The 115,343-nt window shown below is 39.4% G+C and carries 79 protein-coding genes (1 of these 79 running past the window's edge); 23 read left to right on the top strand and 56 right to left on the bottom strand.

The genetic code is table 11. From position 1 onward, the window contains the following. Both DWZ33_RS10130 and DWZ33_RS10125 read left to right on the top strand, forming a co-directional pair. Positions 1-1,045, top strand: the 3' end of a protein-coding gene (locus tag DWZ33_RS10130; RefSeq protein WP_118454734.1) for a PD-(D/E)XK nuclease family protein. The gene continues 1,619 nt to the left of window position 1, outside the view; the window shows 1,045 of its 2,664 coding nt (coding positions 1,620-2,664); its start codon lies off the left edge, out of view; the stop codon is at positions 1,043-1,045. Beyond that, positions 1,038-4,262 (top strand): UvrD-helicase domain-containing protein, encoded by a 3,225-nt coding sequence (locus tag DWZ33_RS10125; RefSeq protein WP_182425646.1) that lies wholly within the window; start codon positions 1,038-1,040, stop codon positions 4,260-4,262. The genes DWZ33_RS10130 and DWZ33_RS10125 overlap by 8 nt, the downstream gene beginning before the upstream one ends. Positions 4,263-4,428: 166 nt before the next feature. On the opposite strand, the gene DWZ33_RS10120 is transcribed toward DWZ33_RS10125, so the two are convergent. The 3 genes from DWZ33_RS10120 to DWZ33_RS10110 all read right to left on the bottom strand — a co-directional run bounded on the left by DWZ33_RS10120 (position 4,429) and on the right by DWZ33_RS10110 (position 7,589). Continuing rightward, the gene (locus tag DWZ33_RS10120; RefSeq protein ID WP_118454732.1) at positions 4,429-5,535 is read right to left on the bottom strand and encodes a M20/M25/M40 family metallo-hydrolase; all 1,107 of its coding nucleotides are present in this window, start codon (positions 5,533-5,535) and stop codon (positions 4,429-4,431) included. A 544-nt stretch (positions 5,536-6,079) separates the two neighbouring features. Continuing rightward, on the bottom strand, positions 6,080-6,946 hold the full coding sequence (dinD, locus tag DWZ33_RS10115; protein ID WP_244925870.1) for a DNA damage-inducible protein D: 867 nt from the start codon (positions 6,944-6,946) through the stop codon (positions 6,080-6,082). Between the two features lie 418 nt (positions 6,947-7,364). Beyond that, complete coding sequence (locus tag DWZ33_RS10110) at positions 7,365-7,589, bottom strand: hypothetical protein (RefSeq protein WP_022938792.1); 225 nt, start codon at positions 7,587-7,589, stop codon at positions 7,365-7,367. Between the two features lie 164 nt (positions 7,590-7,753). On the opposite strand from DWZ33_RS10110, the gene DWZ33_RS10105 reads away from it, so the two are divergent. Next, positions 7,754-8,176 carry a cupin domain-containing protein gene (locus tag DWZ33_RS10105; protein WP_118454730.1) on the top strand — a complete coding sequence of 141 codons (423 nt, stop codon included), beginning with the start codon at positions 7,754-7,756 and terminating at the stop codon, positions 8,174-8,176. A gap of 75 nt (positions 8,177-8,251) precedes the next feature. Here DWZ33_RS10105 and DWZ33_RS10100 read toward each other — a convergent pair whose 3' ends face one another. The 4 genes from DWZ33_RS10100 to DWZ33_RS10085 all read right to left on the bottom strand — a co-directional run bounded on the left by DWZ33_RS10100 (position 8,252) and on the right by DWZ33_RS10085 (position 10,887). Continuing rightward, positions 8,252-8,719, bottom strand: coding sequence for a hypothetical protein (locus DWZ33_RS10100; RefSeq protein ID WP_118454729.1), 468 nt, complete (start codon positions 8,717-8,719; stop codon positions 8,252-8,254). A gap of 13 nt (positions 8,720-8,732) precedes the next feature. Continuing rightward, on the bottom strand, positions 8,733-9,188 hold the full coding sequence (locus tag DWZ33_RS10095) for a VOC family protein (RefSeq protein ID WP_022938795.1): 456 nt from the start codon (positions 9,186-9,188) through the stop codon (positions 8,733-8,735). A 2-nt stretch (positions 9,189-9,190) separates the two neighbouring features. Further along, on the bottom strand, positions 9,191-10,048 hold the full coding sequence (locus DWZ33_RS10090) for an AraC family transcriptional regulator (protein WP_118454728.1): 858 nt from the start codon (positions 10,046-10,048) through the stop codon (positions 9,191-9,193). A gap of 215 nt (positions 10,049-10,263) precedes the next feature. Further along, on the bottom strand, positions 10,264-10,887 hold the full coding sequence (locus tag DWZ33_RS10085) for a hypothetical protein (protein ID WP_147352883.1): 624 nt from the start codon (positions 10,885-10,887) through the stop codon (positions 10,264-10,266). Between the two features lie 533 nt (positions 10,888-11,420). Between DWZ33_RS10085 and DWZ33_RS18140 the strand changes: the two genes are divergently transcribed. Together DWZ33_RS18140 and DWZ33_RS18135 are read left to right on the top strand one after the other, a co-directional pair. After that, positions 11,421-12,032 (top strand): hypothetical protein, encoded by a 612-nt coding sequence (locus DWZ33_RS18140; RefSeq protein ID WP_220452426.1) that lies wholly within the window; start codon positions 11,421-11,423, stop codon positions 12,030-12,032. A gap of 17 nt (positions 12,033-12,049) precedes the next feature. After that, positions 12,050-12,370 (top strand): hypothetical protein, encoded by a 321-nt coding sequence (locus tag DWZ33_RS18135; RefSeq protein ID WP_220452425.1) that lies wholly within the window; start codon positions 12,050-12,052, stop codon positions 12,368-12,370. A gap of 51 nt (positions 12,371-12,421) precedes the next feature. Here DWZ33_RS18135 and DWZ33_RS10075 read toward each other — a convergent pair whose 3' ends face one another. The 17 genes from DWZ33_RS10075 to DWZ33_RS09995 form a co-directional block, all read right to left on the bottom strand. Continuing rightward, a complete protein-coding gene (locus tag DWZ33_RS10075) occupies positions 12,422-13,555 on the bottom strand; it encodes a restriction endonuclease subunit S (protein ID WP_118454726.1) in 1,134 nt (377 codons plus the stop codon). Further along, positions 13,540-15,633 carry an HsdM family class I SAM-dependent methyltransferase gene (locus tag DWZ33_RS10070; protein ID WP_118454725.1) on the bottom strand — a complete coding sequence of 698 codons (2,094 nt, stop codon included), beginning with the start codon at positions 15,631-15,633 and terminating at the stop codon, positions 13,540-13,542. Before DWZ33_RS10070 ends, DWZ33_RS10075 begins: the two co-directional genes overlap by 16 nt. 147 nt (positions 15,634-15,780) lie before the next feature. Further along, positions 15,781-16,056 (bottom strand): hypothetical protein, encoded by a 276-nt coding sequence (locus DWZ33_RS10065; protein WP_118454724.1) that lies wholly within the window; start codon positions 16,054-16,056, stop codon positions 15,781-15,783. Positions 16,057-16,561: 505 nt separating this feature from the next. After that, entirely contained in the window at positions 16,562-16,978 is a 417-nt protein-coding gene (locus tag DWZ33_RS10060; RefSeq protein ID WP_022938809.1) for a DUF1622 domain-containing protein, read from the bottom strand. Positions 16,979-16,986: 8 nt separating this feature from the next. Beyond that, positions 16,987-17,943 (bottom strand): ribose-phosphate diphosphokinase, encoded by a 957-nt coding sequence (locus tag DWZ33_RS10055; protein ID WP_022938810.1) that lies wholly within the window; start codon positions 17,941-17,943, stop codon positions 16,987-16,989. 16 nt (positions 17,944-17,959) lie between these two features. Then, a complete protein-coding gene (gene glmU, locus DWZ33_RS10050) occupies positions 17,960-19,066 on the bottom strand; it encodes a bifunctional UDP-N-acetylglucosamine diphosphorylase/glucosamine-1-phosphate N-acetyltransferase GlmU (RefSeq protein WP_118454723.1) in 1,107 nt (368 codons plus the stop codon). Between the two features lie 89 nt (positions 19,067-19,155). After that, complete coding sequence (ispE, locus tag DWZ33_RS10045) at positions 19,156-19,992, bottom strand: 4-(cytidine 5'-diphospho)-2-C-methyl-D-erythritol kinase (RefSeq protein WP_118454722.1); 837 nt, start codon at positions 19,990-19,992, stop codon at positions 19,156-19,158. Beyond that, the gene (rsmA, locus tag DWZ33_RS10040) at positions 19,964-20,836 is read right to left on the bottom strand and encodes a 16S rRNA (adenine(1518)-N(6)/adenine(1519)-N(6))-dimethyltransferase RsmA (protein ID WP_118454721.1); all 873 of its coding nucleotides are present in this window, start codon (positions 20,834-20,836) and stop codon (positions 19,964-19,966) included. The genes ispE and rsmA overlap by 29 nt, the downstream gene beginning before the upstream one ends. Then, complete coding sequence (gene rnmV / locus DWZ33_RS10035) at positions 20,793-21,371, bottom strand: ribonuclease M5 (RefSeq protein WP_420841416.1); 579 nt, start codon at positions 21,369-21,371, stop codon at positions 20,793-20,795. Before rnmV ends, rsmA begins: the two co-directional genes overlap by 44 nt. Positions 21,372-21,558: 187 nt before the next feature. After that, positions 21,559-22,209 carry a YczE/YyaS/YitT family protein gene (locus tag DWZ33_RS10030; RefSeq protein ID WP_147352882.1) on the bottom strand — a complete coding sequence of 217 codons (651 nt, stop codon included), beginning with the start codon at positions 22,207-22,209 and terminating at the stop codon, positions 21,559-21,561. Positions 22,210-22,211: 2 nt separating this feature from the next. Then, positions 22,212-23,630, bottom strand: coding sequence for a glycoside hydrolase family 1 protein (locus tag DWZ33_RS10025; RefSeq protein ID WP_118454719.1), 1,419 nt, complete (start codon positions 23,628-23,630; stop codon positions 22,212-22,214). A gap of 65 nt (positions 23,631-23,695) precedes the next feature. Further along, positions 23,696-25,039 (bottom strand): PTS transporter subunit EIIC, encoded by a 1,344-nt coding sequence (locus tag DWZ33_RS10020; protein ID WP_118454718.1) that lies wholly within the window; start codon positions 25,037-25,039, stop codon positions 23,696-23,698. Between the two features lie 113 nt (positions 25,040-25,152). Further along, the gene (locus DWZ33_RS10015; protein ID WP_147352881.1) at positions 25,153-26,850 is read right to left on the bottom strand and encodes a BglG family transcription antiterminator; all 1,698 of its coding nucleotides are present in this window, start codon (positions 26,848-26,850) and stop codon (positions 25,153-25,155) included. A 135-nt stretch (positions 26,851-26,985) separates the two neighbouring features. Continuing rightward, a complete protein-coding gene (locus tag DWZ33_RS10010; RefSeq protein WP_022938819.1) occupies positions 26,986-27,807 on the bottom strand; it encodes a 3D domain-containing protein in 822 nt (273 codons plus the stop codon). A 451-nt stretch (positions 27,808-28,258) separates the two neighbouring features. Next, entirely contained in the window at positions 28,259-28,660 is a 402-nt protein-coding gene (mutT, locus tag DWZ33_RS10005) for an 8-oxo-dGTP diphosphatase MutT (protein WP_118454716.1), read from the bottom strand. Between the two features lie 9 nt (positions 28,661-28,669). Continuing rightward, positions 28,670-29,197, bottom strand: coding sequence for a DUF5662 family protein (locus DWZ33_RS10000; protein ID WP_118454715.1), 528 nt, complete (start codon positions 29,195-29,197; stop codon positions 28,670-28,672). Continuing rightward, positions 29,190-29,975 carry an inositol monophosphatase family protein gene (locus tag DWZ33_RS09995; RefSeq protein ID WP_182425644.1) on the bottom strand — a complete coding sequence of 262 codons (786 nt, stop codon included), beginning with the start codon at positions 29,973-29,975 and terminating at the stop codon, positions 29,190-29,192. Before DWZ33_RS09995 ends, DWZ33_RS10000 begins: the two co-directional genes overlap by 8 nt. Positions 29,976-30,084: 109 nt before the next feature. Between DWZ33_RS09995 and mnmE the strand changes: the two genes are divergently transcribed. From mnmE to DWZ33_RS09980, 3 genes are all read left to right on the top strand, one after another. Beyond that, the gene (gene mnmE, locus DWZ33_RS09990) at positions 30,085-31,416 is read left to right on the top strand and encodes a tRNA uridine-5-carboxymethylaminomethyl(34) synthesis GTPase MnmE (protein ID WP_118454713.1); all 1,332 of its coding nucleotides are present in this window, start codon (positions 30,085-30,087) and stop codon (positions 31,414-31,416) included. A 1-nt stretch (position 31,417) separates the two neighbouring features. Beyond that, positions 31,418-32,185, top strand: coding sequence for a TatD family hydrolase (locus DWZ33_RS09985; RefSeq protein ID WP_118454712.1), 768 nt, complete (start codon positions 31,418-31,420; stop codon positions 32,183-32,185). A gap of 65 nt (positions 32,186-32,250) precedes the next feature. Then, complete coding sequence (locus tag DWZ33_RS09980) at positions 32,251-33,669, top strand: spore germination protein (protein WP_118454711.1); 1,419 nt, start codon at positions 32,251-32,253, stop codon at positions 33,667-33,669. On the opposite strand, the gene DWZ33_RS09975 is transcribed toward DWZ33_RS09980, so the two are convergent. The 9 genes from DWZ33_RS09975 to DWZ33_RS09935 form a co-directional block, all read right to left on the bottom strand. Next, positions 33,670-34,890: a cytochrome c biogenesis protein/redoxin gene (locus tag DWZ33_RS09975; RefSeq protein ID WP_118454710.1), complete on the bottom strand. Its 1,221-nt coding sequence runs from the start codon at positions 34,888-34,890 to the stop codon at positions 33,670-33,672. Positions 34,891-34,991: 101 nt separating this feature from the next. After that, positions 34,992-35,504, bottom strand: coding sequence for a hypothetical protein (locus DWZ33_RS09970; RefSeq protein ID WP_118454709.1), 513 nt, complete (start codon positions 35,502-35,504; stop codon positions 34,992-34,994). Between the two features lie 369 nt (positions 35,505-35,873). Further along, entirely contained in the window at positions 35,874-36,446 is a 573-nt protein-coding gene (locus DWZ33_RS09965; protein ID WP_182425642.1) for a YitT family protein, read from the bottom strand. Continuing rightward, positions 36,437-37,252 carry an HAD family hydrolase gene (locus DWZ33_RS09960; protein WP_118454707.1) on the bottom strand — a complete coding sequence of 272 codons (816 nt, stop codon included), beginning with the start codon at positions 37,250-37,252 and terminating at the stop codon, positions 36,437-36,439. The genes DWZ33_RS09965 and DWZ33_RS09960 overlap by 10 nt, the downstream gene beginning before the upstream one ends. Positions 37,253-37,300: 48 nt before the next feature. Beyond that, the gene (locus DWZ33_RS09955; RefSeq protein WP_118454706.1) at positions 37,301-38,752 is read right to left on the bottom strand and encodes a family 1 glycosylhydrolase; all 1,452 of its coding nucleotides are present in this window, start codon (positions 38,750-38,752) and stop codon (positions 37,301-37,303) included. Next, the gene (locus DWZ33_RS09950; protein ID WP_022938831.1) at positions 38,753-39,091 is read right to left on the bottom strand and encodes a PTS lactose/cellobiose transporter subunit IIA; all 339 of its coding nucleotides are present in this window, start codon (positions 39,089-39,091) and stop codon (positions 38,753-38,755) included. Beyond that, positions 39,088-40,404, bottom strand: coding sequence for a PTS sugar transporter subunit IIC (locus DWZ33_RS09945; protein WP_118454705.1), 1,317 nt, complete (start codon positions 40,402-40,404; stop codon positions 39,088-39,090). Before DWZ33_RS09945 ends, DWZ33_RS09950 begins: the two co-directional genes overlap by 4 nt. 26 nt (positions 40,405-40,430) lie before the next feature. Further along, positions 40,431-40,727 carry a PTS sugar transporter subunit IIB gene (locus tag DWZ33_RS09940; RefSeq protein WP_022938833.1) on the bottom strand — a complete coding sequence of 99 codons (297 nt, stop codon included), beginning with the start codon at positions 40,725-40,727 and terminating at the stop codon, positions 40,431-40,433. A gap of 99 nt (positions 40,728-40,826) precedes the next feature. Continuing rightward, positions 40,827-41,456: a YczE/YyaS/YitT family protein gene (locus tag DWZ33_RS09935; RefSeq protein ID WP_118454704.1), complete on the bottom strand. Its 630-nt coding sequence runs from the start codon at positions 41,454-41,456 to the stop codon at positions 40,827-40,829. A gap of 195 nt (positions 41,457-41,651) precedes the next feature. On the opposite strand from DWZ33_RS09935, the gene DWZ33_RS09930 reads away from it, so the two are divergent. The 3 genes from DWZ33_RS09930 (at position 41,652) to DWZ33_RS09920 (ending at position 44,627) form a co-directional block, all read left to right on the top strand. Beyond that, entirely contained in the window at positions 41,652-43,550 is a 1,899-nt protein-coding gene (locus DWZ33_RS09930) for a BglG family transcription antiterminator (RefSeq protein ID WP_182425640.1), read from the top strand. Positions 43,551-43,692: 142 nt separating this feature from the next. Then, complete coding sequence (locus tag DWZ33_RS09925) at positions 43,693-44,133, top strand: hypothetical protein (protein WP_118454702.1); 441 nt, start codon at positions 43,693-43,695, stop codon at positions 44,131-44,133. Between the two features lie 53 nt (positions 44,134-44,186). After that, complete coding sequence (locus DWZ33_RS09920; RefSeq protein WP_118454701.1) at positions 44,187-44,627, top strand: hypothetical protein; 441 nt, start codon at positions 44,187-44,189, stop codon at positions 44,625-44,627. A gap of 192 nt (positions 44,628-44,819) precedes the next feature. Here the strand turns inward: DWZ33_RS09920 and DWZ33_RS09915 are convergent, their stop codons facing one another. From DWZ33_RS09915 to thrC, 4 genes are read right to left on the bottom strand one after another with little or no spacing between them, the layout of a single operon-like run. After that, entirely contained in the window at positions 44,820-45,473 is a 654-nt protein-coding gene (locus tag DWZ33_RS09915) for an HAD family hydrolase (RefSeq protein ID WP_118454700.1), read from the bottom strand. Then, positions 45,448-45,885 carry an ACT domain-containing protein gene (locus DWZ33_RS09910; protein WP_022938839.1) on the bottom strand — a complete coding sequence of 146 codons (438 nt, stop codon included), beginning with the start codon at positions 45,883-45,885 and terminating at the stop codon, positions 45,448-45,450. The genes DWZ33_RS09915 and DWZ33_RS09910 overlap by 26 nt, the downstream gene beginning before the upstream one ends. 2 nt (positions 45,886-45,887) lie before the next feature. After that, positions 45,888-46,769, bottom strand: coding sequence for a homoserine kinase (gene thrB / locus DWZ33_RS09905; protein WP_118454699.1), 882 nt, complete (start codon positions 46,767-46,769; stop codon positions 45,888-45,890). Then, positions 46,763-48,256, bottom strand: coding sequence for a threonine synthase (gene thrC / locus DWZ33_RS09900; RefSeq protein ID WP_118454698.1), 1,494 nt, complete (start codon positions 48,254-48,256; stop codon positions 46,763-46,765). Before thrC ends, thrB begins: the two co-directional genes overlap by 7 nt. A 128-nt stretch (positions 48,257-48,384) precedes the next feature. Here thrC and DWZ33_RS09895 point away from each other — a divergent pair, with 128 nt between their 5' ends. The 4 genes from DWZ33_RS09895 to DWZ33_RS09880 all read left to right on the top strand — a co-directional run bounded on the left by DWZ33_RS09895 (position 48,385) and on the right by DWZ33_RS09880 (position 52,420). Beyond that, positions 48,385-49,545, top strand: coding sequence for a homoserine dehydrogenase (locus tag DWZ33_RS09895; RefSeq protein WP_118454697.1), 1,161 nt, complete (start codon positions 48,385-48,387; stop codon positions 49,543-49,545). A 20-nt stretch (positions 49,546-49,565) separates the two neighbouring features. Further along, entirely contained in the window at positions 49,566-50,888 is a 1,323-nt protein-coding gene (locus DWZ33_RS09890; protein WP_022938843.1) for an aspartate kinase, read from the top strand. A gap of 16 nt (positions 50,889-50,904) precedes the next feature. Continuing rightward, the gene (locus DWZ33_RS09885) at positions 50,905-51,909 is read left to right on the top strand and encodes an aspartate-semialdehyde dehydrogenase (protein ID WP_118454696.1); all 1,005 of its coding nucleotides are present in this window, start codon (positions 50,905-50,907) and stop codon (positions 51,907-51,909) included. 151 nt (positions 51,910-52,060) lie between these two features. Beyond that, positions 52,061-52,420, top strand: a complete 360-nt coding sequence (locus DWZ33_RS09880; RefSeq protein ID WP_118454695.1) for a hypothetical protein — start codon at positions 52,061-52,063, stop codon at positions 52,418-52,420. Positions 52,421-52,484: 64 nt separating this feature from the next. On the opposite strand, the gene DWZ33_RS09875 is transcribed toward DWZ33_RS09880, so the two are convergent. Further along, the gene (locus tag DWZ33_RS09875) at positions 52,485-53,795 is read right to left on the bottom strand and encodes an RNA-binding domain-containing protein (RefSeq protein ID WP_118454694.1); all 1,311 of its coding nucleotides are present in this window, start codon (positions 53,793-53,795) and stop codon (positions 52,485-52,487) included. Positions 53,796-54,049: 254 nt separating this feature from the next. Between DWZ33_RS09875 and DWZ33_RS09870 the strand changes: the two genes are divergently transcribed. Then, positions 54,050-55,102: an alpha/beta hydrolase gene (locus DWZ33_RS09870; RefSeq protein WP_118454693.1), complete on the top strand. Its 1,053-nt coding sequence runs from the start codon at positions 54,050-54,052 to the stop codon at positions 55,100-55,102. A gap of 191 nt (positions 55,103-55,293) precedes the next feature. On the opposite strand, the gene DWZ33_RS09865 is transcribed toward DWZ33_RS09870, so the two are convergent. From DWZ33_RS09865 to DWZ33_RS09830, 8 genes are all read right to left on the bottom strand, one after another. After that, a complete protein-coding gene (locus DWZ33_RS09865; RefSeq protein WP_182425638.1) occupies positions 55,294-58,854 on the bottom strand; it encodes a fibronectin type III domain-containing protein in 3,561 nt (1,186 codons plus the stop codon). Between the two features lie 15 nt (positions 58,855-58,869). Next, positions 58,870-73,626, bottom strand: coding sequence for an Ig-like domain-containing protein (locus DWZ33_RS09860; RefSeq protein WP_182425636.1), 14,757 nt, complete (start codon positions 73,624-73,626; stop codon positions 58,870-58,872). Between the two features lie 58 nt (positions 73,627-73,684). After that, positions 73,685-74,116 (bottom strand): AfsR/SARP family transcriptional regulator, encoded by a 432-nt coding sequence (locus DWZ33_RS09855; protein WP_118454690.1) that lies wholly within the window; start codon positions 74,114-74,116, stop codon positions 73,685-73,687. 361 nt (positions 74,117-74,477) lie between these two features. Next, positions 74,478-75,299, bottom strand: a complete 822-nt coding sequence (locus tag DWZ33_RS09850; RefSeq protein WP_022938849.1) for a PTS system mannose/fructose/sorbose family transporter subunit IID — start codon at positions 75,297-75,299, stop codon at positions 74,478-74,480. Then, complete coding sequence (locus DWZ33_RS09845) at positions 75,283-76,047, bottom strand: PTS mannose/fructose/sorbose/N-acetylgalactosamine transporter subunit IIC (RefSeq protein ID WP_022938850.1); 765 nt, start codon at positions 76,045-76,047, stop codon at positions 75,283-75,285. Before DWZ33_RS09845 ends, DWZ33_RS09850 begins: the two co-directional genes overlap by 17 nt. Before the next feature lie 15 nt (positions 76,048-76,062). Then, positions 76,063-76,533 (bottom strand): PTS sugar transporter subunit IIB, encoded by a 471-nt coding sequence (locus DWZ33_RS09840; RefSeq protein WP_022938851.1) that lies wholly within the window; start codon positions 76,531-76,533, stop codon positions 76,063-76,065. Continuing rightward, positions 76,530-77,279 carry a BtpA/SgcQ family protein gene (locus tag DWZ33_RS09835; RefSeq protein ID WP_118454689.1) on the bottom strand — a complete coding sequence of 250 codons (750 nt, stop codon included), beginning with the start codon at positions 77,277-77,279 and terminating at the stop codon, positions 76,530-76,532. Before DWZ33_RS09835 ends, DWZ33_RS09840 begins: the two co-directional genes overlap by 4 nt. Positions 77,280-77,288: 9 nt before the next feature. Then, positions 77,289-77,708 carry a PTS sugar transporter subunit IIA gene (locus DWZ33_RS09830; RefSeq protein WP_118454688.1) on the bottom strand — a complete coding sequence of 140 codons (420 nt, stop codon included), beginning with the start codon at positions 77,706-77,708 and terminating at the stop codon, positions 77,289-77,291. 153 nt (positions 77,709-77,861) lie between these two features. Here DWZ33_RS09830 and DWZ33_RS09825 point away from each other — a divergent pair, with 153 nt between their 5' ends. The 3 genes from DWZ33_RS09825 to DWZ33_RS09815 all read left to right on the top strand — a co-directional run bounded on the left by DWZ33_RS09825 (position 77,862) and on the right by DWZ33_RS09815 (position 79,762). Beyond that, positions 77,862-78,587 (top strand): GntR family transcriptional regulator, encoded by a 726-nt coding sequence (locus DWZ33_RS09825; RefSeq protein WP_118454687.1) that lies wholly within the window; start codon positions 77,862-77,864, stop codon positions 78,585-78,587. A gap of 89 nt (positions 78,588-78,676) precedes the next feature. Then, complete coding sequence (locus DWZ33_RS09820) at positions 78,677-79,135, top strand: VOC family protein (RefSeq protein WP_118454686.1); 459 nt, start codon at positions 78,677-78,679, stop codon at positions 79,133-79,135. Positions 79,136-79,204: 69 nt separating this feature from the next. Further along, positions 79,205-79,762, top strand: coding sequence for a GNAT family N-acetyltransferase (locus tag DWZ33_RS09815; protein ID WP_118454685.1), 558 nt, complete (start codon positions 79,205-79,207; stop codon positions 79,760-79,762). A 126-nt stretch (positions 79,763-79,888) separates the two neighbouring features. On the opposite strand, the gene DWZ33_RS09810 is transcribed toward DWZ33_RS09815, so the two are convergent. The 6 genes from DWZ33_RS09810 to nadE form a co-directional block, all read right to left on the bottom strand. Continuing rightward, positions 79,889-80,155: a hypothetical protein gene (locus DWZ33_RS09810; RefSeq protein ID WP_022938857.1), complete on the bottom strand. Its 267-nt coding sequence runs from the start codon at positions 80,153-80,155 to the stop codon at positions 79,889-79,891. 11 nt (positions 80,156-80,166) lie between these two features. After that, positions 80,167-80,559, bottom strand: coding sequence for a hypothetical protein (locus DWZ33_RS09805; RefSeq protein WP_022938858.1), 393 nt, complete (start codon positions 80,557-80,559; stop codon positions 80,167-80,169). A 174-nt stretch (positions 80,560-80,733) separates the two neighbouring features. Continuing rightward, positions 80,734-81,447: a pseudouridine synthase gene (locus DWZ33_RS09800; RefSeq protein WP_118454684.1), complete on the bottom strand. Its 714-nt coding sequence runs from the start codon at positions 81,445-81,447 to the stop codon at positions 80,734-80,736. An 80-nt stretch (positions 81,448-81,527) separates the two neighbouring features. Next, positions 81,528-82,448, bottom strand: coding sequence for a DUF1848 domain-containing protein (locus DWZ33_RS09795; protein ID WP_118454683.1), 921 nt, complete (start codon positions 82,446-82,448; stop codon positions 81,528-81,530). A gap of 2 nt (positions 82,449-82,450) precedes the next feature. After that, positions 82,451-83,170, bottom strand: coding sequence for a tyrosine-protein phosphatase (locus tag DWZ33_RS09790; protein ID WP_118454682.1), 720 nt, complete (start codon positions 83,168-83,170; stop codon positions 82,451-82,453). After that, positions 83,157-85,436 carry an NAD(+) synthase gene (gene nadE / locus DWZ33_RS09785; protein ID WP_118454681.1) on the bottom strand — a complete coding sequence of 760 codons (2,280 nt, stop codon included), beginning with the start codon at positions 85,434-85,436 and terminating at the stop codon, positions 83,157-83,159. The genes DWZ33_RS09790 and nadE overlap by 14 nt, the downstream gene beginning before the upstream one ends. A gap of 462 nt (positions 85,437-85,898) precedes the next feature. Between nadE and DWZ33_RS09780 the strand changes: the two genes are divergently transcribed. The 4 genes from DWZ33_RS09780 to DWZ33_RS09765 all read left to right on the top strand — a co-directional run bounded on the left by DWZ33_RS09780 (position 85,899) and on the right by DWZ33_RS09765 (position 90,360). Beyond that, positions 85,899-86,552 (top strand): recombinase family protein, encoded by a 654-nt coding sequence (locus DWZ33_RS09780; protein WP_118454680.1) that lies wholly within the window; start codon positions 85,899-85,901, stop codon positions 86,550-86,552. 152 nt (positions 86,553-86,704) lie between these two features. Beyond that, on the top strand, positions 86,705-87,730 hold the full coding sequence (locus tag DWZ33_RS09775; protein ID WP_118454679.1) for a DHHW family protein: 1,026 nt from the start codon (positions 86,705-86,707) through the stop codon (positions 87,728-87,730). 2 nt (positions 87,731-87,732) lie between these two features. Then, complete coding sequence (locus DWZ33_RS09770) at positions 87,733-89,148, top strand: MBOAT family O-acyltransferase (RefSeq protein WP_118454678.1); 1,416 nt, start codon at positions 87,733-87,735, stop codon at positions 89,146-89,148. A gap of 9 nt (positions 89,149-89,157) precedes the next feature. Beyond that, positions 89,158-90,360 (top strand): DHHW family protein, encoded by a 1,203-nt coding sequence (locus tag DWZ33_RS09765; protein ID WP_118454677.1) that lies wholly within the window; start codon positions 89,158-89,160, stop codon positions 90,358-90,360. 221 nt (positions 90,361-90,581) lie between these two features. Here DWZ33_RS09765 and DWZ33_RS09760 read toward each other — a convergent pair whose 3' ends face one another. From DWZ33_RS09760 to DWZ33_RS09745, 4 genes are all read right to left on the bottom strand, one after another. Then, on the bottom strand, positions 90,582-94,409 hold the full coding sequence (locus DWZ33_RS09760; protein ID WP_182425634.1) for an InlB B-repeat-containing protein: 3,828 nt from the start codon (positions 94,407-94,409) through the stop codon (positions 90,582-90,584). Positions 94,410-94,518: 109 nt separating this feature from the next. Beyond that, on the bottom strand, positions 94,519-113,622 hold the full coding sequence (locus tag DWZ33_RS09755) for an Ig-like domain-containing protein (protein WP_118454675.1): 19,104 nt from the start codon (positions 113,620-113,622) through the stop codon (positions 94,519-94,521). Between the two features lie 106 nt (positions 113,623-113,728). Then, positions 113,729-114,163 carry a hypothetical protein gene (locus tag DWZ33_RS09750; protein ID WP_022939328.1) on the bottom strand — a complete coding sequence of 145 codons (435 nt, stop codon included), beginning with the start codon at positions 114,161-114,163 and terminating at the stop codon, positions 113,729-113,731. Between the two features lie 324 nt (positions 114,164-114,487). Next, positions 114,488-115,084, bottom strand: a complete 597-nt coding sequence (locus DWZ33_RS09745; protein ID WP_118454674.1) for a type IV toxin-antitoxin system AbiEi family antitoxin domain-containing protein — start codon at positions 115,082-115,084, stop codon at positions 114,488-114,490. Between the last annotated feature and the right edge of the window lie 259 nt (positions 115,085-115,343).

Here is a 115,343-nt window from a genome sequence, read left to right as displayed (position 1 = left end):
ACAGCGCGAGCTTCATGGCTCTGTATCATCGTTGGAGCGTTATACAGGCTGTCCCTATGCATATTTCTTAAAATTTGGATTGAGGATTCAGGAACCTATCGATGCCAGTTTTAATGATCAGAAAATCGGCACCCTCTCACATTATGTATTAGAAACACTTGTTCATCGATATGGTAAAGATTATGCCAACGTTAGTGAACAAGAACTGCGCAGCCTGATTAATGAGCAATGTGCAGAGCTGAACAAGATTTATCCACAGCTTAATTTTAATCTGATTGCGGAAAAAGAATTGCTTTCCCTGATGAATAATTGCAGTCAGCTGGCAAAAATGGAGGAACATTCTTCACTGACACCCATGAAGTGTGAAGAGGAATTCTATCATGAATATCCGGTTGGCGGCGGTATTACCTTAAAATTAAAAGGCTATATTGACCGCATTGATGAGAATGATCGCTTCTTTAGAATTGTTGATTATAAGAGTTCAAAGAAACGTTTAGTTAAAGATAAAGTGTTCTCCGGTCAGCAGCTGCAGCTGATTACTTATGCGATGCATTGCCGTGAAGCTTTAAATAAAGAAGCACTGGGAGCCTTTTATTATTCATTTAAAAATGAAAATCTTTCGCTGCCTTATGGGAAACTGAAACGGCGAGGTGCTGGTGAGTTTATCGAAACCGATGCGGAAGCTTTGCTGAATGAACAGAAGAAAGCTCATCGTCTTCAGGGGTGGATTTTTAGTGAATTTGCTGAGGAAATGGATAATGAGGGTAATTATACAGCTGGTATTAAAAATTCCGCAAAGAGCGGCATAACCGCCAGTGATGTGATTGATCCGCGTGTTCTCACACATTTACTTGATCAGATGATGCGTTCATTAGCCACACAAATTTTATCCGGCAGAATTGAATGCAGGCCGGCCGAAGATGCATGCTTATTCTGTAAATATAAGCCAATCTGCCGTTTTAACGGCAATACGCGCAAGCCGGATATGCTTGTGGATATTCCTGATAATCTAATGAAGAACTATGGAGGTGAAGATGATGAGTAAGTCATGGAACCCTGATCAGCAGCGGGCAATTGATGTACGCAATAAGAATATATTGGTTTCTGCCTCAGCGGGAAGCGGCAAGACAGGTGTATTAATTCAGCGTCTTGTGGAACTGGTGACAAAAGACGGCGTTCAGTTAAATGAAATCTTAGCAATGACATTTACCAATGCTGCCGCTGCCGAAATGAAAAAACGTCTATCCTCTGAGATTACTCGGCTGATTGCGGAATGTAATGATGAAAAAGAAAAACGCTACCTAAACAGTCAGTTAACTCAATTAACAACGGCGCATATCTCAACTATTCACTCTTTCTGCTTATCAATCATTCAAAACTATTATTACATCATTAATTGTTCACCTAAAAGGGCGGGCAATATTCTTGATTCTGCTACTCAGGGGCTTTATCAGCAGCAGGCGCTGGATCAGCTATTTGATGCGGAAACAAGACAGTGCGATGATGCTTTCTTAAAGCTTAACCTGCTGCTTTCACCACGCCCTGAAGCTGACGGCGAACTGCGGGCATTGATTTTAAAAATAGCTGCCTTGGCAGATGCACAGCCTGATCCACAGGCTTGGCTGATCCAATGTGCGCAGGCTTATGATAAGATTCATTCAATCCATGATTTGCCGTCATCGATCAAAGAAGCTTTTTTTGATTATCTTGAAACACAGATCAGCGCCTATCTTGACGCACTGTCTGAAATTAAACATTATTATGAATTTGATTATGTTAATGAAGCGAAAAAAAGTACCGTCTTTTTTAATAAGCTCGCAGGCATTGATAATGTAAAAAAAGCCCTTGATGAATATGATTATGATGGTTTAAGAGAAGCTGTTATCGCCATGGCTAAGATTGCTATTCCAACCACACCGGATAAGGAAAATCTAAACTATACTGCCCTGCGAAAACAATGTGTAGAGATTGAAGATTTATTTGCTGCTTTTTATCCAGAAGCCATTATGGTATCTGATGTGGCAGCCATGCTGCCGCTTGTTCAAAAGCTGGTCAATTGTGTTCTAGCCTATATGGAAATCTATGAAAAAATCAAAGAAGCGCATGAAGCGATTGACTTTTCTGACATGGAACACATGGCTTTAAAGATTCTCCATGCGAATAACGGCTATGTTGCCTCACTTTACCGAACTCAATTTAAGGAAATCATGGTTGATGAATTTCAGGACAGCAATGATGTACAGGATGAGCTTGTGCTGTCTATCACCCGCGGCAATAATGTGTTCAGAGTAGGTGATGTTAAGCAATCAATTTATGGCTTCCGTTATGCATCACCAGCCATTATGCAGGGATACAAGGAGTTGAATGATGAGCTGAATGAGCTGATTGTATTTAAAAAGAATTATCGTTCCAGTGAGACTATCGTTCGTTTTAATAATGTGTTGTATGAGAAATTAATGAATGTGGACGGCTTCAAATCATTGCCTTTCCTCAATGAAGATTTAGCTTCGATTGGCGGCCCATGGCAGCAGAAGGTATTAAAACCCATCTGTTTTCATGCGCTGAATTATAAGGATATTACTGAAGGCATGGAAGCAGATACTAACAAAGATGAATTAAAAGCAAGCTATATCGCCAATCAGATACTGGAAATTAAAGAACGCGAAGGTTATCAATTTAAAGATTTTGTTGTCTTAGTGCGCGGTAACGCGAAAATGGATGTGTTGAAAAAAGTATTTGATGAAATTAATCTGCCATGTACTATGAACAGCAAGCATGGCTTCTATGAAAGCTATGGCATACAGATTCTGCTTTCAGCCCTGACTTGCTTTATCAATCCCCGTGATGACTTAAACTTCACAGCCATTCTGACCAGTCCTTTTTTCAATATGTCGAGTGAAGCGTTAGCTAATTTGAAGCTGTCCCGGCAAAATCAAGAACACTTTTATGATACCCTGAAGCGGCTTAAGCCTGACGCATTAATCAAGTTTGAAGAAATCAGGCAGCATCATACAGACAGTATCAGCGAATGTATCAACGCGTGTCTTAATTGGAATGATTTCTATCAAAGTGCCTGCACAATCCGCGATAAAACCAATATTGATTTACTATTTGAAAAAATCACGAATTATGAAAAAGAGCATGGCAGCGGCATCGCTGGTTTTCTGAATTCCATCGCACAGATTAGAGATCTTGAAGCTGCCGAAGCAAATGCGGTTTCCAAAGAAGATGACGTTGTACGCTTTATGAGTATTCATCAGTCGAAAGGCTTGGAATTTCCTGTTGTTTTCCTTTGGGCAAGCTCAACAATGCCAAGTATTGAGAGCCGTGAACTGGTGAATGCTGACCGTGAACTTGGTATTGGTATAAAAGCCATGACTTTTCCACAGCGTACCGTGCGGCCTACCTTCCATCGTATCGCTATCGACCATAAGAAAAACCGCAGCGAGCTTGAAGAGGAAATGCGCATCCTTTATGTAGCGACAACCAGAGCCAAGGATCAGATGCATATAGTTGATTATGTCAAGGATGTCAATGTCTACATGGAAGGTCTATCCCGTTCTAAAATATATGCCAGAAAAGGAACCAGCTCTTGGATTCTTCAGGCTTTATTAGAGGAAACTCAAATTCAGGATCTGTTTGCTTTAAAGTCAGTAAACGCGCCGTGGTCAAATAAGACACAGCCTAGACTTAGTTTTAATAACCAAGAGCTGCCTGTCTATCAGCATCAAGCTTATAAGCTCAGCATTCATTCACCTTCAGAAATTGGCGGCAGCGCTGATATTAAGCCTATTAATTTTGATCATAAGACAAAGGCAAGTGATACCGGTAATCTTTACCATAAACTGACAGAACTGCTGCCTAGTGCTGACTGGACCGCTGAACTGATTGAAGAGACAGGAAAACGTTTAAATGTAACTATACCAAGCGGTATTATTAAAAATTTGATAGCATTAAACGGCAATGAAATATTCCGTTCCACCTTTGCTATGACGGTTCATCATGAAATGCCTTTCCAAGTGCTTATTGAGAATCAGCTGATGCATGGTTACATGGACTATGTGGCAATGGATGATAGTAAAATTATTCTGATTGATTTTAAATCTGATCAAAAGCTGACAGATCACCAGCTCCATTTGCTTTATGATGAGCAATTGGCAGCCTATGTGAAGGCTTTGAACCATCTTTATCCTAATCATCATGTGGATGCCTATCTCTATTCATTCAGCAATCAATCTTTGAGTATGATTGAGAAAAATTGATTAAACAGTTTAATTAAGATAATATGAATGTATATCAATGCGGATAATCTAAATGATTATCTGCATTTTCTTTTATTTTTACCTTTACTGTATCGATTGTAAGTAACTCTAAATAAAAAGTTATGATTTTCAGTGAATTTCACGTACTCATCATAACTTTTATAAATTATTTATATTCTTCCATCAACGCTGTTATTAATTCAGTTGTTTTAACTAAATCTTCGATTCTCAGATACTCCTGAACCGTATGCACTTCACTCATTCCGCAAGCCAGATTCAGTGACTTGATACCTTTAGAGTTATAGATATTAGCATCTGATGCACCACCGCTTGTTTTAAATTCAGCCTGCAGTCCGATTTTCTCACAAGCATTTACAACCGCTCTTGAAATTTCATCATCTTCATCAATCATGAATCCCGGTGTTTGTATTTTGACTGTCGATTCAAAACGAGCGTTCAACTCACTGCATGTTTCTTTGAAAACAAGATGCACCTGATTCAGTAAATTTTCTAATTTATCATGATTCAGACTTCTGGCTTCAAATACAATTTCAACCGAAGGCATAACGATATTATATGCAAGCCCGCCCTTTACTTCGCCTAGATTACACGTTGTTTCTTCATCTACACGGCCAATATGCAGCTGCGTTATAGCCTGCGCGGCGACGCATAAAGCATTAACACCCTTTTCCGGACAAATGCCTGCATGAGCTTCCTTACCAATTACTTTAAGTACACCGTTGGCAAAATAAGGAGCCCCTTTCACAATTTCACCAGGTCTGCCGCTGGAGTCAAGAATATACGCGCCGTCAATTTTGTCAAGCTGTTGAGTATCCATATATTTTGGCCCATTTAAGCCATTTTCTTCACCGAATGAGAAAACGAAGATCAGTTCTGGCCGATCCGTTAATGATTTTACATTCAGCATCATTTCAAGCATTGCCGCAATTCCGCATTTGTCATCGCCGCCCAAAATACTTGTACCATCACTGTGAATCACTTCATCATCAATAATTGGATTAATTTCATCACATGGCAATACAGTATCCATGTGTGCCGAAAACATCAGACGTTTTTTATTCTCCGCGCGCAGGATTGCGACAATATTTCCAGCATTACCGCCATATTCAATATTGGCATCATCCTCATAAACTTCAATACCATTAGCATTGCAGAAATTCAGAATATAATCCGCTACCCGCCGTTCATTTCTCGAAGGTGATGGAATTCTCACTAAATCAAGAAACGTATTGACTAATCGTTCTTTATTCATAAGCACACACTCCTTTTCTGATTACCCGACCATTATAGCACAATTCTTAATTTTATTAAATTATTAACGCTAATCGGTGATGCTTGAAAGCAGTAGCTTAATAATTGAGAATTCAGCATATTTGAATTCACATCAACATGATATAATGAATTAAAAGGGGGTATCTTAATGTTTGCTGACGGAACTCTTGTGGCCATTTTTTTATTCGAAACGCTGATGTTTCTGTTAATCCCAGCATTGATAATTTTATTGATTTATTGTATTTTTCTAGCTATTAAAGCATTAAAAATATATATTCGGAAAAATCAATAGATGCACTTAAGGGGCAATTGCCGCCCCTTTTTATTTATAGTGTGATGATGTGATTTTAGTTTAAACAGCTGCATCAAAATAATATAAAAAATATTCACCATGTGTTTATAATCATATTCAATTAAAACTACCTACCCTAATAAAAACCGCCTGTATCTCTACAAGCGGTCTTTTCGCATTTCTTATTGAGTTGCAGCAATTTTGCTGAGGTCAGCAAAATCATAAATACGTCTTATTCATCAAGGATAAGAGGTTCTTTTTTTTCTTTCAGTTTTTTAAGCTGTTCCTTACCGATTTCAGCAATGCTCTTTTCGGGTGTCGGTAAATCTTCCGGCATCGTACCCTCATTTTTGGCTATTGCCTCTCGGACAGTTTGTCCAACTTGATAGTGGATACCGCTGGCCATTTCCAATCCCTGCGGCTGTTCACGACGAAGTTTTGCCTCGGTTTGTGTAATGCGGAACAGGTTTGCACCAAGTTCCTCGCTGCCCATATGGTCGAGGATTTTCTCGCTTTTTTTGAGTTTTTTCCTCTTGTGAATATCTGCGGCAGTTAAACCACCATACAGTCCCATATAGCCTGCGTTTTGAAATTGGGCATATTCCAACTGGTCTGTAATGCCTGCTTGATTCGCTGCCTCTGCAAGCATGGCATTCCAACTCGTAACCTCGCCGCGGATGACAAGGCGTTTTTGGTCCTCATCCAGTTCATTAAAGGCGTCGGCTATTTCCTGCCTGCGGGTCTGAATAGCAAAATAGGTCTGACCAAGAGCAATTGTCTCTTTACGTGGATCACCATTCTGCACGATTAGATAGCAGGCATATCGTGAAAGCTCATAATCTTTGACCTTTCGCTCGCTGCCGCTGCCAAGCTGAACCATTTTCCTGACCTCAAGAAAATGGTCAGCACACTCAAAACCGCTGTTTTGGCAGGAAAGCATTGCTTTATCAATAACCTTATTAAAGTTCTCCCACTTAGTATAGTCCAAAACAGGCGAAAGCTCACGGGCGTACCAAAACTCAATACCGTTTTCATCAGTGTGCTTTATATCCTCAAACTGTTTGTATTCTGTTGCAATCAGTGTTGCCAATTTACTCACCACCTTGCATCGTTTTTTCTATTATATCATTTTTTTGACAGATAAAAATCAATAACTTTTAAGGAGCAATCTTATTCCATTTAGTATTTCCAAGTTCAAAAACACTTTATACATTCTACAAATAATCATTGACTTTGAGTGAACTCCAGGTTTTATAATAACTGTCAAAGGAGGTAACGTAAGAAAAATTATCCGCTTTCCTTTTTGATACCTTTACAAAAGTAGGCATCAAAAAAGTAGATTTTCCTATCATGGCCAAGAAAGCCTGTAACGACGATGTAATTTTAGGTTTTAAACCGCTGCATCAAAATGATATTGAACAAATATTTAACATGTGTTTATAATCATATTCAATTAAAACTACCTACCCTAATAAATAACCGGCAGCCTTCTATTTCAAAGACTGCCGGTATTTTAATTATTTAGATTCATCATCAACGTGAATCGTGTACGTTTCATGAATTTTTTTATCAAATTCACGAATCTGCTCCTGTTTTTCTTCAGAAACCAGTATATCTGCCGCTTCTAAATCCAAACTGAATATTACCTCTTCCCCATCTTTAGTTGTTGTCTTAAAAACAGGATCTTTCCCTTCAAAAAACATACCATCGCCATCGTCATTCATTTTCCGTGATAAAGCCATAAATTTGCCTCCTGTTCATGAGATTATTATAGCACTTCATGATTAAAAGGAAAATAAGCATAATTATCTAAATTATAATCATTTTTAAAAATCAGCCTATTGACTTAGAGTTAACTCTAGGTTGTATCCTTATTGTGTACCCAAACAGAAATGGAGGTTTATGTATGGATAAACAACAGATGGATAAAGATTTAGGAGGCGGCAGTGTTTTTCCTATTGGAGAAGAAAATACAGCCTTTGCGCAATATTTTACCGGTGAATGTTACCTCAATATGCTGACTACAAAAGGAGTTGGGATTGGCAATGTAACTTTTGCGCCTAAGACGATCAATAACTGGCACATTCACCATAAAGGCGGCCAGATTCTATTAGTAACCGGCGGCCGCGGTTATTATCAGGAATGGGGTAAAGAGGCACTGGAGCTGCATCCCGGTGATGTTGTTAATATTCCGCCTGAAGTTAAACATTGGCATGGTGCTGCCGCTGACAGCTGGTTTCAGCATCTTGCTATTGAGGTACCTGCTGAAGGCGCGTCAAATGAATGGCTTGAAAAAGTATCAGAAGCCGATTATCAAAAACTAAAATAACGATTTAAAATTTACAATTAGCAAAACTAAAACGTATCTGTTCCTGAGAAGCAGATACGTTTTTAGTTCAATAAATTATTTCAATCGTGAATGCTCATAATTATATGGGATACTGCTGCCTTTTACGACATCCTCAATTTGTTTCAGAATCAGCCAGTCATCCATATTACCCTGATGGTCAAACTCCATTGGTTCAATCGCCTGTACATCATTAAATTCCACAAGACATAAGAATTTACGATGCCAGCGAACGCGCTGTTTATCGTTCAGCTTCAGCTTATCCTGACAACGGTCTAATGTCTGAGTAATTTCATCATCGCTTAACCGCATCAGGTTTTCCACATGCGTCACACTCGCACATGCATTAATCAGTCCTGTTCCCTTTTCCATAAAGTAGAGCTTTTCACCTTCAAATACTCGGCTGTGCGGAATTTTACGGCCTGCCGCGCCGCGGACAACCATCGTCTTACTGCCATTTAAAATTTTATCCAGCTCATGTTCACCTTTTTTGCCTGTATTATCACAATAAACTAAATGTACCATATTTTCCTCATTTCTAACGCAGATAGGCTCTGACTGCCTTAAGCGGCAGACTCGTCTTCTTTGCAATCTGCATTTCATCAAGCCCGGCATCTAAAAAACGCCGGCAAACAATTTTCATACTTTCACCCACTTCAAGAATATGATAGTCAGGATCATAAAAGCGTACCACACGCTGACCCCATTCATGAGTATAAGGCGGATGAACATATTCTATATCCATCTTTGTCAGTTTCTCAATGAACGGTTCAAAATCATCCTCTTCAAAATAAATTTCGGCATCATTTCCTTTATAAGAGGTTTCTTGCTCAATAAAACCTTGCCAGCTTGCTTCTGTCTGCAAACCAAGGCCGCCAGTCAGCACTGCATGTATTTGTAAATCAACCAATGTACGAAGTCCCATTACCTCCCAGTAAAATTTCTTAGATCGTTCCATATCCTTGACAACTAACATCGTATTTTTCATTTTCATGATTATTCCTCCTCTATGATTGGTATCCATATTTGACTTAAATAGTCTTTTGAATAAACATTACCTTCACTGTACCATTCCAGTTCCGGACAGTCCTCATGTTTAAATGGATACTTCACCAGCCATTCATTATGCAGAAAATCCCAGCCCCTCTGAATCGCATCCGGCTGTGTGCCGTAACAATCAAATACTGCCCAAGTCTGCGCGGGCAATGTGACCTCACACCAATCTGCCTGCAGCGCCGCGTTCGACGCACTCATTATCTTGTAGCTTATTGAATGTTCATCATACTGATCAAATAAGCCAAAGATACCAGGAGGGTTTCCCTCACTCTTCTGCATAAGCTGAAATGTAGTACCATCCTGCTGACATTGGTTCCAAAAAGCAGGAATCAGCTGATAATTCTGTTCATCCTCTGCCCGCAGCTTAAGACTTTTGCCAATCAGGCGGAAAGTTGACTTTTTTTCCAATCGCCAAGCAATTGTACTTGCTTTAGTGAAACTCATTTTAGGACAAATTTTCAGCTGGGCATCCATCATTCTGGCTGCCTTGGGAGTAACGCCATGGAATTGCTGAAAAGCTTTTGTAAATGAAGTTGGTGAATCATAACCATATTTATAGCTCAGTTCTATTACCTTTATATTACTGCTCTTCAAATCATAACCAGCAAGTGTCAATTTACGGTTTCTGACATATTCCGCAAAACTGATCTCATTCATGTAGGCAAAGATTTTTTGAAATAAAGCATAGGAACAGCCTGCCATCTCAGCAATTTCATTCTTATTAATCGGTTCCTCACGCCTTTGCAGATGTTCTTCAACATAATCAAGAATTGTCTGCAGCTTCTCATTCCAATTCATAATTCAACCTCATTTCTATCGTTATTCTATCATAACCTATCCCGTATTACCTCTTATTTTGTATCTATTGTGAAGAGGAAATTATAACCAGTGAAGCTTACAATCAGCATCTAACATCATAAATCAATCAGCACTTTTACAGATAAAATATAAAAAAACGAAGTGAAATTGAGTCTTACTTCGCTTTTCAGTTATTTCTATTATCTATTATAAAACTAATCCCCTTTAATTTCCCCAATATCAACCATCAATATGTTATACTCGACATGTTTTTCTACGAATATGATTGTACTTTGATCATTAATCACAATATCATACGTATCAGCATACTTGCCCAAAGGTTTATAATAATCCACATAAGTATAGGATTCAACTTCACCGAGGGCACTGCCTATAACCTCCATCATTTTCTTAACAGTAGGCTGTTTCTTCAACATATAAATATCGTAATACACAGCTCTATGTCCAGTTGGCTTCCATTCAAGTAGTTTGGGGCTGATAAACACTATGTCTTTCTGTTTTAAGACAACACATTGAGTGAAGGCATAGGCTACTCTTAAATAATCTTCACTGCCAGCCCGGAAATAGGTATATGTTGGGATTACCAAAAGGAATGATATTACGATTACATATAATATTTTTTTGAATTTCACAACATAATATAACTCAAGAATATCGCGTAATATATAATATATTCTAATCATCGCAATTGAAATAAAAGATGATAGATTAAATGCGGAAATATCTTTAATGAGAAAAGCCAAATATACTACATAAATAGCAATAAAAACGTAGGCCCACATGCGATTATAAACTTTTTCACCAAACTTCTCTTTCAAATATTTGTTAATATTATGCCAGAAAATTATATTATACAATAATCTGGTGATATTAAAATATGCTCATATTATCGTATATATTTGATATTTTACTATACTCTTATCAGTTTTCTAGTTGAGATTTTAACCATAAAATTTTATAATAATGGTACATATAATTAAACCAAATGATATGTAGAGGTTATAATCATGGCAAATAAAGAACTTATATTTGATGAAGTAGTAAAATTTTTAGAGGAATAACCTTTTACAAAATTCAAAGAAATAATAAAGCATTACTCATTTACAACAAATTCCGATCTTGAGAAAGAATTGAACAGTCTTGTTACTCTCAATTTTCAACAAAGATTAGAAAAGCTTCAAGTAATTCTATTTGTCCAAAATGTAATTCAAAAAATGTTAGTAAATACTGAAAGAGAAATAATATCCAAGTTTATAAATGTAAAGATTGCAATACCAAATTCACTGGATTTACTAATACTATTCTTGAAAAGAGCAGATGACATTGGGATATTTGGATTAAGGTTCTGGAAATGACTTTAAATGATTATTCTATTCCTGATATGATAAATGTACTTACAAAAGTAATAGATAATAGAGGTTATTGTGTTTGTAAAGTTAGCAGTCTGGGGAAACTTACAAATGAATTATTTGTTGATTTGTTTGAAAGTCATTTTGTAAACCCTGCATATCTTTGTTCTGATACCAATTCTGTTTACGAAAATTATTGTAATATTAAAAATATTCCTCTTTATGAAAGACCATCTAATTATTTATCTATTATTGAAAAGAATGGTTATATGATTCCTGATATAGGAGATCCTATAAAAACAGAAGAAACTGCAAAAAATAACCAAAAGGTTTTTGAAAAATTATATAACGAACAATTAATAGATAAAATTACGAATCGTGGATATATGAACTTTGAAGATTTTCAAAAACTTAAAAAGCAAAATAGTCTTCCATTGGGTAGAGTTAATGAACTACATAATGAAATCAAAAAGTTTATTTATTCAGGAATGACAAATGTTTCTACAAAGTATTTACAGAATTATATTGTTTTTTTACTTATACTCATAATCGAAAAATTGATCATGGCATTATCCTTCATCACAGATGTAGCGAACGAGAATTTGAATTTCTAAAGCCTACAAATCGTTATATGAAATTGCTTGAAAAAGAAACTGAGAAAGCAAGAAAGGCAACTTCCAATAAGTATTTTAAATTTAATGAAGAAGATGGAGTAAAATCTTTTAATAAAAGAGAGTTTTTGTTGGATCAACCAAGATCAAAACTATATACCATTACAAAAGAATGTAAAATAACTCATTATCGAAAACTTGCTCTTTGGTCTTTAGTTACAAAAATGCTTGAGCAGCCAAATATTACAGAAATTATATATAAACTCCTTGTGGAAAATAGGGCTTATAAAATTGATGAAGAAGATCTGGAAGCAATGAAAGACGGAAGATATAGATTATAAAAAAAAAGACACTTTGGAAGCAATCCCATTATGTCTTTTGCTTAAACTGCTTTACTCTTCTGTTGTTTCTGGTATAACACTTATCGAAATTAAACTTTGAATTTTGTCTATTAAACCTTGTTTAATTTCAGCAATTTGTTTATATCTTTCAGCAATTTCATTTTGCTTTTTCATATCATAAGAACCATCATTAGTAAGTGGTATAGGAATTTGGATATTAAGATTTTTTATCATTGTGCTATTGAGTTTAGTAAATTCATTTTTTCCAAAAGCACCAAGTCTTCCTTTTTTATTTTTTCTAAAAAGTGGTTCTAAATAATATTTTAGATACAATAAATTGATTGCGTCCTTATATTTATCATTAATTGTAATTACACATCTATCGCCATTCACAGAAAAACAACCATCTATAATAGTTATATATCCAGCACATCCATTTTTAGAATATGTCAGGTATTCACCTTCATAATCAAAATTATCAATAAAAGCAATTGGTTCATTATTATTAGCTGAATATAATGGATAATTCCCTTTGTGGTTTTGGCACCATGTCTTCGTATATGCTGCATTACCATTGTTGTGGATTATGATGTCATTTAATGAAATGTTTTCATATCTAATTCCATCTTCCCTATCTATATGTATCAATAATTCTTGGATTTCATAAACCTTATTTAATAGTCTCTGCCTTTGATTCTCTATTTCACTATATATTCCTGCAAGTCTTTTTTGCTCTTCAAGATCGTAAGCATTATTTTTTATCGGAATTAAAATTCGTAGATTTTTCAGCTTTCCTTTTCCCGCTTTTCGTGAAAAACTGAAAGACGAGAATTCCGGTGAAAAAATAATGGCAAATTTCAGATAATCTAAATCTATAAAAGGACGGACTTCATCAAACAATACCAAAGGAATAACCTTTTCTGACAGTGTAAAATGTCCTTTTCTATAAAAAATTCCAATTGAACCATCTATATTCCAAGTCAAACAATCATTAAAATATTTTATTCCAGGAAGATTATCTGCAACATATCCATAACTAACTTCATTTTCCTCTAATGAAGCTCCATAGACGGGGACATCTCCCTTATGGTTATTAATAAACGTTTTTGTGAATTGGCTATTATTTGTTCTTGAACCTTCAAAATTTATTATATCTCCTAATTTTCTTTCTATGATTTTAGGCATTTTATCGCCTCCCCATAATTATTTATATCAGCTATAACGCTTGATAAATAATCATTGAACTCATCGATATTCATAATTATGTCTTCCTTTTTAACGCCCATTTTGACTTTTTCTTCGTCGCTCCATCTTTTATCAATATCCCATGCAGAATGTTCTTTAAATGAATCTATCGGTAAAAGTTTTAATTTTAGGTCATCATCAAAGATAGGCTTTAGATAGTCATCAATTTTGTTCTTATCTTTACAACTACGAAAGAGATTATATTTGTTTACTGCAGTTTGGAAATCATTGTCTTCAATATCAAATCTGTAAACATCAAGGGTTTCTCCAATAGATGCACAATAATAAGCAAATACAGGATAGTTTTGTTTTTCTATAATATTTGATTTCTTTCTTAAAGTTATAATATATGTTTTCTTCGGAGTATTGAAGAAAGTATTAATTGGCAACGATATTATCGCCTCAACATAGCAATTTGTTGTTATAAATTCATGAAGACGTTTATTTCCAACATTAGTAAAAATACCATCTGGTAAAACAACATTAGCAATTCCATTAGGTTTTAGAGATTTAATTATCCATTCAAGGAATAGTCCTTCTACACCCATGCCTTTTTCTGTATAAAATCCAGTATCTTTTGCTGTTTTTGAAATTAAAGCACTTTGATAATACGGTGGATTGGCAAGAATAACATTATATTGTTTTCCATTTGTTTGTTCCAGCGTTCCCAAAATAGTCTTGCTGGAAAAATAAGTTTCGTTTAAAAGTTCTTGAGAAATTGTTTTTATATTTGCTAGATTGTTATTATCTTTAAACAATGATGAGAAGTAAATCATTGTATTTGCTTTAGCAAGAATAGTAGTTAAATCATATCCGCTTGTTGATCCTTTCTCATCCATCTCTTTTTCAAATCCATATAATTTTATTTTTTTGACTACATGACCATTTTCAAAAGTAAAGGGCTCATCAATTTTCAGGGATGCCTCAAGAAGAAATTTTCCAACACCACATGCTGGATCACAAATTTCGTCTCCCTCTTTAATATCTACCATATCTACCATGCCTTTGACAATTTTTAATGGTGTAAAATACTTTCCAGCATTCTCCTTGGTCTTCTCTTGTTTTGTAAAAGTTTCAAACAACTTGGATTTAAAATCTCTATTAATATCAATGAATTTTCCATCCGTTTCTTCGTATTCCTTAAAAAGCTTCATAACTTCATGGAAAGTAGTTGCATCAGCATTATTGCTTATATAATTACCATCAGAGTCCTTTTCTGCGTGGAATACAAAACCGTTAATTATTGAAGTTTTATCTGGAGCTTCTGGAAATAATTTTCCAATCTTTTCTCTTGGCTCGTGGATATATCTATAAAGCACTTCAGCTTCACTTCTACCATCTTCATTATAAAGATTCCATATATAATCAAAATTTTCAGTAACACCAAGAATATTAATATCGGACAAGTATTTAAACAAGAACAACTCAACAAAAGTATATAAACTATCTTTTGGAGTTGTGAATTTAATATTTTTCAAAAGTCCTCCAATTTTCTTGGCTAAATTTGTAGGATCAGAATATTTAATTTCATAAAGTTGATCGTTAGTATCTGATAAATCTAAATTTAATCGTTCAATGAGTTTTGCTGTTTTTCGTTCTTCAATTTTAGGATGAATAGGAGAAATAATATAATTTTCATCTTCGTCCATAATTTTATTTTTTGTTAGAGCATTCACCCAAACAAACTTTGTTCCGTCAGTAGCTACAAAAATTTTAACACCAAGTTCTTTTGCAACCTCTATCTCTTGATTGATAGCAGCCTCAATTTTCTTTTCTGTGTTAAATTCCTCTGGTTTCTTGCACTCAATATAGGCTATGATTTTTTTAGAATTATCAACAATAAGAACATCAGGTTTTTTACCTTTGTTTTTTACAGCAGTTTTTACCTTTTTGCAGACAATTCTTTTTTCATCTATTAAATTTCCTATAGTAGTTGCTCCTAGACTTAAACATTCATATTTATCCAAAATCGTAACTGTGTTAGAATACAAATCATTTTGTTTAGTTTGTTCTGACATTTTAATTTCCTTTCTTTGTCTGGAAGAAGATTCTTTATCTTTATACTAAAGATAAAGAGAAGGTTCCTTTTCGACATTTTACAATAATATATCTATATCGGTATAATGTTTGTAAAAAAATAATATATATAGATTCAATATACTAAATTACATGTTATTTCTTTGAATGAGCTGTAGAACCTTTAATCCTTTTTCTGTAAGAGCGTATTTACCACGCTTGTTATTGTACAGATAAAGGCAATCCTGTTCTATAAGCTCATTTATTATTTTATTAGCCTTTAATTTTGAGATATGAGCTATATCTGCTATTTCTTGCTGTGAAAGAGTAACATAGAATGAATCTTTTACTTTTACCTGATTATCACAAAGCAATTTTAGTAGCTCATATCTTTCATTCGCAAAGTATTCTAATGTGAATTGCATACCCTCGCCTCCTTTTTGAGCTATAGATATTTATATTATACTACTTTTGATATCAAAAATCAATATTATGGTGTATTATATCAATAATTTATAGTGCATTTTATTTTGATTATAGGTGGTTTAAATTTTATGCGACTCTCATTGAGAAAATAAAAAAACAAGGGATTTTATCGTATATTTTATACAATAAAATCCCTTATAATTAATAATTTTCAACTAATTAATTAAATACTTTGGTTTTGTTATATTACCACCCTTTAAATGGATAATATAACAGAAAAAGTAATCCATAAGTGTCCCACCACCTTCGTTCATAGTTTCCTATACTTACAATGTATATGCCATATACAGACTTGTCAAGCAATTCACATAAATGGAACTTAGAATTATATATTTCCACAACAAAAGCAGGCATTTACCATGCATTGATGGAACCGCCTGCTCTTTGAAGATTTACTTTCATGAGATAGTGGATTTAACCCTAACTCCTTTTTAACGTCTGTTTTTAATAATCCGATGCCGTTACTTCCTCAGAACCGCCGTGTTCTTTTTCTGATTTTACCTCAAAGTGAATCAGAACAGATAACAGTGCTCGCAGGACAATGATACAGCCAAGCATATAAATTTCATCTGTACTTCTGATGATAACTGTTTTCAGGATCTCTGCACCCATCTTAAATTCAAGACCTAATGCCAATGAGTTACCTAAAGCCAGCTTCACTGGGAAATGATTCTTATAAAGCAATGAGCGAACATAGAGAACAAAAGCTCTTAATGAACCCACCGTAATTACAAAGATACCAATCAATTCGATTAAACCGATGATTTCAGGTACGATATCATTAACAATGCCTTCAATATATGAAGTATGTTCAACAACTTCGCCTGCCATCATGGTAATAGTTAATAATAAATGATTCATAAGCCAGCCTATTGTGCTTCAAGCTGAGTAAGAATCTCACTTACTGACTTGTTTTCTTCCATTTGTTTAATCGTTTGACCAAGAATCAATCCTACTGACAATACCTTCATCTTAGGCAGCAATGCCTGTTTAGATTTTTGAGGGATTGTATTTGTACAAATAAATTCTACAATTCTTGAATTGTCCAGACGTTCAATCGCTGGGCCGGATAATACACCGTGAACACAGCTTGCATATACTTCTTTTGCACCCATGCGATACAGCATATCGACACCAGAAATTAACGTACCGGCTGTATCAACAATATCATCAACGATGATTGCTGTCTTTCCGTCAACCTCACCAATTAAATTCATTGCTTCCGCAACATTTGGTTTAGGACGGCGCTTATCAATAATAGCGATTGGCGCATGCAGCATTTCAGCTAATTTACGCGCACGAGTCGTACCGCCGTGATCCGGTGATACAACGACAATATCATCGAGGTTCTTTTCTTTAAAATATTTGCCAATAATTGACAACGCTGAAATATCATCAGCCGGGATATTGAAGAATCCCTGAATCTGCGTAGCATGCAGCTCCATTGTAATTACGCGGCTGGCACCTGCTTTTTCCAGCAAGTCAGCAACCAGTTTAGATGTAATTGGCTGTCTTGGACGAGCCTTGCGGTCTTGACGCGCATAACCAAAGTACGGCATTACGCAGTTGATCGTAGCGGCTGACGCACGTTTGCAAGCATCAATAGCAATTAAAAGCTCCATCAAATTGCTTGACACTGGCGCACAAGTGGATTGTACGATATAAACATGCTTACCACGGACAGATTCACCTAGTTCAACAATAATTTCACCATCAGCAAAATGCTTTACATCGCAATTTCCAAGCGGCAGACCAATCTGCTCAGCAATTTCATTAGCCAATTCAACACTTGATGTTAAGGCGAAAATGACTGTATCTTTTACCATTTTTGTTTTACCCCTTTTACTTTCCTTTGTTTAAATAATCATATCCAAACGCTTCTTTGTTGCTTTGGCGGGTTCTGGCAATACCCATTGCACCGTCGGCAACATCTTCAGTAATCGTACTTCCTGCTGCCAGCAATGCCTTTTCGCCAACAGTTACCGGCGCAATGATATTTACATTGCTGCCTACGAAAGCACCATCCTTAATCGTTGTTCTGAATTTATGCTTGCCATCATAATTCACCGTAACTACACCGCAGCCAATATTAACCTTACGGCCAACATCGCTGTCACCGATATAAGTCAGATGCGCGCATTTGCTTCCTTCACCAAAATTTGAATTTTTGAATTCCACAAAATTTCCAATACGCACATTTTCACCGATGCTTGTATGGTTGCGCAGATGTGAATACGGGCCTACCGTTGTGCCGCGGCCAACCTCACTATCCACAATTTTAGAAGCATCAATCAGAACATCATCATGGAGAATCGCATGATCCAGCCATGACCCAGGGAGTATTTTAACATTTTTACCAATCTTTGACGACCCGTAAATCACTACATTGCCATAAATAACAGAGCCTTCACCAATAACGGTATCTTCACTGATACAGGCTGTATTCATATCAAGGAACTGTACGCCTTGATTCAGCCATGATCGATTAATCCGCATTCTTAGTGTCTGCTCTGCCTCATAAAGCGATGCACAATCATTCACTTCACACCATTCGCATGGTTCAGCACTCACGCTTGCCGCTTTTGACAAGTCAGGCTGAAATCCGTTCTTGAAACAAAAAATACCAACATTCTCATCATTCAAAACACATGAACCTTGTTCATCCGCCAGCCGATATAACTCAGCCATCGTCTGACTTTTTAATAATGGCATATTTCCTTTCAAGACAAGTGTGGTTCCAACAGCTTGACTGCTGAAATCAACCGCCGGGCTCACTTCAAATCCCGCCGCTTTAACTGCTTCTGATTCACTGACAACAACAATACTTTCTGCACCTGCCTGAATTGCATGATCCACTGTTGTTTTCAGCATTGATTTGCCGCAGATTTCACGCAGACAGAAGTCTTGTTCCTGTAAACTGGTTCCGGTCAAAATGATTGCAGTTTTCATTAAAAAACCCTCCCTCACTATTTTACCAAATTTTCAATTTAAAAAAAGGTGTTTTTATAACAATTCCATACTTTTTCACAAATTTATACTTATTTTAAAAGATTTGTATGATAACAGACACAATCTGCATAAGGATTTGATGCGATTATCTCCTCAATCAGCTGATGATTTCTAGTTAAGCCAAACAATGCAGAGCCGCTGCCGGACATTAAAACCGCATCGAAACCATCTTCCATCATTTGCTGTTTAAGCTCACCGATCCGCGGTACCAGTTTGAATGCCGGCTGTTCTAATGTATTACCGATGAGCGGCAGCCATTCCTCATCGTGCCCCTCTTTTAACGCTGATACAATCTTAGCAATATCAGGATGCTTAGCGCTCTTAAAGTCAAGCAATTTAAACGCGCTGGCGGTGGAAACACCCATCGCTGGTTTCACCAATATAATTTCATAATCAAAGATAGGTTTAAATGGTTCAATCTTCTCTCCGATGCCGCTGACATAAGCCGGTTTATTGATGACACAAAATGGAACGTCGGCGCCAATTTGTTTGCCAAGCGCGGCTAAGTCTGTATTAGGTATATTCAAATTACAGAGCTGATTAATCCCTCTCATTACCGCTGCCGCATCCGCACTGCCGCCAGCCAGACCAGCCTGCATCGGTATTACCTTATGACAGTCTATCTTAAAATGCTGTTTCAATTGGTAAGTATCACGCATGAGCTTTACAGCTCTGACAATCGTATTCGTATCATCAAAGGGCATGGCTTTATCACTTGTCCAGCAATCCTCATCACTGAATTCAATACTCAGTGTATCATGAAAGGTCAGGGGCAGCATAATCATTGACAATTCATGATATCCATCCGTTCGGCGGCTTACGACATCCAGGCTTAAATTAATCTTCGCATAAGCTGATTCCTGCATTTTCCACACTCCTATATAGACCGATAAATTCTTCCAATCCGCAGCTTTCTGCCCTTCTGACAGGATCAATACCGCTGTCCGTCAGCACCTTGCGCGCTAATTCCTTATCACCTATTGTTTCAAAGAGATTATTCAGCAAGGTTTTACGGCGCTGAGTAAAACAGCCTTTCACTAATTTATAAAACATTGGTTCATTGATTGTCGGATCATTTTTTTTAAACCGAAACTGCAGCACCGCTGAATCTACATTCGGTTTGGGATTAAATACATTTTTGGGAACCTTCAGCACGTTTTTAACAGTACAGCGATACTGCGTGATGACACTGAGCGCATTATAGTCCTTCGTATTGCATTTCGCCGCGAAACGATCCGCCACTTCCTTTTGCATCATGACCGTTATTTGTGAAATACCCGCGTCTGCCTCAAAGATTTTAAATAGAATCGGCGTAGTAATATAATAGGGCAGATTGGCCGCCACTACTACCTCATATCCCTCATCCAAATAGGGTTGTGTCACTTCTTTTAAGTCAATATTTAAAAAATCCTGAAGAACAACCTCAACATTATCGCAATCCGCTAGCGTATCAGCAAGCACTGCCGGCAGCCGTTCATCAATCTCAAAAGCAACTACCTTATCTGCTTCCTTGCTCAGCATCTGTGTCAGCGCGCCGATACCCGGGCCAATCTCAAAGACTACGCACTTGCCTGCTGTCACTGCCGCTGCCGCTATTTTACTGACGATGCCCGGTTCAATCAGAAAATTCTGACCGTAATTTTTCTTCGCATATAAATTATGTTTTTCAAGAATTTCCTTGGTTCTTGACGGTGTCGCTATTACTTTCATCCTTTTCCTCCTCAATCATATCTCTTAATTCATCTTCTGTGACCTGAACCATATTCAGCCGCTTAAACAGCGTCTTGGCATTTGCCTTGCCGATAAACAGCCGCTCACCGATCCGCTCACGCAGCCAAGCCGAATTTTCTCTGCCATTTAAACCAAGGGCATTAAATACATCCCAACTAATTGTTTCCTCAATCTTATCTGTAAAAGTCATACAATTTTTTAACGATTCTTCAAGATCCTCACGCTTCGCATGTTCTACACCGACCTTTTTTGTCGTATGTGCCTTGCCTTTCGCAATGAATGCATTCTTGCAGTTAGGTACTGCCTTGTTGATGGCATCTCTGATCTTATTCCCAGGCGCGTCAGGATCGGTAAATATAATGACTCCCCGCTTTTCATTTGCCAAACGAATCGCCGCCAGCGTCTTCTTACCCAGATGCGTACCCTGTGTCTCAATCGTATCACAATCAAAATGACTTTTAAGTACATTACTGTCGTTTTTTCCTTCAACTACAATGATTTCTTTTATTTTCATGCCGATCATCCTTACCGCCCTATTTTACCACGAATCGTCTATTTAGAATAGTTTCTCAAAGGGTAATTGCATCAGAAAGCTTTTATTCAAATAGAAAATAAAATGCTCGTATACGCTGTATATAATGAATTTACAGCTAATTACGAGCAAGTTTATTTATTCAGTAAGCATGAACCAATAATTCTTATTATACAGGATTCTCTGAGTATGACAGCACCTTCCATTGAGAAAACCTTGTCTTAAGCCAAGAACACAGAGGGCCGGTCAATGCCATTGAGCAAACAGTGCCAAATCCCAAACCGATAATATTGCCAAGCATCAACCATGAAATGATCGCCGCAATACACAAACAGCAGCCATCAAAAATCAGCTTCACTTTGCCAAAGGATTGATTCCAACGTCCGGCAATCGTCTGTACAAGTCCATCAGGAGCATTGGGCACTAAATTCATCGATACAACTAGGGTAGTTCCCAGAGCCACTAAAATAATGGCTGCCGCTAACATAACTATTCCTTCAATAAAAGAACCAGCTTCAAATTGCAGAACATATAGATTAATGACATCAACCATTCTGCCAAACAAGTAAGAAATCGGCAGCTGCAGCAGCGTCAGCAGATCAATTCGTTTTTTCACTAACCATTGGACAGCAATGAATAAACAATACATCATTAAGACAGCTGTTCCCAGAGATATTGATGTTGTATTAGCCAGTACATATGGAATGCCATTGATTGCGGCAACCCCCAGATTCGTTTTTGTATTTAAAACAACACCAACACAAAGTATCACAAGTCCCAAGAAATAAATACCAATCCTTTTTAAACTTATAGTATTCATTCTCATTTAATATTTTCACCATTACAGGCAATTGTTTCTTGATACCAATAAAATGATTTCTTCTTTGAGCGTGATAAATCTTTCAAATCAAATTCATCACGATTCACATAAACCAGCCCATATCGTTTAGAGAAACCAGAATGACCGGAAACAATATCCATAAACGACCAGTTACAATAGCCGATAAATTCTACCCCAACATTCATGGCCCGCTTCACCGCAAGTAAATGTCGGTGCAGATAATCGATACGGTCATCATCCTGAATCATCCCCTCCTCAGGCATTACTTCCTTATTACCAAATCCATTTTCGGTAATCATCAGCGGCAGACGATAACGTTCCCATAAAAGGCGGCACACACCCTCAAGACCTATATCATCAATTTCCCAGCCCCAAAGAGTGGCATTTAAATTTTCATTCTTGACTACCTTATAGATACCCGCTTCCTCTGCAGGCAGTAATTTTATAACCATATCACCGATTTTGTTTTTATCACTCAGCGGATATGCTGAAATACTTTTTGAGGCATAATAATTAAAGCCGATAAAATCCGGTTTATTCTCTTTCAGGCAGGCTAAATCCCCCTCTTGAAGCTTTGGCATCCAGCCGCGATCCTCTAAATAGCGCTTAAAGACACCGCCATATTCACCCTTAACATTTAAATCAAGAACATAATAATTACGAATTTCCATTGCATCCAGCCATGCCATCATATCCGCCGGCCGATTTGATGTTGGGTACATCATATCAAAACAAACGGCAGGACCAATCTTACCGCCCTCCACAAGTTCATGACATGCTTTAAATGTTTTAGCCGCTGCTATACACATGTGATGATTGGCAAGAAATCCAGCTTTTTCATTCTCATATAAATCATCGCCCTTTAACCCTAATCTAAAAGGCATATGTACAACATGATCTTGTTCATTAATGGTAATCCAATATTTCACCCGATCACCATAGGTTTTAAACAGAAAAGATGCATAATTAACATAATCATCAATACTTTTACGGCTTAACCAGCCGCCGTATTGTTCAATCAATCCCTGCGGATATTCAAAGTGATAAATCGTAACGATCGGGGTAATATTGGCTGCTACAAGCTCATCAATTAAACGATTATAGAAATCAACGCCAAGCTGATTTACATCGCCGTTTCCCTGAGGAAAAATCCGTGTCCAAGCAATTGAAAAGCGATAAGCTTTTAAACCGCATTCCTTCATTAATGCCACATCTTCCTTAAAGTGATGATAATGGTCACTGGCTACTTCATAATTACAGATCTTTGGATTCTGTTCCCTCACATCCATAACTGATAATCCTTTGCCATCTTCATAAGCTGCACCTTCACATTGAAAAGCCGCGGTTGCACTTCCCCATAAGAAATTCTTAGGGAATGAATTTATCGTTTTAGTCTCCATTTATTTGTTCTCCTTTAAAGAAGTGGGAAGAGTTTCTTCCCACCTGATTCTATAGTTCTATGTTACTAATCCTCATCAAAACCGATGATCCACGTAATAACAAAGCCTAAAACGGTTGCCATTACCGCTGCTGCACAAGCAAGATAGAAATTGCTCATTGAACCACCCATGAAAATCGGCAATGTCAGGAATGAACAGGAAGCTGTCGCATAGGCACGAATATCAAAGATACCGATAAAGACACCTGTAATTGCGGAAGCGATGATTGCTGAAATGAGCGGTTTTTTCATACGAATCAAAACACCATATAGTGCTGGCTCTGTAACAGAAAGCAATGCGGTAATTCCTGTAGAAATACCTACTTCCTTATTTTCAGCCTTCTTCGCCTTAATGCCAACAGCCAAAGCAGCTCCAGCTATTGCCAGATTGGCAGCTAATGCCTTTGAGAAAAGTAATGAAGAACCAACAGCAGTGATTTCATTTACAATAAGTGGAGTAATAATTGTATGCATACCAACCATAACTAGCAATGGGTGTAAAGCTGATAAAATTGCCATTGAAAGACCGCCGAAGCTTGTTACCCAAATACAGAATTGAGCAAGAGCAGAACCGACAATCGTACCAATCGGTCCTAAAACCAACAATGTGATTGGGAACATGATCATAGCTAATGCAAACGGACGAATAATCGATTTGATCGCATTGGGTGTAACTTTAAGAATTGCTTTATCTAACACTGACATTACTGGTACCATTAATAGTGCCGGAACAATATTAGATGTATACTTTACACTCATTAATGGGATGCCAAAGATTGACAGACCCTCAACGCCGGTCACAGCCGCTGAACAAAGTGCCAGCATGATGAAAGCAGCTACATATTCATTGGTTTTTAATCTTCTGGCACCTGCAAAAGCAACCATTACCGGCAGATATGAATAAGCTGCATTAGCCAGTGCATTCAGCAGTATATAAGTAGAAGATTCATTTGTTAATACATTGAAATTCAACAATAATGCCAAAATTGCACTGATAAGTCCTGAACCTATTAATACAGGCAGTGTCGGTGTAATACAGCCGCTGATAAACGCAAAGATCTGATTCATTTTACTTTCTTTTTTATCTTCTGCGTTTAAATTCTCTACCACAGGCGCAGCCTCAGCATCAGGCAGCAATGGAAGTATTTCATTATATAATTGTTCCACTTCTACACCAATAATTACTTGAAACATACCGCCTTGCTTAACAATCCCCTTAACACCTTTTAAAGCTTTTAATGCTTCCTCATCAGCTTTCGCATCATCATTTAATACAAAACGCAGACGAGTCATACAATGCGTATGTGTTTTGATGTTTTCTTTACCACCTAAATACTCAATAATTTTAGGTGCTGTTTCTTTAAAATTCATTTTTAATCCTCCTTATATTTAGTCAAGAATTTACCTTGCAGCTATATAATAAAAGGATTCATTAAATCGAACAAGAACATGAATTTCTTCAAATCTGGAAATTTAGTGAACAATTAAATTTTCTGTTCCTTCATCATCTGACCAAAGCGATTAATCATACGATGATAATACAGAAAAGTGTCTTTTGAATTATAATTAAATAAGAAAAAACGATGGCCATGCCAGTTTGTTTCCACAACCATAGTTTCTATCTCATCATTAAGTGAGGTCATTAAGTAACAATCATTGATACAAATGATTTCCCGATTCATCGCAATTTTTACACCATGAATTTGAATCATCTCTTCAGCTTCTAAATAGTCACCGCAAAAGATTTTCACAGGACGGTTTTTATATACAATGCGGTTAATTGCTTCATAGTCTTGATTATTGATAAATGGATGTATCTTTAAAAAAGGTACATTACCAAAAGAGCCAAGTATACTTTTAGTGCCTAAAATCAAAGCATAATTCTTTTCTGTCAAGCGTTTTTCTATATCCCATCGAACATGAATAGGTGTAATGGTTGCTTTTGAACCAAAATGTTTTTCTAAATCAGTTTTAATCATGTTGCATTGCGATATATTACTTTCATATAGAAGCATATCTTCACGGATTACAACATGTTTGCGGTACAACCCTTGTACGTGCATTGCCATATAAACACGATTTTCATTATCAGGTTTTATTTGAGTATAAGCAGTTATTAATTCACACAGCTTGCCGCAAAGCATGTATGCACTAAGTAAACGCTGCAGCATCTGATCAAATGTGAAATCGTTTAAATGGGTTCCGCGGAAGCCTTTTTTTAATAATTCATCTAAATGAGCAATTAAAGAATCTGCTTCATCAAGACGCAGAAGCTCTTCATGGTATTCATTATTGGCCCATTCGATGAATTGACTGACAATCGTATATGCCAGTGGGTTTTCAATTACCGCTCGATTCAATGAGGTAAGCGGCAATGATGACAATTCCTTATAAGATATGTTGATATCGACTTTCTTTAGTGCATCGGCAACATCCTTAAAAATAGCGTCATCTTTGATATGCGTTGGTTCTAAGTAACAGCCATGGTTTGTTCTTTGCATTATTATCATAATATGAACAATTAATTTTGTGATATTCTCATTGGATAACACAAAATGATGTTCATACAAAAAAGCATTTATTATTTCCTGTACGTCATATAATTTTTGCTGATACTCCTTTTCGAGATAATTTAAAAGATGGCGGTTCTCCGTTGCTTGTCCCTCACCTTTCACAAAAGTCCTTACAAGCAGTTCTCTGATCGCTTTTTCATCAGCATTAAGCCGCATTCCCTTACGTGAAGAAATGGAAATGGAAGCCATGGGTACTATGAGTGGAATTTCTTTCTCTAATTCGTGGACAATACCAGAAATGCTTGACTTGGATACATACATTTTATCAGCCAGCATATTCATCGAAATATAGCCGCTTGTACGGCATAGATAAGAAAGAATAAATATTTTACGTTCCTCTGCTTCACTGCCTAATGTTTGTCCTTCATCTTCACGAATAATTTCTTCATACGCATTTAAAAAATCCTCTTTTTTCTCAAAAGGAATACTAATTCTGCCATCCTTTTCGCAAAGTGATAATTGATATTTTTTGAGTGCATTTTGAATCATTTGTAAATCACTTTTCAGTGTTTTCTCACTTATACCTCCCTGAGAACACAGCTCTTTATCACTAGCACCAAAATAACTTGCGATAATTTCTCTTAAGAATTTCTTCTGCCTGTTTATCATATAAAAATTATGACACATTCCTTTTATTCACGCAAGGATATGCTATTTTGAACTACATGAGCATTAACTGTAAAGAAGATGGCAATTCATTAAAAATATCTATAAAAGAAAAAAACGAAGTCATTAAGACTTCGTCTATACCGCACAGGATCTTGGACCTGACCGGCCGCCTACGCGTTCAATAATCACTTTAGGATTGTTCAAAGCATAATTAATTGACATATTGTGTTCAGATTCGCTGCCGATAAATAAATCAAGCTTAGCACCGCGGATAGCGCCGCCGCGATCCATGACAATTGCCTGAAAAGGTACGCCCGGGGTTAATCCCTCACCGCTGTATCCATGATCATAAATCGTCAGAATTGAACAGAATGGAATACTTGGATCAGCCGCTACAATATAGTAACCGCCGTAAGTAATGCCTTCGCTCCATTCACCATTAGGCTGCAATACACTGTGCTTCCCTACTGAAGCACCGCCAGCTGTTCCAGAATAACCGCTTTCTGCACCGCCGCAGCCTACGCAGTCAACACCATAGCTAGTCATTCTTGGATAAAATTCAGAGCCAACAGTCACGCTGCCACCAAACTTCATCATCGGCGCCACCGCATCTTCAACTCGCTTAGAGCCAAGAACCGGTGTCTTGGAGATAATTTCTCCTTCTTCATTGCGGGTTACAAAAAAGTCTTCATAAGTTGTCTCTGGAATCCCCTCTACATAAGAGGCTATCCAGTCGATTCCTTCACCGCCGTCATAATCAGCATAGACCATTGCCGGCAATGAATCTGAAGTTGTAACCACTGTTTCCACTTCGACCTGAAATTCATCAGGTGCATCTATTTCAGTCTTTGTTCTTAATACCAACTGATTGCCGGCATCAAGCTTGACCGTACTTACACAACCACATAATGTGAAAACCGTCATGAACAATCCGAAAAAAATTCGTTTTAAATTCATAATTTCCTCCTTTTTCACGAAAGCTTGAAAAGTATAACACAGATTATTTATCTTGTCCAATTTTTATGCTTTTTCACTTGCCTTTTTTAGCTTTATTCCCACTTTTTATGAGAAAATTGCCATCTCATTTTTCACAAGCATTTCACAAAGTTCCTAATTAAAGCGGTTTACTAACATTGATTTTGTCATAAAACCCCACTTTTTGTAATTTATCTTGTGAAATTTACTGTTTTATTGTCAATTAAATAATTTTTGTTATTTTTTTTGCTTTTTTTCGCTTTCAACCTCTATTCTATGCATGTATTCTGCCTGTTATGACGAATTTTATACCTTTCATGTCAAACATTTATTAGAACAATAAGAAAGAAATCAGAAGGGTTCCTTTACTTTTCAGCATTTCTCCACCCATACAAATTAAAAAGTCCACCTTCATTAGATTGTGGACTTTATACTATTTAATAAGCTGCTCAGCTTCTTTTTTTATACGCTGTATCATTTCAATATCCGCGGGGCAGAACGAATATTCATCAATCTGACTTGGTGATACCCATGCTATACGCTGATGAACATTCATATGCAGCTCATCATTCATCAGCATTGCCTTATAGAAAGCGAAGTGAATCTCATTTTCTGGATAGACATAAGTGCTTTCTTCATACAGCTCAAGGATTTTAATATCAGCATTTAATTCCTCTTTGCATTCTCTGACTGCGCAAGCTTCTAATGATTCACCGGCTTCCAGCTTACCGCCGGGAAATTCCCACAGTTCTGAGCAGCTGCCGCCCGCTTGACGCTGACAGATTAAAATTTCATTTTTATTATTATAAATGATAGCCGCTGCTACCTGCTTCATGTTGTCACCTCATTGATTTTTTAAGATTTCTTTCCTTATATATTGTATTGTCGTATCAAGATCTGTATCAGCCAGCATTTTAAGCATTGTTTCAAGCAGCTGATGAGTATCGGGATGCATCATATAACGATGCCGTCCGCGCAGATAATACTCATAAGGAGCTTGATCTGTATATTTATCTTTTTGATAGATCTTAGTTGCTGTTACCCGATCGCAGAACATTTCCACAACATAGTTAACCGGCATCGCGGTTCCCTGCATGCCGTCTTTGCCCATATCAACCCAGTATTCCCAATGATGCTTGTTGCGTCCTTTGTGATGCAGCCAGCCTAATGAATAACCAATTGTTTCTTTCTCCTTTTCAATCGGTGAACGATTGCCTTGAAAATACTTCACACCCGCTGAAAATTCTACCCATGAATACTTTGATAAGTCATGAAGCAAGCCCTGTTTATACAAACCGCAGCGAAAGCATAGCTGACCCACCTTTATTTTATGTGCTGTAATAGTGGAGAAATGACCCCAAAGCTTATTCATGTCGTCCTTCCTCAATAAGCTTTACCATATCCTCAAAGCATTCCTGATTAGCGGCCACTAAACCGATTGGATGATCATAATTAAAGGTTTCCGGATTAAGAACATGAAGCTTACCGCCGGCATTGCGCAGAATGACTTCACCAGCCGCAAAATCCCACGGTGACAGGCTTTCCTCATAATAAGCATCAACACGGCCGGAAGCCACATAGCACAGATCCATAGCCGCTGAACCAGAACGGCGGATATCCCGGCAATTCAGAAAGATTCGTTTAGCCAGATCAAATGTCATATCAGCCTTTTCTTTATGATAAGGCGATGTACCAATCAGCACTAATGCATCTCTTAATTTATTCTGACTCAAATGAATCGGCTGTTCATTCAATCGGCTGCCTTCACCATTAACACCGACAAAGGCCTCATTCAGATAGGGATTATAAACGACTCCGATTACCCCGCGTTTTTGATGCAGCAAGGCAATTGAAATACAGGAATGCTTATATTCATAAGCATAATTGGTTGTCCCATCAATTGGATCAATCACCCATGTATAACCGTCACTGATATTTCTGACATTATCCTCCTCCGCAATAAAAGTTGATTCTGGAATTAATTTCGCGCACTCACTCATAATATAACGCTGTGATGCCAGATCCATATTGGTAACAATATCCGCTGAGCCGCCTTTTTCCATAATTTCCTTGCTGATAGCACTGGTAATCTTTAATCCGGCATTGCGGGCAATAGTTTCTATTTTCTTTGCTAATTGTACATAATCCATATTCATGACCTCTCTTTTTTCCACTTCATCATTATAGCACAAATTTCTTCAGTGTTTTCTTATGATGTTTTAAGGGAAACATGGTAAAATAGATGAACGAGGTGATTCTATGTTGAAAGATACGATTGCGGCAATCTCAACCGCCAATCAGGACGGAGCGATTTCAATCGTGCGTTTAAGCGGTGCCGATGCCATTGATATAGCTAATCAGTTATTTTCAGCTGATTTAACGCAAAAGGAAAGTCATACTATAACCTATGGTACAATCTATGATCCTAATACTCATGAGGCTGTGGATGAGGTTTTAGTCAGTGTATTTAAAGCACCGAAAACCTTTACCCGTGAGGATGTAGTAGAGATCAACTGTCATGGCGGGCGTTTTGTGACCCGCAAGGTGTTGTCATTGCTGCTTAGTTCTGGTGCCAGACTTGCTCAGCCGGGAGAGTTTACTCAACGTGCCTTTTTAAATGGACGGATCGATTTAACCCAAGCCGAAGCAATCAATGATTTAATCAACGCGAAAAACAATACGAATCTGAAAACCGCAATCAAGGGTGTAAAGGGAAGTATCCGCAAACTGCTTGACCCCCTAATCAGTGATCTTCTTGACATAATCGCCAATATTGAAGTAAATATTGATTATCCTGAATATGATGATGTAGAACAGCTTACCGATGAGATAATATTGCCGATGGCAAAAGCATGGTCAGCAAAAATTAAAGCGATTCTTGTGAAAAGTGAAAGCAGTCAGATGCTTAAAGAAGGCATTAAAACCGCGATCATCGGCAAACCGAATGTCGGTAAATCAAGCCTGCTCAACGCCTTGCTTGAGGAAGAGAAAGCGATTGTCACCGATATTGCCGGTACGACACGGGACTTAGTGGAAGGAACAATTCAGCTGGGGCATGTTGCTTTAAACCTGATTGATACTGCCGGCATCCGTGAAACTGAAGATGTCGTTGAGAAAATTGGTATTGACCGCTCACTGCAGGCTATTGAGAATGCTCAGCTTGTATTGATGGTGCTTGACGCGTCAAGGCCGCTGGATGAACAAGATGAGGAATTACTAAAGCTGACAGAAAATAAAACCCGGATTCTCGTCTATAATAAAACCGATATCGCACCTGTAAGCGAAGGCGTCGCTATCAGTGCTAAAACTAATGAGTTAAAACCACTGATTCAAGAAATTGAACAGCTCTTTGAGAGGCATCTGATTGCTGTTGAGGAACCTGCCTTAAATAATGAACGGCAGATTGCTTTAATGAACCGTGCCCTGCAGTCAATGAATCAGGCAATCACGGCGATGAATTGCGGCATGGAGCTTGATTTAGTAACGATTGATCTTCAAGACGCATACACAAGCTTAAAAGAAATATTAGGAGAAGTATCCAGAGATGATTTGCTAGACACTCTGTTTTCAAACTTCTGTTTGGGGAAATAACATGAAAATTATCGATACACACGCACATGTCACATGTGATGAATTATTTAATCAAATAGATACTATTACTCAGCGGGCAAAAGAAGCTGGGTTGATTAAAATACTAGTGGTTTGTACCAGCTTTGAGGAAGCCAAACGCGCCATTGAGCTGGCAGAAAAAGAGGATCTGTATGATTGTGCTTTTGGCTTTCATCCTGAGAATGCGGATGATATCAGTGATCAGGATATTGCACAATTAAAACAGATATTAGCACATCCAAAAATGGTAGCCTTAGGTGAAATCGGTTTGGATTATCATTGGCGGCAGGATAATAAGGATCAGCAGAAGCAGCTGTTTATTAAACAAATTAAATTGGCGAATGAACTGGATCTGCCAGTTCTCGTACATATGCGTGATGCAACCGCTGATACGCTTGAAATCTTCAAACAGCATCCAGTAAAGGGTGTGATGCATTGCTATTCCGGCAGTCTTGAAACCACGAAGATACTTTTAAAAATGGGTTTCTATATCTCATTTGCCGGCCCTTTGACCTTTAAAAATGCCAATGAAGCCTTAACGGTCTGTGATTATGTGCCGCTTGAACGCATCTTTGTGGAAACTGACTGTCCCTACATGACACCGCATCCCCACCGAGGCAAGCAGAATGAACCCTACTATGTTCAATTTACCTTCGCAAAAGCTTGTGAAGTGAAGGGGCTTGATGCCGATGTTCTGAGTGAGGCGATGCTTGCGAATTACCGACGTTTATTTACTAAGAGCAAAGCTTAGGCGATGCTCTTTTCTTATGTTTAAAAGTTCGTGTTTAGCCGATAATAAATGCATGGAGGAATACTATGTCGGTTAAACAATTATGTAATAACTATCAAGAAAATCTAAACCTGATACAGCGAGCGCTGCGTGTTTCGGCCAGCTTTGATATCGTTTCCCGCAAAATTCAGATTGGCAGCAAATCAGCCTGTCTCTTTTTCATTGATGGTTTTGCGAAGGATGAAATTTTAGAAAAAATCATGGAATTTGTCATGAAGCTTAAACCCGAGGATTTACCGCCGCAGCTCATAGCCTTTGAACAGCAGTTCATCCCTTATGTGGAAGTAACGCTTGAAAAAGAAATTGAAGCTATCGTAACACAGGTTTTATCCGGCACGATCATGCTGCTATTGGAGGGTTATGATCAGGCCATTGCCATTGATGCCAGAACTTATCCAAACCGCTCTATCAGCGAACCAGAGGATGAGCGTGTCCTGCGCGGCAGCCGCGATGGCTTCGTGGAAACATTAGTATTTAATACCGCCTTGCTGAGAAGGCGTATCCGTGATCCGCATTTAACGATGAAAATTATGCAGATCGGACAAAAATCACATACCGATGTGGTAATGTGCTACCTTTCAGATAAGGCTGATCCCGCGATGGTCTCAATGATTGAAAAGAAGCTAAAAGCCGTAGAAATCCCCTCACTGACACTGTCACAGGAAAGTCTTGCGGAATGTCTGATTAAAAAACACTGGTGGAATCCTTTCCCACGGTTTCGATACACTGAAAGGCCGGATGCAGCCAGTGCCAACATCATGGAGGGCAAAGTTATATTAATTGTGGATAACACCCCGGCAGTGATGATCCTGCCCACTTCCTTCTTTGATTTCATACAGGATACCAACGATTATTACTTTCCGCCATTAGTTGGTTCCTACTTAAGAATCGTGCGCATGGTTGTGTTTCTGCTGACTTTGTTTCTTACCCCGCTTTGGTATCTGGCAGTAAAAAATCCAACCCTATTTCCGGATTGGATCAGTTTTGTGCAGATTGAGGAAATGAACTCTGTTCCTATTATTCTTCAATTGCTGATTGTGGAATTTATCATAGACGCCATTAAGCTTGCTTCGCTGAATACCCCCAGTGCTTTGAATGGTTCTTTCAGTGTTGTCGGAGCATTAATTCTTGGTGACTTTGCGGTTAAGGCGCACTGGTTTGTGCCGGAAGTCCTGCTTTATATGGCCTTTGTATCCATCGCGAATTTCACACAGCCAAGCTATGAATTAGGCTATACCTTTAAGCTGTTCCGGCTGTTGTTTTTGATTCTCATCGCTTTCCTTGATGTTTGGGGATTGCTTTTAGGAATCATTTTGATGCTGATCATTATCGCTAAGACAGATACGATTACAGAAACGAGTTATCTCTATCCGCTTTATCCATTTAATAAACAGAAATTCTGTCAATTATTTCTTCGCCAGCCAATTGACAAAAGCAACAGCTAATTAACGCCGTTCACCGCTTAAGGTCATATCAATGATTTCTTCCATCATTGATTGATCCAGCGCCCCCTTCACATAACCAAAGACATTCGAATCACGATCAATCATAAAAGTTGTCGGGAAAGAATTAATGCCATACAGATAACCAGCCAGGCCTTCACTGTCAAAAGCTGCCCTGAATGTATAGCCATTCTCTTCCATATAGGCACGGATACCGTCTTCATCCTTTTCTCGTGTATCATATCCAACAATGGTTAAGATTACGACATCTTCACTGTCTTTATATTTTTCAGAAAGACTTTGAATATGCGGCAGTTCTCCCTGGCATGGCGGACACCATGTACCCCAGAAATTAAGGAAAACCACTTTTCCTTTAAAATCACTGATTTTTAATGTTTCACCAGCTAGGTCCGTTAATTCAAAATCAGGAGCCGGGATGATTTCTTCTTTCGGATCAGCATCGCTGCCAGTATTTCCAGCATTCTGATTGCCGCTGATTGAAGGGGCATTAAAGTTTGTATTTACGGTTTTCATCTGACCGCTGATCATCAAGGCACCCATAATGATTAAGAGAACCGCGCCAATTTTTACCGTGATGTTCATGAATTTTTTAAACTTCGCAAAATAACGCAATACCTGGTTAGTGAAAATACCGGCCAATAAGAATGGCAGTGTCAAACCAAGCGCATAGGTAAGCACTAAAAGATTACTGATCAACAGGCTGCTTGAATTAGATGCCAGGATCAGAATTGAAGATAAGGCTGGTCCGATGCACGGTGTCCAAGCGAAGCTGAAGGTAAAGCCCATGATAAAGGCTACTGAAAAGCTCATTGCCTTACCGTTTGGGTTAAAATTCAGTGACAGATTGCGCTGCAATGCCGGCAGTTTAAATACTCCCAATTGATGAAGTCCAAGCAGCAAGATGACAATACCGCCCAGAATCGTGAATACTTGCTGATATTTCGTAAAGAAAGAAGCCAGTACGGTAATTGATATATTCATTAAGAATAAAGCTAAGAAGATGCCAAGAATAAAAGCTATTGTGAAAAGCAGCACCCGAAAGGTGCTTTTTTTATTACTTTCCTCAGCATTTGCCGTACCACTTAGATATCCGATATATAAAGGCAGAAGAGGCAGTACACAGGGTGAAAAGAAAGATAACAGTCCTTCTGCGAAAACCATGATAAAATTAACACTTTTTAGTATTGTATTCGCGTCAATCATAAATCACACTCCATTTCTTATCCATTCTAACATCTATCATTAAAAACTACAAAGCATATAATCCTAGCAGACGCAAAATGGTATGTGATTCATTAACATCTCTATTCCTCAACAGGGCTGCCCTTAATATCAATCAGAACAGCGGGTGAAACTGATGCTTCGTATAAATCATATAAGCTTATTTGACTATCATATTTCACTGTATATGCAGCATTTTGGGTATCGGCCGTTTCTATAAGGATAGTTTTTGATGATACATCGATAAAACTCAAGCTCAGCAGCAGCTCACCGCCTGAGTAAAACTCATAGCTGCTTGAGCCGCCAGGTCCCCATTCACCGTCATCCACCTTGCTTTTAATGCTCATAGATTTCAAAACATCAATAAACTGCTTAACTTCATCTGGTTCAGTGAATATTTTCTTTTCATCATAATCAGGGTCCCTGCCTAGTATAAAGCCTTCAACACGGTCTATGCGATCCAGTTCAAGCAGCTCATCATAGACAGAAGGATAATATGTTTCATCAAGTCCGCTTGCAGATTGCCCGCTATGATTAACACAGCTAACTGCGAAAACAAGAATGAGTGCTGACAGCATGAATTTTTTAAGTTTCATGATTAACCTCCTTCGAATTTATTAGAATTAATGTGCAAGCTAGTAACGTGAGCCAATTTCTCAACTGCGCGATTTTCTTTTTGATACCATCAAGGCATCAAGTGGTACCAAGTTAATTATGTAAACCTCTTCGCTGACAGGGTGTTACCTCTTGCTTTAGTCGATATATGCAAGGGAAGAGATTGAAAGATAGATACACGTTGTAGATATTTTCCTCATATTTATTTTATCAAATTTTATACCTTATGAGAAGCAAAAGCAGGACTATTATCACTCTGATCTCAGCGCCTACAAATTATAAAAGCACACTCACGGATACAAAAATAAGTGTGCAGATTACAAAATATTTAATATATCGCTAAACTATGACTATGGACGCTGCAAAGCAAAGTTAAGCGCCTTACTGCATGCAGCCACAGAAACTAAGCCAATAAGTACAGGCAGCCATCCATATACAATTAAACCGCCAAATACAATAAAGGAATCACAGATAAATACCAATACAGACACCGGCAGATTGAAATATTTATGCAGAATCAAAGGCGGTACGTCCATTCCCCCGCTGCTGCCGCCAGAACGCATGATTAAGCCAATACCAAAGCCAGTTAATAGACCGCCGATAATGCTTGCGGCCAACTGCGGCAAAACAGGCAATGAAATAAACGCAATGAGTTGCAGGAAGAGTGGATACAGCAGCGTACTGGCAGCAGTTTTGACTGCAAACTCACGTCCTAAAAATAGTACCCCCAATAAAAAACAAGCTATTATCAGGATATTAATGACCATCATAGGTTCAAGATTAAAAACCTTTTCCAGTATAACCGCAATGCCATTCACGCCGCCGCTGATCACATGTGATGGCAGCAAGAACCAGCTGCTGGCCATCGCAAGCAGCAAATTGCCAACAGCCAGCAGCATAATATGCCTGCGATTTACAAACATAAATTTGCCGCCAGCCATTTTCCAACACCATCTTCCTCACATGCTTCACATACTGCTTTAGCGAGTCCTAGAATATAAGGATGAGCATTTTTTACAGCCACAGTATTAGGAAAATATTCAAACAAAGAGGCATCATTCATGCTGTCACCAAAAATAATTACCTCCTCTTTGCGAAGCTTTAAGCGTTCTAAGATAAAACTGAGCGCAGCCCCTTTATTCGCGGCCTTATGGGTTATTTCTAAATTTCCTCTGACACTGGAAGTCAAAAGCAAATCAGAATTTGCCTTGAGCGCTGATTGACACTGATACAGCTTTGTTTCATCCAAGCTCATAATCTCCATCTTCAAAATAGTAAATTCATTAAGTTCTGACGCTGTAATTGCAGGCAGCAGCTCAACATCAGCTGGCTGTCCCATATTTCTGGAAATGACCGCTTCCATATCTTGCTGCAAAGAGATACTATTTTCATAAGCAAAGCTTCCCTTGTCTGTGAAAAGCTGAATAGTCAAATCAAAATCCTTAATGATTTTGATGCAAGCCCTGCTCTGCGGACTGCTTATCGGCAGTGAAAATAAAATATTGCCCGCATCATCACGTGCCTGAGCCCCATTTATTTCAATTGCCGGGCATTTTATCCCATAGGGTTCAAAGATGCATTGAATATTTGCATAATCACGGCCGCTGGCAGGTATAAAGCAAATTCCCCGCTGCTTAATTTTTTTAATTGCCTCTATATTTCTTATCGATAAACTAAAATCACTGCGAAGTAAGGTACCATCTAAATCAGATACAATTAGTTTAATCATCAATACCTCCCAAAAAGGGGATATGCATGATGCACATCCGCCTTATTTTTATAATTCTTCACCATTGCTGGCAATCACACGCTGATACCAATAAAAGCTGTCCTTCTTCATTCTCTTTTTGCTTCCCTGTCCATAATCATCCTGATCAACATAAATGAAGCCATAACGTTTACTCATCTCAGAGGATGAACAGCTGACGATATCGATAGGTCCCCATGGATAATAACCGATAACCTCTACACCGTCTTTAATCGCTTCCTTCATTTGTTCCACATGCTGACGCAGATAGGAAATTCTTTTTTCATCATGAATCTTTCCATCTTCACTGATTGTATCGAAAGTTCCATAACCATTTTCAGCAATAATAATCGGTTTCTGATAACGATCATAATAAGTATTCAGCACCGTGCGCAAACCGAGCGGATCAATCCCCCAGCCCCATTCACTCGCATCAATATGCGGATTCATCAGTGCGCCGTCATCATTAATATCATCAGTGTTTGTACTTTCTGCTGACGCGCAGATTGTATAATAATAGGAAATCGCTAAGAAATCAGCAGTATTCTCACGCAATACCTGTTCATCTTCAGGACGGATGTCAATATTCAAATGATGATCGTTGAAAAAGCGAATCATATACCCCGGGTATGTACCTCTCAGCAACAGATCACTAAAGAAATACTCACGCTGATTTCTCAGCATATTCGCTAATACATCTTCCGGTTTACAAGTCAGCGGTTCACTTAAACCATCATATACCATCATGCCCAGCTGGAAATCCGGATTGATTTCATGACCTATTTTTGTTGCTATCGCACAAGCTGTACATTCATTATGAATACCCTGATATTTAGCTTCCAACAGATTTTCTACCCGATCAGCCGGTATACCCAGATGATTAAAAGACTCATGATGAATTAGATTAATCTGATTAACAAGAATCCAATATTTTACCTTATCCTTATACCGTCTGAAACAAGTCTCGCAATATTTCACAAAGAAATCGATTGTTTTACGATTATACCAGCCATTATATTCAACTGCCAGATGAAGCGGCATTTCATAATGAGAAAGAGTAATCAACGGTTCCATGCCATTTTTTATAATTTCATCAATCAAATCATCATAAAACTGCAAACCTTCTTCATTTGGCATTTCATCATCACCATTTGGATAGATACGTGCCCAATTAATAGAAGTTCTAAAAGTTTTCATACCAGTTTCCGCAAGCAGCTTTAAATCCTCTTTATAAGTGTGATAGAAATCAATACCATAACGTTTAGGATAATAACCACTCTGATCCTGCAATGCAAACTCAATGTCTTTAATTGTTGTTTCCTTATTTGATTTCTTTTTCAAATCACCTTTATCCTGTACTTTAAGAATATCTGCTACGCACCAGCCTTTACCGCCTTCCAGAAAAGCGCCTTCTGCCTGATTAGCGGCAATTGCGCCGCCCCATAAAAAATCTTTAGGGAACCCTTGTGCTGCCTGTTTCATTTAGCCCTCCTGTTTTTCTGCTTTTAAAGCTGTAATTTCTTTTTTCATTTCAATTTGTTCACTAATTAATTCCTTTGCCAGAATCGCTGTCATTAAATGATCCTGAGCATGAACCATAATGAAGCTCAATTCTACTTCACAGGTACCAGAGGTTTCCTGTGATAAGATTTGAAACTGCACCTGATGAGCATCATTTAATAATTCTTCTGCCTTTTCAAGCAAAGCTGCAGCGGCTTCAAAGTCACCTTCCTTGGCTTTATCTAATGCCTCAAAAGAATAACTGCGAGCCTCACCCGCCTTCGCAATTAATGCAAATGCTGTTTCACTGGATTTGGTCATACATTCACCTCTTCTTCAATTTGTGCTTCTTCAACTTCTTCCTGAAGCTTTGTTTTTTCGTACATCTTTACAAATGGATAATAAATAAAAGCATCAACGACAATAAGAGCTAAGACAAAGACAGCCGCTTTCCAATCAAGGGTGGAAATCATCGCACCAATTGGTGCAGGTGCTGTCCATGGCGCGTTTATAACTGCCATTTTAATAATACCAGAAGCGGTCAGCAGCCAGCCTAAGATTGTATTTACCGTCGGAACAATCATGAATGGGATAATCATAATCGGATTTAAGAAAATCGGCAAACCGAAAATTAATGGTTCATTAATATTAAATAGAGACGGAATAATTGCGATACGTCCTACCTCTTTCATTTGCTTTGATTTACTGCGCAATAACAGGAATGCCAATGCCAGTGTTGCACCGCCGCCGCCTAACGCTGTATAGAATGACCAGAACGGACCGGTATAGATATGTGTTGGTGCTAAGCCCTGCGCATATAATTCCGCATTCGCTGTCGCGTTGATCAGCTCTAATGGGTCAAGAATCGGGCCTACAACCGTCGTAGGATGTACACCAAAACCAAACAATAAATTCTCAAAAGCAGTTAATGTACTAACCATGAATAGATTATCAACACTTGCCTTTACGTTTTCAAACATGCTGAAGAATAAATCAGGAATCAACTGACCGGTCGTTAGCTGACAAATCAGTGATACGCCATAAAGTACGATCATCGCAAAACCAAATGGGAATAAGGCTGCGAAAGAGTTCGCTACGACTGGCGGTACACCTTTTGGCATATGGATCGTCCAGCCACGGTTCTCAACGAATTTCATAATTTCTACACTCAATAAGGCAACAATGATTGAAAGCAAAATCCCCTTACTTTCAAAAGCACTGGTTAAGATAGCACCATCTGTTACCGGTGAACAAACAAGAATATAAATAGCTACTGAACTAAGTGAATAGTTAATGGCTTTTTTATCATAGCTCTTGGCAAGTGAATAAGCTGCCGCAAAGCAGATAAAGAGTGACATGATGCCCATTGTCGCGTTAAATGGCGCCAATAAATATGCAGAATTTGCATTTGCCCAGTGATACCAGCCTAAAAGTAAATTATCAAGAATGCCGATACCGGTTAAATTATCCGGTGAAACCGGCGGACATGCCAGAATCAGAAAGATACTGCCGATGATTGTAAGCGGAATTGCTGAAACGATGCCATCACGCATAGCAAGCAGATGACGTTGTGATCCAAAGAAATTGGCTAAAGGCATTAATTTTTCTTCTAACCAATCAAAGAATTTTTGCATAATACTACCCCTTTCGCAAAATTATTTTATAATTTTCTAACTGCATCCATGATTTTCTTGCCATTGCATGTGCCATATGCACTAGGATCAATGTCAGCAATCTTGATTTCATAAGGCGCTGCCAGTTTCTCAAGCATTTTCTTCTGATAACGAATCTGCGGTGCGACTAGAATCGCATCATATTTGCCGATGCAATCCTTCACTTCCTGTACTGATTTTGCTTCGATAAACCAATCTTTTTCATCCTCATGTAAATTTTCTTTCATTGCTTCAACGACAATTGTTGTGGATGCTCCACATGCGCAAACTAATAAAATGTTCATAATGTTGTTCTCCTTTTGACTAATGTCCCTTGCACTATCGTTATACCATTGTCCATTAAACATGTCATCCTATCAAATGTCCACAGCATTGTGGACAACTTACGGAAATCTATAAAGCAGACTTTGATGCAGCTCTTTAGCATGCTGGTGGAAATATTGAATCAATGGGCCATAGATGAATACACTCAGCAGTGTTCCTAAACCAATGGGACCTGACACAAGAAAAGCCAATATGAAGCCGCTGCCCTCACAGAGGGTCATTGCTGTACGGATATTTGTCTGAAACTTATCTCTTAAAGCAACCATAAAATAATCAATAGGACAAGGTGCAAAATTACCTACTAAATACGTTCCGCAGCCAATGCTGATAATTATTACACCTACTAAAAATAGTGTCAGCTTGCCAATCCAAGGCGAAATAGATACACCATTCATCAGCCAGACAAAGAAATCCACAAAACCGCTCATCACAAATGAAGTAATCATACAGGATAACTTTGGACGCTCATGACGAAGCCATCCGCCTAACAGAATTAAAAGCAGCGAAGTAACATTCATCCAAGTACCAATTGATAAACGAAAATGTTCATACAGACCTACACTTACCGCATCCCATGCACTGACACCAAAATCAGCAATAATCGTCACCGCGATTCCAAATGCAAATAACATTAACCCAATAACAAAAAACATTATGCGGAAGAACAACTTATGACTTTTGGTTTTCACATTCACCCCTCTCTTTCCAACCGCACTTTAGTTATAAAAGATTTCACAGCAAATGTCGTTCATGCCTTTGACCATATGTTTGTGGACAAAACGGCTTAATTAAAAAGTTCCACATTGCTGTGGACAATTTCATTCTGTTCATCACATTCGTTTTCACTTATACTAAATATGGGTGAGAATAAGACAGGTGATACAATGAATAAAAATCAGAAAATCATTATGAAAGAACTACTAGCCAGTGATGTTCCTCTAACCAGTGAACACTTGGCGCTGACATGCGGAGTATCAAGCAAATCGATTCGCCGCTATCTTGCTGATCTTAAAGATCAGTGTGAACAGCATGGAGCTACAATCATTATGAAACCGGGGTTAGGAAATTTAATTCGCATCGATGATGAAAAGAAATTTCATACTTTTCTCGAAAAAGAACGCAGTTCACAGAAAATACCAAATTCTCCTGAAGAACGCCTGGACTATCTCTTAAACTTATTACTCTATAACAGCGATTACGTTAAGGTTTCCGACATCGCTGATGATTTATTCATTTCTACCTCACGGTTGAGTATTGATTTAAAAAATCTGCGCTCATTGCTTGATAATTATCATTTGAAAATAGTAAATAAGCCTAATTATGGTATCAAAATTCAAGGGAATGAACGTGACCGGCGAATCTGCATGGCTGAGTATTACATGAAGAAAAGGAATGATGATACAACCAGCAATCCTAATGATGCTTATCAGGTGATGATTAATAATGTCATTACTAAAGTTCTTGTTCAGAAAAACATTCATATGTCAGACATTGCTTTGCAAAGCCTTGCCATTCATTTACTGATTGCGGTAGAACGAATAAAAACAAGCAATATCATACAATTAACAAGTGAAACGCAGCAAAAAATGGAGGCTAAAGGGGAATACTCAATTGCTCTTGCGTTAAAAGACGCCATTGAACATACGTTTGGCATTACCTTGCCGATTTCAGAAATTTGTTATCTGACCCAGCATCTCATTGGCAAAAAGCATTTTGAAAGCGATACAAACGAGTTTGATGTCGAAGTAAATGAGGAAGTAACAATACTCGTAAACGTAATTCTGCGCTCTATTTTTGATCAGACACGAATGGATTTTTATAATGATATTGATTTGAAAATGAATTTGATGCTGCATATGATTCCTTTTTTAGAACGGGTGCGCAATCAGATGATGGTGCATAATCCGATTATCAATGATATAAAAGAAAAATACAGCTTTGCTTATGAACTTGCTTCAATTGGTCTAAGCGCTGTCTGCGAGCGATTGAAGGTTAAAATCACTGAGGATGAGATTAGTTTCTTTGCGCTGCATTTTATTCTTGCGTTGGAACGTAAGCGTGAAGAAGTTGCCCCCAGTAATATTCTTATCGTTTGCAGTACCGGCCGAGCGACTTCACAATTATTGGCTTATCAGATTCAAAAGAAATTTGGTGACCGTATTAATGTAATTAGAATCATTGAAGCACATCGATTGGATCAAATGAATCTTGAAAGCTTTGATTTTATCTTCTCAACCGTGCCGATTCATAAAGAATATCCATTACCTATCCGTCAAATTAACAATTTATTGGAAGAAAAAGATTTTAATTTAATTGAGAGCTGCTTGAAAGCAGGAACAGCTAAACTGCATATCCGTGATTTAATGGATGAAAAGCTATTTTTTACGGATATCGATGCCCAAAATAAAGAAGAAGCTTTGCAGATTCTGATTCAAAAGGTTTCTGATCATGTCAGCATCCCAGATAATTTTTATCAATTAGTCTTAGAACGTGAGGAGTTTGCCTCTACTGAGCTTAACAACTTAGTGGCTATTCCGCATCCCAATTGCGCGGTTACTAATTCTACTTTTATCGCAACAGGTATCTTAAAGAAACCAATTATATGGAATTCTAAATCTGTCCAGATTATTTTTCTAATCGCGATTATGCCGAATAATAAACAGGATCTGCGTGATTTCTATGAAGGTGTCGTTGATTTTGTGACAAAAGAGAAAAATACGACAGAATTATTGCATAAGCAAACATATGATAATTTGATGAATTTATTAGAACATACTAAATGATAGAAGGACTGTAAGAATCAGCAATTGATCTTATCAGTCCTCTTTTAAATTTATGATTAATAACTTCTAAAGAACGAATCAGCAAGCATGGACATTATGATAATTATTCGCTATAATGCAGATAAAAGAGGGGGAAATCAGTATGAAAAGGAAAGTGGGATACGCATTATGCGGTTTAATTGCGGTTCTTTTATCGCTGTTTCTTATATATGATCATTTTATTGCTTTTAAACCGGTAATCATTTTCCAGCGTTTTCGGGTGAATATAGAGGAAGATTATAATTTTGAAGCAGCAAATTTGATAATGGCTTATGACGAGCAGCGGCCAGTGCCGGCAGCATTTGCGGAAAATGAAATTAATTATCTTGAGTGGAGCAATGATATTTTTGATGACCTTTATTATAATTACATGGCGCCAACGGATGTGAAATTATCTGCCGCAATCAATCAGGGCAAAGTGACTTTCACATATCAGGGATATGTAACCACAAAACAAGGAGAAAAGCTGGATTATTTTAAGGAAGCAACTTTTGATTTTATCAAAGTACCGGAAATGGAGAATTTTGATAAAGTTTACGATTAAAAGGACTAATGAATTTAGTCTGTTTCTGTATTATATTGAGGGGGAGATTTAATATGAAGAGGAAACTCGGTTTTTCACTGTGCGGATTGATTATAGTGTTTTTTCTTGCCATTCTTGCCTATAATATATTCAATTCTTTTAAACCTGAAATAACCTTTCAGCGTTTTCGTATGGATATAGAAGAGAACTATAATTTTGATGTATCCCGTATGATGATGTCTTATAATGAACAATGGCCGTTACCCGCTTCATTTATGGACAATCAAAACGCTTATGTTGACTGGAATCATGAGATTTTTGATGAACTTTATTATGATTGTATGGCGCCAACGGATGTGAAATTGTCTGCCGTAATCGATAACAGCAAAGTGACTTTCACATATCAGGGATATATAACTACAAAGCAAGGGGTAACGATGGATTATTTTGAAAAAGCTACTTTTGATTTCCATGTCCATCCTGAACTGAAGAATTTTGATGATGTCATTGAGTAAAGAAATGCGGGTATTGTATTACTTGCTTATAAATGACATGTCAATGTCCTTTTTAAACTAATTATCCGTATTATTTATATTTTTACGGATGTTTACCAGTATCTGTTTCCACTTTTTAAATCTTTTAGGTGATTGTGCGAAAGCTCACAAACAACTGATTTCTAATATAAATTTTTTAGTCCTTATTTATTTTTATACAATCAGATTCATGATTTCACATAAGCCGTCAATTACAACATCACTTCCACTTTGATTAATTTTAAATCTTGGATGTTTTTTGGCCGCCACAACACAGCCCGCACGTTTTGCCGCTTTAATACCTGCCGCAGAATCTTCAAGTGCTAAGCATTTCTGCGCATCTACATCTAATTCTTTAAGTGCCAGCTGGTAAACCGCCGGATCAGGCTTACCCTTAGATACCATTTCCATGCTGATTACAGCATCAAAATAGTTCAAAATACCATTTTCATCTAAAGCTTTACGAAGCCTTTGCGTGTTGCTGTTAGAAGCACAGCCAATTTTTAAACCTTTAGCTTTTAAACCCGGCAGTACCTTAAGGATATCAGTATCAAATATTTGTTTGTAGTCAATTAATTCATAATGACACTGTGCATAGTATGCCTTTGCCAGCTCATCACTATTTTTTAAATCAGGGTAACACAGCTTTAAAGCTTGCGGAAAGGCAAAACCAATCATACTTGCCAATTCATCATCAGTGGGAATGATACCATTCTCTTTAAGGTATGCTTCTTTCTTTTGCAGATAAACAGATTCAGTGTCAAACAGTACGCCGTCGCAGTCAAAGATAACGGCTTGCAGATTATTCAATGGAAACAAGCTTGGCATTGCTCACCCCATGGATTGCGGCTAAAGCGGCGATGATTTCTTCAATCGATGCAGCAATATCCGAGATATCTAAAGATAATACGACACTTGCCTTGCGATTGATTGGCAGACTCTGTGTTATCGTCAAAATATTTGCATTCATGTTTGACAACTGATTCAGCACTTCTGATAAAATTCCCTTTTCATGATTCAGCATCAGTGAAATTACAGCTTTTCGGCCGCTTGTATTTTCCCCGGGCGCAAAAATATAATCCTTATATTTATAATAAGTGCTGCGTGAAATACCTACCTGTTTAACAGCTTCACTGATTCCTTTAACCCTGCCCTCATTGATCATATTTCTTGCTTCCACAACCTTCTCGTAATAATCTGGCAGGATCTCTTTATTAACAATTAAAAAATTTTCCAGCATACTTAGATTTCCTCACTTTCAACACCTTTTAGATCTGCTTTTAAATCAAACGCCTGCCATAAATGCCGGCATTGCTTTAGATCCTCCGCAAGCCGCTTTGAAAAATCCGCATGTTTTGATAATGCGATGCACGTAGGCCCTGATCCGCTGATGAAAAAAGCAACCGCGCCATGTTTCAGACAGATTTGACGGATTTTATCATATTCATGAATCAGCTGTGAGCGATAGGGTTGATGCAGACGGTCATTAAGTGCAATAGTCAGTAATTCTTCATCCCATGTCTCAAGCGCGCGGCATAGGACAGCTGTACGGGAAACATTATATACTGCATCTTTGAAATCAACCTGTGCTGGCAAAATTTTCCGTGCTTCATGCGTTGATGTCTGAAAATTTGGAATCAGCACACAGAAACAAGCTTGCTCATTTATTGGATAACGAACGCTGTATGGTTTATCTGCTTCCACCAAAGAAGCTGTAAGTCCCCCATAAATGGCCGGTGCCACATTATCGGGATGCCCTTCAATCTGATTACAGATATCTAATATTTCACCCTTATCAAGAGTATTGCCATGCAAAACATTGGCCGCCATACTGCCTGCCACAAGCAATGCCGCACTGCTGCCAAGACCACGGCTGATTGGTATATCGGAATGAAAGCGGATATGCAGACCTTTACGCTGCATATTTAATCTTTTCATCGTTAAATCATAAGCCGCAACCATCAGATTTTCTTCATTCTGATAAGCCGGTTCACAGCCATCAATCAACAAGCCCGCGTCTGTTTCTTCAAAGTCAATCACTGCATATAAACTTAACGCGCAGCCCAGAGAATCAAAACCCGGTCCGATATTGGCTGTCGTAGCCGGCACTTTAATTCTTACCATTGCTTTTCACCCAATTTCTTTTCTACAAAGGATTGAATTGCTTCTTTCGCTAAATGATTTTCATGACGAATCGGCAGTTCATTAAGATTTGCCAGATTTAAAGGAATTGTCACACCACATAAATCCGCCAGTTTCTGCATAAGTGAAAATTCATCGGTTTCCTGTTTGCCAGTAAGTGCTTCATAAACACTGCCGACAAATTTATAAGGTGAAGCTGTTGATAAGACAACGGTTTTCTGATTATTGATCTGCTGATTCGCAAACTTCATCGCAGCCGCATAAGCAACCGCGGTATGAGTATCTAACACATAATGATTTGCTTCATAGCACTGCTTGATGATTTCCTTTATCTTATCATCATCCGCACAGTCAGCCCAAAATTCACCCTGTAACTTTTCAAGCAGCTCTTTGCCGATTGAATAGCTGCCTTTTTCTTGTAATTCATTCATCCATAATCTTACCTGCTCATTGTCATACCCGCACAGCATGTATAGATAACGTTCCAAATTACTTGAAATTAAGATATCCATTGATGGTGACAATGTTTTTTTAAATGCACGATTACGATCATAGATACCAGTATTCATAAAATCTGTAAGAATATTATTTTCATTAGAAGCACAGATAAATTTAGCTACCGGCAAACCCATCTGTTTAGCAAGATAACCAGCCAGTATATTACCAAAATTTCCCGTCGGCACCGCAAAATTAACCGCTTCATAAAGTTTAATTTCACCGCGTTTTACTAAATCCGCATAGGCTTTAAAATAATAAACAACCTGCGGCATTAAACGGCCTACATTAATTGAGTTTGCACTTGAGAATTGCTGATGATTCTGTTTCATTCTCGCAGCCAATTCATGATTGGTAAAAATCTGTTTAACACTGCTTTGCGCGTCATCAAAATTACCCTGAATTGAAGCCACGCATACATTATTACCGGTCTGTGTCTCCATCTGGCGCTTCTGCACTGCACTGACTCCCTCTTCTGGATAAAAAACCATGATTTTAGTATTCTTGACATCCTTAAATCCCGCTAAAGCCGCTTTCCCAGTATCACCGCTGGTCGCTGTCAGAATAATGATTTCATCATCAACGCCATGTTTTTCAAGCGCAGTAGTCACCAAATGCGGCAGAATCGATAAGGCCACATCTTTAAATGCGGAAGTAGGGCCGTGAAACAGCTCCAAAAGATGAACATCACCCACTTTTACTAATGGAGTAATATCATCCGCTGAAAATTTACCCTCATATGCCGCATGCACACAATGATGTATCTCCTCAGCTGTATAATCATCTAATAGTTTGCCTAAAATCAGTTCCGCCAACTGATAATAATCTAAATCCAGAATTGAATTCAAATCGATTTTTAACTCACTCAAATCACGAAGCATATATAAGCCGCCGTCTTCAGCAAGTCCATTTAGGATTGCTAAAGAAGCAGACGCCTGACATTTTTTATCCCTTGTACTCTCAAAAATCCTCATAATTGACCCTCCGTACTTTCAACTTGCAATTAACATAGCACTATGATACAATGTTTTCAGTTTAAATACAAGTGTTTTTATTTTAAAGACATAGCGCGTTAAATGTATGTCTGTGAGGGAGGATAAGCATGAAAATAGGTTTACTGGGCTGCGGTACGGTTGGCAGCGGAGTTGTAGAAATCATAGAAAAATTAAAGGGATCGCTTGAAATTCAGCGCATTTTAGTCAAATCACCAGAAGACTGCAAAGATGCACGTTATACATGTAACTATGCTGATTTAGTAAATGATCCTGAAATAGATATTATTGTTGAAGTAATGGGCGGTCTGCATCCGGCTCGCGAATATATTTTAGAAGCTTTGACCAAAGGCAAACACGTTGTATCCGCAAATAAAGCTGCAATTGCAGCTAATTTTAAAGAATTTGTTGAGACTGCAAAGGCTCATCATTGTTATTTTTTAATTGAAGCAAGTACCGGCGGCGGTATTCCTTGGATTAAGAACCTCCAGCGTTATGCCAGAATTGATGATATTTTTGAAATTACCGGCATATTTAACGGCACAACTAACTATATTCTGGATCAAATGCATAAGTCCGGAGCTGATTTTGACGCAGTGTTAAAAGAAGCGCAGAAGCTAGGCTATGCGGAATATGATCCAAGTGCGGATATTGATGGCATCGATGTTCAAAATAAAGCCATTATTTCTGCAGGTATCGCACACAACACCTATGTATATAAGGAAGAGGTTCCGGTTTTTGGCATTCGTGATCTGACCTGTACAGACATTGATTATTTTCACCGCAGAAAGAAGGTCTGCAAACTCTTAGCGGTCATTCGCTGTCTTAATGATGAATTGGCAGTATATGTAGAGCCGACACTCTTAAATGAAAATTCTCTGGAAGCAAATGTTCCTGACAATTTTAATATTTGTTCATTAAGCGGTGTTACCATTGGTGATTTAAAATTTTATGGACAGGGTGCGGGCAAACTGCCAACAGCGAATGCAGTGGTTCAGGATCTTCTTGATATCGCATCTGATGAAGCTAAAGACTATGAAATTGTACTTGATAAGACACTCAAAGTTAATAATGAAAATGAAACACACGCTTATTATGTGCATACCGATAAAGCTTGTGAAACCTTACAGGAAATTAGCCGCGCCTATGAATCAAATGCTGATGGTGTTTTCTATGAAACAGGTAAGCTTTCTGTTGCCAAGATGCATGAGCTGTCAAAGCAGTTAAGGCAGCAGGGATATAAGCTTTTCTTTGCCGGTATCCGCGAATAAGAAAGTCTGAGGGGAAAATCATGATTAAAGTATCAAAATTTGGCGGCAGCAGTGTTGCCGATGCAATGCAGTTTGAAAAAGTGAAGCGAATCATTGAGAGTGATCCGTCTCGGCAGTTTGTCGTTGTTTCAGCTACTGGCAAACGATTTAAAGACGATAACAAAGTCACAGATTTATTATATTTATGCCATGCGCATTTGAAATATGGGGTTTCTTACGAGAATATCTTTTCGCTGATTGAAGAGCGTTATTATGCGATTCAAAAGGATCTGAAGCTGAAAACTGATTTACAGAAGGAATTTGCGGAAATCCGCTCAAAAATGAATCGTGATATGAGTATTGATTATCTTGTATCAAGAGGCGAATATCTGACTGGTCTTTTAATGGCCGAGTATCTTGGTTTTGACTTTGCCGATGCTGCTTCCTTTATTATTTTTAATTATGATGGATCGATTAATTTTGAAAAGACACAAAGCGCTCTTGAAAAGATTTTGGAGGAACATACACGTTTAGTTGTTCCGGGTTTCTATGGCGTATTGCCAAACGGTATGGTTAAAGTAATGTCTAGGGGCGGATCAGATATTACCGGTGCTATCCTAGCGAACGCGATCAATGCTGATGTTTATGAAAATTGGACAGATGTATCCGGAATTCTGGTAGCTGATCCAAGAATCATTGAGAACCCTCGGCGTATTGAAAGCATAACTTATAATGAATTGCGTGAATTATCTTATATGGGAGCGAATGTCCTTCATGAAGAGGCTATCTTCCCTGTTAAAGAAAAAAATATTCCCATCAACATCAGAAACACGAATGAACCGGATAACCCTGGAACGATGATCATGGAAGACTGCAGTGCTTTAGATAAGAAAAACCCGCCGCATTTTATTACCGGGATTTCTGGTCGCAAGAATTTCACTGCATTTACGATCAATCGCTCACATATGTCCAATGAGATTGGCATTGTGCGCCGTGTGCTGCAGGTATTTGAGAATTATAAAATCAGTATTGAAAATATCCCATCAGGCATTGACTCCTTTTCGGTCGTTGTTGCCAGTGAAAAGGTAGAGAATTGTATCTATGATTTGATAGCTGATATTAAAGAGAGTGTAAATCCCGATTCAATCAAAACTTATGAAAATCTATCACTGATTGCCATTGTTGGCCGCGGCATGGTCTATCGGCCTGGTATCAGCGGCAAGGTCTTTGGTGAACTGGGTAAACATGATATTAATATTCGTACGATCAATCAGGGTTCCGATGAAATCAATATTGTGGTCGGTGTTGAGAATAAGGATTTTGAAAAGACGATTCGCGTAATGTATGAACGCTTCATCGGCTAGAGGAGAAATGTGAACTATGAAAACTTATAATGTTGCGATATTGGGATCAACGGGTGCGGTTGGTCAAGAGATGATAAAAGTGCTGGAAGAGCGGAATTTTCCCGTTAAAGAATTAAGGCCGCTGGCCAGTCAGCGCAGTGTTGGAAAGAAAATATTATTTAAAGGAAAGGAAATCGATGTGCAGCTTGCATGTCCTGAAGCTTTTGTGGGAATGGATATCGTGCTGAGTGCTGTCGATAATCAATGGGCGAAGGAATTTGCGCCGGCGATCATAAAGGCAGGTGCTGTAATGATTGATAATTCCAGTGCTTTCAGAATGGCTGAGGATGTTCCTTTAGTTGTACCTGAAATCAACCCTGAGGATGCAGCACTGCATAAAGGCATCATTGCTAATCCAAACTGTTCAACAATCATCGCTTTGACAGCAGTAAACGCATTGAATAAAATATCTCCGATCAAAAAAATGATTGTTTCAACTTATCAGGCCGTATCGGGGGCCGGTGTGGCAGGAATTCAGGAGCTGAATCAGCAAGTAATGGCTTTAGGCCATGGAAAGCCAGCTGAGGTTAACACATTTCCTTACCAAATCGCTTATAATTTAATTCCGCAAATTGGCGATTTTAATGAGTTCGGTTATACCAGTGAAGAAATGAAGATGCAGAATGAAGGCCGTAAAATTATGCATTTGCCTGATCTTAGGGTTAATTGCACTTGTGTACGAGTTCCGATAATGCGTTCGCATAGTATTTCTATCGCCTTGGAGTGCGATGCGCCAATCAGTGTTGAACAAGCAAAAGCCGTAATCGCTGAGGCAAAAGGCTGTGTTTTAAAAGATGATCCAACTAATCGTGTATATCCGATGCCGCTTGATACAAGTGATCAAGATCTTGTTTTTGTTGGCCGCATTCGTGAGGATATCGCGAGTGATCATGGTGGTTTGTCACTATGGTGCTGCGGTGATCAGGTGCGCAAGGGAGCGGCAACAAATGCTGTGCAAATTGCCGAGATATTAATTAAATAGAATAACTATAAAGATGGCGGGTGAAATACCTGCCATTTTTTCACTTTTTGCGCATTATTTAATTTCTATTAAAGCAAAAATATTTCACAGCTTTGGGAAAAAGGTACATAGTATGTTATAATGTTTTCCAATTACAGGGTAGGAGGCATACATGAATAATACAACTGAAGAATACACAGCAGCGATTCAGATAATTACTTCAACGATAGCCAATTGTGAGAAGGCACAGCTGAAATTTAAGGCTGGCACCTCACAGCATTCATTATTGAAGAATCGTCTTAAGGCTTTAATAATTGCCAAGTCATTATTAACTGATGACGATGCGTGCAAGTATCAGGATGATGAGATAAGACAAGCACTGCCGCCAATCCTATCTATTATCAGTAAATGTGAAAAGGCGCAGCAAAAGTATGAAGAAGGAAGTGTACAATACAGAAGGTATGTACCGTTGCTGCATGCGATGAAGCTTTCACTATCGCTGATTGAGGAACAGCTTAAACACACAGGATAAACAAAAACGATTTCTCAAGCTATTGATTAACACAATAGATACTGAAATCGTTTTATTTTGAGATCTAATTGCCATGTGACTGATTTAAAACATATTTAATATTTTTACCTTTCCCTTGTAGTGAAAGAGCATTTTTATCTGTCATGCTTCTAAGTAATCTTGAAGCCGTTGAACTGCTGACATCTAATTGACATTCAACATCAGCCCTTGTAACAAATCCTTTTTCTTTCGCAATTGTAAATACTATCTTCTCATTCTTGTCTATGAAATCAATGTTAGTTGGCGTATTAACATTTTTATTAGGAAGAATTATTTTAAAAGCATGACTTGTACTTTCTATTTTTGGCTTATCTGCACAATTCGAATAAGCATTCATTATTTTTTTAATACCTGTACCATACGTTTCAATCAATTGCAGTTGATAAAATATATTAGCCAGATTTTGATTTCGGCAGACAGATAAGCCTAACATCACATCATCAAGCGTAATACCAGGTAAAAGCCCCCCAGCCGAAACAAATTCAATACGATCTTTATAAATACTGATTAAGGTACTAGCCCGCAAAGCATAATCACGATGTATAACTGAATTTAGAAGTGCTTCTCTTACTGCTACTTCTGGATAATCTCTTGAATCAATGCGCAGCAGTTTATCAAACGTTGAGTAAGTTTGATTGTGTAAATCAATATAATTATATACATCATTTAGCTGCTGCACTAACGAACCGGTGAATTCTTTACGATCTTTAAAAACATTCTGGTCTGACCCTTCAAATACAGCGATTTTAATTGTGTGTACGCACTGTTCAGACAACAGAAATCCAAGATTTGTATAGATACCATCTGCATTTATTATCTTTAATGTCTGCATCTGCCGCAAGCCAAAAGCCAGTTCACGTTGTTTGAATTCTTTTGAAGTTGCCTCAAAAGTCAGACTTTGTTCTAAAGAACGTTTTTCCTCATAGCTATCACCATCTGTTTCTTTTATCATTTGCCTAATTGCAGTATCTGTAGCAGGCACTGATGAAGTGCCTTGACGAACATAAACACCCTCAGGTCTTAATCCCTTTTTTGTGTAATAATACGGACGATTGGTTCCTCGCTGAATATTTACCGAAATAATTTTTTTATCATCTTGTTCGAGTATATCATAACGCATAAACATCGTAATATCTGGCTTGATAGTATCTCTAACCATATTGCTGATTTGCAGCATTGTTTCATCAATATTACTCACACCATAAATTGAGCCATCATTATTGACTCCGATATATAGTGTTCCACCCTCCGAATTAGCGAAGGCAATGATTTCCTTTCTTATATCTTCGACGACTTCACGTTTAAGCTCTACATTATAACTTTCTTGGAAATTCATAAATAAGCCTCCTCTTTCTCGTCATTATCATATCACATCTCGTCATTCTAATCAATATTTGAAGAGAATATGATATGATAAGAAGAAAATAAGTCAGCAACTCTCACAACTGTTGATAATTCACTCATTGAATTGCATCATTTCCTTTTAAAACCAGCCATGATATAATGAGAAAAATCGGCATTTATCCAAGTGGCCTGATGTATTTATTTAACTGAATAATAACACAGCGATGATGCTGAACGGAGGTTAAAATGATTTTAACAATTGTATTAGGTGGAATTGCTGCCATTTCCATCATTTTTGGAATGATTCGCTTCATTAAAGCGCAGAAATATAAAATACGCACAGCCGCAGGAATTCAAAAAACAGATTATGTTGTACTTGGCGGTATCGAACAATACATCCAGATTCGCGGAGAAGATCGATCAAACCCGATAATCATCATGCTGCATGGCGGGCCGGGGAATGCTATGGCTTTTTATTCTTATTATTGGCAAGCTGAATTAGAAAAGGCATATACGATTATCAACTGGGATCAGCGTGGCTGCGCAAACACTTACTACCGAAATACAGAGGCTGATAAGCCAGCCCTTGAATTACTCTTATCTGATTTAGATGAATTAGTAGATTATGCCTGCCGAGCATTTGGTAAGGATAAAGTAGTAATAATGGGACATTCATGGGGGACATTTTTAGGTGTAGCCTATGTCAGCAAGCATCCTGAAAAAGTTGCCGCATATGTTGGAGTTGGTCAATTTCATGATGTTTGGAAAAGTGAACAGCATGCGGTCGATGAAGCCATTCGTTTAGCAAATTTAGCCGGTAAAAATCAAGATGCAGAAAAGATTAAAAAACAATTGCAGATCGTGCATACAAGCCAAGAAGCAGATTTGCAAGAATTTATGAAATTGCGGCAGTTAACCGGAAAATATTTGCCAAGCGGTGAAAATACACCCTTTGTTGTTGAGCTATTTTCACCCTATTTATCTTTTAATGATTTCAAATGGTTCTTAACTCTTCTATTTAATTTTAAGAAATTCATTCACATTCAAGAAGAGCTCTATAAAACACTTTTTTCAAAGGAGGAATTGCCGGAACATAACATAACCACATTTGAAGTTCCAGTGCTGATTATTGCAGGCGATTGCGATTGGATAACACCTTATGAAATGGCTCATGCCTATTTCAAACAAATTTCAGCTCCTAAAAAGAAATTCATTTTAATTGAAAAAGTGGGGCATATTCCATTTAAACCAGGACATTTTACACAATTGGTGATGAAGTCATTGGATGAATTAAAGTAAATTCATAAAACTTATGCATGCAAGAACTCATGGCTATTATGGTTATTCATGAGTTTTTCTTTGGTTAAGCATAAAAAAAAGAGAGTGATGAAACTTGGGGGAAAACATCACTCCCTTTACCGGTGGAGATTCCATCTTTCGACTTCTTCTCCATAGTGAGGAACAGATCGCTCTGTTCCTTTTTCTTTTGTTTATCCTTGATAGATCGGACTTTGATAGATGCCTAAGCTGTTGATCCAGCAGCCTTCTACCATCGCATTGCTTACCATCTTTCCATCACTTCCGATGTAGTACCAATAGCCGCTGTGACTTGGTATCCATGTGTTATAGATCATCTTTCCATCCAGATCCACATAATACCAGTTGCCGCTGTTGTCCGGTGCCCAATGCTGACGCCATAGTTTGCCGTCTTCCGGTCCCATGAAGTACCAGTCATTCCCATCTCTGATCCAGTCCTTCATCAGATGTCCGTCCGTTGGATGCATGTAGTACCAATCACTTTCGATCGGCAGCCATCCTTTCGCGATCACACCGTCGGCATAGGCATAATAGCGTTTTCTTGATTCTTCAAACCAGCTTGCTTTCTTCATGACTCCCTTTTGATCAAAGAAGTAGGTCTTTGAGTTGATGTCATTGAAGCCTGTCACCAGCTTTCCTTCATTATTGAAGTAATAGGTCTTTGCTTCGATCTCTTTGAAGCCGGTCACCAGCTTGCCGTTTTCATAATAATAGGTGCCGTCCTTTTCTTCTTTCCAGCCTTCATTCTTGCTGCTGCCGCCGCCAAAGCTGCCGCCGCCTGTACCACCGCCGCTGCTTTCTTGTTTCTTTGGTGTTGCTTTCACAGCGACTGAAGGTTGACTTACTTTTCCACCACTGTTAGTTAATACAACTTGAATGTCATAATATTCAGTTCCATTTGTCAATCCTGTCAATGTCACACTCTTCGCATTGTCTAAGTTTTCGAATGTTTTAGTAGCTGATTGTTCTGTCTCCTTTTCAGTACCGTCTTCATTCTTTCCTTTTTCTTTGTATTTATAAGAAACAACGGCTTTGGTGATATCCGCACCGCCATCATCTGTCACATTCCAAGACAATGAGATACTGCTGTCTTTAGCGGTAGGTGTAACTGTTCCAATTACCGGTGCTTCTGCAGCTGATGTTTCTGGCTTATATTCATCAGACCAATCAGAATCACTGCTTACATTGGCTACTCCCTTTTGACGCTGAACGAGGATATATTCAGTATCTGCACGCAAGTTATCAAAGGTTAAGGTACTTCCATTGCCTTTTAAAGTTTTGATCTCTGTACCATTTGATTGTTTCAAAAGGTATTCAAAGTCACTCCTAGAGGCATTGATAGTGATCGATTTATTCGTTACTGTTACATCACTTGAAGTTAATGCATTCGGTTTAGTAAGCTTATTCAATACGACATTGATTGTTACTGTTGTTTGAGCTGATGAACCATTTAGATGTGTCACCTTGACTTTGAAAGTCTGACTTCCTGTAGTTTGTGGAGTAAAGGTAATGACACCGGTTGAGCTGTTAATACTTGCATTTTGCACTGTCTCCATAAGAGTGAAAGTATAATCACCACCATCAATACTTACAGGATCTATAGTTGGTGTTCCTGATGTATATTGTTTGCCTACCTCAGCACTATTTTGAGTTCCATATGTAATACTTTTGATCGGTATAGCTTTCCAAACAGCATATAGATCAACACTCTGATTGCCTTCCTTAGTCTCATAAAGCGCATTGTCTTTATATGCAATATTTCCTGATTCTGTTAATGACCAGCCTTCAAACGTATAACCTGCTTTTGTGAAAGTGTTTGCTTGTAGTTTCTCAGTAGTCTTCTCAGTGATTGATTGTGTCTTTGTTCCAGTACCTCCATCATGGAAAGTAATAGTTGTCTTAGGCAGATCATTCACTGTGATCGTATACTCTGCATCACTTAATGCATTGTATAAGTCACTGCCTGCTGTGCTTACTTTTACCTTTATTGTTCCTGATTTAGTAGGGGTTATGGTTGTTTGATCACCTGTTGCAGCGCCTGCATTATTTGATTGAACGTCATATGTTACAGCTCCACTCTGCGCTATATCAATCGTTTCACCTTTGTTGTTCTTTAAGATAATCATTGAACCTAAGTTTACCTCAGTATTGATTGAAGTTGTACCAGGGTTTTCTGACAATTTCAATGTTCCTTTATTGATCGTTACTTCAAATTCCTTTTCTGCTTCGTTATAATCATCATTTCCTGATGCTTTCACTTTGATCTTTAATGTACCCGATTTTGTGATATTTGTGATTGTTCCATTAGCATTGATTGTCGCTTCTGCATCTGAAGAAGCATCTCTTTCATACGTTATGGCTCCCTGTGCGTCAGAAACACTCAGCTTAGGTGACTCATTTTCACCAACAGTTATCGTATTATCAGTAGTACCGCCAAATAGTGAAACCGTAAAGTTCTGCACAGCTTTATATTTGATCGTTTCTGATGGTGCTGAAGCATCTGAATCATCATAAGAATCAGAATTGTTTGATATTGCTGTCACTGTCACATAATAACTGTGTCCTTCTTGTGGTCTAACATTCAGTTTAGTCTTAGTGGTACCACTTATTGTTTCAGATGATTCTTTTGTATTATTATCATAAATATCAACAGTATAATCAGATACCTTGCCTGAATTACCAGCTGCATCAGTAATCGTTACATAAAGACCCTCATCACCTTTTTCAAGTACAACACTAGGTGCTGCCAATTTCACTTTACTTGCTTTAGCAGCGGCTGAGAAATCACTTTGTGCTGATTCAGCATAGTCTGAACCGTCAGCTGGATTGGCTTTTACCTTTGCAAAATATTCTGTATTGGCTGTTAAATTAGATAATGCAATGTTTCCCGTTTTAGCTGTTACTGTTTTAGTATAATCTGCATTACCTTCTTTATCAGAATATAAATATAAGGTATAATTATCTACTTCCTTACTATCATTAGTATCTGTGACACTATATTTCAAACCACCATTCTCAGTATCTGAACTGAGTGTTACAGATGGTGTTGACAAAGTTGGTTGTATTACATTAAATCTTATCCACAAGAACTCAGTATCTATAGGAGTTGTTTTAGTAGCTCCATTATGCAATACAGCATTCGTATAGAAAAACAATCCACCACTTAAATCATCTCCTTTAGCGGAGAATGTATAAGTTGCCACTTGCAAAGGTTCTGTTATTCCAGATTCTTTTGTAGTCGAAGCACAATCAAATGTTACTTCTTTGTCATGGCCGGTAATTACATCTCCTTGCATATATGGATTACTATATTTATTCTTTAATTGCATTGAACCTATTGTGGATGAGGTTGCTTGCCCAAGTATAGGCGTACAATCTTTTAATTCAAATTGTTCATCATTATATGCAATATAAGAAACAATTCCTGTAACTTTTGGATTTCCAGTTACAGCAACCGTAATAACAATATCCTCACCTTTATTGATATCAATTGTTTTATAAAATACTTCTTCATCTGCAGCCATAACTAAATCTTTTCCTGCAGAGTCTTTGCCAACAACAACCGATTCTGTTAGTTGTGTTAACGTTTCTTTATTTAGGTCATCAATCCCATTTACTGAAATAATCAGCTGATCATTCTCTTCTGGCTGCTCTTCTGCCTTTATTGAATTAATTGGCAATATCAAGGAGGCTGGAATCAAGAGCAATAAAAAGACTTTTACTATTTTTTTCATAATTTTCATCCTTTTTTAAATTAACTCCAATAAGATAGCTACATCGATTGCATTTACGACACCATCACCATTTAAATCACCTTCAATGGCAGGTCGTTTCATTTCTATTGTATAAACCGTCTGTTTATCATTTTGACTTAGAACAAGTTCAATTGGATTTCTTAAATCGATCGTATCTCCATTAGATAATTCTTTTTCATTTATAGTTACAATAATTGAATTAGACTTATCTTGGGATGCAGTATCATAATCCACCATCAATTTACGAAGTTTAGTTCCAGAAATACTGTTAGGTATAATTACAAATATTTTTTTGTTCTTATTATCAATCAGACTGCTAAGCGTTCCTTCGTCAGTATTCACAATTTCAAATCTTGAAATATATGGGCCATCTATAACACTAGATGTTATCACCTCATAAGTGATCACTTCACCATTCTTCATAAATGTCACATTCACAGGCTTACTGAGATCTAACGTTACAGGTCCGTTGATAAGCTTTCCATTGACCAAGATCATGTCTGCATCTGCTTCAATGTCTAAAGTCATTGATGTGAAATCTTCCGTATAATCAACAAGTACATCCAGGTAAATTTGTTTGCGGTCATGATCAATGCGGCCATGAATCATTCCTACCTTTGGTACATTGATAAGGTCAAACTTCTTGATATCGATGCTGATTCCGGCTTTCTCTATGATCTTCATCGTATAGACGCTTTCATCAGCTCCATTCTTCAAGATGAAGCTCTTTCCTGATGTACTCAGAGTTATAGTTGTTCCTGAAGGAATAGCTGCTCCTTCTTCATACAGTGTTGAACCGTCTGTTGCAGTGTAAACAATAGTAAATGGTTCAGCGAAATCAAATTTACCTGCTTCAGCTTCAAAAATGACAGTTCCATTCTCGTTATCCGGTGTCGCAATTAAGGTAATCGTTTCACTGCCTGATTCACCCTTGATTTCCTGACTGATCGTGATCTTGCCTGTGAACTGCGGCCCTTGATGAATGACTGCCTTGATTAAATAAGCATTTTTGATTCCGTTCATCTCCACAGTTATCAGCAATGGTTGAGTGCAATCAATTGTTCCTGTCGTATATTCACTGCCGCTGACCATTACTTTTGCGTTTTTATCACTTAAAGTGAATACTGGCGTAACGGCACTTAAATCTGTTCCCTTTGGCAGACTGACTGAAACTTCATTACCATTGATGATACCCAATACGCCATTCAGGCTTATGCCAGTTAATTCTGCTCCGCCCGTTTCCTTCGTTATGATCAAAGTATAGCGACTCTGTGCATGTTCTGCTTGACTTGCGATGATCACGGCTTTCTTCGTCAAGTCATAGATCGCTCCACTCTGTCCTTCTACACTTAACGTGATTCCTCCATTGCCGCTCATCGTCATCGCTGTCAGATCCGTGCTGCTTGGTACTTTCACTAAGATCAGATCGCCTTCAATGGACACGTTCTGTCCTAAGATTTCCTTGCCTTCTTTATCCATCAGTTTAAATACCGTCAGCTGCGTCTTCGGTAATTGAACGATCTGTGTGACCTGCAGTATATATGTTACGGTTTCTTTGCCATTGCTTAATTCAACTTTTCCCGTGTACTTCAGTTCTTTCGTATCACCAAAAGTCGTCACTGAAGTCAGCATAACTGTTCGATCCTCAGCATCGGTCATATAAGAGTCGGTAGTGAAGCTCAATGACAGACTTTCATTTAACTTGAAGCTTTCATCGACTGTGAAGCTGACAACCTCGCCTTCGATCGTTCCTTCGATCTGTTTGCCGCCTTGACTCAGACTCATCGTCTTCGCATAAGGTCCGCTTTCGACCTGAAGCACGACATCCTGTTTTTTGCCATTCTGACCGATCAAGGTGTAATGGATCGATCGTTCTGCTTTGACCGTACTGATACCGCTGCTCTGTAACTCCGCACCGATATACACATTGGATGTATTTTCTGTTGTATACGTCACATTCATCGCGGCGCCAGACTGATACAGCGCATAAGGGATCATGACACGATATGTCTTGTCATCGATCTTTTCTGCTTGATAGTCAGTTCCATTGATCGTTGCCTTCTCGATCACCATCACGGCATCTTCACTTGGTGCATCACTCAACAGTACACTTACCTGTTCATGAGTTACCGTACCGTCTTGGGCAGTTAACTCATACATCACCGAACCGCTGGTGAAATCGATCTGATTGCCGCTGACCTGTGTTTCATTTCCCAGCTTGACGATTGCTTCCGGCTGATTCAACTCATAGATCACTTCGATCGCTTTCCGGCTGACCGTATTCTCTACTCTGAATACATAATCCTGACTTTGCGCATAGATCGCTTCATCATAATCGTATACCTTTCCATTTCCGTCCTTGATCTGCAGCTTCGTGAATTTCGCCGGTTTTGCTTCCGGCTTCACGACACTGATGGTTATACTTCCTCGTACATCCATATCCTTCTGCGAATAGGCCGTGATCACGGCTTCACCTTCTGAAATACCGCTCACCATTCCATTTTCGCTCACTGCGGCTATATTCTTATTGCTCGTACTGTAATACAGTCCCGATTCTGCACCTTCCGGCTTGATTTCTGCTTTCAGCTGCAGTGTTTCACCAATTTCGACCACGTTCTTCCCGTTTTGACTGCTTAAGCTGATAGAAGTTGGATAAATGCTTGAATCCTGACTTTCCGTGATGTTTACCGTGATCACGACACTCTTGCTTGAATCATAAATGCTCGTGAACGTGAGGTGCACAGTCCCGGCTTTCTTGGCTGTCAGCGTCACTTGATCGCCTGCTTTTGATATCTCCACAGCACTTGGATCACTGTTGTGGACGTTGGCTGCCTGCTTCTCTGCTGGTTCAGCTGCGAATGTGAAGCCGATACTATCACCGCTGTTCATCGATATATTATTTGTGCTGTCCTTTGTATAGACCTCAGAATTACTGCCTACGACCCAGAAGTCACTCAATGCTGCATCTTCAACAGCTCTGAGTTTCACTTGCGCCGATGCCGGTTCATGTCCTTCAACCACTGCCGTTACTGTCACAGTATATTCAACACCGATTCCTGCACTCTCTGTTAATGTCAGCGTTGCTTGTGACTGATCTGCATTCTTGATCGTTATTTCGTTACTTTCCGTTTCCCATCGATAAGTGAGTGAAGTTCCTTCTTTTACCTGCGGTGTCAAGACTGCCTGTAAATCCACTGAATCACCCTTTTTCAGACTGAGATCCGTTTGATCCAACAGCACCTGATAGCAGATCTGTGGGATCACTTTGATAAAGACTTGTTTATAATAAGGATTCTTATCGCTCACCGGCCGAATCGTAATGATCACAAAGCCTGCTTCATGGCCGGTAACCATTCCGTTCTCATCCACACTAGCAATGGATTCGTCACTGCTTTGATAGATCAATGAAGTATCGGTAGCCAACGCATCTGCTTTCGCCTCTAAGAAGATCGTTGGTTCCACAGGTCCTAATTCTAATTCCGCAAAATCATCACTGAGAGCAGTCGTGATCTCACTGACAGGCGTTTCAAACTGAGTGCTTACGGTTACCTTACAAAATGCCAGATAGCCGTCGAGGTCTAATGTGATCATCGCGGTTCCTTCTGAATGCGTACTTATATTTCCTGACTCATCAACTGTTGCGATCGATTCATCACTGCTCGTCCATTGGATTGATCGAGGTCCTGAATAATCCATCGGTTCGATATCATATGTCAAAGCATGGGTACGATTCACTGAGAGACTCAAACTTGTTTCACTTAATTGTATGTATTCAAGTTTGGATGTATCTTTTTTGACAATCACCAGAAGGGTCACCGGTTCTCCTGCCGGCTTAGCACCGATATATGGCTGATAGCTGATAACAGCACTGCCGCTGTTCACTGCCTTTAGGATTCCCGTTTCAGTATCGATCGCTGCGATCTGTTCATCGTCACTGCTCCAGATACCGTAGACATTGACGGCATCCGTTGGCTCCGTTATAATTTCTGCCAATAAGCGCAGCTGTTCACCGAGCATCAATTCTATTGGAGATGTGATGGACACTCCATCTGTGCCTTTTATGTTCACACTCGTGATCGATGCTTCAGTTCCTTCTTCCTTTTTGATTTTTATCGTCGTTTCAGCATTCATCGCAGACTCATCACTGCCGATACTTGCCGTTACCTTCAGCGTGATTTCGCTGATAGGAGATTCCTCAGAAGATAAGCTGTCAATGACCCCTGCCATTGTCGGACTGATGTTAAATTCAGCATCGATGATGCCGGTCTCGGTTTCATCATGGTTTCCGGTTTCATCGATCGTATATCGAGGAGCCAATGTGAACTGTTCAAGGATCAGTGCCTGCTGTTCAGGATCTATTGATCCTAAGACTTCCACGTTCCAACGGATCAGTTCATCCTTGAGATCATAATTCAATGGCTCGCTGATCACCTTGAGACTGCCGCTGTCTCCCGGCAGCAGATTCAATGTCGTCTTGTTCATGGAGATCTTTTCAAGCGTCGGTGCCGGCTGGGCAGCGATCACTTCGATCTCGATCTGATTGCTGGCCACGTTGCTGCCATCCGTACTGAAGGCCTGCAGGAACACGGTTCCTTCACTTTTTGCTGTCAATTGGTTGTCATGGATGCTGACTGCCTCAGGATCTGAACCTGTGACGTTCCATCTCAGTTCGCGCTGTGATGCATCCGATGGTTCGATTTTGATCGGCAGTTCGATGGTTTCACCAACGCTGACCTGAAGCTTACTTCTTTGGATCAGTAAGCTTTCCACTTTCTTTTCAGTGATAGCCACGATGCATGAGGTACTGATCCCATTGGTCGTCGTCGCTGTCACTTCGACGAAACTATTTGGCTGTACGCCCGGCATCGGATAGAGAGTGATGCTCGGTTTTGTACTGTTGATCGGCTGGATGATACCCGGTTGACTCACGCTCCAGATCACTTGTTGATTCTGTACGGTACTTGGTGCGATCACTGCCTTTAGGCTTTCTCCCGGACTGCTCGTACTCATCTGAATCAATCGTTTATCTAAAGTGATTCCTGTTGGTGTATTGCCTGCCGTTCTGATTTCGATGCTTGCCTTAACGCCTGATCCATCATTAGCTGCTGCTTCGATAGTCACATTTCCCTGCGCTCGAATCACCTGAACTCGTGTGAATGTTCCGGTTCGATCGAGAACTCGCACGATGCTTTCATCTTTACTGGTCCATGTCAATGTTTCATTGCTTGCCATGTCCGTATCTTTATTGATCACTGCTTTGATAATCACGATTTCATTCAATTCGACCGCTTTATCAGGGCCTTGCAGTTCGATCGTCTGAACTAGGATCGGATCTTTTACGACCTTCACCTCACAGTTCGCTTTTTTACTCTCATCCGTATTCCCCTGCTGCTGAACGGTGATCGTTGCCGTTCCCGCCTTCAATGCTTTGATTTTGATACTTCTCGTCGTGCTCATGCCTATGATTTCTAATACTGAGCTGTCACTGCTGGTCCATTCAAAATCATTAGCACTGCTTCCTTCCGGTAAAAGCAAGCGCAGTTCTTTATCCTCACTGCCTGAAAGAAGGACCATCGATGCTTGAGATAGAGTCAAACTATCCAGAGCCGGTTCCTTTACCGTCAGTGTGATCTGTTTCATTATCTTTTCATCTTCTTTTGCTCTTGCCGTGATCGTCACCGCTCCTGCTTTTAGTGGCTTTACCGTTCCCGCCTTATCGATCTTCGCTATGCTCGGATCACTGCTCTCCCATGATACTTCCTGGGAGGAGGCCGGTGTCTTACCGTCGGATGCATAAATCTTCGCATTCAGTTCCAGACTTTCACCGCCCGCTATCAGGGTTCGTGTCTCATCATAGGTGATCTCGAGTCTACTGCCGGCCGTTCTTAAGATCATGACCGGGAATGAAGCTGTGATCGTACTGCCTTCTGCTTTTGCCTGTATCATCGCGCTCATGCCCGGCATCGCATCTTCGCTGGCTTTCAGATAGACTTCCTGATTCGTTGCTTCCTTGATCTCCTTGCCATCCTGATCCACGATCGTGATGCCGGCATAGCTGCTCGTCCATTCTACATTCTGATTGACGTAATCCTTTGGCTGCACGATGGCTTTTACCACACCGCTCGTTCCGCCTGCACTCAAGGTGATGGAGGATACATTGAAGCCGATACTTTCGATCTTCGCTTCTTCTACCGTTATCACATCTGAAGTGTAAGAAACCGAGGTATTCCCTTCACCCTCTACAGACACTCTGATTCTGAATGTTCCGGGCTTATTTGCTTTCAAAGTTCCTGAATTCATTTCAACGATATCACTGATCGTTTCGTCCTCAGCATTGATCGCTTCCCATTTGAAGTCGATCTGGTTTGCATCTGCCGGTTCAAATACAGCATTGCACTGAAGCTGTCCACCTACTCGAAGAGGCATATCATTCAATAGTTTAATTCCAGTAATCTTCGTTACATATTTTTTAACGTCACTGCAAATAATTGTAATTTGAGCACTTGCTTGATTATCGCCTTCTTTTTCACCGCTTACCTTTACAACAGCAGTTCCTGGCTTGTTATTGCCTTCATCACTTAAATTGAAACTTATCAATCCTTGATCACTGATTGATTCAATAATGCCATCTGGATCATTTATTTTCTCATAAGTGAGTTTTTTCTGAGTTGTATTAATTGGCAGATAATCAACTGTTAACTGCAATGTTTCGGTTTTATAAAAGCCTACAGTTTCTCCCTGCTTGATGATCAGTGAGGTTGGATAGATCGCTTTTACTGTGAAGGTATGGGTCGTACTCACTGTCCCATCAAGGCTTTCTGCTTTTACTGTCACAGTTCCTTCACTTAAGAATCTGATCTCGCCATTTTCCTTGATCGCTGCGATCGTTGGGTCATCGACGCTCCATTTCACTGCCTGATCACTGGCCGTCTTTGGCGTTGCTTCTGCGATCAGATTCAGTATCTGATTCACGCCTACCTCACTTGGCAGCTCCTCGCCTGCTTCCTTATTCTTGATCGTCAGGCTCTTCAACTCCGTTCTTCCGATCACTACTTCGATCGTATCGCTGAGTTCATTGCCATTCTTATCTTTCAGCTTACTCTTTGCACTGATGAGGACCTTCTCCCCATCCTTCACACTCTCATCGGCACTTAATACCGTTCCGTTCAAGGTGAATCCCGGATGGCTCTCGGCTTCCATTAATTCGTAGCTCACTCCTGCATAGGTTTCCATCGTTACGTCACTGCCGCGATTCTTCACCTCCGGCAGTACGACGGATCGTAATTGGACGCTCTCACCTCTTTCAAGAGTGATCACACTGCTTCCTTCGTCCGGCTGGATCTTCAATGAATCGAGCACGGCCTCACTGATCGTGATCGTATATGTTTCTGTGAAATTGCCGTCCGCAGAGCTTGCCTTGATCGTATACGCTCCAACTGAGCTGCCTTCGAATAGAACCGTTCCTTTTTCAGAAGTGATCGAACTTGTATTCTCTGTTGGTTCTTGGATCACTTCAAAGCTGACAGCTTTATCATCCGCATCTTCATTGACTGTATATGTCAGCTCCAATGGATGAGCTGCATCACTCTTCAATTCTTGATTGAAGCTGAGTTCATGAACAGCATTCTTCACATTCAGTTCGATAGCACCGATCACGCCGTTCTCGCTCTCTGCTCGAATGATCACCGTACCGCTGTCATGAGCCGTTACGGTCGCTTTTGTGAAATCGTTTTGATCCGCTTGTATCGAAGCGATCGTTTCATCACTGCTGCTCCAAGTCAAAGAGAGTGCATCAATTGGTTTGACAGAAGCCGAAAGATTCAATCGACTCTGATCTTCCTGACCTTCTTTTGGGATATAATGATTGATCAACGTTCTGCGGTCATTTTCCGAAGTGATCGTGATCTTCGTCGGCACGGTACCGACAGTCACGAGACAATTATCGGAATTACCGTCAACGGTAGTCGCAGTGATGAGAGCCGTCCCCGGGATCAGACCTGTGATCTGACCCTTGTCATCGACATAAGCGACAGTAGGCTTAGAAGAAGACCATTTCAATGTATTGTTGGCATTTTCAGGAAGCACGGTCGCAGTCAATGAAGCAGATTCATTAATCTTGACGGAAAGCTCATGCTTATCGAGAGAGACGGTAGTTGTTTCACCAAAGGTAGGCACACCCTCAACGACTGTCCAAGTACGATATGTATTAGGAGAAGACAGATTCTCTTTATTGACCCATTGATTCAGTTTATTCACCAAACTGTCTGATTCACTGGCCGGTGCACTTACTTGGCTTGGTGTTACTTCGATGAGTCCTGTTTCTAATGCTTGCATGCCATCTGTTAAATTACCGTCTGATACTCTAAACCATGTATTAAATTTATCATTTAGATATGAACTAGTATCGAAGTAACCATTAAATATTGTTTGCCCACCTATGTGCTTATCATAAGTTCCAATCACCTTACAAAGTCGATATATATGAATATCATCTATATTTGAATCAATTTCAATTTTAAGATAATTATTATTGAAGTCATGTAATGTATCCCGCCATATCGTACCAATTAAACAGCCAATTCGTGTTGTATACTGATATTCACCTTTTACATCAACTGAAAGCTTTACCAAATTATTTTCTATTATGAATGGACCGCCACCAGCTTCACCAATAACACCGCCAAAATGCTGCCCCGTCTCGCTGTGATTTTCTCGTGTACCAATCGCTATTGTGTAGTTATTAACATCCATATTTATTTCATTATTAATAACTGTCATTTCATGATCGTAAATCTGAGCAATTATACCGCCGTTATAAGTAGCATTTGTAACATTATTAATTGATAAATCAACACTGCATCCTTCCACATATACTTTGATTTTTTTCTTATTTATGTCAAACACATCAAAATTGACAACACCTATCATTCCAGAAACTACATTGTTATAATCGTGAATGTTATCAAAATCAACGTTAAAATTTTGCACACTGCCTGCCGTATGAACATTAACGATGCTTATATTATCTGAGACCGCAGAAGCAAGCAAACTTCCCGCTTTTCCTTCAATATTGATGTTATCTATCGTTAAATTAGAAATACTTCTGCTTCCTATACAACCAAACAAACCACCGATACCTTCATTCGTGTTATCCGTATAGATATTTTTGATACTGTGACCTAAACCATTGAAGTTACCCTTAAATTCATAACTGCTGGTTCCAATTGGTTCCCATACTGGCTTGCTTTTCTCATTACCTCCCATGTCGATATCATTATCCAGATACAACGTATATCCTTCAAAGCCATTATATTCTCCGGCATTCGTTTTTTCAGAGATCCATGCCAATTCATTTGGGTTTTGAATATGTATGGTTTTATTTGCTGTATTCATTAACACTGGTTCTGAAGCTGTACCATCCCATACTGTACTGCTGAGCGGTTCTTTCACTGTAATAGTTATGCTTCCCTTGATTGCCGAGTTGGCTTTTGATGAAGCTACTATTATTAATGCTCCTGCCGTACTGCCTGCATTCAATGTTCCTTTTGAACTGACCGTGGCATTGGAGCCGTCAGGTTTTGATGTGATTTGCCAATTTATTGCCGTTTCATCAGCTGTATCAGGATACACTGATGCAGTTAATTTTACTGTTTCATTTGTATATACTTCATTCTTTCCTGATAAGACGATACTTTCAATCGCATCATAGGCTGGTACGATGGTGATCGTACATGTGCTTTCAGGATAGCTGGCATCATTCGGTGTCATTGTGATTTTGATTGTTTTACCCACTGGTGCCGTTTTAGAGACAGAGATGAAACCGTTGCTGTCAACTGTCGCATAAGCAGGATTGCTGCTTGTCCATGCTACTGCCATGTCTGGTGCACCAAATGGTGTAATAACCTTATCAAGCTGAGCGGTTTCACCTGGACGCAGAACTAATGCCGAAGGAGTTACTGTTATATTTTCTATTTCAGTAACGCCTAAAGTCGGCAAACCATCTGTTCCTAACTTCCAATGTTTTAACTCCACTCCATTGTAAGTAGGATTAGAAATAACATATTCATTAAGTGATTTCACAATTGATATTGCATCATCTTTACTAAAAGATTTAACCATTGTGTCATCTGGACGACTTTCTGTTCTAACAGTACCAACTGCAATAGCTGTGGCTAGAGTTGAATTAATCTTAAATAATGAGTCTTGATAGAAATAGTTATTTTTAAAAGTTCCATCAAATGCCATTGATCCAAATAGTGATCCAACACTTCCACTATTCTTTTTAACATCCAAATCTGTTATTGAAACATTATTTTCAAATTTAAAACTTTGTGTATTTTGAGCAACTGTCGCTCCTGTCAGGCCTCCAACACCAATTAAATCTCCTGTATAATCAATGATTATTTTTGATCTATTAAGACAGTTGATCATGCCTACTTCAAAATTATCTCCACTTGTATTAAAACCAATTAAGCCACCAATACTATCTGCTTTACTATTTAATTTTAGAGTACATCCATCTACATAACAATTTATAATGCTCCCGCCAGCGTTGCAAATGGCTATCAGACCTGAATTAGTAGCTCCAATAAAGGTAGAATTTAAAACTGCACAATTACTTATAATCCCCCCTTTTCTTATATCGCCAGTAATGGCACATCCAGCTGACATATCAATTCCATTTTTATAAATAACAGAATCAATCCTGCCAACAGTATATCCAGACACAAAAGCATTGCAATGATCTAAAACAAGATTTTTTACCAAACTGCCTTCTTCTATACTGGGAAACAAACCAAACATTGTACTATCTAAATTACTTATACTATACGATTGACCGTCAAATATTCCATAAAAACCAATATCTATTGTGTTATTTTGCCAGCTGTCATAATAAAGGCTTGTCCAATTTTTATTATTAACATCGATTGAATTTAATAGAACAATTACATAATTTTCAAAACCATGATAGGCACTATCAGCTTTACCTTTACCCAATTCAGTAGCTATCCACGCTAATTCCGATGCTTTTGAAATATAAATATATTTACCTTTTATTTCCGGCTCCTCGATCGTTTCACCATCCCACTTACTTCCTTGTTGGATCGTGATCGTACATTCTGCATGTTTGCCGCCGATACTTGCCTCTATAATCAATATCCCGGCTTTCTTGGCAGTCAGTTTCCCGTCAGTTGTGATACTTGCATATTTCTCATAGCCTTTTTTGATTGACCAGATCACTTGATCCTTTACTGCGTTTGCCGGTTCTATTACGGCTTCTATCTGTACACTGTCACCCGTTGAGATCGTACCTGGATTTTTAATACTCAGCGCTGTGATCTCTGTTTCTTCCGGCATGACTGTTACCGTGATCATATCTGTGTATTGCTTCCCTGTCTCATCACCCGCTGTCATTGTGATCGTTCCCATTGAATAGGTAACTGCTGTTTCTTTAATTGTCAGCTTATTGCCTGATAATTCAAAAGAGTCTGTATCGGCATCCGCATTTAAACTCCATTTCACATCTAGTGTCTTGGTAGAATTATACGGCTTCATCACAGTTTCCAGTTCAACACTTTCATTCCTTCTTAAATACAAGTCCTCTTGTTTAATAGAGACCGTAATCGGTGTAGTATTCGTGAGTCTTGGTGCTGTATTACCATTACTTGTCCAAGCGAACCAGCCACTTTTTCCTTCAGCATTCGCATTTAATGTATCAGCTAAGCCGCCTTCCGCCTGCACTAATGTTTCGGCGTTTACCGATGTTGTTTTATTGGTTGCTGTATTTGAACTATCACCTACGCCAAATGCTTTAATGCCCGACGTTATTAAGCTGCTGCTATTATAATGATCGGCATTTTTATTCCAGTAAACATTGTTTATTAAATCAAAATTTAATCCTTCTACATTAATATATCCAGCAATTGCACCTGGCAGATACCCTTCACCTATTGAGTATTGGTTTTTAATTGTTCCATTCGCATAGATATTATTTAATGTAATTGTATCTATTGCTGTGTTTGTGCGTAAGATCGAACCAATAAGGCCTCCTGTATATACAGGTAATGACCGCTCATTTGTTTTTATTGCCTGTACATCGATATTTGCATAAGAATTGCTGATAATAGTATTGCTAGATGTCTCTCCAATCAAACCGCCTATCGACATCTTTTCAGTCTCTGCAACAGGTACAATGCTATTCACTGCCTGTCCGCTGGCAGAACTATTCGTTATAGAACCGCCATCAATATAGCCAATCAAACCACCTGCAATCTTGCCATAAACATTCACATTTTCTACATGACAATTTCTTACTTCACTTCCATAAATCAAACTTACTAAACCACCCGCATACATTTTTGAATAGATTGTTCCGTTGGATACAATAATATTCTCTAAAAGCGATTCTGATCGCACATAGCCAGCCAAACCGCCCATTTTTTGCTCAGAATTAATATTTTCAGTTGAGCCGCCTATAAAATGTTCAACCTTTAAATTTTTAATCGTTCCGCTTACGATCCAACCAAAAAGTGAATTGAACTCCTGATTTTTATCTGAAGCAGCATAAATATTTGATATTGTAAATCCCTGACCATCAAAGATACCACTAAAATAACTAGATCCGCCGCTGCCGATGGCAGTCCATTCTGCAGGTGTTGCATTCTTACCACCTAAATCAATGCTGTTATCTAAGACAACTGTTTTCCCTGCAAATGTATTACCATTATTACATTGTTCTGCGATCCATCTTAGCTCTACCCCGCTTGTAATATGATATGTATTGCCTTCTACCTTTGGCTGTAAGCTTGTTACCCCATCCCATGTACTTGATTGTATCAATAAATTTATTTCATCAAGCATCATGTCATCAGCCCACAAAGATATAGTTACTTTACCCTGAGCTTTTGGTGTTAATAATCCACTTTTACTGTTGATTTTAGCTATTTCATTTTCTTCAACATATAACTGCTCTCCATTTAATTCTTTACCCTTTATCTTCCATATTAAATTGGATGAATCTGCATTGCTTGGATACACATTGGCTGTTAATTTCTTCGTATTTCCTAATTCTAATATGCCAGGATTATTGATAGAAGCCGATATAGGATAACCATTATCCAAAACCTTCAAAGTATATGTCATTGTATTGATGCCATATCCTATATGAAGCAGATAATCACCAGCTTCAGCATCATTAGTCTTTATTAAACCCGTATTGCTGACAGAAATTTTACCTGCATCTATATCAGCTTGATGAGAATTATCAAATTCCCATGTGAAAGATAAATTTCTGAAAGCAGAAAATGGAAACGCTGCTGCATGCAGTTGAATTTCATCAGTCAAACTAACACTAATAATATTTGCAGATCCTTGATTTGATGGATAAACCTGAATGGATTGAACCTCTGGTTCTTTAAAAATGGGATATTTTGATGTAGGTGATGCTTCCCAATTCAAATAAGTATATGCATTTCCATTATCATCTGTAGGTAAAATGGAAGCATCAAGATTACCTGCATTTAATAAAGCAGCGAAACTTTCACCTTGCATTTGGTTATCTTGTTTAGAAGTAAATCCTGAAAATGAACTTACGTTCACCAGGTTCCCTATGTCAGCCATTTCACTGTCTATTACATTCCATTTTGAAGCGTCTTTTAACCAATAAACATTATCTACAGAGATTTCATATGCCACTTGCCCTATAACAGCACCTGAAGCTCCGCCCTTCTGATTGATAATTGTTGATGTTGTATAATTACTATACAAATTTACATTCTTTATCCGTGAGCCAATCTCACCGATAAGTCCACCGCATGCGATATTTTTTAATTCTGAAATCACGGATATCATTACTTCAACCTTGCTATCAGAATAATTGTTACATATATAATGATATACACTCTCATTAATATTCTGATCCTCAGTTCCAACATATCCAATTAGACCACCGCCAGCTAAGCTGACAGGATTCATGTAATCAATCTTAATATAATTATCTTTCGAGACTGAGTTAATAAGTCCTGATGATGAATGATTCCCAAACTCTGAACTGGTGACTGGCTGTATCAAGCCCAAGATGCCGCCAACAGTTCGGCCTTTAATAACGGAGTTTTTTACAAAAGAATCAATTACCCAGCTGCCATTACTCAGCCGTCCTGCTAAACCGCCTACTCTTTCTCCGGATAAATCAGCATTTTCAATTACAATATTTGAAACAATGGTGTGTATCAATTGAGCTGACAGCGTACCGCCATAATTACTTGTATTATTATTTGCAGCAATTACTGCATCTATAAATATTATATTTTTCAAATCCGCATTCTTCGTTACACCAAAAAAACCACTGAAAATTTCATCAGCTTGTTTTACATATAAGTTTTTTATCGTTCTTCCCTGACCGTCAAAGGTCCCGGCAAACGCATGCTCCAAATCTATACCAATTGGTGTCCATGCGATATTATCTAAATCGATGTCCCTTTCCAGTACGATTTTCTTATCCGCAAAGCTATACCCTTGATTTACCTGCTGCGCGATCCATGCCAGTTCTTCTCCTGTATAGATGTGATATGTATCTCCATCATTTCTTGGTTCAATTCCGCTTACTGTGCCAGTCCACCGTTCATCTTTTATCTGACTCGCTGCTTCTGTCGCTTTTACTTCTATTTCACTTTCAGGCACATAAGCACTGATGCCGACAGCCATACTCAGCGCGATCATCACCTTCAGTATTTTTCTTATTTCTTTCATCATTTTTGATCCCCTCGCTTTTCCTCTTCGCTTCTTGCTTTCTCTTGATTCCATTTCCTGTTTAACCATGATTGATCTTCACCTGCCGTTCCGCGATCCTTTTTCTTGTTGGTTCCGCCCAGCTATAGCCATACATGTATTCATCGTCATAGGGATACTGCTCAGTATTTCCCTTAATGTATTCATAGTAATCACAGACGACCTTCTCTTTATCGATCTTGACGACACCATAACTGACCTCGATCAGATCAGAAAAACCCGCTTTACTCAAAGTCTCCCGCAAGAGACGAAGCGTATAACGGCATGTCCGCTTAGCACTGATATCATGATCACGCTGCGGCCATAAAGCGCTGATGATCTTCTCATTGCCGACAAAATCGCCTTCGTTATCGACTAAAAAGGCCAATAGCTCCTTGACCTTGAGATTTTTGAAAGGTAAAACATAATTATCGATAGAAATGGCAAAACGGCCAAAAGTTTTAATAAAAATCATAAGTAATAGCACCCCTTAAGTAAAGAATGTCTCGAAAGGTATACTTTATAAGACAGGAGAAAATGAACGAAATTGTTCTTAAAATTAACAGTATTTGTCAAAAATATGTTTACAAATGTAAAAAAACGCCCTATAATGAGCGTGAACAAACTGTCTCATAAAGTATACTTTTTGACACAATATCACTTTCTGATAATTTTCGCTAAATAAAAAAAGATAAGCGTCATTCAAAGAATTCTATCTCATCAGCATATTCATAATCATTTCTTAATCTGAAAAAAGCTTCAGATCTTTTTTACGTCCTTACGTTAAACAGGAAAACAGGTTCAAGCATGTGCCTAAACCTGTTTTTTTTATTTAACTAAATACCAAACACAAAACAAACCGCAATACAGATTACCAACGTGCCAATCAAAATCCACGTTGTCTTAACCTTCTTGCCAAGCAGCCAGTACATCAAGCCAAATAACGCCAGCTGTGTCAGACAAGGCATAATCATATCAAGATAATTAGATAATGGCTCCGCAAACTCTCCAGAACCAATCATAATTGGCAGATCAAGCCAAATATAACTTGCAACCATACCGCCAATCGCCATCAGGCCTACAATTCCAGCCACATAAGTAACCTTTTCCATAATGCCGTTCTTTTCAGCACCGGTAATAAAAGCCGCACCCTTTTCATAACCAAACTTAAGCCCGTAATACCGAATGATAAAACCAGGTACATTATAAATCAACAGAAACAGAATCGGTCCCAGCACATTCCCCTGAGATGCAAATCCCATTGCGATACCTGTCGCAATAATTCTCAGTGTACCAGCAATCATTGAATCACCAATACCTGCCAGCGGACCCATTAATGAAGTTTTTACCGCCGCAATCGTATCATCATCAAAATCTGGATTATTCGCGTTTTCTTCTTCCATGGCGGCATTAATGCCCATCAGCAGTGTTGAAACCTGCGGTGTAATCGCCATAAAATCAAGACCTCTCGCATACGCCCGCTGCTGCTTCTCACTGCCTTTATCGTGAAGCTTATTAATAACCGGTGTCATCGCATAAGAATAACCTAAATTCTGCTGCCGCTCATAGTTCCACGAAACATCTAACTGACATGACCGCCAGAATATCTGATTCAATTCCTTCTTCGTCAGTTTTTTATCCTTAGAATTCGTTGTCATCTACAGCTACCTCCCTATTTTCCATTCCATTTGTGTTAAAAATTAAGATGGCGGCAACCACACACGCGATTGCGGTAACGCCTACGATACTTAAATTGAAATAAGCAACTAATAAGAAACCAAAGAATAAGAAACAAGCCAGTTTTTTGTTGACAATCATTCGTGCCAGCATCGCAAAACCGATAGCAGGAATAATACCCATTGCATAATTTAAACCGTTGGTAATAAATACCGGAATTGAATTTACCAAGTTTTCCATAACTGATGAACCAACATAGAAACCAATAGCTGTTAAGACTGAAAGGATACCAACTTGAATGATAATCGCGATATAATGCATGCGGTCAATGCCCTTATTATCACATTCGAGTGCATACTTATCGGCCTTAGCAGCCAGCATTGGAACAATAATCATCATCATTAAATTCCACAGTGACTGCATCAGCATCGATACTGGCACTGCCAATGCTACTGAAGCCGCCACATCAGAACCAGTCACAATTACATAAGCTGTTCCGATAATCGATCCGGAAATCATATCCGGCGGATTGCTGGCACCGATTGCCATAGCTCCCAGCCAAACTAACTCAAGCGTAGCACCAACCATGACGCCCGTCTGTAAATCACCTAATACAAGACCTACCAAAGTTCCCATTACCATCGGCCGGCAAATCATCGCACTGGCCAGATAACTATTCAAATAACCAAGTACCGCAACTACGAATATCATCAGCGTTTGTGTCATCATATTCTCATTTCCTCCCTATATTAGTTTCATGACATTTTCTGCAATGTCATCCGGAACCATCTGAACTTCAAGAGAAAGTCCCATGGCATCCAATTCCTTCAGCATCTGACAATCCTCTTCAGACACAAACATCGCCTTGGAAATTTGTTTTCTTCCGGCCGCAAGCTTTGTGCCGCCCAGATTGATCTTCTTAATCGAATCGATATGCTTTGCCAATTCATAAGCATCCTTAATTGATTCACAGATAATAAATAAATTATATTTATCCGTCGCACCGCTTTTAATTGCTTTAATTGAATCCTCAATACTCTTAATCACCAGCTTTGTATTATCCGGTTTTGCCATTCGAAGCGCTGACATCCGCAGCTCATCCTTAGCAACACTGTCATTGGCTATCAATATGCAATCAGTACCAATCATTTTCACCCAAGTAAAGGCTACCTGTCCATGCAGCAGCCGATGATCTACTCTTACCAGTTTTATCATACTTGTTCACCTCTGATGCGCTTAACGGCATCCATCATTTCTTTCACATGATCGGCGGATAATTCACCGTCATCCTTATAACTATCCTTGAAGAAGCTGCCTACAATCGCACCATCCGCAATCTTAAATTGTTCCTCTACATTCGCAGGCGTAACACCGGCACCGATAATCAAAGGAAAGTCGCCAAGCCCCTCTCTGAATTGTCTGATTTTAACCATTGATGTTTCTTGACCTGTCGCATCCTGGGTTACGCATACGGCGTCACAGCGTGTCATCGCAATCTTCAAATCCTCCTCAACACTGTTCTCTGATAGTACCGGCTGATACTTAAACCGCACACCGCCCAATATCATACCCTGATATCTTTCACGAACTAATTGAAAGAAGGCACTCAGCGTTTCTTCATCTCTTGGTCTGACATGTCCCACAACAGAATCAAGCTGAACAAAGGATGCATGATACTTCTCTGCCAGCTCAAAGCCCATTTGATCCACATTCAGACAATTAACTCCATAAGGAATATCGAGCTTTGCCTGTTCTACATAAGCTAACGCTTTTTCTAAATTATTGTATCGGCCAAAATAATTCTCTACAATAATCGCATCAACGCCGCCCTTCACATAGATATCTAATTCTCTTTTAAAACGTTCAAATACATCTTCATCATCACTGCCCTTTAGATGAAGCATTCCTAAAATCGGTTTTTCATTTTTAAATATTGATAAGAAGCCTTTTTCCTTTTTCATAATTTCCTCCTAGAAATCCTCAGCGTCCGCCGCTAAATCGGAAGCTGATAATGCTTTGATACCTGATCTTGCATCGAGTACGATTTTTTGGATATCCTCATCTCTCAGTTTCTCAGGATATTCCAAACAGATTACCAGCAGCATATTGATATTCATCCCAGTAAAGAGTCTGACATTGGGATAAACCAACAATGCGCTTAATGCACTGCATACACTGGCACCGTACAAATCACTGAGAATCACGAACTCTTGTTCAGGTTCTGCCAATATTTCAGCTGTCAATTCTTTGGCGAATGAATCAGCGGTTTGTCCGGGCTTGAGACAATAACACTGAATCTCTGCAGCCACATTGCCAATAATCATCCGGGCTGTATCCGCGAGTCCTTTTGATAATTCCCCATGTGATGCCAAAATTATTTTCCTTTTCATTTTACCTCCGCAAGTTGTATTAACTTGTATTAACTAAATACATCATAATACAATGTACTCAACTTGTCTACACTTTTTGTAAATTTTTTATTTTTTAAGTGCAAAGAGATTATAAAATGGTAATATATAAGGTAAGTAAGGGGAGGCGCCAATATGTCAAAGCTTAAACAGCTAAGTGCAGTCACGCTTCAGGAACAGTTGTATCTTGAACTTCTTGAAGGTATTAAAAAAGGTAAATATAAACCAGGCGAGAGAATCCCCGCTGAAATGCAGCTGAGTCAGATGTATGAAGTCAGCCGGGTTACGGTAAGAAAAGCGCTGGATCAGCTCGTAAAAGATAATATATTGATTAAAAAACATGGCAAGGGTACTTTTGTACGCATACCGGCCCATGTTGAGAATGTCTTTTCAGGCGGCAGCTTTACCGACACATGTCTGCGAATGAATGCTGTTCCTTCAACGAAAATTATCAGCCGATGTATCCAGCATGTTGACTCAGAAATCGCTGATCTGCTGTCAAACACAGATAATCAGGCCATTACTATCACTCGTCTGCGTTCAGTCAACGATACACCATGTATTGTGGAGATCGATTATTTCCAAACCAGCTTTGCGTTTTTGCTTGATGAGGAATTGGAGAATAGTTCAATTCTTCAAAAAATCAGTGAAAGACTTGGTTTGATTCCATCTAAATTTGAAGATCACTTTCAAATTAAGCGGGCAACAAAAGAATTCTCCAAGCTGCTTCTGCTGCCGACCGCCACACCGATTTTAGAAGTAACGCAGACCGTCTTAACTGAAAATGATGAAGTAATCTATATCAATAAGCAATATATCAACAGTGAGAAATATGTCTATGCGGTTAGATCTTCTAAATAAATCAGACATGTTATCCGCAATATCACGATTAATAACAGAAAATTTAATCCAAGTGAAAACAAGAAATTGTAAATGGGAGGCTTTGTAAAATGAAGTTTCAATTACCTTTATTAGCAGTTCAAGATGTTGAACGCTCTAAAAAATTTTATCAGGATCTTTTTGAGCAAGAAGTTATTTTAGATTTAGGAAAAAATGTAACTTTTAGCGGTGGATTTGCAATACAAGAGGATTTTGCATGGCTTACAGATATTGATCCGGCTTCACTGGTTAAAAAATCGCATAACATGGAGTTATACTTTGAAGTAGAAGATTTCGATGCATTTTTACTTCTTTTGAACGATCATAAAGATGTTAAACTTGTCCATCCGCCAAAGATTCACGAATGGCAGCAGCGCGTTGTCAGAATTTATGATCCCGATTACCATATGATTGAGATTGGTGAATCAATGGAAGTAATAGCGAAGCGTTATTTATCACAAGGATTATCTGCTGAGGAAGTTGCCGAAATTATCCAGCATCCTGTGGAATTTGTACAGCAATGTCTCTAAATAAAAGCTTCATGATGTTTTAGCAATTCTAGTTTACATTTAAGAATCATAAAATTCGAGGAGGTTATGATGGCAGAATTATTTGATGTTTTTCCATATTTAGAAAATGACAGAGTTATAATAAGAAAAATGGAACTGAATGATGTTGCAGCGTTAGCAGAAATAAGCAGCAATGATAATGTATATAAGTTTTTGCCCCCCTTTTTATATAAGAAAAGTAATAAAGCCTTAGAAACGGCAATTAAAAATTTGGGTGGCAGAGATTTTGAAAAGAAAAAGCATATAATAGCAGGTGTCTATCTAAAAGAGAATCCTAATAAACTTGTAGGTTTAGCAGAAATGTTTGACTACAAAAAAAGAGAAAATAAAATCACCGTAGGCTACCGTCTAAATGAAGATTATTGGAATAAGAAAATAGCAACAAATGTCTTAAAATTAATGATTGAATATTTAGTAAGTGAAATTAACATTTCGACAGTACAAGCTTTTGTCATGCCAGAGAACATATATTCATCAAAAGTATTATTAAATAATGGCTTTGTGAAAGAGGCATATACTTTGCAAGAAAAGAATTGGGGCGGTCAAGATACAGTAACCCTTGATGTATATACATACAAAAAGGATTAGACAACTTTTAGTTTATCATGCAGTTAATTTACAATTGACTGCTTTTCTTTTGCATAAAATAATTTAATCATTACTTCTCCAAGGTAAAACACATCATAAAGCGCAAAAAAAGTGTGCCTAAGCACACTATAGTATTTCCTCATTCTCATCTTCGACAAGAACACTGCATTCATCACAGCTGACATCCTTCATCCTGATTAACTTACTCGACACCAGATTCCCCCATGTCAGGATGGCAGCCAAACTCAGCCTCAAAAGACACGCCAATCTCTTATTTCTGGCTCTTTTTCTTGCCGGTATCAGCATATTATCGGCATTAATATATACGCTGATGAATTGCATAATAAACAATACAAATAGAAACTTCATCCCTGCATCAGCATATAGTCCCATAAACACCCCTCCTATTCTTTATTTAAAAACTCCAGCAGCTCATCTTTACTAATATCAAGTCGCCCTAGTTCAATCTTAAAGGCTTCATAAATCTGCGTTGCTTTCTCCAAATCCTTTTTTCTGCAGCTGCCCTCATCAACGGCTTCCATCGTCTCCGCCAGCACTTCACAGCTTTTAACCTTTACAATATCTGAATTGAGATCATAGCTTCCCTTTTTGGAAATTGTAAATACCCCATCATAGGATAATTCATAGGTAACCCCAACCATTTCTTTAAAATATCCCTGATCATTTAACTTATAAAATTCATGAGCCAGCCGCTCTTCTATACTCATCGGCTTGGCATTAATACATCCGCTCATGGATAATAATACCATGCTCACTACCAGCAGCATTCGTTTCATAGTTCTATCCAAGCTCCTTTGTGTACCTCAATTATAAGATTGATCTATTAAGAACATCTTGAGGAACATCTTAAGATTTTCTTAATTTATACTTTAAGTGTACACCGAAACATCATACTCTGACCTATCAATTTTGTAAGAAATGGTTTTTACATAGTAAAAAAATCATAATACTCATTGCATATTGGCTAATCGCTTCAATTCACTTACTTCTTCAGGTGTGCATTCACGCCATTGTCCCACCGCTAATCCCTTTATGGTCAGATTAAGGAAACGGATTCTGCGCAATGAACGAACATGATAATTCAAAGCTGAACACATCCTTCGGATTTGCCGGTTATAACCCTGTGTCAAAATGATTCTGAAATGCCGTGGGCCAGTTTGATGAATTTCACACTTCTTAGTAATAACATAGCTGTTGGTAACTGGGTTATAGATTCGAATCCCAGCTGCCATCTTTGCCAAAAACTCATCATTGATCCGACCGTCTACTTCAACCTCATACTCTTTTGTATGCCCGTTTTCTTCTCTTAAGGTCTGATTTACAATATCACCGTCATTTGTTAGAACAATTAATCCGCTTGAATCCTTATCCAAACGGCCAATTGGGAATAAACGTTCAGGATAGTTGATATAATCAATAATATTCCCCTCGACATGTCTTTCCGTAGTACAGGTAATACCTACCGGTTTATTCAAAAGCAGATAAACATAATCCCTAAGCGGTTCAACTCTTTTGCCATCCACACAGACAACGTCACCCTCTTCAATCGGGGTGCTGATTAATGCCGGCTGACCATTTACCGTAACGCGTCCGTCTTGGATAAATTGCTCGGCAGCCCGGCGGGAACAAAAACCGGTTGAACTGATATATTTATTGATTCTCATACGTTACCCTCGTCTCTATTATAACCTGAACACTATCTATTTTGAAATCAAAAGCCTTCGACAAAACCATGCATAAACTTCTAAAATAAGACAGTCTGTTTAACTTTCTGCCTTTTATCGACTAATTTATCCTCTGGTTTAAGATGACCTATAAGCATTGTAGACATCGGATCATGCTGGTGCAAATTCATTTTGACCTTTGCCTCATCATAATTGGCATAGCAATAGCTGCAGCCATGGGCACAGCAGTTGTACGCGCCAAGATCAGTATATGCCAGACAATCACAGCCGTCACCTCTTGTTTTAGCAAGCGGATATGCGCTGTGTATGCCATAGTCAGCAAGCAGCTTTGAGGATATACAGCTGCCTTTTTGAATATTTAGATGCTGTAGATCAATTTTTTCACCGCAAGTCTGCAGCCGGATACCATAGCTTTCCGCAATCTGAGCCATCCCTCTGGCAAGCAGCAGCATTTGACTCTCACTGATTGGCATCAGCTTTAACTCAGCTTGATGAGCACGGGTATTTTTATATTCATCGACAAAACTAAATATAATTGTATCGATTGCAGATGACAATTGTTCACACAAACGCTGAAAAGCCTTCATGTGGTAGTCGATTGTATACCGCTGATTAAGCAGAATCGGATCATAACGAACAATTACAGCGTGCGGACCATATCGGCGGCTTAAAGTGCGGACAGCTTCTATAATTAACCTTTTATCCGCGACATTTTTCTCAATATCATGAGTATAGGGTGTAATCGTAATTTGAAAACAGCAGTTATAACCATTTAATTGATCCAGCTTTGCCATCATCGGCAGTGGATTTTTACTCATAAATACGATTAAATCAACATTTTCCCGGCTTAGATTCACACGGTGAACAAGCTGAGGATTAAAAGGCGCGCGTACATCGGCAAAGCCTTCCTTGATTCGCTGATAAAACCAATCAGAAAAATACGCAGGAATATCACAGCGCTGTGACACACTGAGGATCATAATTATACCAGTTGTGAGCGCAGCTCGTCAATTTCTTCTTCACTTAAGCCGGCGGATGTCAGATAACCGCGAATCGTATACCGCTGATTAAAATAAGCTAAGGTTTGGCGCATATTCTGCGGATCAGACTCAAATACATGCAGCGGCAGCTTCATGTGAATATCTTCCAATGATTTTTGAAGGCGGTGAATATAAGGCAGTAAATTCTGATAACTAGCCGCGTAATCATTAATAATCGTTTCTTCATCAACATCCGCCAGCTTCAGCAGCAGCATTGCCAGTACCCCAGTACGGTCTTTACCCGCGGTACAATGAAATAAAACGGTTCCCTTACTTGCCAGCATGATTTTAAATATTTCACCGATCATTGCCTGACTCTTATCAAGAATACGGCAATATAATTGATCCATTGAGGAAATCGTCAAATTCTGCATCTTTCCTGGTTCCGCATCTTCAGATAATGAAAATGCGTAATTTTTTATATCTTTATAATTAATCAGCCGGTCAGGTTTAGTCGCTCTTTCATCCGCTGAACGTAAGTCGATAATTGTACGAACACCGTAATCATATAAATAAGCGCAATCTTCATCACTCAATTCAGATATCCCGCCTGAGCGTATAAAATGCCCTTGTTTTAAAGTTTGCTTATCAATATTTACATAACCGCCTAATTCACGAACATTAAATGCTGTCTGAATCGGCAGCGGTTTATTTGCTTCCATTTAGTTCCTCCTTTAAGACAGTGAGTGCCTTTCTGTATAGATATGGCTGAATTGCCGGATAGGTAAGCTTTTTAGGCAATTTATCTAACAGCACAATTGATTCAATTTCATATTCCGGCAAGGGTTCCAGCTCTTCAATATCCGCAAAGAATAACTGCCCCCATGATGGCTCTCCCTTACTTTCTACACAATAATTAAATAAAGGTTTGCAAGTACATTTCACCGCACCGGTTTCTTCAAATAACTCTCTAACCGCCGTTTCCTGAATCGTTTCATTCAGCTCCCGTTTACCGCCGGGAATTTCCAGTGTATCGCGGTTTTTAGCTTGGACAAAGATCCACTTGCTTTGATAACGTGCCATAATGACCGCATACCGCACAGCCTCATGATCGTTTGGCGCACTGAAAGTAATTGTAGGTTTATTCAATATTTGCGTCTTTAAATCTAAATAGCGCTGACTTCTTTCAACCTTCATCTGATTCTCTCTGAAATCACTGCCGAAAGCGCCCCGTGACACCATAACGATCGGCGGCGTCTGTAGACGTTTAAATACACCGGCAGAAAATTTAGAAAGTACCCATTCAAGATCTTCAATAAAAGCCGTTGGCTCCTCTAAATGATACAGGCGCAGCCATTTGCCAAATTCACCCTCCATGATTGAGCCATCAAGATAATCCGCGAGCAGTGTCTCAATCTGATACGTTGGATATTCACAAAGACGCTGTACCAAGTAATCATGGTAAAACCATTTCATCGGATCACTCTGATTACTCTTTAACTCAGCACTAGGCGGCATCTGCCATTTCAGCTCACCCATAACCATTTCAGGCAATAAATTAGTTGGAATCACTTCTTCATGAAGGGTTTCATTGATGCTTCTAGCAAGCTCAAATAATTCTGCCTTGGTCACATCACCTAAAGGTGCAATGCAGCCAATCGTATCACCATATAGTGTACAATAACCCAATGCCATTTCAACCTTATTGCCATTATTGATTATGACACCATTTTCAAGCTGTGAAACGGCGCTTAACACAGAGCCTCTGATTCTGGCTTGTATATTTTCTAAAGCAAATTCTGTAACATCCTGTGTTATATATTGTTTCAAAACTTCCTCACTTGCTGTAACCAATGACTGAATCATGCCGTCCCGGCATTCAATACCAAGACGTTTTGCCAACTGATGAGCATTATCAATCGTTGTCGTACTGTTATATTGAGTTGCCATATTTAAACCGATGATTCTCTCTTTGCCTAATGCCATCGTCAGTAACGCGGCATTCACACTGCTGTCCAAGCCGCCTGACAGACCAATGATCCATTTTACTTTTCTATCAAACAGCTGTTCATCAAACTCCTTTAATGAACAAAGCAAGGCTTTCAACAGCTTATGTTCTGTTTTCTTAACAGCGGAAGCTTCATCAAGATCAACAACCTTCAATTCTTCCATAAACGCGTCATTGCATGCGTGAATAACTTCGCCAGCTTTATTCCAAATCGTAGAATCACCATCAAAGACACATACAGTTTTAGAGCTATTCTGCATGCCGCACGCATTTACATAGACAAAAGGCACAAATGGATAAATATCCAAGCAATGCCTCATAATCTGTTTACTTCTGCCAATTTCTTTATTTCTAGTCCATGGAGAACTGGAAATATTAACAATCATCGATACATGCTCCCGCAGATATTCTCTGGTAGGATCAAAACTGTAATCACCATTCCACATATCTTCACAGACTTCTAATCCGATCCGCTCAACATGATTATTGATTTCAAACAGAAAGGGACTGGTCATGAAATTACGGTCAACGACCAATTGTTCACATAATTCAAGAGCTGAAAGAAAGTAACGGCTGTCATCAAAAACACGGTAATCGGGATTAAGGTATTTGACATACATTCCATCATACAAGCCATTTTCACGTTTAACCCATTCTCCGTTATAAGCAAAGAATGCCGTATTTAAACGAACCTTACGCCCATCACGGCCGCGAATCCCCTCAATCGTTCCCAGATTTCCCCAAATCACGCCAATCCCCTGTGAACATTGACGGATCTCTTCATTATATGCTATTAAACTCTCACACCAGTCATTATCCAGCCATTTATCTGCCAACAAGTAACCTGAAACACATAATTCAGGAAACACAATTAAATCCGCATGATCCTCTTTTGCTTTTTGAATCATGACTTTCATCGCCGCTATATTCTCTGAAGGCCTGCCAGCCTTTACATTCAATTGTCCCATTGCAATTTTCATATCATCAGCTCCTAGCTTATGGTTTTATTTTAATGCGGATTCTATAATTTATAAAGCTTTTCTTACTTAATTCATTATACCATAGCAGTCAGCATAACCATCCATGAGACTATTGAAGATATAGCCATCGATTACAATAAATCACTAAACGTACACCAGAAATCGTTTATTTCCATTTATTACCTTTAGTTGCTTTTACCTCTCAATTCTCTTACAATTAACTAGTAGTGTAAGAATTAGATTATCCATATAAATATCCAGTTTATTCATACATTTTGCAGTATCAGACGCAGTTTCATTAATTCATCGCCTATTTATTCACTGCAGCTTTTTAGTGATATAAATACCAAATCATTTATGAATTAAAAAAATTATGCTTGTTTGAAATATTCATATCAGATAATCTAATGAAAAAAACATTCACAGTCCGATAGGATTTTTCTCATAAGGGGGGGTTCTATCATGAATAAAATCTACGGGTACATACGTGTCTCAAGTAAGGATCAAAACGAAGATCGGAAGCGTGCTTCTCTGGCTGAATGGAATATTAAACCAAGAAACATTTTCATGGATAAACAAAGCGGAAAGGATTTTGAGAGACCGCAGTGGCAGCGGCTGATGAAGAAACTTAGTCTGGGGGATTTGCTGGTTGTATCAAGTATCGACCGGCTAGGCAGAAACTACGATGAAATTCTCGAACAATGGCGAATCATAACTAAGGATATCGGCGCTGATATTGTCGTCCTTGATTTTCCGCTGCTTGATACCCGTGTTTCTGACCGTAATCTGACCGGTATTTTTATCGCTGATCTTACGCTGCAGATTCTTGCTTATGTTGCACAGATTGAAAGAGAAAATATTAAGAAGAGACAGGCTGAAGGAATCGCCGCCGCTAAAGCGAGAGGTGTGAGCTTTGGCAGAAAGAAAATGCCGCTGCCGGATAATTTCAATGAGGATTTCCATAAATGGCGGCTGAAGGAGATATCGACAAAGGAATTAGAAGAGCGGTGCGGAATGAACAGAGCGAGTATTTATAGAAGACTGAGACAGGCAGGCATACCATTAAACAGTTATCTTCAGGATGCTTTTCTTTTAAATGATTCGGAAGATGAGTGAAATTATTATTTCTTTTTACTGCTGGTTTTGATACTGCAACTAAGAGAAGGATATGATATACTTATAGGTGTTTGACGATTAAAGATAAATAAATTTGCTTCTGACCGGTAAAAAACTTGGGAATTTTTTACGAATAAAGGCAGGATAAGCGAATGAAATTATTACAGATTCTATTATTATTTACAATTGTTTTAGTCATTGCCGCAGCAGGCTTGTTTTATATGCCTAAGCGTACTGAGGCAGAACCCTTAACAAAACCAGCGGCAGTACCGATGTGTGTCAGAGATCTGAATGTTTTTTATGTAAAGGAATATGAAGCTCTGGGCGGCGGTATTTATATGTATGGGAATAGTGGTTATTTACTTTATCGTCCTGTAGAGTCCATTGATTTTACTAATTATGAAAGATTTACAGATAAGTTTAATTCAATGATCGAGGTCATGAGTGATGTCGATTTTTTTGCTTACTATATTCCTACTTCCGGAGCTGTAGATTTCAGCAGACTTCCGATTCATGATGATTATTATACATTTATACAGTCACATTTACATGTGAAAGAGATGAAGCGGCTGGATATGAACAGCTTTTCAGATTATAAAAATTATTTCTATAAAACAGATCATCATTGGAGTTATCAGGGCTCTTATCAAGGGTATGTGGATATATTAGGAATGCTGAAACCAGAAGCTGAGGTAATAAAGCCGCTTGATTTGAATTGTTTTGATAATTTACAGTCTTTAGGATCAAATGCTAGACAGAGCGGCAGTAATATGACAGAGAATTTCTGTGCCTATGAATTTGAAAGGAATCCTAATATTACGGTTAGGATCAATGATATTGAGAGTACATATGGCAATGAAGAAGCTTATCGTTTAAAAATGTATGATGAAGCATTAGGCGTCAGTCATTATGGCATTTATTATGGCGGTGATGATGGCAAGCTGGTATTTACGAATCCTGATCAAGAGGGAAAACTGTTAGTCATTGGTACTTCCTTTGATAATGCAATTGTGAAATTACTTGCGGAGAGTTTTAATCAGGTACATGTGATTGATATGCGCTATTATGAAGATGATATGCAGATGCCTTTAGATTTAGAAGCTTATATGAAGGAGAATAGCATTAATCAGTGTCTGCTTGTTGGTGATAATTGGTTTTATAAGCTGGCTGGAGAATAAGCATGGTTTTTTCAAGTCTGAGTTTTTTATTCTTCTTCCTGCCGCTTGTTTGCTGCCTCTATTTCCCAATCAGCAATTTGAAATGGCGTAATTTAGTCTTGTTTACTGCTTCAATTATTTTCTATGCCTGGGAAGAACCAATCTATGTTCTGGTTATTCTGGCAACGATGCTGGTAGCGTATCTGTTTGGCTTATTAATTGAAATATATAAGGAAATGCATTCAAAATTAGCACTGTTTTACTTTATACTGTCAATTTTTACTTGTATCTTCTTTCTGTTTTATTTTAAGTATCAGCGGTTTATTTTTTCTAACTTAAATCTGATTCTGCCTTTTCAGATACCAATTAAAGAATTGATTTTACCGGTTGGTATCAGTTTCTATACATTTCAAGTATTGTCTTATTTAATTGATGTATATCAGGGAAAGGTGCAGGCTCAGCATAATTTTATTCGGCTTGGCACATATATTGCGCTATTTCCTCAGCTTGTGGCAGGGCCAATTGTCCGTTATGAAACGATCGAACAGGAATTAAGAGAGCGGCACAGCAGCATTGCGGATATTGCGAATGGTCTGCGTCGATTTATTTTGGGCTTAGGAAAAAAGGTGATTTTAAGTAATAACATGGCTGTCCTTGCCGATTTTGTATTTAATCAGGCACCGTCAGCGAGCGGTACGGTTTTGATTTGGCTTGGGGCGGTTGCTTATACGTTTCAGATTTATTTTGATTTTTCCGGTTACAGTGATATGGCTATCGGCTTGGGACAAATGTTTGGTTTTCACTTTTTAGAGAATTTCCGTTATCCGCTGATTGCGAAAAGCATCACCGATTTTTGGCGGCGCTGGCATATATCGCTAAGCAGCTGGTTTAGAGATTATATCTATATACCTTTGGGCGGTAATCGATGTTCTAAGCTCAAATGGATACGCAATATATTGATTGTCTGGTTACTTACCGGACTGTGGCATGGCGCAAACTGGAATTATATTCTCTGGGGTCTATACTTTGGCTTATGGCTGATGCTTGAGAAATTATTTCTGCTTAAATTAAATGAGAAGCTGCCTTCTATTTTACGTTGGCTATTTACTTTATTTGTCATCATTGTCAGCTGGGTGATTTTCAGGGTCGAGGATATGCAGGCATTGTTGGGCTTTCTGCATCGCATGTTTGTATATGCGCCTGCGGATCTAAGCAGGATTGCCTATGAACAGCCGGATGCCGTGTATGCCTTATGTTATATGCCATTGGCTTTTTTAGCGAGCCTGCCAGCTTTCAATAAGCTTTATCGGCGTTATTTTGCCCAGAGTCAGCGGCTTGCCGGTGTTATAGCGGATCTGATGTTTGTGATAATTTTATTCATATGCATTATCATGCTGATGAGTAATTCCTATAATCCTTTTATCTACTATCGTTTTTAGGAGGTTCGCATGAAAAGAAATATTTTATTCTTATTGATGCTTGCGGGATGCGGGTGGTTTGTTTTGGGTATTCCCATGCGCGGTCAGCTTGAATTTTCACTGATTGAAAACAGATCACTTCAGAAATGGCCTGAATTTAGCTTAGATGCGTTCGCACAGGGGACTTATCAGGAAGCGATTGACAGCTTTTTAAATGATCAGCTGATGTATAGTGAACAGATCAAGGCTGTCGTAAAAAAGGTTCAGCGGCTGCCTGCCGACTGTTTAATTCAATTTAATGAATCGCAGAATGCAGAGGCGCCAAACAGCGAACCTGATGTCGAAAAGCCAAAAGAAACTTTTGAATACATTGCATTGGGAAAAGGAATTTATCGATATGGTGACAGCGGTTATCTGATTTATCGGCCGGGTGAGACGATTGATTTCACAAGCTATCAGCGGTTTGCCGATACGATGAATCCACTGATTGATCAGCTTAATGATATTGATTTTTATGCCTATTTCATTACTACTTCATCCGCCATTGATTTTAATGCTGAAACGCCGGCTGATCGTTATTTTCCTTTCGTCAGTCAGCATCTGAATGTGAAACAGATTGAACGGTTCGCGGTTAATGATTTTGATGATTACCGGAAATATTTTTATAAGAGTGATCATCATTGGAATCATGTAGGTTCATATATGGGATATCGGAATTTACTGGCTATGCTGAAGCCTGAAGAAACACCGATGAATCCCCTTGATGAAATTTGTTTTGATGAACTTGATTTCCAAGGTTCAAGTGCCAGATTAACCGCATATTTTGATACCCATGAAACCTTTTGTGCGTATCAGATGCCTGAGGATTCAAATATCACTGTCATGATTAATGGCTTAGAAGGCAGTTATGGACAGGAACAGGAATATTTTAATCATGAATATGATGCCGAAAAGGGAGCCAGTCATTACGGCAGCTTCTATGGCGGTGATAATGGTGAAGTGTTATTTATTAATCCGGAAAAAGAAGGTAATTTATTAGTGTTAGGCAATTCCTTTGATAATGCGGTTGTTAAACTGCTCAGTCATCATTATCATGAAGTCAGAGTGATTGACTGGCGTTATTATGAAGCTGAGACAGGTCAGCCGTTTGATTTGACAGAGACGGTTCGAATGATGGAGGCTGATCAAGTATTGTTTATCGGAGATAATTGGTTCTTTAAGATTGATGAATAGTGTATTTTGATTTGTTATTTGCAAGCATGTCAATAGGTTAAAATCTCTTGACAGCTTGCTTTTTTGTTCAGCTTTGCTATCATCAAACATCGGGTTCTTAAGCATAAAAAAAGAGAGTGATGAAACTTGGGGGAAAACATCACTCCCTTTACCGGTGGAGATTCCATCTTTCGACTTCTTCTCCATAGTGAGGAACAGATCACTCTGTTCCTTTTTTTTGTTTATCCTTGATAGGTCGGACTTTGATAGATGCCTAAGCTGTTGATCCAGCAGCCTTCTACCATCGCGTTGCTTACCATCTTTCCATCGCTTCCGATGTAGTACCAATAGCCGCTGTGACTCGGTATCCATGTGTTATAGATCATCTTTCCATCCAGATCCACATAATACCAGTTGCCGCTGTTGTCCGGTGCCCAATGCTGACGCCATAGTTTGCCGTCTTCCGGTCCCATGAAGTACCAGTCATTACCATCTCTGACCCAGTCCTTCATTAGATGTCCGTCCGTTGGATTCATGTAGTACCAATCACTTTCGATCGGCAGCCATCCTTTCGCGATCACACCGTCGGCATAGGCGTAATAGCGTTTTCTTGTTTCTTCAAACCAGCTTGCTTTCTTCATGACTCCCTTTTGATCGAAGTAATAGGTCTTTGAGTTGATGTCATTAAAGCCTGTCACCATCTTTCCTTCATTGTTGAAGTAATAGGTCTTTGCTTCGATCTCTTTGAAGCCGGTTACCAGCTTGCCGTTTTCATAATAATAGGTGCCGTCCTTTTCTTCTTTCCAGCCTTCATTCTTGCTGCTGCCGCCGCCAAAGCTGCCGCCGCCTGTTCCACCGCCTGTATTTCCTGATCCTTCAGCTTTCCATTGCGCTGTCAGCGTGTATGTCTTAGAAGTTTCCGGACTCTTGATCGTACCATTCTTTGCATAGCTGATACCATCGTCGCCCTTCCAGCCGGTGAAGATATAATTTTTTCTTATTGGTTCTTCGCCATTCAATAGGATCTCACTGCCAAGACTCTGACTGATTGAGGTAAATTGCCCTGTACCGCCATTCAGTTCGAAGTTTACGACATATTTTGCCTCGGCATTAGCTGTAACCTTTACCTTGCCGGCCGTGTATTCAGTGGCTTTGTTGTCACCCTCAGTAACAGTCACTTTTAATGTGTAATATTTAGTCTCATCATTTAAAGTCACGCTGCAGACAGCTGTATTGCATACTGAATCACCTAGACTATCGCTGTCGCTTGATGCGTACCATTGATAAGTAATTGCCGTGTATTCATCAGCATTGATCACATTGCTCGTTAATGCATAACTGACACCATTGTCGATCACTTGATCATAGAATGCAGTGGTTTCTGGCTTCTTAGAATCGGTAACATAGAGAACGTTTACTTCTTTGCCATTGCCGCTTAATACATAACCAGCCGGCACATTGATGATTTCAATTTTAATACGGCCGCTCTTTTTCAGGTTATTGAGCGTTAATTCATAGTTATTCCCTTGTGCCCTGAGATTTCCTATGACTGCGCCGGTACCGTCAAGATCGGTTATCTTAATGTTTTCTGCCGTTAGGGAAATCGATAAATCGAATTTTAATGTAACGGTAGATGTAGATGTCTGATTTTTGATGCCGTCTGCTTCTACTGCAGTTAAGCTGACCGGTACTCTCGTATCCTTATGTAAGGTTACCGTCTTACTGTTGCTGGCGATCGTATAACCGCTAGGCGCAGTCACTGTCAATGTGGCCGAGCCTTCTGTCGTTACGTTAGAGATATTCAGGATATAAGTTTTACCGCTGCCGCTGATTTCTGTCACAGTCGCATTGGTCAGACTAAAATTATCTTTTGTCAGGCCGATGACAGGCTGATCAAAGGTTACTGTAACTTGGGTCGTATCTGATATGTTTGCCGTACCGTTTGCGAAGACTTCAAAGGATACCGCGATATCATCTTTAGTCCATTGAGCCGTTAAGGTAATCGTCTTTGATTCTGAACTTGTGATTTTTGCTCCCGGCTGCTTGATGCTGCTGTCTGTTGATAACTTCCAGCCAGTAAACGTATAGCCAGACTTCACAGGTACAGTATTGGGAATCGTAATGTCAGCATTCAGTGCAGCCTTTTGATCCGGATAGCTGCCAGTACCGCCAGCTAGATCATAATGAATGGTAAATTGCTGAACCGGTGCTGGTTCAGTATAATGATGAATCACTGCAGATTGATTACCGGTGATGTTGTATCCTTCAACTCTGCTTACTGAAACATTCACTGTTCCACCAGTTGTAAAGCCGCTGATTGCTAAAGTATAAACACCGGTTCCGGCCGCTTTTGAAAGTGAACCTTTGACGATATTATTTATACCTGTTAACGTGATATGATCAGCACTTAACCCTGTGATATCTTGGTCAAAGGTTAAAGTTAGCTGAGTGCTCGTATGTGTAGAATCCCCATCCGCAGTCACGTTTGTTAATACTGCATTGATTGGGTCAGCTTTCTTATGTAATATTACCTTTTGACTTATCGGTGAAATGGAATATCCAGAAGGTGATGTGACTGTTAAGGTCGCCTCTCCTTGTGTTGTTACATTACTGATCGCCAAACTATAATTGCCGTTGCTGCCGCCTAATGAATCAATCTGAGCGTTTTCAATCGAGAAGTTTTCTTTTGTTAGATTGGTGATTGGTGTATCGAATACGACATCGATTTTGGTCGAGGTAGTTTTATTTGCCACACCATCGGCTGCCGCACTGCTCCATACTACATTGGTAATCGGCGCAGCATAATAAATCGATACCGTATTTTCATTTGGTGTGATTGAATATCCATCAATGGATGCAACCGTCGCTTTCAGTGTGCCTGATACACTTACATTATTGATTGCAAGCTTATAAACACCAGTACTTTCTTTAGTCAGGTTACCTTTTGTGATACCATTAACACCGCTGAGCGTGATCTTATCCGCTGTCAAGCCATCAATATCATCACTGAAAGTAAAGGTCAATTCACTTGTAGTCTCAGTAGAGGAGCCATTGGCTGTCAAAGCAGTGAAACTTATATTCTTAACAACAACTGGTTCATTAGCAGCTGCCGCTGAAACAGCAGGTGTGCTTAACGGTGAATCTGAATAAGCAACACCGTCTCCGACTGCTTTAACTTTTGCGTAATATGTATTCCCCGCAGTGATTCCATTTCCTAAAGAGATGTTTCCGTTCATTGCTTCTTTTGATACATTGATCGGATTACCCACTTTAGTATTACATTCCGCATCACTGAATAAATCAATGGCATAACTGGATGCATTACCATTATTAACAGTATCTTCTACGGTATACTTCAGACCGCCATTGTCGGCATCCGACTCTAACGTAAGAGTCGGTGCCTGCAATTGAGTGGTGGTAGAGGTAGGTTCAATTACATGGAAAGTAATGTCAAAATATTGTATTGCATTGATACCTTCTGTATCCTTTGAATCAACTGACTTTATGAAATCTAAACGAACAGTAAAAGTATCACCTACATTTTTATCTGTTTTTATTTTGAATCCTTTAATATCCAAAGCATCTTTTGAAGCTGCTCTTGATGTAACACCGTAATTAATTACTTTATTATAGCCATATTGACTAGTATTTACTATTTGACCACTTACCAATGTACCATCAATATCTGCTCCAGCGCCATTAACTACACTAGGTACATCAAATACAGGATATTCAGCGTTTAAGTCATCTTTATTAAAGAAAAAATGAATTTTTATCTGTTCATAATTAATAGCCTTATCTCCTGTACCAACACTAATATTGATTGGATAATCCTGACCTTTTTCTATATCTAAGTTTATCTTATATGGACCTGCTGGCGCTTCAGTATCTAAATCAAAATCTTCTCCTGCTGCGACTTGATTGTATGCACATTGTAAATCACAAGTTTCATCAACAACATAATCATTAAAGTATTGATTCACTTCATCTCTAACAGGTATAAGACTTAATAAATCAATACCATTAAAGGTGGAGGTAGATTCTCCATACTCTTTAAAAAAATTATCCATTGTCACTTCTCCTGCAGAATAAATTATCCCGCAAGAGAATGACAAAGTTAGAACGCACGCAATCATGGTTGCTATTATATTCTTTACTTTATTTTTCATATTTTTGTCCTTAATTTGTTGAATTCATCAAATTGATTAAATATGCTATATCTTGAGAATCAATAGTGCCGTCATCATTGAGATCGCCCTCTTGTTGATATAGCTTAACAATAACTTTATAAGTTGTTGATTTTGTAGAATCTGATTTATCAGATACTTTAAAATTCACTGATCTACTTGTAAATTTATATGTAGATACTCCACTTTCTTGTAAAATTGTGCCTCGATAAACGGCATAATTTGAATCAACATTAAAGTAAATTAAGCTTTGTTCAGACATATAATTCAAGCCTTTTCCCAAACGTATAGTTATTGTTAAATTCTCATTATCAATTTTTCCATAATAAATATTGCCGTCAGATGCAGTTATACCAAATTGATTAATCATTGGCATATCCATATCTTCAATCGCCATTACTCGATAGGATTTTGTTCTTCCATTACCAATCAAGAGATAATCGATACCTTGACTGAAATCATGAACGCTAACTCCTGATATCTGTACCTGTGTTCCCACAAAGACCATCTGTGCATATTGATTTAAAGTAAATTCTGGTTTCAACGTGCTCATGTCAGTTCCCGGTTTTACCTTAATTGTGATAGTTCCGCTTACATGATCGATCACAATGCCTGTAACATTTGGATCATTTAATACAAAGGTCTCGAACTGCGGTAGATTCATTTCTTCATACAGTTTCAGTTGATAAGCATTTTCAGTACCATTTTCGTCTTCTAAGCGAAGAACTTTTATATCGCTCAAGCTTGTGAAGAACAGCGGACTGCCCGATTCAAAAACTTCTCCATTCATCATAAGGCTTACGCCCTCAGCAACTTTGAAATCAAATACAAATGGCTCAGAAAAATTGATTTCCTTATCCGTTACATCAAAACCGATCACACCGGTTTCTGAATCAATGCTGCCGGTAAGGATTATATCTCCCTGTGTCAGAGTTATTTGTCCTACAAACTGCGGACCATAATCGATCTCCGCCTGCAAGGTATAGATTTCCTTGTTGCCGTCCAGTTCTACTACGATCAGCCTTGGTCTGCTCACATCGATGAGGGTGCCGCTGACGGTCTCCTCATGATCGACATACACCTTTGCCCGGCTGTCGCTCAACTGGAATTCTGCCCTTACCTGACTCAGATCCGTTCCCTTCGCGAACGTGAACTTCAATTCATTCTGCTCGTTCGGTTCCGCCTCTGTGCCATTCAGGATGACTTTCTCTATCTTCGCGCTGCCGCTCGCCTGGCTGACGATCAATGTGTATTCTTTGCTCTTCTCATCATTTTTGATCGTCACTTCTAAAGCCTTCTCTTCGCCGAAGACTCTGCTGCCGCCATTGCTGATCGTCGTTTCTCCGATCATCAGCTCTCCCGGCTCACTGCTCGTATATTCCACTTTCAGTGCTTCGCTCAGATCTCTGCCGTATGGCAGGATGACTTCGATGATCCGGCCTTCGATCTTACACTCGATGCCGCCGATCTTCATGCCCGTCAATATCAGTTCACTTTCCGGTTCCGTCTCTTCAAACATCAAGGTGTAGGTATAGCTTCTTCCATTTCCATCGGTGATGGTCAGTGTCTGCGTTCCGTTTTCGAATTGGATCGTCGTTTCATAGCTGACGCCCTGCGGATCGAGCGCTGACGTTTCCGCTGTCACAGTGAATCCCGCTGACAGATCGGCTTGGCCTTTCAATGCACTGAAGCGAATCGTATCCTGCTGCGCATCGATGATGCCGCTGTAATGTTTTCCATTTTGGCTCAGTGTCATCGTCTGCACGGCCGGTCCGATATCGACGAGGATCTGATAGGTCACACTGACACCGTTCTTGCCGATCACCGTCATCGTCTGTCCGTTTCGATAATCGTTTTCACTCTCGCCGCTGACCTGCACTCCCTGCGGACCGATCAGTTCCAGCGCATCGCTCATCGTGAATTCTGCGATCAGCCGGCTTCGGTCTTCACGCTTGTCCAGTTTGACGATGACCTTCTTCGCCTCTTCATCGATCTCTCCCTCTACGCCGTTCAATTTGAACGTCTTCAGGGCTCCGTTGACGGATGGGATCGTTTCATTCAATACCAGTACCGTATAGAGGGTATGACTGCCTTCCGGATCGATCACTTCGTAAGCTACTGCCTCCTGATAATCGTTCACACTGATGCCGCTTTGCTGTTCGATGCCGCCGACGTTGACTTTGCCTTCGCCGCTCAGCGTATATCGTGCTACTAAGGAACGTTTATCGTGCAGTAACGGAACCGTCACGAGGATCGTTTTCTGTGTCGCGTCGATCACCGTCTTCGTCGATACCGCTTCGCCTTTCTCGTTCCATAACGTGAATTCCTTGAAGAGCAATGGCTGGGCCGGTGCTTTGCTGACGATGATCCGCAGCGTATCCTTCTTGCTCAGATCATCGGTCGCTACCACCGTCACATCGACACTGCCTTCGCTGAGTCCTTTCATGATATAGACTCCCGAACTGCTCTTTTCGATACTGAGGATGCCTTCCTTGCTGGTCGTGAATAAGACTTGATCGATCTGTGATTCAGGATCGAGGCTGACTCTCAGTTCTGCACGCTCGCCGATCATCAATTCCTGAGTCTCGGCTTTCAATTTTATACTGCGGATCACCACTTCTTCTTTGCCGCTGTTGGTGATCACACATGGGATGCTTGCTTGTATCTTACCGTCCAGCGTTGTCGCGGTGAGTGTGACACTGCCTGTTTTATAAGCCGTGACGATCGCTGAATTGCTTCCCTGTACGGATGCGATTGCCGGATCACTGCTGGTCCAGTTCACATACTGTACTGCCGTTTCCGGTAATACATGGGCCGTAAGCATCGCCTGCGGGGCGGTAAGATCCAATTTCAGAAGATCGAGGATCTGTCCCTGATCATCGAAGATCTCGATCTTTTCTGCCGCGTCTGATTGGGACGGCGCTGGGATCAGAGTCAGTAAACATTCTCTTGTGATCTCGTTTCCGTTGACCGTCACGCTCAGAGTCAGCACGACATTCTTTACTTGAGTCGTCATAGTCTGGATGGTGACGGCCGCTTCATCCGCATTCGTGAGCGTTACCGTATCGTCTTTACAGCTCCATTGATAGGTAGCTTCCAGGATCGATGTCGCGCTCACACTGCCAGCCGTACCTGCCACGATGACCAAGCTGTTCTTATCCAGCGTGACTTCCGGTTCCGGTTCAGGCATGACTTTTACGAAGATCTTGCGCACGACACTGCTCGCTGCATCGTTTGGCTGGATCGTGATGACCGCGATCCCTTCGCTGATCGCTTCGATCGTCGTGCCGTTGACCGTCGCGATGGTTTCGTCACTGCTGGTCACGGTCAAGTTCTTATCTGCCGCGTCTTCATTCACATGGATCGTGAGTTTCTGACTCTCGTTCACGCTCAGCTCGAGATAATCACGATTGCCTAATTCATCGATCGTGATCGTGGTCACCGGGATCGTTTCCGTTTCCGTTACCGTGATCGTCTGTGTGATCATTTGATCCTGTACCATCAAGTAGATGACGGCCGTACCCTTCGCCAAGGCTTCGATCTCAGCGCTGGCCGTGTCATCGTTTTTAGCGCTGACTGTGATCACTTCAGGATTGCTGCTGCTCCAAACTGGTTTGAAGCTTGTTTCCTCACCGGTACCCGTGATCACTGCCTTCAATTCACCGATCTCTCCCTTTAATAAGGTGCTGATCTCATTTTCCCAGCTCAGGGATGTGATGCCTGATCGTTCCATGACGGTGATCGTCACCGCATCATAAATCGATTCGTTTTCTAAGCTGGTCACGGTGATCGTTGCTTCACCGGCACCCACTGCTTCGATCAGACCGGTCGCTGCCTCAACGCGGATCACCTCCGGCTGATCACTTTCCCAGCGGACAGCTTTATTCGTCGTATCCGATGGGTCAAAGCTGACTGTCAAGTATTCTTTATCATCGATCTGCATCGTTGTCACGGCGGTATCGATGCGGATCTTTTCTGCTTCGATATCCTGCGGTGTGTCTTCGATTGCATAAACGAAGATCGTGAAGGAGGCTTCGATGGCCCCGCAGCTTGCGATGATCTCGGTGCTGCCGCTGCCTACGGCCGTAACCAGACCTTCCTCACTGACTTCCGCGATCGTTTCGTCTTCACTACGCCATGTCAGTGAATCGATCACGGCTGAAGCCGGCTGTGCCAATGCATACAGCTGAGTGGCTGAGCGCTGTTCATCGTTCAAGACCAGAACATCGTTGCCGATCAGCTGCAGACTGCTCAATCCCTCATCCTTCACACTGAGATGGATCGGATTACTGATGATGCCTTCTTCATTGACTGCCTGCAGAGTCACTTCACCGGCTTTCAATCCGACTGCCGTATAGCCGCTGCCTTTTCGGCTGATCAGCACGGCGGTTCCGTCACCGTCAAGGACCTGCCATTCCAAAATCGTATTCGTTGCATTTTCAGGTGTGAATGCCACCTGGATCTTTTGTTCTTCATCCACATTCAAGAGCATCGATACCGGCTCCAGCGTAATGCTTTCAGCCGCGATCTCACTCAATAAGACGACGCATTGTGCCTGGACGTCACCGCTGCTTGCGGTTACGATCGCATAATTGTCATTGCGAACATCGACGCCCGGCTGCGGCCGCACGATCACGGAAGCTCCTTCATTGCTGCTCAAGCTGATCAGATCACTGCGGTCCGTCTGCCATGTGATCGTACCTTCCGCGGTGATTGGCAGAAGTGAGGCCCGCAGTAAGGTTCCTTCTTGATCCTTTGCACTTAAGCGGATGAAATTACTGCTCAGCTCGATGCCGCTGATCGTACTTGGCATCGGTGTGATCATGATGCTTGCCTTCGTACCGCTGCCATCCATCGCTTCCGCGGTGATCATGACCGGTGTGCCAGTTCCTTTTCTGACTTGCAGGACGCCCACACTGCTGTTCTTATTGACGACATGGATCAAGGCTTCGTCACTGCTCGTCCACTTCAGGATCTTATTGCCTGCATCCTCCGGTGAGACGTCTGCCTGAATCAGGAAGGTCTGACCGGCTTCTACCTGTGCCGCTACGCTGCTCAGATCGATCGATGTGATCTTGATGTCCCCGTTGACGACCTTCACCGTACAGCTTGCTTCATATTCAGAGACCTTTGCCGTAATGACTGCCTGGCCGCTCTTCAATGCCGTGATGGTTCCCTCACTATCCACCTTGACGATGGCAGGATCACTGCTCGTCCAATGGATCTCACCCAGTTCACTGCCTTCATTGGCAAGGACGTGCAGCTGTTCATGGCTGCCTTTGATCATCAGCAGGCTCGTCTTATCGATCGTGATGCCGCTGAGATCAGCCGGTTCGATCCGCAGATGGATCTCTGCTTTGATGCCGCCGTCATCACTGACTGCCTGAATCGTTGCTGATCCGGTGCTCAGGGCCTTGATCGTACCGTCAAGACTGATCGATGCAATCGTCGGATCACTGCTTGACCATGTAACGTGCTGATTGGTGGCCAGTTCATCACCGGCATATACCTCAGCGCTCAGCTGCAACGTTTGATGGACCTTCAAGACTGCCGGCCGGTCACTGCTTCCGTCTTCGATGCCAAGGATCTTAACGGTATCCGCATTGTTCTTGATGATGAACACGCTGACCTCTGCACGCAGGGAAGCATCGGCTTCACTTTCTGCGATCAGGACGGCCGAAGCTCCCACCGGCGCGTCTGCTTTTACTTTTACTTGAACGGCTGAGCCTTCGAGCATTTCTAGTTCAAGGAATTGCTCACTTCCCGGCTGCAGCGTCCATTTTACTTTCTGTGAAGCTGAATCAGGCTGAATCAATGCACTGACCGTACTGCTCTCACCCGGTTTCAGACTTAACGTCTGCGGTGAAACGCTCAGTGAATCCACCTTGCTTTCAACGATCATCAGACGAACCGTCCGTGTGAACTGATCCGCATAGATGAACTGAACGCTCTGCATTTCATTCAGGTTCAGATTCAATGAACCGCTGTGAGTCAGAGTATCCGGAGTCCATTCCAGAATGAATGGCTGATCATAATCGATCTGAACAAGGGCTGGAACGGTAAACACATAGCATTCCCGTTCGATATCCCATTGTCCTTCCAGACTGTTTTCTCCCTGTTTCAGCTTGATGCTTGTCAGCTCAGGGCCGGTATCTACCTTCACCGTGTAGCTGATACTCTTCTTATTCTTACCAAATAAAATATACGTTAACGGCTTACTGAAATCATTGACACTTTCACCGCTGATCTGCTCACCATTGGCCGTCGTTACAGAAAGTACGTTCTCTGCTTCAAATACAGCGACTAACTGAGTCAAATCAGTCGTTTCATCGACCTTCACCGTGATCGTGTTTCCTTCAATGACCGTTTCACATGGCTCAACACCCTTAAAGGTGAAAGACTTCATCACTGCATCCTTATCCGGAATTGCTTCATCGACAACCAGAACCATGTAATCTTTTGTATTCTCTTCATTTTCTTTATCTTTCACAACATAAGTCAATGTATTCGTATAATCATTAACCGTAACCCCGCTTGATTGCGGAACATTGGCAACTAATACATCGGCTTTATTCATATCGGCTTCACTGCCTTTATAAGACAAGCCAAATCTAGCAATCAAGGCTGATTTATCCGTCAGCAGCGGCACTGTGACAATGATCTTACCGCTGAGCGAATCAATTTCTGTATGTGTAGATATCACTCTGCCTTGCCTATCTAATAATTCAAACTGATTAATCAGATAAGGCAGAAGGGCTGGTTTGACAACCGTAATATCAGCGGTAACCATTTTATCCGGGGCTGTCGGCGACATTGCAATAATTGTTGCTTTACCTTCTTTTAACCCCATAATCTTGATTTTTCCAGTTTCATCTACAGCCACGGAAGCAATATCCGGATTGCTTGACTTAAATTGAACTTTGGCTTTTTCACTTTCATTCTTGTCAGAAGGATCAGCATTCAGTACCAAGAAGCCCTCAGTGACTGCACCTACTTCGATCTGTCCGTCATTTAAAGTGAAATCAAGACTTTCAATAACTACCTTTCTTACCGTAACCTTGAGCGTTTTTGTAAATCCGCCCTTAGCGCTGGTCATTGTAATATCGGCAGTACCTGGCTGATAAGCTTTTAATACTGCGCCTGATGCATTGCCGGTGACGGAAACGATTTCCGGTGCTGAGGTTGTCCAGTTTACATAAGCTGTTCCTTCACCATCCGCAATGATCTTGATGCCGATTTGTTCCTCACAGCCTTGATCATCAAGGATCATCGTTAATGCGTCATCAACAATAAGATCACTTGTCCACTGAATATCCGTGATTGAAGCAATAGCTTCCATGATGTGAACAGTACAGCTTTGTGTCAGTACCTTATCTTCATTGCCAGCCTCACTGATTGTCGCTTTCAGATTCACAATAACATTTGTTTCCTGACTGACTGAATTAGCTGTCAAATGTACAGATTCTGGATTTTCCGATGCAGAATCGAGGGTAATCGGCGCCTCAGTTAAAGGATTGCCATCCAGATCACTGATACTCCATTCATACTTGATGCTGGCCTGTTCGGTTAAGGAAGGAGTTAATAAAGCAACCAGCATCGCATCGCTGCCGCCTTCCATGGTAATTTCAGTTTTGTTTAAGCTGATCTTATATTCCGGAATTTCGTTGACCTGAATGACCAATGTCTTTGAAACACGGCTCTCAGTATCTGCCGGACTAATCGTAATCATTGCGACACCTGGACTGAGTGCATGAATCAAGCCATTCTCATCAACACTTGCGATCGTATCCTCAGAAGTGCTGAAGATTAGGTTAGGATTGCTTGCTGCTTCATCCGCTTCAGCGATTACTTGTAAGGTTGTACCCTGCTTCATTTCAAGGATACCGCTCAAATCGTTTCCTAATTCATCCTTTACCGAAATGCTTGTGACTGGTGTTTTAGCTTCAGCGCTGACGATAACGTTGGCAAAAGCTGTCGTGCCGTTTACAGTAAGCATGATCACGGCTGTTCCTGCTTTGCCGAATGTTTCGATACTGGCCTGCAGCGGATCTTCCATCGGTGTAACCTTAACGATTGTTGGATCGCTGCTTTCCCATTGAATGCTTAAATCTTCTTTATTTCCCGTGTATGAAGCATAAGCGGTCATGATTTGCTTTTTATTGAAAGCCAGTGAGGTTGCTGATGGGTCAAGGGAAAGACTCTTGATTAGACCGGCCTGTTCATGGATTGTTACCGGAATCGAAGCCAGCACACTGATGGTCAGATCCTCTTCTCCTTCAATCTCTGAAGGAATTTGTTTCGTATACTTGCTGAGTGCTGTGATCGTGATCGGTTTTGGACTAACTGCTTTAGCAGTGATCACACCGGTACGCGGATCAATAGTCAGATAGTCGCCTGTTTCATCACTGCAGCTCCAGATGATTTCTGAAGCCTTTGGATCAGAAACAAGCGTTCCGTGATTATAGAAAGCAACGCCCAGCTGTTTTATTTCACTGCTGATCATTTCCAATGAATCGATCTCGATTCCATCAGGCAGTTTTTTAATGCGAATCTCATCCACTGAGTCTGTAATTTCAGGCGGTGTCATACTTGAAGTAACAGTTATTTCAAGCTGAGCGCTTATACCATTACCCGTTGACACCTGAATCACGGCGCGTCCTTCTTTTATACCTTTTAATACGCCCTCCTGAATGATTTGGACGATATGATTTTTTAATTCAGGATTTTCATCCTTATCATCAGGAACGTACTCTGAGCCGTCCGGATTCATTTCCTCGATCACTTGCCAGCTGACATCGCTGATTAAAGCATCATATGGTACTGCCAATAAGGAATAATGAGCCGAATTATCAACTAACAATTCAGTAGGTCCGATAATTTCAATGGATACCAGAGGATCTTCTTGAATTGTGATCTTACATAGATTACTGATTATTTCAGTATTTGCTTTCGCTCTGGCTCTGATCGTTACTTCTTTTGTGTTCATGGCTTCCGGAAGCGGCTGTGCTTTGACTGTATAAATACCGTTCATAGTGCTAATTTGGACAGCACTTGAACTATTTACTTCTTCATACATGCCGTTGCCTGTCTCATCAATTTCCCAAATCAATTCAGTATTGGTGGTTTCTGCCGGTTTGATCTGTATCGGCAGTTCCTTTTCATCACCTTCAATAATTGTGATGGAAGATTTTCCTAACTGAATGGCTTCCAGTTTGACTTCAGTAATCAATACAACACATTGTGCGCTCTTGCCATTGGATGTTTTTGCCGTAATGATCGCATAACTGTTTTCACCAGGTACGACACCGGCGGCAGGACGGATATGAGCGCTGCTGCCATTCGCTGTTAGTTCAATAATATTTTGTTTATCAACCGTCCATGTAACTGTTTTATCAGCGACACTTTCAGGTGTGATTGTTGCGATTATGTCAAAACCGGTCATATCTTTTGAGCCGAGTTTGACGAAGCTGTTGTTCAGTGTCAGACCGCTGGCAGTAATTCCAGTTGTCTTCAATGTGTACTGAGCACTGACCTGACTGCCATCGCAAGCTTCAGCGGTGATAATGACGTTCCCTGCTTCTTTATTAATTTTAAAGCGGCCGACGCTGGATGTTTCATCAAGTACCGTTACTGCATTGTTATCAGAAACATGCCATTTTAAAGTTTTATTAGTTGCTTCATTACCATCTGTACCTTGTATAGAAGCGGTTATCAGAACTGTTTCACCGACTTCACCGCTGGCTGGTCCGCTTAACTCAATCGATTGAATCAGAACTTCGTTATTGACAACGCGAACAGCGGCTGATGCCTGTTTATTGCCGGCGGTGACGGTGATGACCGCGCTGCCCGGCGCTTTGGCGATCAGCTGGACTGTCTTTCCTGATCCCTTGATTTCCACAATGGATGGTTCACTGCTTTCCCAAAGGAAATCTGTAATACCGCTGCCTTCATTTACAATCGCGGTCAATTCTTTTTCATTGCCCTTGATCATCGTAATAGAGGTTTCACTTAGCTTTAATTCTTTCAGACTTGCGGCAGTGACCGTTACGGTACATACTGCGCTGAAGCCGCCATCGGCAGAAGTTACTGTGATTTTAGCCGTACCTGCACGATGCGGAGTCACGGTCCCGAAAGCATCAACGCTGGCAATTTCAGGATAATCGCTGCTCCAAGTAACATTTTGATTCGTCGCTTTTAAACCATTGGCACCATATACTGTTGCCCGCAGCTGTTGAGTATCACCCTCAGCCACCATGGTAATCGCTGTGCGATTAGGCGTCACGGCGGTTGCTTTCACATTACCGATGAATACCTGCAGTTCTCTGCGCAGCGGATTGCCGTCGATATCCAAGGCTTCACTTTCTGCGACGACGGTAATTGTCTGACCGGCAATAGCATTTTCATTTGCTTTGATCTTAACCGGTCCTTCAATGGCGCCATTCAATGCCGTGCCCTGCAGATCCGTAAAGATGATTTGACTGTCAGGACTTGACCATTTTATCTTTTGTGATACCTTGCCAATCGGATTTACACTTGCGGTAATATTTTGACTGACACCCGGCATCAAGGTGAGGGAAAGCGCGTCGAAGCTGATCGAACGTGCAACCGCTTCTTGAATAACGACTTCCCGTTCAATACTTAATGTTTCAATCGTTCCATGATCATTCTTACCTCCAACACTGCAGCGGATCGTAGCCGTACCAGCTTTTAATGCGGTCAGCTTGCCGTCATGAATACTGGCCAAGGCTTCTTCACCTTCCGGCGTTACAACTTCCCACTCAAAATTGCGGGCGCTGGCATGAGTCGGCAGGTATGAAGCAATCAGATTCAGATCATCACCGACCCGCACGATTGTATCGGCAAGCGGCAGACCTGCACTGGTTAAAATCTCATCAATCGATTCGACATAAATGACCTGATCGCTGACTTTGATTGTGATTTTGATCGGTTTAGCCTGCAATGCTTCGTCTAATCGGCTGTCAACTTCAGGAGTGATCGTGATTTCTGTATCACCTAATACGTTTTTACCTTCACCCTTTACAAAGGTGATTCTACCCATTGAATCTACACTGGCAACAGCAGGGTTGCTGGAAGTAAAGATCAATTTCTTATTCGTTGTTTCAGCGGGTTCGAAATTAACTGTTAATTGTAAGTAATCGATATTCTGATCGACACCGATTTCCTTTGATCCCTCAAGAATGGAGATGGAAGTCGGATAAATCTCAACAATATTGATACGGGCATTGGCGATGATTGTCCCATCTTCAAGGCTGGTTGCTGTAACACGAATTTCACCTGGTGTTTTTAATGTCAGATAACCATTCTCGTCAATTTCTGCCAGAGGTGTCTGAAGCGTATCGTCAACATTTTCAACTCGCCATGTAACTGAAGGATTCGTTGCTGCCTCCGGGGTTGGTTTAGCTTTTAATTTGATGATGCTGCCTTTACCTAAATCCGTTGGTACTTCTTCAGAATATGCCTCATTCGTTTCAGTATTGATAATCGTTAAGCTTTCTACTTTTGTCCAAGCAACCATGACCGTTACCGTATCCATCACATTGCTGTCTTTACCGATACCGGATGTCAGTGTAATCTGCGCTAAATCGCCGATCTTTGCTTGATCACTTATTTTTACCTTTGTTTGTCCATCTTCTTCAATGATCATAAAACGCGTCGGATCACTGCTTTCATAATGGAGCTGGGCATCTTCTGCCAATACCAGCGAAGGTGTAACTTCTGCTTTCAAATCAATAGATGAACCAATTTGTCCGCTTAAGTATCCCTGTCCTTCCGGCAGGATGATTTTAACCGAGTCAACGACTGCTGGTACGACTTCAATAGCAAATACCGCTGTCATATCGGTACCGTCCATTGCCGCGGCTGTTACCTGATAACTGCCTAAGGCACTGACTGTCACAGTTCCTGTTTCACTGATAACAGCATCGCTGGTATCTTCATAACTCTCGTCAACTTTTTTCTTGATTGACCAGCTTATCCGCTGATCCGTTGCGTCATCATTCACAAAACCTTTTAATTTTTGCGTTGGATGCGCTAGATCCATCGTATTATTTCCTTCGATTTGAATTGATGTGACTGGGTTGCCGACAGTAAATTGCAGCATTCCTTTCACACCTTCCGCTGTTTGCGCACTCACCTCGGCAGTCCCTGCTTTCAACGCGGTGATTTTTGCCAGTTTATCATTTTCACTGTCGACCTGAATGGCAATGACACTTGGATCACTGCTGTTCCATGTCAGGGCTTCATCGATTGGCTGCAGCGCGGCTTGTAGGTCAACGCTGTCACCAACCTTTAATTGCGTTGTATGTTCAGGATCGATGAAGGATAACACGACGCTTGTGGTTAAAGCCTGAACTTCTATTTTTGCCTGAGCTATCTGTCCGTCCTGAGAGGTTGCGGTTATGACTGCACGGCCAGGGATCTTCGCTGTGATCTTGCCATTTTCATCAATGGCTGCCACACTTGGCTGACTGCTTGACCAGTCAACGATGGAGTTGATATTTTCACCGGTGATCGTTGCATTCAGTACAGCTGTTTCATTTGTTTTTAAAATTAATTGATCTTGATTCAATGTGATTTTGGATTTTGGTCCTAATTCTGGTGTACTGTCATTTACACGCCATGTGAGGTAGTCATCACTGTTTGGCTGAGCCTTGACCCAGTCATTGAGTTTGTTGACCAGATTTGGTGTCTGTGTGATGTTGTTTTTGATTACAGATGAAGACATACCTATAATATTAGTTTCTGAAATAGTTGAATTTCCTGTATATGCTACTTTGCCATCATCGTTATCATAATAACAATTTTCTAATTTTGTATTTCCATTAATTGAACCAATGATTCCCTTAACTGTTTTAGCCTCTGTATTTGTATTTTTTGATGATGTTACCGAATAGCAATTTCGAATAATTTTCAATACTGCTCCATCTGTTCGGCCAACCAATCCACCAACATTTACATTCGTATTCACGAACACTACATTATTACTGTAACAGTTTTCCATCAAATGACTATCACCAGTTACACTTCCCCAGTAACCAATAATAGCACCCGTATGTGTACCATTTACAAGCGTTGTATTGCTGACAGAACTATTTGTTATTTTCAGATATTTACCAGCGCCATTACTTACTTCTGCAAGTAATCCGCCTGTACTGTTAGGATAACCTTCAACATAAGCGTTATCAACTGAACAATTATCAATTTCAGCCCTGCCATATACGATCCCTATCATTCCTGAAGGAAGTGTTACTCTGCTGCTTGAAGGACCATATACCTGAACATTGGACACATGAACATTGCTGATTATATAAGTTGTATCATTACCATAAACATTACTTACTAATGTACCATATCCAACCTGATCCGTTCCTGCGACATTAAATTTATCCAGCTTAATATTCACATCAGTGAGGTATAAATCGTGAATCTCTCCATTTTTAACTAAACCAAACAACCCTACCATTGTAGTATCGCTTAAAGATGTAATTGTTAAATTTTTAATTGTATGGTTATTGCCATAAAATTTACCCATAAAATTACCATATTCAAGGCTCCCGATCGGTGTCCAGTTTTTATTACCTAAATCAAGATCACTATCCAGATAAATACTGATACCTTCATAAGTAATACCTGCCTTTGTTTGCTGGGCAATATAAGCTAATTGTTTTGGATTTACAATATGTATTACATTATTTACAGGTTCAATTTTCTCAGCAGAACCATCCCATGCTATGCCAAAATCATGTTTAGATTTTATATTTAATGTAATCACATCATAGATATTTGGATTATTAATTGATTCAGCTCGAACAGTTATGCTTCCTGCAACCGAGCCAGTATCTAATAATCCTTTATCACTTAAAATGGCTTGGGTATTTACATTATTGATAATCGACCACTTAATCTGATTTGGATCTGCATCTAAAGGCAAAATGGAAGCTGACAATGAATATACTTTATTTGTCTCTATCTCTTCTTCTAATACTGTTATTTTTATACTTGTAATTTCAGGCTTAGGCTGCATTACTATCAACGTAGAGGTAGAAGAAGGATATTTGCTGTCAAGAGGTGTCATCGTTATAATGGCAACATAGGTATTAGTGAATTCATTACTAATTTTCACCAGACCATTGTTATCTACCTGTACTTTCGGGTTATTACTTGTATATTTAACAGCAACATCAGATGCACCAAAAGGTAAAATCTCTTTTTCTAATTGCAATGTCTCACCAGGATAAACTTCCTTAACAACAGGTAAAACTTTAATGCTTTCAACATCAGGCAATCCAAAATAAGGATAACCTTCTTTTTGTATTGTCCATGTATTAAATTTTTCTACAGAATTACTCACCCATGTATTTAATTTATTAATTAAATTATCAGCCGATGAAGAAGGACTTTTCATAACATCCGTTGTCATGCCCTCAACATTATTTCGTGTGACTTTACCCTCTTCTTTCATATCAATAGTTAAACCAGATGTTTGAGAATTATAGTAGACATTATTTAATTTTAAATCTTGAGATTTCTCAATACCTACAAGATTACCGGCTATTAGTTTCTTGTCTACTGAATTATTAACTTTCAATACCGAATATACATTTTCAATTAAAACTGGATATTTAGTTTGAATGATACCAGAAATAGCTCCAACATAAGATGTATTAATTAAATATTTATTTGTAGTATTATATATTACTTCTGCATAACAATTCTTAATTATAGCCGTTCTATTACTGCTATCTGATTGGTTAATATAGCCAACCAGACCCCCAATATAACAGCCGTCCTGCATCGTTACATTTTTAGCAAAACAATTTTTCATACTGAAATAAGTTGATGCGCCAGTTACTTCACCGATAATACCACCGAGACTATTCGTTTTTCCTATCACTGTAGAATTTTCTACTGAACAGTTATCAATATTCACATTGATAACATCACCGCCTAATCCGCCGATCATTGGTGTATTAACCTCAGTATCGTCAGCTTTAACATAAGCATTTTTTACTTTTATATTTGTTATATTGCTGTCATATGCATAAGCGAATAAGGAACCAGCTCCAAAATTATTGATTCCGCTAACTTCATCTAAATTCATATTTACAGTGTCAAGAATTAAATTTTTTATTTCAGCATTTCGTACCACACCAAATAAGCCAAACTGATTGATACCAGGGCTAGCACCAATAGAAATATTTTTAATAGTATGTCCTCTGCCATCGAAATTACCCTTGAAGATTAAAATAGGCATCCAATTTTGGTTATTTAAATCAATATCATTTTGTAATATTAATGTTTTTCCTTCAAACCAATTGTACCTATCTTCGTAGGCTTGCTGCGCAATCCATGCTAACTCACTTGGTTTTGTGATATAAATATAATTTCCATCACTATCCGGTTCATCAACCGTAACTCCATCCCATTTGGTTCCTGACTTTATAGTAATGATTCGTTCCGCAATTACGCCATCCAATATTGCCTGAACCGTAAACGTTCCGGCTTTATAGGCTTTTAATGTACCATCAGCTGATACTTCTGCGAAATCATTGATTTTTTTAACTTTAAAATATAGACCGCTTGTATCAACAGACTCTGGTTCAACTTCTGCTTTTAGCTTAACTGTATCACCAACTTTGATTACCCCAGGGTCCTTGATCGTCAGACTCTGTACTGCTGCTTCATCCTCTAATACGACTATCTGCGCAGTATCTCGGCATATCTCTGCACCTTTTTCCTTTACGATCATTTCAATAATTGCACTTTGATGTGTAATGGCACTGTCACTAACTGTAACTCGTCCAAATTGATCAACACTGATCGTGTCATTGCCGCTTAGTACATGCCATTCATAGCTGAGATCCTTTCCTGCTACGTATGGACGCATGACTGGCTCTAGCATAACACTTTCATTTCTTCGCATTTGGATATAATCTTTCTTTAATACGACTGTAAATGATTCAGAATCACTTAATTGCGGATAACCCTCTGTTCCATTAATCCACATACTGCCATTTTCAGGAAGATTTTCATTTAAATCATTCACTAATGCTTTTTCTTCACTTGAAGCTGCTTTCATATATGCATCAGAGCATCGCTTCATCATATCTTCAAGTGTTGTGGAGTTAATGATGATACTTCCTTGATTGCCGACGCTTTTCTTATTTTCAACAGCTATTTCACCGCTTGCATTTTCGAAGCGCTTTTCTTCATTCCATGCATTATTCACAATAGATGTATAGTATCCACTCGTAGGCTGCGCATAACCAATAATGCCGCCAGGACGATTTGCATTTACATGATTGGTTATATCTGAATTTGAATAGTTATTTTCTAATGCGATGTAGGAATTAACCTGACCCACTAAGCCGCCTGTATATACCGTAATTTCTGGATTACTCAGTGTTGAATTGATTACTGAATGCGTATATGAATTCTGAATCGTAAAAGCCGTAGCAGCCGTTGATTCTAAGGAGGAATTATCAGATCCAATGACTGTACCGATGATACCGCCAAGATTGACTAGAGCTGAACTTGATTGGTGAGCAGTAAGTTTACCTTCTGTAAAACTATTGATTACATTTCCATTATAGGCAATTGCTTTACCTATTAAACCGCCACCGATTCTCGATATAATATCACTATTTAACACCGCTGTATGATTCAGGCTGACGTTATACTGTGATAAACCGATTAAGCCACCAGCTGTTCCGGTTGTATTGATGGATACATCAACGGCAGTGACACCATTAATTTCCGAATCCTGTGCCTGTGCGGCTAAAGCACCATTATAAGAATCAGGCAATTCATTTTGAATGGAAATATCTCTGATTGTTAGGTTTTTTATCGCTGCATTATTGATCCAGCCAAACAGACCATTTAGAACGTTTGTACCATCTAATAAAATATGGCTGATTGAATATCCCTGACCATCAAAAACACCGCTGAAATAATTACCGTTGCTTCCAATTGGTGTCCAAACAAATGAGTTATTCTTACCAAGATCAATATTTGTTTCTAATAAGATCTTTTTATCGGCAAAAGTATTGCCGTTGTTTACGCTATCAGCAATCCATTTCAATTCACTGGCCATCGTTATATGATAGGCATCATCATAAAAATCAGGCTGACGGCTCGCAACACCATCCCACTGTGTGTCCTGAATGGTCATTGTGTAACTGTCTCTGATTGATGTGCCTTCTATTTTTGCTACTACTGTAACTTGTCCTGCTTTTAATCCTTTTATTATTCCTGTATCTGAATCGATAGAAGCAATTTCACTTTCAGTTACAAGATTTTCTAAACCGGCAGGATTTAGATCAATGTACCACCTTACAGATGATTTATTTGCATTGATTGGTGTTGTGGTAACACTCAATCGTTTTGTCGTACCCACCAATAAATCACTAGGTGTATTGATTCTTAATGAAGTGATTGCATCTTTTTCTACGATTCTTACCTTAACCGTTTTAGTGATTTCACCATAGGATGCAATTAAATCTACTTCTGTTCCAACGGCGGAGTTATTGGCAGATACAAGTCCATTAGCATCTACACTTACGCCGCTCGTATCAGGTGAAACTCGCCATGTTGGATTGGCTTCACGACTCGCATAATAAGGCAGCAAGGTAGAATGAAGCTGTACACTACCATTTTGATTCACATAAACGATTTCTTGTCCGTTATCAGACAAAACAGGATATATATCGATATCAGTAACTGCCGGTATCGTAAATGCCGGCCATACACCCTCGGCACCTACCCATGGATTATATGTATATCGCTTGCCTTGCGGATCTAACGGCATAATCGTTGTACTTAGAGAATCAATATTAGCGGTTAATGATTTTGCAAAAGATTCATTCTTCATGCTTTCTTCTGTCTTACTCATCATTGTTGACCCATAAGAGCCTGCGTCTTTGCCAATTGCCGGTAATCCATTAGCTGCACTTCCAGAATAAAAGATGTTATCACTACTTAGTTTGTTTGTGTTATTTAAACCAATTACCGCTCCAGTCGTATCTTTACTTGCGACATCATTAATTACTGGGGAAGCAGAGTAGTTATTTTTCATCTCTAAGACAATTGGACTATCAACTAATCCGATTAATCCACCAATTCTTATTTCCCGATCAGCAACAAGATCAGTTGCCGTAATCGTACTAGTTGAATAATTGTTAAAAAGATATAAACTGCCAATTACACTAAAATCTTTAATTCTACTTTCAATATTAGAAATAATTCCACCAGCAATTACAATATTGTCAGTTGGACTCGGATAAGTGAGCTGCAGCTGATTATTAATGGATGCACAGTTAACGATACCACCTGGACCATATTTGCCAAACACTGTTTCATCAGTTATCGGTTCCCAATCGGAAACAATACCACCTATGTTTCTTCCTTGCAGCGTTGAATTTTTCACAGAGCAATTAATAATCCAACTACTGTTGGATAATACACAAGTAATACCGCCAACTGGGGCAAGACTTGTACCGCTTGCCAAGATTTCGGCATTCTCAACATGTACATTGATAACCTTCGACTGTAGTACATCAGCACTGACAATACCCAAATTATGGTAACTAATGTCTGAATCTTTAAATTTAACATTTTTAATTGAGAAGTTCTGAAGTAGACCATTTCGAGTAACACCAAAGAGACCTTCAAATAATCCTTCTTCATTATTTGTTAGCATGAGATTAGTAATTGTTTTACCATTTCCTTCAAAGGTACCCTTAAAAGGCTGTACTCTATCTACTCCTATTGGTTTCCATGGAATAAAATCAAGATCAATGTCATTCTCCAAGATAATAGTTTTACCTTCGAAACTGATACCCTCACGTGTCTGTTGAGCAACCCATGCAAGCTCCTCGCCAGTATAAATATGATATGTATTGCCATCATTTTTTGGCGGTGTTGCACTTACGGTTCCGCTCCACTTCTCTTCTGCGCTGGCTGTTACTTCCGTTGCCTTTACTTCCTGTATGCCTATTTCAGGTATATAAGCTGATAAGCTCACAGCCATACATAGAGCCATTCCGTATTTAAGCGCTTTCATCATTCCCTTTAACATATTTCTCTTCTCCTTTCTCGCCTTATTCTTTCTTGTTTCCTTTGTGCCATATTTCCCTTCCTCTTTCCTCACAAAAAAATCTGAACCATCTAATGTTCAGCTATTTTTACTTATTACTTCGGCTTTGTCTTTCCTCAATCCTTCTACGGGTTGACTCTGCCCATTCATAGCCATACATGTAATCATCTTTGTATGGATATGCCTCTGTGTTTCCTTTAATAAATTCATAATAATCACAGGTTATGCGATTGCGATTGATCTTCACTACCCCATAACCTACATCAAATAGATCATCAATTCCTTCTGCGTTAAAAGCGTCTCTTAACAGACGCAGCGTATACCTGAAGGATCGTTTTAGACTCACATCATTGATGCGGTTCTTCCAAAGTGTAGTGATGATGTCCTTGTTGCTTACAAAGTCTCCTTCATTATCGATGAGATAGGCCAAGAGTTCTTTTGCTTTAAGGTTCTTAAAAAGCAAAGGCTGACCGTCGATAAAAACAGCGAAACGACCAAAGGTTTCGATATAAATAGATTTCATTTTACACCCCTTAATTCTCACCGTCTCAAAATGTATACTTTATAAGACAGCTAGAAAACGACCATAAAATGAGTAAAAAAGATGATAAAATGCAAAAATATGTTTACAAACGACAAAAAACGACCTATAATGAGCATAAACACACTGTCTCATAAAGTATACTTTATGAGACAGTTCTCATTTTGTTCCATTTCTGATGTTCGAATTAGCATCTTTCATACATAACATAATAAAAAAGATAAGAGTCATTCTCCTATCTAATTCATATATCTAAATTCATTCTGATTTGATCCGTAAAACTACATTGAATGTCCAATATCAATTTTATTCAATACTTTTATGTAATCTTTTTATTAATATACAAAGTCTTTTCATATTTGTTGAATGATAATGTTTAGATAACTCGATGATAGTAACAGTATTCAATTTCATTAAATCACTATCATCAATTCTAAGACTATCATTCAACAACAAATGTAATTCTTCTACATTTGAGGCTGGCGGTAAAGTATAAAGAATATCACATACTGCTTTTTCAGGTGAAGCAATTCGATAATAATAGGCGTCTTCTTTCATTATTTTCAAACCTAGGGGAAAAACTTCTGAGGGTACATCCCGATAGGTAAATGTTCCAAACATAGTTTCATATTTTTTAGACTTTTTCTTTTCAAAAGTTGCGGAAGTTACCGTATAAACTGCTTCTGGGATCAAACCATAAAAGCTAAGAGCATATTCAAATGAAATATAAGATGGACCATAAATACTGCCTGCAAGCAAAAAACCTGGTGTACTCTTTTCAGTTTCATATAATCCCTTAATGATAGGGAAAATCTCACCCTTTTTTACCATACGGGACAATTTTGTGCGTGGACTTGCATAAATGCTAAGTTCATTGATAATCATATCTGTAGTTTTTATCATATTTTCACCTTATAATACAATATTATGCAATTATCTGGTGAAAATCAATCATTTTCACAGAGATAACTCCTATTTTGAAGACAGCATAATTAAACTATAATTATGTTTCATCTAGTAAAAAGAACTATGATCCTTTTTACAAATGAAAATTTCACCAAACACAATCACTAATCAAGAAAATGATTTCCTTCATCAATAAATTCAGGAAATCATGCCATCAATGATGACACCCAGCTGCCTTTCTCGCGGCGCTGTTCCT

Source organism: Dielma fastidiosa, from assembly GCF_003475485.1.
Lineage (GTDB): Bacteria > Bacillota_I > Bacilli_A > Erysipelotrichales > Erysipelotrichaceae > Dielma > Dielma fastidiosa.
This window is presented reverse-complemented; position numbering and strand designations above follow the sequence as displayed.

What these genes read in the sequence shown, in the direction of transcription:
- DWZ33_RS09870 (WP_118454693.1), top strand. Translation starts at nt 54,050, where the DNA reads ATGATTTTAACAATTGTATTAGGTGGAATTGCTGCCATTTCCATCATT.
- DWZ33_RS09840 (WP_022938851.1), bottom strand. Translation starts at nt 76,533, where the DNA reads ATGATAAAACTGGTAAGAGTAGATCATCGGCTGCTGCATGGACAGGTA.
- DWZ33_RS09810 (WP_022938857.1), bottom strand. Translation starts at nt 80,155, where the DNA reads ATGGGACTATATGCTGATGCAGGGATGAAGTTTCTATTTGTATTGTTT.
- mutT (WP_118454716.1), bottom strand. Translation starts at nt 28,660, where the DNA reads ATGAAGCAGGTAGCAGCGGCTATCATTTATAATAATAAAAATGAAATT.
- DWZ33_RS09945 (WP_118454705.1), bottom strand. Translation starts at nt 40,404, where the DNA reads ATGCAAAAATTCTTTGATTGGTTAGAAGAAAAATTAATGCCTTTAGCC.
- thrC (WP_118454698.1), bottom strand. Translation starts at nt 48,256, where the DNA reads ATGAGGATTTTTGAGAGTACAAGGGATAAAAAATGTCAGGCGTCTGCT.
- DWZ33_RS10120 (WP_118454732.1), bottom strand. Translation starts at nt 5,535, where the DNA reads ATGAATAAAGAACGATTAGTCAATACGTTTCTTGATTTAGTGAGAATT.
- DWZ33_RS09860 (WP_182425636.1), bottom strand. Translation starts at nt 73,626, where the DNA reads ATGATGAAAGAAATAAGAAAAATACTGAAGGTGATGATCGCGCTGAGT.
- DWZ33_RS18140 (WP_220452426.1), top strand. Translation starts at nt 11,421, where the DNA reads ATGACTTTAAATGATTATTCTATTCCTGATATGATAAATGTACTTACA.
- DWZ33_RS09790 (WP_118454682.1), bottom strand. Translation starts at nt 83,170, where the DNA reads ATGGAAGCAAATAAACCGCTGCCGATTCAGACAGCATTTAATGTTCGT.
- DWZ33_RS09820 (WP_118454686.1), top strand. Translation starts at nt 78,677, where the DNA reads ATGAAGTTTCAATTACCTTTATTAGCAGTTCAAGATGTTGAACGCTCT.
- DWZ33_RS09965 (WP_182425642.1), bottom strand. Translation starts at nt 36,446, where the DNA reads ATGTTTGTAAATCGCAGGCATATTATGCTGCTGGCTGTTGGCAATTTG.
- thrB (WP_118454699.1), bottom strand. Translation starts at nt 46,769, where the DNA reads ATGGTAAGAATTAAAGTGCCGGCTACGACAGCCAATATCGGACCGGGT.
- glmU (WP_118454723.1), bottom strand. Translation starts at nt 19,066, where the DNA reads ATGAAAACTGCAATCATTTTGACCGGAACCAGTTTACAGGAACAAGAC.
- mnmE (WP_118454713.1), top strand. Translation starts at nt 30,085, where the DNA reads ATGTTGAAAGATACGATTGCGGCAATCTCAACCGCCAATCAGGACGGA.
- DWZ33_RS09995 (WP_182425644.1), bottom strand. Translation starts at nt 29,975, where the DNA reads ATGGATTATGTACAATTAGCAAAGAAAATAGAAACTATTGCCCGCAAT.
- nadE (WP_118454681.1), bottom strand. Translation starts at nt 85,436, where the DNA reads ATGAAAATTGCAATGGGACAATTGAATGTAAAGGCTGGCAGGCCTTCA.
- DWZ33_RS09925 (WP_118454702.1), top strand. Translation starts at nt 43,693, where the DNA reads ATGAAAAGGAAAGTGGGATACGCATTATGCGGTTTAATTGCGGTTCTT.
- DWZ33_RS09920 (WP_118454701.1), top strand. Translation starts at nt 44,187, where the DNA reads ATGAAGAGGAAACTCGGTTTTTCACTGTGCGGATTGATTATAGTGTTT.
- DWZ33_RS10110 (WP_022938792.1), bottom strand. Translation starts at nt 7,589, where the DNA reads ATGGCTTTATCACGGAAAATGAATGACGATGGCGATGGTATGTTTTTT.
- DWZ33_RS09865 (WP_182425638.1), bottom strand. Translation starts at nt 58,854, where the DNA reads ATGAAAAAAATAGTAAAAGTCTTTTTATTGCTCTTGATTCCAGCCTCC.
- DWZ33_RS10020 (WP_118454718.1), bottom strand. Translation starts at nt 25,039, where the DNA reads ATGAATTTTAAAGAAACAGCACCTAAAATTATTGAGTATTTAGGTGGT.
- DWZ33_RS10075 (WP_118454726.1), bottom strand. Translation starts at nt 13,555, where the DNA reads ATGCCTAAAATCATAGAAAGAAAATTAGGAGATATAATAAATTTTGAA.
- DWZ33_RS09915 (WP_118454700.1), bottom strand. Translation starts at nt 45,473, where the DNA reads ATGCCAAGCTTGTTTCCATTGAATAATCTGCAAGCCGTTATCTTTGAC.
- DWZ33_RS09745 (WP_118454674.1), bottom strand. Translation starts at nt 115,084, where the DNA reads ATGATAAAAACTACAGATATGATTATCAATGAACTTAGCATTTATGCA.
- DWZ33_RS10025 (WP_118454719.1), bottom strand. Translation starts at nt 23,630, where the DNA reads ATGGAGACTAAAACGATAAATTCATTCCCTAAGAATTTCTTATGGGGA.
- DWZ33_RS09855 (WP_118454690.1), bottom strand. Translation starts at nt 74,116, where the DNA reads ATGATTTTTATTAAAACTTTTGGCCGTTTTGCCATTTCTATCGATAAT.
- DWZ33_RS10030 (WP_147352882.1), bottom strand. Translation starts at nt 22,209, where the DNA reads ATGAATACTATAAGTTTAAAAAGGATTGGTATTTATTTCTTGGGACTT.
- DWZ33_RS09940 (WP_022938833.1), bottom strand. Translation starts at nt 40,727, where the DNA reads ATGAACATTTTATTAGTTTGCGCATGTGGAGCATCCACAACAATTGTC.
- DWZ33_RS09975 (WP_118454710.1), bottom strand. Translation starts at nt 34,890, where the DNA reads ATGATTGACGCGAATACAATACTAAAAAGTGTTAATTTTATCATGGTT.
- DWZ33_RS10105 (WP_118454730.1), top strand. Translation starts at nt 7,754, where the DNA reads ATGGATAAACAACAGATGGATAAAGATTTAGGAGGCGGCAGTGTTTTT.
- DWZ33_RS10100 (WP_118454729.1), bottom strand. Translation starts at nt 8,719, where the DNA reads ATGGTACATTTAGTTTATTGTGATAATACAGGCAAAAAAGGTGAACAT.
- DWZ33_RS09930 (WP_182425640.1), top strand. Translation starts at nt 41,652, where the DNA reads ATGAATAAAAATCAGAAAATCATTATGAAAGAACTACTAGCCAGTGAT.
- DWZ33_RS09845 (WP_022938850.1), bottom strand. Translation starts at nt 76,047, where the DNA reads ATGATGACACAAACGCTGATGATATTCGTAGTTGCGGTACTTGGTTAT.
- DWZ33_RS09850 (WP_022938849.1), bottom strand. Translation starts at nt 75,299, where the DNA reads ATGACAACGAATTCTAAGGATAAAAAACTGACGAAGAAGGAATTGAAT.
- DWZ33_RS09825 (WP_118454687.1), top strand. Translation starts at nt 77,862, where the DNA reads ATGTCAAAGCTTAAACAGCTAAGTGCAGTCACGCTTCAGGAACAGTTG.
- DWZ33_RS18135 (WP_220452425.1), top strand. Translation starts at nt 12,050, where the DNA reads ATGAAATTGCTTGAAAAAGAAACTGAGAAAGCAAGAAAGGCAACTTCC.
- DWZ33_RS10000 (WP_118454715.1), bottom strand. Translation starts at nt 29,197, where the DNA reads ATGAATAAGCTTTGGGGTCATTTCTCCACTATTACAGCACATAAAATA.
- DWZ33_RS09805 (WP_022938858.1), bottom strand. Translation starts at nt 80,559, where the DNA reads ATGAAACGAATGCTGCTGGTAGTGAGCATGGTATTATTATCCATGAGC.
- DWZ33_RS09985 (WP_118454712.1), top strand. Translation starts at nt 31,418, where the DNA reads ATGAAAATTATCGATACACACGCACATGTCACATGTGATGAATTATTT.
- DWZ33_RS09770 (WP_118454678.1), top strand. Translation starts at nt 87,733, where the DNA reads ATGGTTTTTTCAAGTCTGAGTTTTTTATTCTTCTTCCTGCCGCTTGTT.
- DWZ33_RS10065 (WP_118454724.1), bottom strand. Translation starts at nt 16,056, where the DNA reads ATGCAATTCACATTAGAATACTTTGCGAATGAAAGATATGAGCTACTA.
- DWZ33_RS09800 (WP_118454684.1), bottom strand. Translation starts at nt 81,447, where the DNA reads ATGAGAATCAATAAATATATCAGTTCAACCGGTTTTTGTTCCCGCCGG.
- DWZ33_RS10090 (WP_118454728.1), bottom strand. Translation starts at nt 10,048, where the DNA reads ATGAATTGGAATGAGAAGCTGCAGACAATTCTTGATTATGTTGAAGAA.
- DWZ33_RS10060 (WP_022938809.1), bottom strand. Translation starts at nt 16,978, where the DNA reads ATGAATCATTTATTATTAACTATTACCATGATGGCAGGCGAAGTTGTT.
- DWZ33_RS09835 (WP_118454689.1), bottom strand. Translation starts at nt 77,279, where the DNA reads ATGAAAAAGGAAAAAGGCTTCTTATCAATATTTAAAAATGAAAAACCG.
- rsmA (WP_118454721.1), bottom strand. Translation starts at nt 20,836, where the DNA reads ATGAAAGTAATAGCGACACCGTCAAGAACCAAGGAAATTCTTGAAAAA.
- DWZ33_RS10095 (WP_022938795.1), bottom strand. Translation starts at nt 9,188, where the DNA reads ATGAAAATGAAAAATACGATGTTAGTTGTCAAGGATATGGAACGATCT.
- DWZ33_RS09955 (WP_118454706.1), bottom strand. Translation starts at nt 38,752, where the DNA reads ATGAAACAGGCAGCACAAGGGTTCCCTAAAGATTTTTTATGGGGCGGC.
- DWZ33_RS09960 (WP_118454707.1), bottom strand. Translation starts at nt 37,252, where the DNA reads ATGATTAAACTAATTGTATCTGATTTAGATGGTACCTTACTTCGCAGT.
- DWZ33_RS10070 (WP_118454725.1), bottom strand. Translation starts at nt 15,633, where the DNA reads ATGTCAGAACAAACTAAACAAAATGATTTGTATTCTAACACAGTTACG.
- DWZ33_RS09880 (WP_118454695.1), top strand. Translation starts at nt 52,061, where the DNA reads ATGAATAATACAACTGAAGAATACACAGCAGCGATTCAGATAATTACT.
- DWZ33_RS09910 (WP_022938839.1), bottom strand. Translation starts at nt 45,885, where the DNA reads ATGCTGGAAAATTTTTTAATTGTTAATAAAGAGATCCTGCCAGATTAT.
- DWZ33_RS09755 (WP_118454675.1), bottom strand. Translation starts at nt 113,622, where the DNA reads ATGTTAAAGGGAATGATGAAAGCGCTTAAATACGGAATGGCTCTATGT.
- DWZ33_RS09830 (WP_118454688.1), bottom strand. Translation starts at nt 77,708, where the DNA reads ATGAAAAGGAAAATAATTTTGGCATCACATGGGGAATTATCAAAAGGA.
- DWZ33_RS09760 (WP_182425634.1), bottom strand. Translation starts at nt 94,409, where the DNA reads ATGGATAATTTTTTTAAAGAGTATGGAGAATCTACCTCCACCTTTAAT.
- DWZ33_RS09950 (WP_022938831.1), bottom strand. Translation starts at nt 39,091, where the DNA reads ATGACCAAATCCAGTGAAACAGCATTTGCATTAATTGCGAAGGCGGGT.
- ispE (WP_118454722.1), bottom strand. Translation starts at nt 19,992, where the DNA reads ATGCAGGAATCAGCTTATGCGAAGATTAATTTAAGCCTGGATGTCGTA.
- DWZ33_RS10010 (WP_022938819.1), bottom strand. Translation starts at nt 27,807, where the DNA reads ATGAATTTAAAACGAATTTTTTTCGGATTGTTCATGACGGTTTTCACA.
- DWZ33_RS09775 (WP_118454679.1), top strand. Translation starts at nt 86,705, where the DNA reads ATGAAATTATTACAGATTCTATTATTATTTACAATTGTTTTAGTCATT.
- DWZ33_RS09765 (WP_118454677.1), top strand. Translation starts at nt 89,158, where the DNA reads ATGAAAAGAAATATTTTATTCTTATTGATGCTTGCGGGATGCGGGTGG.
- rnmV (WP_420841416.1), bottom strand. Translation starts at nt 21,371, where the DNA reads ATGAAAATAAAAGAAATCATTGTAGTTGAAGGAAAAAACGACAGTAAT.
- DWZ33_RS09815 (WP_118454685.1), top strand. Translation starts at nt 79,205, where the DNA reads ATGGCAGAATTATTTGATGTTTTTCCATATTTAGAAAATGACAGAGTT.
- DWZ33_RS09875 (WP_118454694.1), bottom strand. Translation starts at nt 53,795, where the DNA reads ATGAATTTCCAAGAAAGTTATAATGTAGAGCTTAAACGTGAAGTCGTC.
- DWZ33_RS10015 (WP_147352881.1), bottom strand. Translation starts at nt 26,850, where the DNA reads ATGATAAACAGGCAGAAGAAATTCTTAAGAGAAATTATCGCAAGTTAT.
- DWZ33_RS09895 (WP_118454697.1), top strand. Translation starts at nt 48,385, where the DNA reads ATGAAAATAGGTTTACTGGGCTGCGGTACGGTTGGCAGCGGAGTTGTA.
- DWZ33_RS09780 (WP_118454680.1), top strand. Translation starts at nt 85,899, where the DNA reads ATGAATAAAATCTACGGGTACATACGTGTCTCAAGTAAGGATCAAAAC.
- DWZ33_RS09890 (WP_022938843.1), top strand. Translation starts at nt 49,566, where the DNA reads ATGATTAAAGTATCAAAATTTGGCGGCAGCAGTGTTGCCGATGCAATG.
- DWZ33_RS09750 (WP_022939328.1), bottom strand. Translation starts at nt 114,163, where the DNA reads ATGAAATCTATTTATATCGAAACCTTTGGTCGTTTCGCTGTTTTTATC.
- DWZ33_RS09795 (WP_118454683.1), bottom strand. Translation starts at nt 82,448, where the DNA reads ATGATCCTCAGTGTGTCACAGCGCTGTGATATTCCTGCGTATTTTTCT.
- DWZ33_RS09885 (WP_118454696.1), top strand. Translation starts at nt 50,905, where the DNA reads ATGAAAACTTATAATGTTGCGATATTGGGATCAACGGGTGCGGTTGGT.
- DWZ33_RS09970 (WP_118454709.1), bottom strand. Translation starts at nt 35,504, where the DNA reads ATGAAACTTAAAAAATTCATGCTGTCAGCACTCATTCTTGTTTTCGCA.
- DWZ33_RS10125 (WP_182425646.1), top strand. Translation starts at nt 1,038, where the DNA reads ATGAGTAAGTCATGGAACCCTGATCAGCAGCGGGCAATTGATGTACGC.
- DWZ33_RS10055 (WP_022938810.1), bottom strand. Translation starts at nt 17,943, where the DNA reads ATGGTAAAAGATACAGTCATTTTCGCCTTAACATCAAGTGTTGAATTG.
- DWZ33_RS09980 (WP_118454711.1), top strand. Translation starts at nt 32,251, where the DNA reads ATGTCGGTTAAACAATTATGTAATAACTATCAAGAAAATCTAAACCTG.